Origin of the sequence: Cohnella herbarum, from assembly GCF_012849095.1 — a bacterium.
Lineage (GTDB): Bacteria > Bacillota > Bacilli > Paenibacillales > Paenibacillaceae > Cohnella > Cohnella herbarum.
Genome location: NZ_CP051680.1, coordinates 6125344 through 6240686, shown reverse-complemented (window position 1 = coordinate 6240686; position 115343 = coordinate 6125344). Strand labels below are relative to the sequence as shown.

General features: G+C 48.7%; 80 protein-coding genes and 3 pseudogenes (2 of these 83 only partly in view). 19 read left to right on the top strand and 64 right to left on the bottom strand.

Features of this window, described 5'->3' with window-relative positions:
- The 6 genes from HH215_RS26535 to HH215_RS26510 form a co-directional block, all read right to left on the bottom strand.
- Positions 1 to 4510, bottom strand: the 5' portion of a protein-coding gene (locus HH215_RS26535; RefSeq protein WP_169282620.1) for an S-layer homology domain-containing protein. The gene continues 3920 nt to the left of window position 1, outside the view; the window shows 4510 of its 8430 coding nt (coding positions 1-4510); it begins with the start codon at positions 4508 to 4510; the stop codon falls past the left edge of the window.
- Positions 4511 to 5827: 1317 nt separating this feature from the next.
- Positions 5828 to 7015 carry a glycerate kinase family protein gene (locus HH215_RS26530; RefSeq protein ID WP_169282619.1) on the bottom strand — a complete coding sequence of 396 codons (1188 nt, stop codon included), beginning with the start codon at positions 7013 to 7015 and terminating at the stop codon, positions 5828 to 5830.
- 95 nt (positions 7016 to 7110) lie between these two features.
- Positions 7111 to 7902 (bottom strand): IclR family transcriptional regulator, encoded by a 792-nt coding sequence (locus HH215_RS26525; RefSeq protein ID WP_169282618.1) that lies wholly within the window; start codon positions 7900 to 7902, stop codon positions 7111 to 7113.
- Between the two features lie 36 nt (positions 7903 to 7938).
- Entirely contained in the window at positions 7939 to 9246 is a 1308-nt protein-coding gene (locus HH215_RS26520) for an aspartate aminotransferase family protein (protein ID WP_169282617.1), read from the bottom strand.
- A 29-nt stretch (positions 9247 to 9275) separates the two neighbouring features.
- On the bottom strand, positions 9276 to 10199 hold the full coding sequence (locus HH215_RS26515; protein ID WP_169282616.1) for a fumarylacetoacetate hydrolase family protein: 924 nt from the start codon (positions 10197 to 10199) through the stop codon (positions 9276 to 9278).
- A gap of 562 nt (positions 10200 to 10761) precedes the next feature.
- Positions 10762 to 14649, bottom strand: coding sequence for a glycoside hydrolase family 9 protein (locus HH215_RS26510; RefSeq protein ID WP_169282615.1), 3888 nt, complete (start codon positions 14647 to 14649; stop codon positions 10762 to 10764).
- 591 nt (positions 14650 to 15240) lie between these two features.
- On the opposite strand from HH215_RS26510, the gene HH215_RS26505 reads away from it, so the two are divergent.
- The 3 genes from HH215_RS26505 to HH215_RS26495 all read left to right on the top strand — a co-directional run bounded on the left by HH215_RS26505 (position 15241) and on the right by HH215_RS26495 (position 18096).
- Entirely contained in the window at positions 15241 to 15852 is a 612-nt protein-coding gene (locus tag HH215_RS26505; protein WP_169282614.1) for a hypothetical protein, read from the top strand.
- A gap of 217 nt (positions 15853 to 16069) precedes the next feature.
- Complete coding sequence (locus HH215_RS26500; protein WP_169282613.1) at positions 16070 to 16636, top strand: helix-turn-helix domain-containing protein; 567 nt, start codon at positions 16070 to 16072, stop codon at positions 16634 to 16636.
- 221 nt (positions 16637 to 16857) lie between these two features.
- The gene (locus tag HH215_RS26495; RefSeq protein WP_169282612.1) at positions 16858 to 18096 is read left to right on the top strand and encodes a CynX/NimT family MFS transporter; all 1239 of its coding nucleotides are present in this window, start codon (positions 16858 to 16860) and stop codon (positions 18094 to 18096) included.
- A 104-nt stretch (positions 18097 to 18200) separates the two neighbouring features.
- Here HH215_RS26495 and HH215_RS36560 read toward each other — a convergent pair whose 3' ends face one another.
- From HH215_RS36560 to HH215_RS26485, 3 genes are read right to left on the bottom strand one after another with little or no spacing between them, the layout of a single operon-like run.
- Complete coding sequence (locus HH215_RS36560; protein WP_254450234.1) at positions 18201 to 19040, bottom strand: AAA family ATPase; 840 nt, start codon at positions 19038 to 19040, stop codon at positions 18201 to 18203.
- Positions 19041 to 19091: 51 nt separating this feature from the next.
- Positions 19092 to 19508 carry a hypothetical protein gene (locus HH215_RS36555; RefSeq protein ID WP_254450233.1) on the bottom strand — a complete coding sequence of 139 codons (417 nt, stop codon included), beginning with the start codon at positions 19506 to 19508 and terminating at the stop codon, positions 19092 to 19094.
- 7 nt (positions 19509 to 19515) lie between these two features.
- Positions 19516 to 20940, bottom strand: a complete 1425-nt coding sequence (locus tag HH215_RS26485) for an RtcB family protein (protein ID WP_169282611.1) — start codon at positions 20938 to 20940, stop codon at positions 19516 to 19518.
- A 517-nt stretch (positions 20941 to 21457) separates the two neighbouring features.
- Here HH215_RS26485 and HH215_RS36550 point away from each other — a divergent pair.
- From HH215_RS36550 to HH215_RS26470, 3 genes and pseudogenes are all read left to right on the top strand, one after another.
- Positions 21458 to 21580 (top strand): annotated as a pseudogene (locus HH215_RS36550) (PhnA domain-containing protein); the annotation flags it as partial.
- Between the two features lie 131 nt (positions 21581 to 21711).
- Entirely contained in the window at positions 21712 to 22371 is a 660-nt protein-coding gene (locus tag HH215_RS26475) for a stalk domain-containing protein (protein WP_169282610.1), read from the top strand.
- Positions 22372 to 23379: 1008 nt separating this feature from the next.
- The gene (locus HH215_RS26470) at positions 23380 to 23727 is read left to right on the top strand and encodes a helix-turn-helix domain-containing protein (RefSeq protein WP_169282609.1); all 348 of its coding nucleotides are present in this window, start codon (positions 23380 to 23382) and stop codon (positions 23725 to 23727) included.
- A 173-nt stretch (positions 23728 to 23900) separates the two neighbouring features.
- Here HH215_RS26470 and HH215_RS26465 read toward each other — a convergent pair whose 3' ends face one another.
- The 8 genes from HH215_RS26465 to HH215_RS26430 form a co-directional block, all read right to left on the bottom strand.
- A complete protein-coding gene (locus tag HH215_RS26465; RefSeq protein ID WP_169282608.1) occupies positions 23901 to 24788 on the bottom strand; it encodes a DUF2628 domain-containing protein in 888 nt (295 codons plus the stop codon).
- A gap of 183 nt (positions 24789 to 24971) precedes the next feature.
- Positions 24972 to 26507 carry a stalk domain-containing protein gene (locus HH215_RS26460; RefSeq protein WP_169282607.1) on the bottom strand — a complete coding sequence of 512 codons (1536 nt, stop codon included), beginning with the start codon at positions 26505 to 26507 and terminating at the stop codon, positions 24972 to 24974.
- Between the two features lie 24 nt (positions 26508 to 26531).
- The gene (locus HH215_RS26455; protein ID WP_169282606.1) at positions 26532 to 27881 is read right to left on the bottom strand and encodes a nuclease-related domain-containing protein; all 1350 of its coding nucleotides are present in this window, start codon (positions 27879 to 27881) and stop codon (positions 26532 to 26534) included.
- A gap of 50 nt (positions 27882 to 27931) precedes the next feature.
- A complete protein-coding gene (locus tag HH215_RS26450) occupies positions 27932 to 29797 on the bottom strand; it encodes an AAA domain-containing protein (protein WP_254450609.1) in 1866 nt (621 codons plus the stop codon).
- The gene (locus tag HH215_RS26445; RefSeq protein ID WP_169282604.1) at positions 29724 to 30701 is read right to left on the bottom strand and encodes an AAA domain-containing protein; all 978 of its coding nucleotides are present in this window, start codon (positions 30699 to 30701) and stop codon (positions 29724 to 29726) included. The genes HH215_RS26450 and HH215_RS26445 overlap by 74 nt, the downstream gene beginning before the upstream one ends.
- Before the next feature lie 291 nt (positions 30702 to 30992).
- Positions 30993 to 31361, bottom strand: coding sequence for a helix-turn-helix transcriptional regulator (locus HH215_RS26440; RefSeq protein ID WP_169282603.1), 369 nt, complete (start codon positions 31359 to 31361; stop codon positions 30993 to 30995).
- Positions 31362 to 31434: 73 nt separating this feature from the next.
- Positions 31435 to 31761, bottom strand: coding sequence for a type II toxin-antitoxin system RelE/ParE family toxin (locus HH215_RS26435; RefSeq protein ID WP_169282602.1), 327 nt, complete (start codon positions 31759 to 31761; stop codon positions 31435 to 31437).
- A gap of 133 nt (positions 31762 to 31894) precedes the next feature.
- Positions 31895 to 32332 (bottom strand): hypothetical protein, encoded by a 438-nt coding sequence (locus HH215_RS26430; RefSeq protein WP_169282601.1) that lies wholly within the window; start codon positions 32330 to 32332, stop codon positions 31895 to 31897.
- 530 nt (positions 32333 to 32862) lie between these two features.
- Between HH215_RS26430 and HH215_RS26425 the strand changes: the two genes are divergently transcribed.
- Both HH215_RS26425 and HH215_RS26420 read left to right on the top strand, forming a co-directional pair.
- Complete coding sequence (locus tag HH215_RS26425) at positions 32863 to 33195, top strand: helix-turn-helix domain-containing protein (protein WP_169282600.1); 333 nt, start codon at positions 32863 to 32865, stop codon at positions 33193 to 33195.
- A 230-nt stretch (positions 33196 to 33425) separates the two neighbouring features.
- Entirely contained in the window at positions 33426 to 34193 is a 768-nt protein-coding gene (locus HH215_RS26420; protein ID WP_169282599.1) for a hypothetical protein, read from the top strand.
- Positions 34194 to 34218: 25 nt separating this feature from the next.
- Here HH215_RS26420 and HH215_RS26415 read toward each other — a convergent pair.
- The 18 genes and pseudogenes from HH215_RS26415 to HH215_RS26330 all read right to left on the bottom strand — a co-directional run.
- Positions 34219 to 34520 (bottom strand): annotated as a pseudogene (locus tag HH215_RS26415) (HNH endonuclease); the annotation flags it as partial.
- Between the two features lie 13 nt (positions 34521 to 34533).
- Positions 34534 to 34911, bottom strand: coding sequence for an 8-oxo-dGTP diphosphatase MutT (gene mutT, locus HH215_RS26410; protein ID WP_169284595.1), 378 nt, complete (start codon positions 34909 to 34911; stop codon positions 34534 to 34536).
- Between the two features lie 18 nt (positions 34912 to 34929).
- Positions 34930 to 38091, bottom strand: coding sequence for a DEAD/DEAH box helicase (locus HH215_RS26405; RefSeq protein ID WP_169282598.1), 3162 nt, complete (start codon positions 38089 to 38091; stop codon positions 34930 to 34932).
- 46 nt (positions 38092 to 38137) lie between these two features.
- Positions 38138 to 39013, bottom strand: coding sequence for a phosphorothioated DNA-binding restriction endonuclease (locus HH215_RS26400; protein ID WP_169282597.1), 876 nt, complete (start codon positions 39011 to 39013; stop codon positions 38138 to 38140).
- Positions 39014 to 39345: 332 nt separating this feature from the next.
- Positions 39346 to 40689, bottom strand: coding sequence for an SIR2 family protein (locus HH215_RS26395; protein WP_169282596.1), 1344 nt, complete (start codon positions 40687 to 40689; stop codon positions 39346 to 39348).
- An 18-nt stretch (positions 40690 to 40707) separates the two neighbouring features.
- A complete protein-coding gene (locus tag HH215_RS26390; protein WP_169282595.1) occupies positions 40708 to 41379 on the bottom strand; it encodes a DUF4145 domain-containing protein in 672 nt (223 codons plus the stop codon).
- Positions 41380 to 41428: 49 nt separating this feature from the next.
- On the bottom strand, positions 41429 to 43384 hold the full coding sequence (locus HH215_RS26385; RefSeq protein ID WP_169282594.1) for an ATP-binding protein: 1956 nt from the start codon (positions 43382 to 43384) through the stop codon (positions 41429 to 41431).
- Between the two features lie 65 nt (positions 43385 to 43449).
- The gene (locus tag HH215_RS26380; RefSeq protein WP_169282593.1) at positions 43450 to 44106 is read right to left on the bottom strand and encodes a restriction endonuclease; all 657 of its coding nucleotides are present in this window, start codon (positions 44104 to 44106) and stop codon (positions 43450 to 43452) included.
- A 939-nt stretch (positions 44107 to 45045) separates the two neighbouring features.
- Entirely contained in the window at positions 45046 to 47652 is a 2607-nt protein-coding gene (locus tag HH215_RS26375) for an AAA family ATPase (RefSeq protein WP_169282592.1), read from the bottom strand.
- A gap of 329 nt (positions 47653 to 47981) precedes the next feature.
- Positions 47982 to 48887: a ribokinase gene (gene rbsK / locus HH215_RS26370; protein ID WP_169282591.1), complete on the bottom strand. Its 906-nt coding sequence runs from the start codon at positions 48885 to 48887 to the stop codon at positions 47982 to 47984.
- A 23-nt stretch (positions 48888 to 48910) separates the two neighbouring features.
- Positions 48911 to 49825 carry a nucleoside hydrolase gene (locus HH215_RS26365; protein ID WP_169282590.1) on the bottom strand — a complete coding sequence of 305 codons (915 nt, stop codon included), beginning with the start codon at positions 49823 to 49825 and terminating at the stop codon, positions 48911 to 48913.
- Positions 49826 to 49913: 88 nt separating this feature from the next.
- A complete protein-coding gene (locus HH215_RS26360) occupies positions 49914 to 50495 on the bottom strand; it encodes a hypothetical protein (RefSeq protein WP_169282589.1) in 582 nt (193 codons plus the stop codon).
- 18 nt (positions 50496 to 50513) lie between these two features.
- A complete protein-coding gene (locus HH215_RS26355) occupies positions 50514 to 51602 on the bottom strand; it encodes a glycoside hydrolase family protein (protein WP_169282588.1) in 1089 nt (362 codons plus the stop codon).
- Positions 51603 to 51643: 41 nt separating this feature from the next.
- Complete coding sequence (locus HH215_RS26350; RefSeq protein ID WP_169282587.1) at positions 51644 to 52516, bottom strand: carbohydrate ABC transporter permease; 873 nt, start codon at positions 52514 to 52516, stop codon at positions 51644 to 51646.
- A 12-nt stretch (positions 52517 to 52528) separates the two neighbouring features.
- Entirely contained in the window at positions 52529 to 53482 is a 954-nt protein-coding gene (locus HH215_RS26345; RefSeq protein WP_217362239.1) for an ABC transporter permease, read from the bottom strand.
- A gap of 75 nt (positions 53483 to 53557) precedes the next feature.
- Positions 53558 to 55264, bottom strand: coding sequence for a type 2 periplasmic-binding domain-containing protein (locus tag HH215_RS26340; protein ID WP_169282586.1), 1707 nt, complete (start codon positions 55262 to 55264; stop codon positions 53558 to 53560).
- Positions 55265 to 55361: 97 nt separating this feature from the next.
- Positions 55362 to 57041 carry a response regulator gene (locus tag HH215_RS26335; protein ID WP_169282585.1) on the bottom strand — a complete coding sequence of 560 codons (1680 nt, stop codon included), beginning with the start codon at positions 57039 to 57041 and terminating at the stop codon, positions 55362 to 55364.
- Positions 57042 to 57061: 20 nt separating this feature from the next.
- Positions 57062 to 58825, bottom strand: a complete 1764-nt coding sequence (locus HH215_RS26330) for a sensor histidine kinase (protein ID WP_169282584.1) — start codon at positions 58823 to 58825, stop codon at positions 57062 to 57064.
- Between the two features lie 243 nt (positions 58826 to 59068).
- Here HH215_RS26330 and HH215_RS26325 point away from each other — a divergent pair, with 243 nt between their 5' ends.
- On the top strand, positions 59069 to 60499 hold the full coding sequence (locus HH215_RS26325) for a glycoside hydrolase family protein (RefSeq protein WP_169282583.1): 1431 nt from the start codon (positions 59069 to 59071) through the stop codon (positions 60497 to 60499).
- 78 nt (positions 60500 to 60577) lie between these two features.
- Here the strand turns inward: HH215_RS26325 and HH215_RS26320 are convergent, their stop codons facing one another.
- Positions 60578 to 61753: an MFS transporter gene (locus HH215_RS26320; protein ID WP_169282582.1), complete on the bottom strand. Its 1176-nt coding sequence runs from the start codon at positions 61751 to 61753 to the stop codon at positions 60578 to 60580.
- Positions 61754 to 62076: 323 nt separating this feature from the next.
- On the opposite strand from HH215_RS26320, the gene HH215_RS26315 reads away from it, so the two are divergent.
- Positions 62077 to 62685, top strand: coding sequence for a DUF1349 domain-containing protein (locus HH215_RS26315; RefSeq protein ID WP_169282581.1), 609 nt, complete (start codon positions 62077 to 62079; stop codon positions 62683 to 62685).
- A gap of 145 nt (positions 62686 to 62830) precedes the next feature.
- On the opposite strand, the gene HH215_RS26310 is transcribed toward HH215_RS26315, so the two are convergent.
- From HH215_RS26310 to HH215_RS26280, 7 genes are all read right to left on the bottom strand, one after another.
- Complete coding sequence (locus HH215_RS26310) at positions 62831 to 65458, bottom strand: family 16 glycosylhydrolase (protein ID WP_169282580.1); 2628 nt, start codon at positions 65456 to 65458, stop codon at positions 62831 to 62833.
- Positions 65459 to 65598: 140 nt separating this feature from the next.
- A complete protein-coding gene (locus tag HH215_RS26305) occupies positions 65599 to 67170 on the bottom strand; it encodes a response regulator transcription factor (protein ID WP_169282579.1) in 1572 nt (523 codons plus the stop codon).
- A gap of 3 nt (positions 67171 to 67173) precedes the next feature.
- Positions 67174 to 69012: a sensor histidine kinase gene (locus HH215_RS26300; RefSeq protein WP_169282578.1), complete on the bottom strand. Its 1839-nt coding sequence runs from the start codon at positions 69010 to 69012 to the stop codon at positions 67174 to 67176.
- A 529-nt stretch (positions 69013 to 69541) separates the two neighbouring features.
- Positions 69542 to 70069 (bottom strand): hypothetical protein, encoded by a 528-nt coding sequence (locus HH215_RS26295; protein WP_169282577.1) that lies wholly within the window; start codon positions 70067 to 70069, stop codon positions 69542 to 69544.
- Positions 70070 to 70196: 127 nt separating this feature from the next.
- A complete protein-coding gene (locus HH215_RS26290) occupies positions 70197 to 71885 on the bottom strand; it encodes an extracellular solute-binding protein (RefSeq protein ID WP_169282576.1) in 1689 nt (562 codons plus the stop codon).
- Positions 71886 to 71921: 36 nt separating this feature from the next.
- A complete protein-coding gene (locus HH215_RS26285; RefSeq protein ID WP_169282575.1) occupies positions 71922 to 72806 on the bottom strand; it encodes a carbohydrate ABC transporter permease in 885 nt (294 codons plus the stop codon).
- Positions 72807 to 72824: 18 nt separating this feature from the next.
- Positions 72825 to 73685 carry an ABC transporter permease gene (locus HH215_RS26280; protein WP_254450608.1) on the bottom strand — a complete coding sequence of 287 codons (861 nt, stop codon included), beginning with the start codon at positions 73683 to 73685 and terminating at the stop codon, positions 72825 to 72827.
- Between the two features lie 183 nt (positions 73686 to 73868).
- Here HH215_RS26280 and HH215_RS26275 point away from each other — a divergent pair, with 183 nt between their 5' ends.
- The 7 genes from HH215_RS26275 (at position 73869) to HH215_RS26245 (ending at position 82204) form a co-directional block, all read left to right on the top strand.
- Positions 73869 to 74612, top strand: a complete 744-nt coding sequence (locus HH215_RS26275; RefSeq protein WP_169282574.1) for a glycoside hydrolase family 16 protein — start codon at positions 73869 to 73871, stop codon at positions 74610 to 74612.
- A gap of 223 nt (positions 74613 to 74835) precedes the next feature.
- The gene (locus HH215_RS26270) at positions 74836 to 75963 is read left to right on the top strand and encodes a family 10 glycosylhydrolase (RefSeq protein WP_169282573.1); all 1128 of its coding nucleotides are present in this window, start codon (positions 74836 to 74838) and stop codon (positions 75961 to 75963) included.
- A gap of 124 nt (positions 75964 to 76087) precedes the next feature.
- Positions 76088 to 76948 (top strand): ABC transporter permease, encoded by an 861-nt coding sequence (locus tag HH215_RS26265; protein WP_169284592.1) that lies wholly within the window; start codon positions 76088 to 76090, stop codon positions 76946 to 76948.
- 25 nt (positions 76949 to 76973) lie between these two features.
- Entirely contained in the window at positions 76974 to 77867 is an 894-nt protein-coding gene (locus HH215_RS26260) for a carbohydrate ABC transporter permease (protein WP_169282572.1), read from the top strand.
- Between the two features lie 53 nt (positions 77868 to 77920).
- Complete coding sequence (locus HH215_RS26255) at positions 77921 to 79516, top strand: extracellular solute-binding protein (protein WP_375140533.1); 1596 nt, start codon at positions 77921 to 77923, stop codon at positions 79514 to 79516.
- A gap of 77 nt (positions 79517 to 79593) precedes the next feature.
- A complete protein-coding gene (locus HH215_RS26250; RefSeq protein ID WP_169282571.1) occupies positions 79594 to 80415 on the top strand; it encodes a response regulator transcription factor in 822 nt (273 codons plus the stop codon).
- A 19-nt stretch (positions 80416 to 80434) separates the two neighbouring features.
- Positions 80435 to 82204, top strand: coding sequence for a sensor histidine kinase (locus tag HH215_RS26245; RefSeq protein WP_254450607.1), 1770 nt, complete (start codon positions 80435 to 80437; stop codon positions 82202 to 82204).
- 11 nt (positions 82205 to 82215) lie between these two features.
- Here the strand turns inward: HH215_RS26245 and HH215_RS26240 are convergent, their stop codons facing one another.
- The 15 genes from HH215_RS26240 to HH215_RS26170 form a co-directional block, all read right to left on the bottom strand.
- Positions 82216 to 82788 carry an ABC transporter permease family protein gene (locus tag HH215_RS26240; RefSeq protein ID WP_169282569.1) on the bottom strand — a complete coding sequence of 191 codons (573 nt, stop codon included), beginning with the start codon at positions 82786 to 82788 and terminating at the stop codon, positions 82216 to 82218.
- Positions 82789 to 83081: 293 nt separating this feature from the next.
- Positions 83082 to 84890, bottom strand: a complete 1809-nt coding sequence (locus HH215_RS26235; protein WP_169282568.1) for a cache domain-containing sensor histidine kinase — start codon at positions 84888 to 84890, stop codon at positions 83082 to 83084.
- A gap of 8 nt (positions 84891 to 84898) precedes the next feature.
- Complete coding sequence (locus HH215_RS26230) at positions 84899 to 86503, bottom strand: response regulator transcription factor (protein WP_169282567.1); 1605 nt, start codon at positions 86501 to 86503, stop codon at positions 84899 to 84901.
- A gap of 117 nt (positions 86504 to 86620) precedes the next feature.
- On the bottom strand, positions 86621 to 88189 hold the full coding sequence (locus HH215_RS26225) for an extracellular solute-binding protein (protein WP_169282566.1): 1569 nt from the start codon (positions 88187 to 88189) through the stop codon (positions 86621 to 86623).
- 54 nt (positions 88190 to 88243) lie between these two features.
- The gene (locus HH215_RS26220; protein ID WP_169282565.1) at positions 88244 to 89143 is read right to left on the bottom strand and encodes a carbohydrate ABC transporter permease; all 900 of its coding nucleotides are present in this window, start codon (positions 89141 to 89143) and stop codon (positions 88244 to 88246) included.
- A 55-nt stretch (positions 89144 to 89198) separates the two neighbouring features.
- The gene (locus HH215_RS26215) at positions 89199 to 90125 is read right to left on the bottom strand and encodes an ABC transporter permease (protein ID WP_169282564.1); all 927 of its coding nucleotides are present in this window, start codon (positions 90123 to 90125) and stop codon (positions 89199 to 89201) included.
- Positions 90126 to 90322: 197 nt separating this feature from the next.
- The gene (locus HH215_RS26210; RefSeq protein WP_169282563.1) at positions 90323 to 94516 is read right to left on the bottom strand and encodes a GDSL-type esterase/lipase family protein; all 4194 of its coding nucleotides are present in this window, start codon (positions 94514 to 94516) and stop codon (positions 90323 to 90325) included.
- Positions 94517 to 94684: 168 nt separating this feature from the next.
- Positions 94685 to 95626 carry a phytanoyl-CoA dioxygenase family protein gene (locus HH215_RS26205; protein ID WP_169282562.1) on the bottom strand — a complete coding sequence of 314 codons (942 nt, stop codon included), beginning with the start codon at positions 95624 to 95626 and terminating at the stop codon, positions 94685 to 94687.
- Between the two features lie 25 nt (positions 95627 to 95651).
- On the bottom strand, positions 95652 to 96536 hold the full coding sequence (locus tag HH215_RS26200) for a carbohydrate ABC transporter permease (RefSeq protein ID WP_169282561.1): 885 nt from the start codon (positions 96534 to 96536) through the stop codon (positions 95652 to 95654).
- 17 nt (positions 96537 to 96553) lie between these two features.
- A complete protein-coding gene (locus HH215_RS26195; RefSeq protein WP_254450231.1) occupies positions 96554 to 97459 on the bottom strand; it encodes an ABC transporter permease in 906 nt (301 codons plus the stop codon).
- Between the two features lie 85 nt (positions 97460 to 97544).
- Positions 97545 to 99263, bottom strand: a complete 1719-nt coding sequence (locus tag HH215_RS26190) for a type 2 periplasmic-binding domain-containing protein (protein WP_169282560.1) — start codon at positions 99261 to 99263, stop codon at positions 97545 to 97547.
- Positions 99264 to 99455: 192 nt separating this feature from the next.
- Positions 99456 to 100238: a response regulator transcription factor gene (locus HH215_RS26185; RefSeq protein ID WP_169282559.1), complete on the bottom strand. Its 783-nt coding sequence runs from the start codon at positions 100236 to 100238 to the stop codon at positions 99456 to 99458.
- Positions 100235 to 101986 carry a sensor histidine kinase gene (locus HH215_RS26180; protein WP_169282558.1) on the bottom strand — a complete coding sequence of 584 codons (1752 nt, stop codon included), beginning with the start codon at positions 101984 to 101986 and terminating at the stop codon, positions 100235 to 100237. The genes HH215_RS26185 and HH215_RS26180 overlap by 4 nt, the downstream gene beginning before the upstream one ends.
- Before the next feature lie 89 nt (positions 101987 to 102075).
- Positions 102076 to 104994 carry a GH116 family glycosyl hydrolase gene (locus HH215_RS26175; RefSeq protein ID WP_254450230.1) on the bottom strand — a complete coding sequence of 973 codons (2919 nt, stop codon included), beginning with the start codon at positions 104992 to 104994 and terminating at the stop codon, positions 102076 to 102078.
- A gap of 23 nt (positions 104995 to 105017) precedes the next feature.
- A complete protein-coding gene (locus HH215_RS26170) occupies positions 105018 to 106112 on the bottom strand; it encodes a Gfo/Idh/MocA family protein (protein WP_169282556.1) in 1095 nt (364 codons plus the stop codon).
- Between the two features lie 277 nt (positions 106113 to 106389).
- On the opposite strand from HH215_RS26170, the gene HH215_RS26165 reads away from it, so the two are divergent.
- Entirely contained in the window at positions 106390 to 107457 is a 1068-nt protein-coding gene (locus HH215_RS26165; protein WP_169282555.1) for a LacI family DNA-binding transcriptional regulator, read from the top strand.
- Here the strand turns inward: HH215_RS26165 and HH215_RS26160 are convergent.
- The 5 genes and pseudogenes from HH215_RS26160 to HH215_RS26145 form a co-directional block, all read right to left on the bottom strand.
- A complete protein-coding gene (locus tag HH215_RS26160; protein ID WP_169282554.1) occupies positions 107450 to 108208 on the bottom strand; it encodes a ChbG/HpnK family deacetylase in 759 nt (252 codons plus the stop codon). The two genes, HH215_RS26165 and HH215_RS26160, sit on opposite strands and share 8 nt — an antisense overlap.
- 166 nt (positions 108209 to 108374) lie before the next feature.
- Positions 108375 to 108929: an SLC13 family permease gene (locus HH215_RS37105; RefSeq protein WP_375140532.1), complete on the bottom strand. Its 555-nt coding sequence runs from the start codon at positions 108927 to 108929 to the stop codon at positions 108375 to 108377.
- 156 nt (positions 108930 to 109085) lie between these two features.
- Positions 109086 to 110224, bottom strand: a pseudogene (locus HH215_RS37100) (SLC13 family permease); the annotation flags it as partial.
- A 319-nt stretch (positions 110225 to 110543) separates the two neighbouring features.
- Positions 110544 to 111848, bottom strand: a complete 1305-nt coding sequence (locus HH215_RS36910; RefSeq protein WP_310735506.1) for an exosporium glycoprotein BclB-related protein — start codon at positions 111846 to 111848, stop codon at positions 110544 to 110546.
- A 246-nt stretch (positions 111849 to 112094) separates the two neighbouring features.
- A complete protein-coding gene (locus HH215_RS26145) occupies positions 112095 to 112820 on the bottom strand; it encodes a Fic family protein (RefSeq protein WP_174887703.1) in 726 nt (241 codons plus the stop codon).
- A 187-nt stretch (positions 112821 to 113007) separates the two neighbouring features.
- Here HH215_RS26145 and HH215_RS26140 point away from each other — a divergent pair, with 187 nt between their 5' ends.
- Positions 113008 to 113637 (top strand): YfbR-like 5'-deoxynucleotidase, encoded by a 630-nt coding sequence (locus tag HH215_RS26140; RefSeq protein WP_169284588.1) that lies wholly within the window; start codon positions 113008 to 113010, stop codon positions 113635 to 113637.
- 2 nt (positions 113638 to 113639) lie between these two features.
- Here the strand turns inward: HH215_RS26140 and HH215_RS26135 are convergent, their stop codons facing one another.
- Positions 113640 to 115343 carry the 3' portion of an S-layer homology domain-containing protein gene (locus HH215_RS26135; RefSeq protein ID WP_169282552.1) on the bottom strand. The gene runs 480 nt beyond the window's last position, so only the last 1704 of its 2184 coding nucleotides appear in the window; its start codon lies beyond the right edge, outside the window; it ends in the stop codon at positions 113640 to 113642.

The following is a 115343-nucleotide window of genomic DNA, read 5'->3' as shown; positions in this document are numbered from 1 at the left end:
TCGCCCGTAGGGTGATACGTCCATTCGGAGTAGACAGGTCACTGGTCGCGATCAGATTATTATATTGCCGCTCGGTGAACTTGCCGTTGGACTGCAAAGGAATCTTCCCGAGATCAAGCCTCTGTCCGGCGGCTAACGTAAACCCGATCACCGCGGAACTGTTGTTTGCGCCGGTTATCGTCATTCGATAATTTCCGGGATTATACAAACTCAAGACGTTCTTAATATTCATTTGGTTGTTAAAACCGGTTGATAGGCTTCCTCCGACGCTCTGATTGACGGCGATCACACTGATCGGGGAGATTTGCCCCCCATTCGGATTGTCGACGGCAAATTCCACCATCGATCCGGTATCCTCCAATCGTATTTCCATCGAAGCTTCGTTATTGGCCCCGATTTTGACTTCCTTACACTCCGACGGCAAATTAGCTTTAATCGCATTAACGCATATTTTTACGGTATCTCCCGCCACGGCCCGCACATGTAACGGCGATCCGAACTTGGTCAACGCGTGGGAGGAAGTGATGCCGAGATGATACGCCGTCGTTCCGTCGATATCTACCGGCCCTTGCCATGTGCTGCCCCGGGATTTCGTGTACAGCTTCAGATCCAACTTAGCGTCGTCCATCAGATGAAGATCCGCTTGTTCGCCGCCGGTGGCGGGAATAGCTACGGACACGGCCGGAGATAAGAAGCCGCGGTTGCCATCGCTCGAAGCCCTGGCTTCGATAGTTCCCGCCGGCAGTTGCAAGGTGTACGCACCTTTCGCATTCGTGACGGTCGAATACGTTTTGCCGATTCCCTCCTGCAGCATCGTCCCCGTCACGGTCGCTCCCTCCACCGGCAAACCGTCCGTGCCGTAGACGCGGCCGCTCAACGAGCCGAAAGCTTTTTTCTTCAGCACGATGCCCGCAGCTTTGATTAGCGAATCCGCCACGACATTTACCGTTTCAACGGAATACGCAGGATCCTTCGGTACGATCTTCAAGTTGTACTCGGCGCCAGCGAGCGATTCGACCGAGAGGGAAAAGGAACCGTTCCCGTCCGAGGATCCGTTCGCGACGATTGCATTGGTTGCCTTGGTTGCATCGTATAGCGTATACAGTGCCGCGATCCCCGCGCCTTGTTCGTCCTTCACTGATCCGCTCAGAGAGATCTTATATTTCGGATACACGGCGACATCCAGCGTTTGTCCATAGTTCTGAGCCATCTCTTGCAATTGCAACGGAAGGATAGGGCCGGTTCCCGGCTTTAAGGTCAAAGAGTACGGAGCAATTTGTACATATGGAACGTCGAATAGATAAGTGCGGGAATCGGTCTTGAGCATTTGAGAATCCCAATGGTAATTGAAATATTTGTCGCTGTAACCGACAAGCATCGAGGCACCGCTGACGGTCGAAATCCACTCCCCGGCTTGCGGAAAGTCGAAATTCAGTCTCAGACGGCTGGCGACGGTTGCTCCGACGGGATAACCCTTCACCAGCCAACTTCCTCCGACCTGTACGAATATCCGATCGATCATCATTATTCCTTCGGTAATGCGGAACCGGCCTTCATATTGACCTTCTGCGATTTCCAGCAGATCGAGTACCTTTTCTCCCGGAACTTGCCGAGAGTCGTCCGACCATTGCGTATACGCAACCTTCGCCTTCAATTCCAACCCCGGCGTCGCTTGGACCTTCACCGTCGAATCGCTGTCGATGACCGGACGCTCCGCGGAGCCCTTGCCGACCTGCTTGGCGAAACTCATCGTGACGTCCTTGATGGCGTCAACGGTTTTGGATAGCTCGTAACTCAGCGTGTTCATGCCAAGCTTTAATTTAACCGTTCGATTCGGCGGATTCTGAATGCCTTCCGGAGCTCGCACGCTAACCGTAAACTCTTCGTCGATCTGATGCTCTCCGGTCAGATTGGCCACGCCTTCGCTGTCGGTACTCGCTTCCGCTATGATTGCACCGCTGGTCTTATTCTTAAATGTAACAAGCGCGTCTTGGATCGGCCCTGCGTTTCCCGCCTTCTTTACAACTACCTTAAGGCCGGAACGAACAGGGGTCACTACGACGGACGTGTCGGTTCCATTATGAATCGCGAGATTATCCTGACCTCCAAGCAGGAAATCGCTTGCTTTGCTTCTCATCTTAAGTGCATACGTGTCTGAAGGTACATATGCCTCATAATGCAAAACGTTTGAAGCCATCGGAATGGAGACCGTCTGCATTTCTCCGGTTAAAACCATTTCCGACTCGCCCAGAACATCACCGTGTTCGGTCACGATATCGACGATCAGTTTGCCCGCTACCTTCACAGGAAGTCCGCTTACCGTTTTCCCCGCGAAGCTACCGGTTTTCGGCATTACCTTAATGGCATCGATCTTCGCTATTCCTTGCGCAACGGTAAATACTCCCTCGTAAAGTCCGGGCGGCGAACCTTCCGCCAAATCTATTCGCGTTTCCTTCGCAACAGGATCCTCCGAGCCATCACCCGCCGCCTCCCGGTAAGAGACGACCGCTTCGACGGTCAAGCCAGCGCTTCCGGTCGCTTGGATCGCGATATCGGTTCCCGGCTTCAATTGATCGAAAATCCTGTCATTCGACGGAACAGACCACTTGGCGGAGACGATCGGATCGACGGGCGAGTCGCTGCATTCTTCGAAGCATACGGTATAGATTTCCTCTTCTCCATTCTTGAATACAGCCCGATTACCATCGCCGCCGAGCCCGACTTGGGTCGTCCCCCCCTTCAGCCTCCCAATGTACTGGAAACTGCCTGTTTCCGTATCCCAGATAACCCCTCCGAACACGGATAGGAACGGATCACGGACTTGAGTGTGATGCATGCTGTAATCGACCCCGAGGTAGCGACCGTCATCCGACACGCTCAGAGACCCGAAGTAAGGATTGCCGCTGCCCTCCGGTTTCCATGCGAATTTAAGAGTTGCCGTCTGCCGATCGTAAACGAGTAACGTTGTCCGATTGTTCCCTTTGACCCCAATATATCTACCGTCGGACGACATGCTGAGTAAATCGACGATGATTTCGAATTCATCTTCTCCTTCGATGTACTTAATTGGAGTATAGGAAAGACTGCCTGCAACGATGTCATACAGGAACATGCGCTTAGAAGAGCCTTCAGCCGATCCGCCCGGAAAAAGCTCCGGAGCCGACGATATGAAGGCCGCATATTTGCCGTCTCCGCTTATGACCGGTTCAAGGCTTAACGCCGTCGCATTCTGTCCATTCGGCCCTTCGCTTAACCGCTTGATTCGTTCGTTGGAAGGTTTGTTCATATCAGCCATGAACACGTCCTGGATGCCGTTCGTATCCCCCGGCGTCAAATCTCCGGACGAGGAGACGAATACGAGCTTGCTTCCGTCGTTACTTATGGATAGGCTGAACAACCTCGCGTTGTCCCCTGTCACGGTAACGATTGGCTCCGAGTTCCCCGTTTCACGATCGAACCGAATGACTGAAGCCTTCGTATTGTTTTCGGTTGCTTTCTCGAAGACGACGTAACGGCCATCGCCGCTTATGGCTAGACCCGGCCCGTTGATGCTGTCCCCCTCGATTTCAATGAACGTCTTGGACCGAGTGGCAATGGTATAGAGAACGATTCCGTACCTATCCTGCCGATTGGATTCATAGACGATCGTCTTTCCGTCCCGGCTGATGAGCGGCCTTCCGATACTCTCCCCCTCATCAGGCTCTATCATCGATGCGTACCGGTGGAACGTCGACGCTTGAACCCCATAACCCCCGGATTGGTTGCCGGCTTTATCGATCGCGAACAACTTGTAGTTGACATAACTTTCCTCGGGCAAGCCGAGGTCCACGTACCGAAGTTCCGTCGTCTCCGTTACCAACGTACCGTCCATTCTCTCCAATCGGTACCGATCAATGCCAGGATCGGGTATGGAGTGTCCGGGATTTGCCGGATCGGGAACCGTAGGAGGCTGCCACGTCAATTGGATTTCGTTGTAAGCGACATTGCTCCACTCGACTTCCATGTCATCGGCCGGAGGAGTCAAATCGATCTCGAACGCCACCGGGTCGGAATTCCTGCTAGTCCTCCCGTTCCGTTCAGCCGTCGCATACAATTCGAATTTTCCTTCGCCGAGACTAAGTGGGATCTCATACACCCCGGTGTCGGAAGCAGTCGTGCTCCCCAAATTCGATGGCTCAGGTACGTCCGGCTGTATACGGAAAACCGAAACTTGCGAAAGAGGCACCGCCATGCCCCGGATCGACACTACGCTTTGATTCGTATACTCCGGCATCGGATCGATCGTCGGAGACGGGATCGTCGGCGGATTGCTCTCCGCAGGTTCGGCCTCCGCGGACCCGGCTTCGGCTGTGCTCGCTGCCTCGTCTATCATCTCTAGCAAAGCTTGCTCGACGATCTCCTGCGCTGAAGATGTCGTTCCCTCCGCTTCATTAGCCCGTGCGCCTCCGGGAACGATCGCTCCCAGCAACAAGCTCGCGGCTAACGCGTACGCCATGATTCTTTTCATCATACTTACTCTCACCTTCCTGATTACGAATTAAGTTCATGAACGAGAGACCCAGTTACCTTCTTGACGCGCTCCGGATCAAGTTAAAACTAAAAAGGTTTCCGTCTTCTTGCGCCGGAATACCTGTAATAGCCTTCTTCATTCCTAAAGGCACGTATTTATTTCGTCACTCCTTGTGAATGGATGACTCTTCTGCAAGCACATCATAATCTCTCCCTTGTCCCGGTCACAAGGGAAGCGTTCCCGACATTATCGGGCAATTTTCCGGGAAAAACGTCAGGAATCTCTCACGTTCCAGTGCAATAATTGTCCAATTCGCATTATTAGAGTAAAGTAGGGCATTTACAATGCCTCCCCCTAGTCACTACGTGTAAAAAGTACACTTAAATTTTCCGAAGCTCGGTAGCTTTCTTATCTAAGTGTAAAATGTGCAAGTAGATAGCTGATGGGCTTCCATGATCGGTTATACCGCCCGAACTAGATGTAACTTCTACAACTAGATTTATGTTTGAAAGAAATACGCTCTTTCTAAATGTCATTTTTACACTTAGTAGTCGCTGGAGCTTGTCGTTCAATAAAAAATCGCCAATGCTCTGGGCATCGACGATTTTCAAAAGGGTTATTCTGCTTGTGTAGGAAAAAACCGCCTATTGGGGGCGCGGCTGAGGTCATAATGTATTTGGTTAGTTAGTCTCGATTCTCCTATTTGTTACGAAGTGATAATCGCCTCAGTCGTATAAATTCTAGAATTGAATTTAGCTCACGAAATTTTTCATTTGGGTTCCGCTTCTCGTCCACATACATGGATATGAAAGGGATTATACAGCGTAATCTCTGCCGGTGTTTCGTCCGGGTGATAGTGGGCATGAAACTTCATAATTAAGGACTGATCCTGAAAAGCTCTGTTCGATCATATAGACTTTTGGGTATCTTTAACGCCAAGTTTTTGCCTCCCTAAAAGGTGCCTCCAAACTTGGGCGTCCGTTTCTTCTTCCGGTGTCAACGTCTCTTTCGCTCCGAGCGTCCGTTCGAATTCTCCATCGTAAGCGCCAATTACAAGTGTTCAGACGGTCCAAATGACCGTCTGGGTGGGGAAGTTAGCTCAATTGATCGAGTGTAACGGTCAAATTGACCGTCTCAGAAAATGAAACCTCATGCTATTCATTTTCCTGAGCTAAATTAAGAGCCACAAAATATGATAATGAGATTTCTCCCTCCAAAAACAAAGCCGACCCTCAAGAGGTCGGCTTTTCGGCTTTGTTTGCAAGGCCACATTCGGTCCTAAAAACTAAAACTTCTTCTCAAACGCTCCAGCATTCTCTAACCCTTTCCCCGAAGAGCGTTAGGCGAGGATTGCCCATGCCCATTCCCGTCGACCAGCCGAATAACGTTGATCGCGGTTTGGTAGAGGTTGGACTCGGCCTGCTCGAGGCATTCGGACAATGGCATCGGTCTAGGAACGCAGGCGAAGCAGGCGGCGAATTCCTTGCCCAACTGTTCGGATTGGGAACCTAAACTGCCGGAGATCAGCAGCGTGCGGATTCCGGATTCCTTCGCCAATCTGGCCACGTACATCGGCAGCTTGCCGAATAACGTCTGATTGTCGCTCTTTCCCTCTCCCGTAATGACCCAATCCGCGCCGTTCATCTTACTTCGCAGATTCGCCGCGGAGCCGATCAGCTCCGCTCCGGGCATGATCTTCGCCCCGATCATAAGAAGGGCGAAGCCGGCCCCGCCGGCTGCTCCCGCGCCTGGCCGATCCCTGAAGCTGCTTCCGGTCGACTCTTCCAGCATTCCCGCATATCGGTTAAGCGCCCGATCCAAAGCTTCCACCTGATCGGGCGTCGCGCCTTTCTGCGGACCGTATACCGCGGACGCCCCTTCCTTGCCGCACAAAGGGTTTTGCACGTCCGAAGCTACGAGAATCTCGCATTCCGACAGGCGGGCGTCTAATCTCTCCATGTCGACGGAATGCAAGGGCGCGAGATCCCGACCGTAACCGGCTAAAAGGTTCCCCTTCTCATCCAAGAATCGGACCCCGAGCGCCGCCAGCAATCCCATGCCTCCGTCGTTCGTGCCGCTGCCTCCCAATCCGATAATGAAGCTGCGGATTCCCTGGTCCAGCAACTGAACGATCAGTTCGCCCATTCCTCTAGTCGTCGTTAGATACGGATCGCGTTTATCGTTAGCGATCATGGACAACCCAAACAAGGTCGCCGCCTCCAGCACGGCCGTTCCCCTTTCGGCACCGCCATTTATCGCATACTTGATTTTGCCGTAACCTGCGCTGCACCGCTCTCCGCTCGGCCCGGTTACGTCAGCGGCGTGCAAAGTCCCTTGAGCCGCCTCGATAAGCGCTTCGACCGTACCCTCGCCCCCATCCGCCATGGGGACTCTTACGATGGAGGCATCCGGATTGACGCTCCGAATCGCATCGCTAATGGTTTGGGCGACCTGAGAGGCCGTCAAACTCTCCTTGAAAGAATCCGGCGCTATGACATATTTCAATCGATTCGCTCCTTCGGCGATTTTCTCATCCGTTCGCATGACGGACATCATGGTATGAATTTGAGTGTCGCAGCCTTCCGAAACGACGCAAACGATCAGTTCGGAGGAACGTACCCCAGCTTCCTCGAGACGGCCAACGCCGCTTCGACAATTTGCGCGGATATCTCCGGAAGGAGCTCCTCCTTGAAACGGTGCATCGCGCCGGACAAGCTGATCGCCCCGACCGGCCTGCCGTGCAAGTCGAGCACGGGCGCGGCTACGCACCGCGCCCCTTCCACGATCTCCTCGTCGTCCAGCGCGTAGCCTTGCTCGCGTATTCGGCCAAGCTCCTCGAGCAGCCCCGCTTCCGTGCTTATCGTGCTCGGCGTGATTACCGGAAGGCCGTAACTGCCCGCTAACTCGCGCACGGCATCGTCGCTCATCCGCGAGGCGATCGCCTTTCCGATCGCCGTGGCATGGAAAGGCGAACGGGATCCGATCGAATCGGTCATGCGCAGCGGGTGCGTGCTTTCGATGATTTCCACGTACAGCACTTGACCATCCAGCAGTACGCCCAGATTGACCGTATCCCCGTAGCGGTCGGACAATTTTTTCATCTCTTGCAAAGCCGCCGACCGAAGCGTGTTCCGCTCCAGCAGATTGCGCGTCAACATGAGCTGCTTGTAGCCTAAGCAATACTTGCCGTCCTCATCGCTCCGGCTGATGAACCCCCGATTTTCGAGCGTAAGGATAATCCGGTAAGTCGAAGACTTCGGCTGCTCCAGCTTCTCGGTCAATTCGATTAGGCTTAGCGTACCGTGTTCGGCCAACAGCTCGATCAGATCGAGCGCCTTATCTATGGATTGGATCGTGTACCGTTCCGTTTTCTCTCCGGTATCCAGACTCAATGCGACGTCTCCTTTTCGTTTCTATTGATCGGTTCGTTATAGATTTGCGAGAACGCGATCTACGGAGGTCAAAGTCGCACGCACCTCGTCTTCTCCGTGTACAGCCGAAACATACCACAATCCGCTAGGTCGTATCAATACCCCTTCCGCGAGCATGAGCTCCGCGAAGCGGCTATATTTGGCGGCATCCCTTTTGTTAAAAGCATCGAAGTTTTCTACTTTCTCCTCGGAGGTGAACATGACGTGAAACACGGGGCCTGCTTGATTGACAAGCCCTGGAACACGATGCTTCTCGAACAACGAGTTGATCCCTTGAACGAGCAAATCCGCCGTCCTCTCCATCTTGCCGTATACGCTTCCCCCGTCCTTCGCCAACTCGCGCAATGTCGCCAGGGCTGCCGAAGTCGCCGCTACGTTACCGTTTAACGTCCCAAGATGGCCGACCGTGCCTTTCTCGATCATAGCCATGATATCGGCTTTACCGGCTACGCCGCTGATCGCGATTCCGCCGCCCATCGCTTTGCCGATCGTAACCAAGTCCGGCTTCAGGCCGAGCTTGCCGTGCGCTCCGCCCAGTCCGAGACGGAAGCCGGTAATTACTTCGTCCATGATCATGACGATGCCGAATTCCTCGGTCAACTCGCGCATTCGTTCCAGATACCCCGGCATAGGGTGGATGCACCCGTTATTGCACATGATCGGCTCGGTAATGACCGCGGCGATCGAATCTTTTTCTCGGCGGAGCGTTTCCTCCAACGCGTCAATGTCGTTCCAAGGGAGAAGGATAATGTCTTGCAGGCTATTCTCGCTCTGGCCGCCGGTTCCCGGAGGCACCGCGCCCGCCGAAGCCGTCTCGGACTGCTTCATGTCGGCGCTTGGAAAAGAAGTGAAGATCGCGTCGGACCACCCGTGGAAATGTCCGTGAAACCGGATGACCTTCGTCCGTCCCGTATACGCGCGCGACAACCGCAGCGCCAACATAACCGCCTCCGTGCCCGAGCCGCTTAACGCCACGCGATCGGCGCATGGCAGAATCTCGGTTAGCAGCTTGGCAAGCTCGATCTCCCCGGTATGCTGAAGTCCGAACGTAACGCCTCGCTTCAAAGCATCGTTTAGCCCTTCAGCCAAGGAAGGATGCGCGTGACCGAGAATAAGCGGACCGTAAGCCAGTAAGTAATCGATATACTCGTTGCCGTCGACATCCCGTACCCGCGGACCGCTGCCCGCCTCCGCGAACAGAGGCGTCGGCTTCATCGACGCCCGCAAGGTCGACGCGACGCCCCCTGCCAAATATTTTTTCGACTCGCTCAACAAACTCTCGGATTGCTTAACAACGATGGACATGGATGAGTTCCTCCCTTAATAAACCTCGTTTATTGTTCTAGCGGAACGCCTTTATCGGCGATCATGCGATTGGTCAGCGTTCCTAACTTCTCGATCTTGATGTCAACGAGGTCACCGTCTTGTAGCCAGACCCGCTTCTCCTTCGGATAACCGAGAATGACGCCTTCGGGAGTTCCCGTTAGAATCACGTCGCCGGCGACGAGGGTCATGTGCCGGGAAATATAGCTGACGATCTCATCGCAAGCGAAGATCATGTCCGACGTGTTCGAATTCTGACGCGGCTCCCCGTTCACGAAGCTTCGAATGTCCAAGTCGTTCGGATTACCCGCCTCGTCCGCCGTGACCAAGTAAGGACCGAGGGGAGCGAAGCCGTCACAGGTTTTGCCGAGCATCCATTGGGCGGTACGCCCCTGCAGATCGCGGGCGGAGAGGTCGTTGGCGCAGCAGTATCCGAATACGTAATTCAGCGCCTCTTCCTTCGCGACGTTCTTAGTCGTCTTGCCGATGACGATCGCAAGCTCGGCCTCGTAATCGACCTTCGAGGACACGTTGGGCAGCACGACGTCTTGTCCGTGTCCGGTTAAAGTATTGTTGAATTTGTTGAAAAGAATCGGGTATTCCGGAATCGGAGCGTTCGTCTCCTCAGCGTGCCTGCGGTAATTCAAGCCGACGCACACGATTTTGTTCGGATGCGTGACGCATGGTTGCAAGCTTAGCCCCGTCTCCTCCAGCAAAAAGGAAGAGCTTGCCGAGGCCGCCATCGCCCGGCTCTCCAGCTCACGCAGCTTGGCGACGGCTTCCGTTCCTCCTTCGATCGTTGCCATGATGGTTTGCGGAATCGCGCCGTCCGGGCTGGGGAACGCCTCGCTCGCAGCGGTTACGTCAAGCACGCCTTGCGGCGTGACGATGCCGAGACGCATACGCTCTCCTACGGCATAAGTAAGTAGTTTCAAGTAGTAGCCTCCTCATAATCTGTTCAGATCAATTTTAGGTTTCATTAATCGAAACCAAGGTTTCATTATTGAAAACATACCACATCGCCAAAAACCTGTAAACCGAAAAATCGTCCTATCGATTCTGTCAAGCGGCAAGAGGCAGGCATGGAATCGATATCCTCGCTAACAATATGCAAAATCTATCAACTATCGCTCTAGCAACCCGGCAAAACAGGTAAATTTGTACGTCTAAGTGTAAAACCTACAACTAGTTTGGGAAGTTTTACTCTCTCTAACGACTAAGTGTAAAACCTGCAACTAGATCAGCCGACTATTTCAATTGAACGCGAATTTTAATCATTTAAGTGAATATTTTACACTTAGTGGGTGGAAATGAGAGATTCAAGTCAATCTAATTGTACTTTTTACACTTAGATTTTCAGTACCCTGATGGAATGTACCGAAAAGTGATATCTGCCATCTATATCGCACCATAATACATATTGGAAATAGACAAAACCCCCGCTTTCCAGAAGAAAGCGTGGGCTTTGTCTTGACCATTTATTAGATAAACAACCGGTTACTGACCTACATACGCCTTCAGCCAGCCGTCTCCGATGCCGGACTCATCGATCCATTTTCCGCCGCTGTATTTGCCGTACTTCAGGCTGGCGTTCACCTCGGACGTGCACCACTCGTAATTGGAGAAGTCCGAGTTGGTGGATTGACCCAACACGATCGCGTAGACGGTCCCGTTCGTCAAACCGCTATAGGCCAGCGGCACGCTTACGACGGCAAAATCTTCGCTTATCGAAGAGGACTTGACTGTAGCCGTCGCCAGCGCCGAACCCGTCGGCTTGTTGTTTTGCGTCGCATACAAGCTCACGATCAGGTTGCTTGCCTTATTGAATTTCCTTAGCTTCAACTCGACCTTGGACAGATTACTATTGGCATTGGCCGCGAACGTCTGCCACCTCTTAATCTGATCCTGCTTTTCGCCGAAAGTATAGCCGTCCGTCCCGTTGTGGGAAATATCGATGACTGTGGATGAAGCTTGGCCGGTCGTCGCCGTTACGGAAGCGCTCCAGCCGCTAGTGCCAGAACCGTTCTTGGCTCTGACCTTATACGTATGGGAAGTTCCTGCAGCCAGTCCGCCGTGAACGTAGGACGTATTCGACATCCCCACGTAGGCAGATGATCCGTCGATCTCCACTTCATAACCGGTGGCGCCCGTTGCGGCAGCCCAGCTCAGCGTGATCGACGAATTGCTCGTTGCGCTGGCTGTTACGCCCGTCGGTACGGCCGGAGGCTGTGGCTGTGGCTGCGGCTGGGTGGTCGTCGCCGTTACGGAAGCGCTCCAGCCGCTAGTGCCAGAACTGTTCTTGGCTCTGACCTTATACGTATGGGAAGTTCCTGCAGCCAGTCCGCCTTGAACGTAGGACGTATTCGCCGTCGCCACGTAGGCGGACGATCCGTCGATCTCCACTTCATAACCGGTGGCGCCCGTTGCGGCAGCCCAGCTCAGCGTGATCGTCGAATTGCTCGTTGCGCTGGCTGTTACGCCAACCGGTACGGCCGGAGGCTGCGGCTGAGGGTCCGAGCTCTGTGCCACATGCAGCTTCGTCCAGCCGTCGCCGATGTGGGACTCGTCCACATAGGAAGAGCCAGTATATTTTCCAAATTCAAAATTACTAATCGCGTCCGTGCCGGCAAGCCATTCGTACGATCCGCCAACTCCCGGATTCGTCTGACCAAGCACGATTGCGTACTTTTTACCGCTTTGCAGGCCGTTGTACTTCAGCGCGGCGGATACGACTTGGTAGTCCTCCGTCACGGAGCCGGCAGCAATCGTTGCGGATGCCAGCGCACTGCCTGTCGGTTTATTGTCGGTTGTCGCGTACAGTTGAACCGTCACATTGCCCGGGGATCCGCCCTTCCTGATCTTGACTTCGATTCCTGTCAGAACAGGGTAGGGACTCGCAACAAAGGTCTCGTATCTTGTGACCTGATCGGAGGATTGCCCGAACGTATAGCCTTGCGTTCCATTATGCGACACATCGATAACACTGGTCGGAGGCGCCTGCGGCGTGGTCGCCGTTACTGCGGCGCTCCACTCGCTCGTGCCGCCGCTGTTCGTCGCACGCACCCTGTAGCTGTGGGAGGAAGTTGAGGCAATTCCGGTATGCGCGTAGGAAGTAAGCGCACCGTTGGCCACGATGGTTCCATCTACTTCGATATCATAGGACGTCGCTCTCGCGGATGCGTCCCAGTTAACTGCGATGTCGAAGCTGCTCGTCGCCGTCGCATTCAGGCCAATCGGGGCTTCGGGCGGCAGCGGAGGCACTTCGGTTACGGCAGTGACCGGAGCGCTCCATTCACTTGTTCCAAGGTTGTTTTTGGCCCTTACTCTGTAGCTATGCGTGGAGCCCGGCGCTAATCCGGTATGCTCGAAAGCTACGCTTGGCCCGTTGTTTTGCGCGATGCCGTCCACTTCGATATCGTAGCCGGTGGCTCCCGTAGGCTTGGTCCAGTTTACTTTAATGGCCGTCGTACCGGCAGCCGCAGCCGCTACGCCAACCGGAACGCCCGGAGGCTCAGTCGGTGCTGGCGGAGCCGTGACGAATTTGGCTAGGAGCTTCACGTAGGCAGCTTGATAATAGATACCATTCTCGGTAATTTCCCAGGCCTTGTCATTATGCCAAGGGTCGTCGGTACCGTTCCAATCTTTATACATTTTTTGCGCCGGTTGGTCTCTAGGCGGGAATTCCGTGCCGCTGTATTCCTCGCTCGGCCCGCCCGGAACAAACCCGGGAGGCGCATTGTTCCACTGCGAACCGTGAGAGAACCATTCGTGATAGATTTGTTTGATCGGATTTTCCGCGCCGTACTCTTCCATATTGGTCAGGTAAGTGAGACCCAGCGGGTTAACGCCATGGAAGTAATGCAGCACGTTTTGCGCTTTCTTGTCGAAGTTGGCGCGCTTCTGCGGATTAATGTCGTATTGGACGAAATCGTAAGATGAAGCACCCGAGCGCGCTCTCACCTGCAGGCTGCCCCAATGGTACGAGAAGTCCGGTACAAAGGAACGATACAGATCGTCATTGTCCGCGAACCCCTGGTCGAAGTCGTGCAGATCGCGCCGCTCCAGAATATGGGCTTTGACCGCGGGATCCGCGTTCGGCAGCGTCGTATAGAACATTACGCCGTCGGCTTGCTCCCCGTAGTATAAACCCCAATAAGCGTCGGACATTGGCCAAGTGGTAGTGTAGTTGTTCTTGAAATACGTATGATAGGTCTGGTCTCCCGTCAGTGCGAACAGGTACGCCGCCGCAACCGTTGCCACTTGCGCCTGTTGGGCTAGCGGCATATCGGCATCTCCTGCCTCGATCTCGTAATGATCGGCATTTTCAGTCTTGGGATTCGTTTGATACCAATTGAATGCCTTGATGGCGCGCTCTTTCAGATCGGTCGCATAAGACTGCAGCGTAGGGAAATTCTGGAGCGTATTTGCCGCGTGCGCGAAGTTCAGCGCCGTGACAATCGTCGAGGCGGACGATTTCGGCAAGTAATACCGATAAATTGTACTCGTGCTCGGCGGATTATTAAACTCCCCGATTTTGCCATCACCCGGAACGCCCATCTTCATGAGCACGCCGCCGTCGCTTTCCTGCATCTTCTTGAGCCAATCCAGTTCCCATATCACTTCGTCGAGCACATCGGGAATACCGTTGCCGGATTCCGGGATGTTATAGTCGTCGGTGAAAATGTCCGGCTTTTGTTCATAGGCCGACAGCAGTTCGTTGATCGGCTGCGCCGTAAAGGTCGGGTATTTGTTGAAGTCGCCGGCATCCATCCATCCGCCGGACAGATCCCTTTCCGTAGCGGGATTGTTGCGGTCGAACACGTTTCTTGCTTGCTTGTCCTGATGAGGCCCTACAAATGCGGGACCATCGGCGAACGCCGCACCGGCATGCTCCGCCAGATGCGGGGTACCGATTCTTTGGTAGTAGAAGGTTTTGATCGCAGCTTTTAGCACATCCTTGTATACGTCGGTCGCGATTTTGAATTCGTAGGATTTGAAATTGCCTTCCACATCGTAGATGTAGTAGTCTCCCTCGGTCGTTACCGAGGTAAAGTCAAACCACCAGCCCTTGTCGCCCGACTTTTCTTGCGTCGCGCCTTGATTCCAGATCTGCGGCGCTCCGGTGAACACGACTTCGTCGTCGGACGCTCTCCTTACTTGCAGAGTGCTGCCTGGCGTATAAGAGTCGCTCGCATTGTAGCCGACCTGCGGGTCTACGAGGACGGCAACCTTATCGTCGTTCGGTCGGTAGCCGAATTGGTCTACCATAATATATTTTTGCACCGTCGCGCCCGGAATGGCCGCATCTGCTTTCGGTGCAGGCCAGCTTCCGACACACATAGTTATACAGAGCAGGACCAGCCATATATTTCTTCTGATTGTCACTATTAAATCTCCTCTCAATTAGCAAACGGCAAAGTTGCAGCGGGGGATGTTGCATTTCCGCTGTCATGTTGATGCGATAATCTAGCTGCGTCAGTCTTAATTTTAGAATTTCCTAGTCATAAACGACTTGAGTCACCTCCTCCGACAGCGTTGCCGTCGGCTTGTCCGTTCGATTCGTGTAGCGGTAAAATAGCGCGACATAGTCGACACACCTTTACGATTTTCGACCATCTGTCGAATCCGATGAACGCCGTCGACCAGCCTGCGAATCGGGATGCGAACGTTGCAGTATTTTTATTCTAGCCGTCACCTTTGTCATGAAGACAGTTACTCAGGTCATCGGAATTGTCACCGATGTGCATAGACATCAATGTCGAACTTTGTCGGGAAATAAATAGAAATTGTTCCCCGGATCCGGCACCAAACCAATAAGGATGGTCATACAAAACGCATCCCCTAAGACAACTCGGGGGATGCGTTTTACGACTAACGGGCAGTTTAACGCAACTTTCCATTATTTGGTGTCGTATAAGAAGTGAAAAGGATAACGGCAATAGAGTGAAGAGTGAAACCTTTTAGGAGTGAACAAATGTGAGGATGTATTCTATAAACATCAGAATATTGATTAGTATGTTTTTTTTCGTTTGTGTAGTGGCAGGTGCAGTGGCGTTCCAAAGCACATTTGCTAAAAGCGCAATTAATCAGAGCCCCACAAATCCTCCTAACTATCCTAAAAATGAAATTGGGCAGACATACGGTTCTGCTGAAGAAGTCACTCCCCTTGAAATGCTACCTGACTTAATCCATGTAGGAAGTGTTAATGGCATTGCAGGATATGTGCTGAAAAAAGATTATCTCGGTGAACTTGAACGTGATGTCCCATTGTATGATGTTGAGGGAAAAATCATAATTGGTTCTTTTCATATTAGCGCTAAGAATGTGGATTACCCTAAAAATAAAAACGGACAGACATACGGTTCTTCCGCAGATGCTACTTCTCCAGAAACGGAACCTGAATTAATCAATGTTATAGGTTTGGATGGTACACAAGGATATGTGCTGAAAAAAGACATAGACGGTGAACAACCAAAATCACCCGAGGAAGCCATTGCGATACAGAACAGCAGATCACCAGGTGGTCGTGATATTCCGCTGTATGACGTTGATGGTGAAACCGTAATTGGTGTGTTTCATGTTGGCTGAAAGTGAAATATAGAATGTTCAAGAGCTAAGCTAACGGGACACGATAGTTGAACGGCTACCCCGAAGCAACCGCTATTAAGTTAATGGGCATATTAGTTACATAGACTTCAGAATATTTCATAGGAGTGTAGTCCACCATTAAATACTAATCGTATGGAAAAGAATCTAGATAAACAATATACTAGCTATAACTGTTTTTTGTTGAGGTGAATATCAAATGGATGAAGTCGATGAATCAAAACAAATTGTATTACAAATCGGCGGTGCCTTGAAAAAGTACAGAAAAGAAAAAAACATGAGCTTAGACGACTTAGCGGAATTAACGGGCGTAAGCAAACTTACTCTGGGGAATATCGAACGTGGCGAGACAAACCCAACTTTAGCGATTATATGGAAAATTTCAAAAGGCATATCTTTACCGCTATTGGCTTTGTTCAAATCAGAAGACCCTGTTAGTTTGTATCGAGCAGGCGAAGGGCTGCGGTTTTCTAATGATCAAAAAAACTGGATCATTGAACCAGTCTTTAAAAACGCAAGCAACGATATTGAAATGTGTCGGGCTTACTTACAGCCAAATAGCTCGTATCACCCTGAAGGTCATCATGTGAATACAACTGAAATTGCGACAGTAATGACTGGTTCCATTGAAATTCAAGTCAATGGAGAGATTTACATATTGAATCAATATGATACGATCAGTTTTCGTGCGGATTCTCCTCACTCTTATACCAATCATACGAATAGCGAAACAGTGCTCCATATATCCTTAAAGTATGGTTTCTAAAAGTCGAAAAATTCCACTTATTAAATACAACTCCGAATTCCATGACGGGAATTCAGAGTTGTATTTTTGTTTTTAGATGAATTTCGGTGTGTTATAAAATACTTATTGTTAAAAATAATATATTATAATATACTTTTGTTGTTCGCGCGGATGTTGTAACATAGTTTTTCAATCAGCTGTATGCAAACAATACGTATGAATTCAGGAAGGAGAAATGAACAATGCCGAACAAACAAAATAAAAAAGCCGTACCATCCTCTATAGGGCTGATAATACTCGGCATTATTATTATTGCAGCTAATTTACGTGCTCCCTTAACCTCGGTCGGTCCTTTAGTGAGTTTTATTAGGGATGACGTTCATATTACCAATACTTTAGCAGGCCTGATCACAACGGTACCATTGCTTACCTTTGCTTTATTATCGCCTCTAGTACCAAAACTAGGGCGAAGGTATGGAGTAGAACTTTTCATTTTGATTGCCCTGATCTTTTTGACTGTTGGTATTGTAATACGTTCTTTATCAGGCGCTGGAAATCTGTATATTGGAACTGCGATTCTTGGATTCGCAATTGCCGTTTGTAATGTACTATTGCCAAGTATAATCAAACGTGATTTCCCTAATAAGATTGGTTCCATGACTGGTGTCTTTGGAATTTCAATGAGTTTATCTGGAGCGATCGCATCGGGAATCAGTGTACCGCTAGCCGCGAACGCAGGTTTAAAATGGCAGGGAGCATTGGGAATATGGGGGATCCTAAGCTTTGTATCGATCCTCTGCTGGTTGCCTCAATTAAAAAATCGCACAAAGCAAACAACCACGACGAGTCAACGGATGGCCGGCAATGATGTGAATGTTTGGCGTTCCCCTCTTGCTTGGCAAATAACCTTGTTTATGGGTATACAGTCCATGATTTTCTATGTGCTGATCGCATGGCTGCCTGAAATTTTAAAACAGCAAGGCATCGACTCAAGCCAATCAGGATGGTACCTCTCAATAATGCAGTTAGCGCTGCTTCCATTTACCTTTATCGTCCCCGTTATTGCTGGGCGCATGTCAAGCCAACGTTCGTTGGTGGTCATCACAAGCATGTTGCTTTTGACGGGAACGCTCGGACTACTTTACGGAAGCTCCAATATCATTCTGTTGTGGATCATAATACTCGGAATTGGTGGAGGCTTCGCCTTTAGTTTGTCCATGATGTTTTTCGGTTTACGTACGGAAAATGCGCATCAAGCAGCGGAACTATCAGGCATGGCGCAATCGATCGGATATCTTCTTGCCGCAATCGGTCCTGCCCTTATAGGATATCTACATGATGCGACTAATAGTTGGAACCTGCCACTTTTCATTCTGCTTGGAGCTTCGGTCTTACTCTTATTAGTCGGTATTGGAGCAGCAAGAAATCGTTTTGTAGGTAGCCGAATAGTTACGACCTGTCACGGAAAGGACGATAAATAGGTTTGGCAAAATTATTGTGGCAATTGATAAACCTGAAATAGCGAACAAACTCCTCGATATAACCGTTGAAATTACAATGGGCACTAATCACTATAAAGCCAAGGCTATTCCGATTGAGTGAATCCGAGCCTGCGAGGCTGTACGTCGGTCATCCAGTCGCGGCTGCGTCCTTTGGCATAGTCCGATTTCATCTCGGCAATCAGTTGCCTGAGGTTAACCTCGTTGTCGTAATGCAGTTGCAAAGCGGCGGAAACATACAATTCGCTCAATTGGGCGAGCGTAAAGCCTTCCGTTCCATGCGCGGCCTGAGCAACCGACTCCTCGTCCACGAGGCGATTCATTCCTTTGTGAATGAGATAGGAATGGCGAATCTCTTCGTTCGGCAGCTTCACCTCATAAGCCCGGTCGAATCTGCCAGCCCGGTTCATGAGCGCAGGGTCTATTTTCTCCGGATAGTTCGTCGTGCCAATGAGGTAAATGCCCTCCTTCGACGTTGCCCCATCCAGCGTATTCAGAAAATAAGATCGGCAAGAGGCGGGCATGGAATCGATATCCTCGATCACTAGCACCATAGGCGCCCTCTGATTAGCGGCTGCGAAAACCTCTTGAATCGACTCGCTGTTCGTAAACTCAGTGATCTGCCAGTAGGCGACGGGCGCTCCGACCGAACCCGAGATGGATTTGACCAACGTCGTCTTGCCGTTACCCGGCTTTCCGTACAGCAAAATCCCTCTTTTGTAAGGAATGCCGTACGTCTGGAAAAAGGACCGGTCCTTGGAGAAAAACTCGTCGATGGAACGGTAGATTTGCGTCTTGAGTTCCTTATCCATGAATACCTCGTCACGTGCGACAGGGCTAGATGCCAACTCCCGGGCTTGCTCCAGCCCGTCCCGGGTATCCGTGAAGACGATGATCTTCCGATCGGCCAGCTGCCGCGAACGCATATCTCCCAAGAACCGAACCAGACCGTTATCCGATTCGCTGAAAATAAGATCCTAATAGCCAAGGCCATGCTGCACGACTCTCGGAACTCTGGCCATGGCGACGCGATGCTTCGGATAGATGAACAGATTATTACGAACGGCCGGACAGACAGTATAGCTCTCGCTGTTTTGTCCCAGATCGGCCGTGTAGGCGAACGCCCTCGTTTCGACCAAGTCGTAGATGCTCGCCGCATGCTCGACTCCCTCATACTCATGATGGACGTCTTCCTCCAGCCCGTTCCATATCTCGTTACCGTCGTCTTGTTCGTAGAGACGAAACTCGTTGCCGAAACGCTCTTTCAAATAATCAACGATAGTTTGGACCGTTTCAATGTAGTTGAAATAGCTGCGCGGATCGGGCGAATGCCCTTCCGCATTGTCGGCCCGTACGAAGAACTTCGGGTCCTTGATTTTGAATGCGATTGTCATATTTGCGTTACACCCCTTTAACGGCCGCCAAGGGACGACATTTGGCCACAACGGTAGCCAGCCGCGCCTCGACGACGCTTTCTATAATTTGATCTACGTCTTTGTAAGCTTGGGGAGATTCGTCAATGAGGGACTCGAGTCCTCGGTGGTTAACGACGATCTCGTCCTCCTGCCCGATGCGCAAGGAGGAAGCGAACTCATCCACGGTGACGAGTTGTTTCGTCGCATTACGCGAACGGATTCGTCCTGCGCCATGGCAGATGGAATGGTAGTTTCGCGCGCCTTCCGATGAACCTACCATCAAGTAGGAAGACGTGCCCATCGAACCAGGAATCAGCGCCGGGTGTCCGGTTTCCGCATAAGGCTGTGGGTTCCCGGCATGTCCGGCCGGCAATGCCCGAGTCGTTCCTTTGCGGTGCACGAGGAACGACTCTTCCCCGTGATTTTCCTCGCATGCGTAGTTATGCATCAGGTCGTACAGCGTCCGCGTCTCCGCTTGGGAGCCGAACGTTTCCTTGAAAGCATCCCGCACGGCGAATGCCATCAAGTGCCTGTTTGCTACAGCGAAGTTAAGAGCCGAATACATCAGATTCGAGTAAGTCTGACCGGCTTCGCTGTCGAGCGGCGCATAGACGAGCTTCGGATCGCTTGTGCCAAGCCCCAGCTTGCTCATCGTTTTTGCAACTTCAGAGCCGCAATGTTGGTTTACCGCACCGCCCCACGAGCGGGATCCCGAGTGAACCATCACCGCGACTTGGCCATCTTGCAGCCCCCATCGTTCCGCGATATGGCGGTTGTCTTCATTCACGCTGATCGCCTGAATTTCTATGAAGTGATTGCCATTTCCCAACGTGCCCAGCTGTCGGTGAGCCCGATGCCATACCGGCATCGGGATTCGATCCAGCACGCTCTCGTCATATCGGAATCGGCTGCACTCGACGTGGGTCAAGGAAGTCGCTTTCCGCGGAGTATACGAATCCGGAACGTATTTTCCTGGCAGACCGTGCAGCCCTTTACGAAGTACATCCTCCAGACGGATATCGGAGAAATAACCCCTAGCGTGGTTTTCCACCGGAATTCGTTTCTCGATGGCTTTAACTAGCTTGCGCCGCAGCTTCACCTCTTGAAGCTCATCCACATGCAAGTTCGTCAGATGCAGCCTCATCCCGCAGCCGATATCGCTTCCGACGATGGACGGGGACACGAAACCATCCTCCGCTCCCCATACCGCCGTCGTACCGATACAAGTTCCTACTCCGACATGGGCATCGGGCGTATAACTCATATACCGGATATTCGGAATTTGCAGATTGTTGTTCGCCATCTCGAGCACCTTGGCCCCCATGGCATGATACAGATCATCGTGGGCGAATACGTGTAAGTCTCCCGCTGGGAGATCGATTCGCCGGTAATATGGGTTGTTTGAATTCATATCAGGGTTCATTTCCTCTCTAATCGTACAAATCGTTTTTTTACAGAAAATCAGAACGCAAAAAAGACCGCAAGCCCAATCGCTTACGGTCTTCGCACAATGTGAAATAACTGGTGTCCCCCTTCTCCACCGCGATGGATGAGGGGCGCTATCCTAGTCTTTACGTTGCTTGGGCCCGTAGAGGCCGATGGACAATCAACAGACGATTCAGTTGCGACAGTGCGGCATTACGACGATTGTTAAGTCTGATCATGTCCAACGGCCTCCTTCCTGTTTAAGATAATGTTTAGATTAAGGGGTAAGGGAATGATTGTCAATATGAAAATAGAAAATATTTATTAGGGGCATTAAGGAAAGTTATGAGTTTCTGTGGCAGAGCGAGGAATTGACCCGAAAGAAATGTCTACTTCGCTTTCTTTTTCTGCCTTATTTTATCTAATTCACAGCTCCCAGTTGTAGGCAATCGAAGCGGAAAGAGCAGGCCTCAATCCCAGCCTTTGTCAGTTGAATATGAAACTCGCTAGTCGTGAAAATAAGCACATAAGTAAAAAGCGTTCGTTTAATAGAAGGAGATCACGATATTGATTGCAAAATCGATGGTTTTGGAGCTATGCAATTAAAATCCGAATTCGTTAAAAAATATAAGTTAGGTTCATTTTCCCTTTCGTTCTCTAAACCTAGGTCTGAAGCTATATTGCCAATCGCTACCAAAGTGATCATAATCTTAATAGGTTTATATCATTAGTGGGTTAATGAGGAGCGAGAGAATCGATGAAGAGGAAATGGACAGTATTAATGATGAGCGCTGCGCTGTTTGTTAGCACAAGCGTGGGAGTGTATGCCGGAACGAATTTACAGGAAATCAAAGCTTACTTGAATGGCAATATCAAAATCAAGGTTGACGGCAAGCCGGCACCATTAGTGGATGACAAGGGCAAGCCCGTCCTTCCGATTGTTTATAACTCGACAACTTATTTGCCTGTCCGCGCGGTTTCCGATGTATTGGGCGTTGCTGTCGACTGGGACGCAGCGAGTTCTACTGTATTGCTGGGAGAAAAAGTGGACGGCGTTTCCATCGATACCGGTGATGATATCAGTATTCATATTACGAAAGACCCAGATTTGACGAAATATAATGGCAAGGATTACAAAACGGTCATTACTTACATGGGCAACGACAGCATCGTACTGTATCCTAAGAAGAAATACCAGAAGTTATATTTACAAACCGCCGCGCTTGGAAAGGATGTCGAGCTAATCATCAGAGACAGCGATACATTCCGTTCGCTTAAGACGGCTACCGTCGCCGTGGCCGACGGCTTAAAGACGATCGAAGTGGATATCGGCGGACTCGATACGATCTCAGTAATGGTCGAATCGCAAACCGATGGCGGATACTTCATCCCGCTGACGACTTCCTATTTCAAATAAGCGTAGTTAGGGAAGATACAACTCCAAGCCACTTACGGGCTTGGAGTTTATTTATGTGCACCGAATGCGCAACTGTTATAAAGGAAGATCCGACAATGGTCTCGTCCCTCTCCGGTGTTTGCTTTCCATTGATTCGTTGTGAGGTCTATTGTCCTCGGCTTTGTATTCATTTGCTTGCAAGTGAGTAAATCCGTATTTCGTTTTTACTTTCATCCGTCGCAGCGTCTTTCCCACTCCCGCTTTGCCCACTTCCAATAGGAATCCACCTCTTTTGCAGTTCTGACTCTTTGCCTATCAATCCAAAGAACAGGCGTTCCACTTGAACTATCGATTGATAACACTGCAACGCTTGCTAATGTATGAGATATAAGTTTTATCTAATCCCTTACCCCAACTTTTTAGATTACTAACCTTATTTATTACATGATCGTTGAAGTGCACTCAGACGCTCCATAAAAGGAACATCTGCTGGAGCCCCATGAGCCTTGGAGCTGGCGTTAATATAGAAAAATCCAAAAACTTGGAGTTGAATATTAATTGAATCAGTAATTAGAAATAGTTGGGTAGAAAGGTTCAATAGAGGCAGTTTTTCTAAGCTAGTAACAGACCCGAAAGAAATGTCTATTTTACTTTCTTTTTCTGTTTTCTATATCTCATCTCTAGAAGTATTAATACCGTCGTCTAGACGATGGTAAAACCAAATACTAATATAACAATGAAATACAATCTATCTGCGTTTCTCACGATGAGGTCAATGAACATTGCTGATCACCTCTAATTTCATCAAACCGCTAATTCGTAGATTTCAAACTAGAAGCTTGCTCGGAATATTATGAGATACAACGGGGATAATATTTATTGAATATTAATCGAGATTTTCCGTGACCATTGGATATTTCACTAGTTACATCATAATTAAAAATGAACAAATAGTAAATATAAAAACAACAAACAGTTTATTATAACTTCCTCTTAATTTATCTAGTGTAGTGAATGAGGAGGGTTGTCATGAATTACGCTTCGCTTGGACAGAGAATTCGTAATGAAAGAAAGAAGTTGGCAATGACTCAAGAGAAAATTGCCGAAATGATCGGGGTTTCCGATGCATATATTGGGCAGATTGAGCGGGGAGAAAGAAGTCTAACTTTAGATACTCTTATAGATTTGGCAAACAAACTCGGAGTTACAGTTGACTACCTACTTCAAGACTCTCTTACTCCTAATGACGATAATTATTTTGACCATATCAGACAACTTCTCACGAACCGTTCGGCAAAAGAAAAGCAGATGGCCTTGAATGTCATTAAAGTGATGTTTGCACACGTTGATGACATGAAAGCAGAAGATGACCAGTAACGAACGAATACAAGCATCCGAGAAGGATGCTTTTTCTGCATGATCAATTACTTTGTCTAAAAGTAAAAGCGGAAGTCAACCGGTCGCCCGTTGTCCCCCGCTTCTTTCGTTGCTAGTCCCACTCCCCGTAACGCCGTCATATTACAGGTTCTTACTCCGACATGGACGTCAAGCTAAGTCGGCATCAGCGACATTCTTGCAGTGACTACCTCCCGATTAGTATTCTTCTCCCCAATATTCACAATACCTTCCGCGATTAAATCTCCCGAAGGCTTTGTAATCGAAACACGATACTGGCCATCCTCGGTGAAAGAATACTCAAAACTGAATTTCCCCCATTTAGGCTCCACCGGCACATCTTGAACAGCTATTTCGTATTCAACCCCCACATCCACTTTCACAATTGAGATCTTAATGCTATCCACCGCGAATTCAGCATTGGCATACAGAATTACCCTGACGTTTCCTTGAGAAAAGGTTTCCCCAGGTTCAATAGGGTTTATATCGGAATCTATGTCTTTAGCGAAAATAACTTTGGAACTTTTAGGATAAAAAAGACCATTTGTACTGGAACCTATTAAGCTTTCAAGAAGTGACATAACAAATACGATCGCAACAGTAGATCCGATTCCGCAAATAACAAGCCCCCAGCCGGAGGTCCCACCCTTTTTACTTATTAAGAATAGTCTTGTTTCTTTCTCTTTCTGCAGAATAATCTCTTCTATCGTTTTCTTTGCTTTGCGATAATAAATTTTGTCTCCAAAGGCACCCATCAATACCCAAACTAAGAGGTTTAGTATTAAGATAGAGCCCAATGCGTCAGTCAATAACTCCATTAAATAGATCAGCAACATTATTCCAAAATATATAGCCGTTTCAACATACATTTTCCTATAGGCCAACCACAATGGACCAAAAAGAAAGAACGCCCAATTCCAACTCGAAGGCTTCTTCCATTTTTTTAAGTATACTTCTTTTTTTGAAAAGGCTAATAATAACTCATCCGAGATCCCTGACTCTTCATCTGATTGAACTTCTATTTCCTCGTCCACCTGGTTCATGATCTTATGTCCACAGTTGGAGCAATATGATCCGTTGTCATTCAGTTGTTGCCCACAGTTGGCACAGAGATTCGGGTCCACCCCTTCACATCCTTCAAACTTGGTATTTGTACTCCTCAAACAATTGGCTCTGATACTTGGAGGTCCATCTTCTTCCTGATACTTCAGCCATCAAAACAAACCTTATTGTGGCAATACTATTTCCGCTAGATCGTGAATGGTAGCATCCCAGCTCTTGTAGGTATTTGGCCCGATTACATTGTTTGGGCTGTTTCCAACACCCAGTAACTTCTCGTCTTTCGTTACGAATAACGATTGTTCAAAACCGCCAACTGCCATCCTAACCGGAGATAGTTTCTCGTTGAAAACAGGAACACGCCCATTAGTTTCAGAATCGTCCATTCCGAGTTCTCCGAACAAATTGTTTCCCCAACTGTATAAGTTTCCTTCGCTCGTCAAAGCGAAATATTGATACATCCCCGCATTAATAGAGGAAATTACAGGCAACCCAGGCACAAGATGAACGCCAGGATAATTAAAGTCATTCCAAGAATAGACTTTTCCTTCCTCTGATAAAGCGAGCGCTTGTTGCCCATTAGCAATGGATTGAATTTGTTTTAATTCCTTAATCTGTTCCAACTCGGGGTAATCGGGAGAAGTTTGCCACACTGTACCATCCCTTAACAAAACAATCGTACTGTAGCTTCCACTGGATAATTGCTTCACGTTCTCCCACTTCGTTTGGAAGGGGGTAGGGTATAGAATTTGGTAAGTTCTACCCAGACCTAATTTCCCAGCAGAGTTTGATCCCCACGCTACGACCGTTCCATCCTCCCGTACAGCAAATACTGACATTCCGCCAATCTCTATTGATTGAACATTAGCGACACCTTCGACCTGTTGGGGAGTATCCTCACGCTGTTTTCCGTCAATGGTTCCGTTTCCCAAAGCACCGCCCATGTTCTTTCCCCACGCCCACACCGTTCCATCTGTCTTCAAGGCGATTCCAAACCCAGTTCCGACCTGGGCATCCTTCACTTCCTTGAGTAGAAGTGTTGGCTTCTCATACAACTCGCCCCATGCCCACAAAGTGCCATCTTGCCTAACAGCCACAGCATTTCCGCCATTTATGCTCAAGCTTTTGTACAGCACAGAAGTAAGTCTGTCTTTTAAGGGTGCGGGATCTAACTTCTTTTTTTCATCACCCAAATAGAGAGTTCGACTTTTACCGTCCCATTTGACGTTTACGCCCAAGATCTCTGCAAGGAAGCTTGTGGGAATCATTATCGTACTATCAGTTATTTCAGGAGCGCTTCTAACAAAGAAAAACATGCCGTTCATACTACCTGTATGTTCACCGATTTTCATGAGGTAATTTCGGTTAGCTGCGGTTAAGCGAATACTGTAGTTCTTTTTATCCCATTTCAGTGCTAATCCAAAATGATCTGTTATAAGCTTTATAGGTGCCATGACTTCACTAGTCTCGATCTTAATATAAGACTTGTAAGATGGAGTAACCGCTTGTCCTCGAATGACTAAGTTTACACCGTAATCGACTTTCTGCTTGAGCTTTGTGCCACCCTCCACCGTAGAGATGATGTTGGAAAAAGAATTTGAGCTCGCGATGGAAATAGGTGAACAAAAGATTGAAATCAAAAGAAACAGACTTAAAAAAAGTGTAAGCTTGTGTAGCTTCGTATTTCGCGAAATTGAGTGCATGGTTATCTCCCCGTCATGATCGACTTAGTCCGTTTTGGACAACACAGACTGATTTACAAAATCGAATTTGCCATCTATCCTGTTTTTATTGATGTTTCCACTGTTATATATGACTTCTGTATAAGAATTCGCAACCTCGAAGTCTATAATATCATCCTTAAGTTTTATTGTTTTCAAAGGCTTGTTGGTCTCTTTAACTTTAACGGTTTTATCGTCAAAGATCGAAATACTGCTATCTGCGGGAAATACGTCAGATATCACCCGTTTACCTTGGTCCCTAATCATGATGTAAGTTTGCTTCTCAGTAACCTTAAAACTTAGTAACGGCTCACTTGATCGTTGAGATGATGAGTTCTCTAGGTTGGAGGATGGAACTGAGCTTTCCTTGTTTCGCTCCACAAATTCATTAACTGAAGTTTCCGCAACACTATAATAGTTTATTAGATTTGACCTATTTAAGTAAATTGCCCCAATTAATGTGAAGATGATTGCTATGATTGTTAATCGCTTTGCGTTGTGTTTCCAGTTCAGTCGTCGTTCCTCGCTATAAGCTTTATTCCTACGTTTTTCAAGTGCACTTTCTAACAGCTCAATATGGTTCACGACTTCTACGATCCACTCATCGTCCTTATGTACTTCGTCACCTAATTGATATCCCTTATTTTCGTAAGCCTGCTTCACAAGGTTTAATTTTCGCTTGCTTCCCTTAAAAGTAAAATACCTCATGTCGCTAACTTGTCCGTTCTGCCGAATCCAATCCCAATGGTTTAATGGCTTCACATTCTTAATTAACTCTATCAACCGTTTAATAACATCCAGTTGAATATTATTCCCGTCATTAACAATCTTCTTAGCTGCTTTCATGCTACTTGTTACGGCGTTCGGATTATTGCTCTGTCCGATTTTCGCTTTATATAGCATATATACTCTTGAAATTTGTCCCCCTTGAAGATCAAGATCGTTGTCTGTCAACCATTGCTTCAATAACTCTTCAGTTCTATCCAATTGTTTAACAGGATCATTCGAAATCTTCTTTAGAGAGCCCGTTGTCCACATCTCTTGATGAGTGTCGTAAGTGCCCTCCCAATTCTTAGTCTCCACAATAAAGATTCCCCATGGCGAAATAACGAGATGATCGATCTGAATAAAATTGTTAGGAGTCACTTCAATTACAACATCGTTGATTAAATAATGGTTTCGGGGCAAAAACAACCATAGTCCAAGCGCCGCTCGGAACTCTCCCCTATTCCCTTTACGGATATTCTGTCTTATCTTCTCTTTTTCCAGTGGACTTAAGTGTTCACGAGAAAGCGACATTACTTTATGGAATTGTTTTTTAATCTTCCCATTTTGGAATATAATCTTCGCGAACAAAACAAGCACCCTCTACTCCGCATGTTGTATAGTGCATTCAAGCATTCCCCTTAAAGCTGCAAAATCTGATCCAGCATCGCCCTAATCTTTTGTTCTTCCCCGCTTCCATTTGTCGGAAGCCTAAGTAACTGTAGCCCACAGCTTTGAAATATTCGATTCTTCATGGCATCTCGTTCGAGTTGGAGAGGATTGTTGGCATGAAACGCAAAACCGTCCACTTCGATTGCAAGTAATGGGGACTTGTCCAACTTGTGATAGATAACGAAATCAACGGAAGCTCCGTTATGAATATACCGTCTCTCTTCTTCTTTCAACGAATTCATATTGGCGAAAATGTTTTTGATCAATAGCTGATATCTGCATTCCAGATCAGGGTAGGACTTCGGAAGAATATCCGACAACAACGTCCAGATAAGATTCTCCGATTGGAACTTCGAAATCACCTTGGTTCGCTGGCCGAACTCTCTTAGCTTCTCAGAATAATCCTTGTAGAGTAAGTCAAACACGGAAACAATTTCACTCTTCACGAGATTGTCATCTACCGTGCTGTATTCCATATAACGTATTAGATCACCGATTTCATTTCTGTATTTTCGAAATGCTGAATGATCCGTTACCAAGATTAATTGACGTTGAGCCCTAGAGACCGCCACATTAATCAATTTGGGATCACTGACGAACTTTAAGCCTTCTTTACCGGGACGAGTGTTATCGAGAACCGTCGATAGGATCATCACGGGTTTCTCTCGGCCTTGATATTTATGAACGGTATCGCTCTCAATATCCTCTAACAGTTCATTAGCTCTTTCCAGTTGTGCCCGATACGGTGTCGTAAATCCGATATCGGAATAGCTTTCGATCTCTTCCTCAAGAGCAGCAAGTACTTCTTGTTGAGCGACATCCAGTTCGCGTTGATTAAACTTTCCTTTGGTTCCGTGTTTAAGCTCACGCATGTGGTTGCCGAGTTCCGTGGAGTAGATCACAAGCGGTCGGCTCCCCTCCTCCCCTTGCGTGAAGGCGATGAGTTGTCCGTCATAATACTTTTGATTGCAGAAATCGATAATTTTCGGATGACAGCGATAATGCTCCCTAAGCATCACTTGGGGCACAGCTTGATCATATAAGGCTAGGACGGATGACAATAGATTATGAGCAAAGTAATCGTAAGCCCCACCCTCTACGTGCCGTGCCGCAATTTCCTGTTTATTTAGAATAGACTTGTCTGTGATTTGGGGAAGCTGCTTTGTATCTCCAACGATAATTACATTTTTGCAACAAGAAAGCGCAAGAGCCCCCGTTAACAGATCTACTTGAGAAGATTCATCGACAATGACGTAATCAAATAGGAAATCATCCGGAACGCACGTCCGCAAGGAATGTGTAGTACTAAGGGTGATGGGAAAATGCTCAATAAACTTACTAAACTGCTTCTTATATGTAGTGGAATGCAATTTAAGAGGTTCGCGGTTGTGGTATTTACTGTGCAGCTTATGACGAAACAATTCAGTTGAATATTGTTGGTGCTGCTCTAATAAGGTTGAATACGAGCTTTGCTCGATCTCACTTTCAAGTATTTCAATCTCCTTAAGCAGTTCATTTACCTTCAACTCGTAATATTTTCGCTGATAACTTAGTAACACATCGGTCTCTTGTTCCTTCATTCGCTTAAAGCCGATAAAACCATGATTGAAGACAAGCTTAAGTTTATGGAAGAAACCATTCGACGTTTCATTTTCAAAAGCAACGTAATGATCAATTAGGAACGAGATGATTTTGTCGGGACTCTGCCGGTAAAACGATAATCTGCCAATTTGATTGATGTCTTGTTGCGCGTAAAAGGATTCAAAATGTTCTTGTTCTAACCGCAACGCTGCTAAATCTTGACGGAGTTGGGCTCTCTGACGATCGATCTCCATCAAATCGATAAAGGCGACTGTTAATCACTTGGATTTGATTAAGCAATGTTTTCTCATCCGTATCGCTTTTCCAAGAAGAAACGTTCGGAACAGGAAGATCGGCGAAAAATAGATTTTTATTTTCTGCACTACCTAGAGCCGCTACTAAAAAGTCATACTCCTCAGCCCTCAGCTTATCCCTAACATTCTGTACCGCGGCATTATTGCTGGACACAACGGCGACTGTCTTATTCTGCATGACAACTAGATTGGCCAATATATTCAATATTGTCTGGGTTTTCCCGGTTCCGGGTGGGCCCTGAATAACCGAAATTTGGTTGTGTAACGCGATCTCAAGCGCCTGCTTCTGGCTTAGATTAAATCTGAAAGGATAAATAGTTCCAGCATTCTTAATGGAGTGCTCTTTTATCGTTTGTCTGTTAAGGTAATGGGCAAGCACGCTGTTCGGATTTATAAAAGCGATCTTATTGAATTGACTATGCAGGAAAGGCTCCTTGCCTTTGTCCTCTCCTGCAATGTGCGTATATCTAGATATCGCGGTAAAGTGTTTAAGAATATTTTTGGAGTCATTAGATGCTAGTGCATCTCTAACAACGAAAATTGAATTTTTGTCATACACATAACTATTGCCTTTGTGATCCACTATGCGTATTTTCGGACCAAAATCAAAAATGCGGCTTACTTGATAAAGAGGAAAATCATTATGATAAACTCTTTCGTTCTTGTTGATGTCCGTAATCGTTGGTTCTTGGTAAATCACAATGTCCGTTGAAGAATATCGATATTCTTGTTCCTGATTCGAGGTATAGACGATATATACATATTGATCGCGCATGTCGTAAGATAGGATATCTTTTGTTTTTTCTTCTGACTTCACAAGTATCAAATACTTTTCCGGATTCATAAGAAATACCCTTCCATATTGGAAATGTTGTAAGAATTCGACATCAACTCTTAGCATTCGCCATATGGAAGGGAATCCCTTCTTACGTATTGGATTTACTTTTCTGTACCAATATAATCTTGTATTAGCTGCTTACTTCATTCTTATTTCCAGTGTTCAAATGCCATGGACAATCTTAAATAATAGATAAACTTTTTCAATAACTTATCAACATTTCCAACTAAGGATACAACTAAATAAAGCTATGGGTTGATTTTCTATACAGTTTCGATGCTCTATATTATTCCTATCCTATAAAAAACTATACTCTTTTGCTGCCGATTGCTCTTGTTCTGACTTATCTTTTGAATCGTTAGGTAACAATACAATCTCTAGATCCAATCCAAGGACTAATTTGTAAAAAGTATCGAGTTTAGGAATTGCCTCGCCTGTTTCAATACGAGCTAAATTGGCTTGGGTAATTCCAATACGTTCGGCTAATTGGCCTTGTGTTATTTTCAATTGTTTTCTTCTCATAATTAGACTACCTATTATTTTTGCAAACACATCATTTTTCACTTGTTCCTCTTGAGTAATGAATTCGTTACGAACGTCCGTCCAGTGCACGAACCCACTTCTTTTATCCACCGGTAATTTATCACCTCTCCGTTTATCGTCCATAATTTATATACCTCCTACACCATGAGATTCTATCCTCCGTTGAGGAGTGAAGGGAATTCTCCCTTCACTCTTCCTACTCGTGGCGCTTTAACCATTCGTCTCTTCTTGTTCTAGCAATGTGTTTTTCCGATTCGGGAGTTTTCTGTCCCTTCTTTCTAAACACATTAGTAGCGATCCAGTTGTCACCCTCTACAAAGAAAAGAATACGATAATTCCCAGGGCGTACTTCCCAGATCTTACCTTCAATATGACCCACATACGGCTCACCTATACGTATTCCCTGCTCTTCAATAAGCCGTATGTATCTGTCAATTTTACTCCTTTCTTTTGACGTTAAAGTGGCGACAAATGACGAGACGGGGTCTTTGCCACGAGCATCAAGGAAGTTAGAAAACTTCATAATGATGCCCCTTTACATATTTATTCTTAAGTAGTCGCAATGATGCTGTTCACGTTAATATTATATTGTGTACGATATTAAAAAGTCAAATAGTTTGAGTTGATTCTATTAAGATAAGTTTCTCAAATAAGAATTAATGAGATATAAGTTTTATATCTAATCCCTTGCCCCAACTTTTCAGATTACTAACCTTATTAATTACATGATAGTTGAAGTACGAAACAGTATCTTTATTCTCGGTGAAAGTAAAGTAATCTCCACATTGATCACAATTAATTTCTATTGCATGTATTGTTTTAGAAAGATCATGAAAACAATGCCGAAATTTATACTTTTTGAGACAATTGGGACAAAACCACGTATCATTACAAGCCATATGCGCCAGCTTTATGAATTCCAGAATCATCTCCTTTTGATCTTCTGGCTCGTATTTGGGTAAGTTTTTAATTTCTTTAACGAAGTACTGAAAAATTTTAAAAAACTCCCCGCTTCCATAAGAGTTTCTTAGCATTTTCGACATGTTGTTAATAATCTCAACTTCTTCATTATCCACTACAGAAATATTCGACATATATAGCCCTCCAATATCATGATGATATTGGAGTTACCCTATGTTCACAGGTTTAAAACACAAGAGGTGATTAAGTTAGAATCAGTCAAATTAGTTCAGCTCTGCACTCAGACGCTCCACAAAAGGAACATCAGCTGGAGCCCACTTGAGCCTTGGAGATAGTGACAGATCCGAAAGGAATGTCTACTTCACTTTCTTTTTCTGTTTTCTATATCTCATCTCTAGAAGTATTAATACCGTCGTCCAGACTATCGCAAAGAAAAGGATGAGGATAAAAATAGTAACAAAATTATCTCCGTATCTTATGATGAGATCAATGAACACAGCAGATCACCTCTAATGTGATAAATTTATTCTTATCAAAAAAGAATCACTCTTAACTCTTTTCATCAGCTCCAATCCTTATTAAGTCATAACATCCACTTAATAAATTGATCTTATAAGATGTATTATAATACATTTTGCATCTCATAGTTGGGTTATCTATTCAAACTTATTTGTCTACACTTCTTATTAGGAGTGTGGAGAATATGGATGATTCCGTTTTTCAATTGATCGGAGCACGAGTACGTAACATTCGAAAGTCAAAAGGACTCACTCAAGAGCAACTTGCCGAGTTGGCGAGTACCTCTCATTCATATATCGGCGATCTTGAACGAGGAGCGAGAAACGTCACTCTTCAAAGCCTTCAAAAAGTTTCCGATGCTCTTGGCGTCAATTTTTTCGAGTTGTTCAGCTACGGGGAATTTACCGAGTTAGAAAAGAAAAACTCGACAATCTGGAAGATCGTCGAGTTACTTGTGGATAAAGAGGAAGTTGAGGTTGAGAAGGCGTTAAGTGTTTTGAATGCGATGTATAAATAAACTTCGAGAGAGTTATTCCACTGACTTTCCATACCGTAAACTTAAAGCTTATTAAATTCCCCCCGTTTAACCTCTCCATTTTCTATTCCTCAACTTATTCCGATCCACAATCACATATTTTTACTAAAATATGAAGAATTTACAAGTTATTTGAAAAAAACAAGGATGAACGAATGTCTGAAGATATAAAAATTTGCTCAAAATTATAAAGAAGCGAGTGGGGACTTGCAATGAATGATCTAACTTCAATTTTAACATTTTTACAGTTACCGTCTGGTATTATCGGTGTCTTAGCCCTTTGCATCTATCTATATAAGTTAAATCCAGTAACACTAGTAACATCCAGTTCTATAGAAAAAGTTTTATTCACCAAAGAAAAACGAGTATCCATTAATGTGTTATCTTACTTTGGACAAGTAATATTTTCAGCTTGTATAATAGCACTCATTTCTTTGGCATTCTATTATTCTAAGGTTCAATATTTTAGAATAGGAACAAGTATATCCGCCATTCTTCTTTGTCTTGGCTTTGTATTTTTCTTAGTAAATAATCTACGAGAGAAACACTTCAAACAGGTCTTTGAAAATGCATCAATTAAAACGAGATATACAGTCATTTCATTATGCCTGATCTATATAGGAGTAATGTATTTACTCATGTCTTATTATCTGGGTTCAAATATGCTTTATTCAGTTAAGTACACTGAAGAAATACAAATTATAGCCTTTACAACTTTCTTTTCGTTATTCTTTTCAATATGCATTCTCTTACCTGTGACTAGAATAATAATTAAGTTCTTGGACAGAAACTATCGTAAAATACCCAACATTTTCATAACTGATACTAACAATAAGAAATGGTACATTTATCACCCTATAGATAAAGACAAGTTACTCCTAGGCAGCTCAGCTATCCTCGATGAATCAGAGGAGTACATAATTAGAGATAGAAATGAGATTATTACAACTTATATATTGATTAAAGAAATTGATAATTGAGCTAGATATTTTTTGAGCATATTATTCATTGTGTTAAATAATATCGTGCAGGTCCCCTGAATACTTCCCGAATATGCCATTCAATAAAATCTACTTTAGGCTGGTAGAACGAATCGGTAAGCGTATCTTCTTTCCATGGAACCTCATCAGCCAATCTTCAAATCCGAGCGTACCGTGTGCCTCTTCAGTAACGATCATTTCCCGATCACTGGTAATTGTAATTACTCTGCGGTCAAACAACATATGATGCATTGCGCATAACGCGATTCCGTTTTCCTCACTATCAGGACCTCCCGCTTGAAGCCATTGAATATGTGCGGTGTCAACTGATGACAAATCATCATACTAACATCTCAACAAACTTAATATCCGCCGGTGCGAAAATGTAATTGTTGAGCTCGTCCCGCTCTACCCATGCGTATTCGTCGTGATCGACAAGCCTCATTTCGCCGCTTACGAATGTTGCCCAATATGCGATGAGTCGGATCTGTACAGTTCCATAATCATGCTCATTCACCCCAAATCGCTCTCCCGGTTGAATGAGCATGTTCATCTCTTCCTGTAGCTCTCGAACCAAGCAGTCTTGAGCGGTTTCTCCAGCCTCGATCTTCCCGCCAGGAAACTCCCACAGACCAGCTTGAGACTTCCCCACCTTCCGCTTTGCAATAAGAATCTGCCCTTGTGCGTTCTCAATAATAGCAGCAGCCACTTCGATCATCTGCTTCACTTCACTTTCCTACACTATAACTTTATTCGCTGCTGGCACCATCGCCGGAGGCATATCGATCTTTAGCCGCCATACGAAACTCATTGGTTTATTTCCCTCGTGTTTCACGTACTCCGCCTCACCCAGAAAAACAAACGGAGAAGTATAATTGTGCTCCTCCTTGTACTCCCGAACGAACAAGGCAATTCGTGTTCCCATTTGCTTATGATGAATGTAACGTTGTGCCGTCTTGGAGTCCTCGGACGTCCGGCTTTGAGTTTGCCAATGGAACAGCCGCTCGTTAATCGCATAATCCTCGTATAGAGTGGAAGGCGAGAAATCCTTGTCCGACTTATTGAGCGTAATGAAGAAGATATCCGTCGTCTTCTCCTCGAAATACTTTACGCCCTCCCTGAAGCTTGGAGCCTTCTCCTCGTTCCAATAACCGAATGCAGCCAAGATCTGATCCATGGAATAGCTGCAATGAATGTCCAACGGGCAAGCATAAGGGAACTCGTTCGGCTTGTCCACAAAATCGAGATGCGACAGCTTGAACTTCAGTACCTCGATGACCTCTTCGCGAAATGCGGGATAGGCAAGCGTTTCTTGAATCGCTTGATCCACGCCGATGAACCCATTCTTTGTTGGTTCAGAACGGTAGAACGTATAGTAGAACATGTTCAGCATGAGCTGATCTTCTTCTGACCGCGGTGTCATGCCCTCTTCCAGATAAGCCAACAAAAATTTCAGCAGCTTTCGAGAATTTAGGTTAAGCAAGGCGGGCACCCTCTTGGCGACGAATTCCGAATTACTCCAAGTGTATCCCTCACAGGTTTCCGCGACCCCGGCTTCTTCCTTAAGCCCATTAAACGTGCGATTCCCAGTTCTGCCCCCATATAGCTCGTACAAGCTAAGCCCATGATATCGTACAAAATTCTCGATGGAGAGCTCTAATCCGGTATCGCCCTCAAAATATTTCATCTTGTGAATCAAGCTTCTACGATTCAGTATCGCTTGTTTAAGGTTTCGAAGGATGTACGCCTTGGCCTGTTTCTCCAACTGAATGAAGCTTCCCCTCGGGAGACTGGAGAACCCGTTCTCGACGTAATGCTGTACTGAATGCTTCGTATGTCCGATCAGTGCGCGAAACTTATCCTGGAAATTGTAATCTTGATGGGCTTGTCCGATAAAATCAAGCACGGTCAGGCATTCCTTCCCTTCAGCCAACCTTAAGCCTCGACCCAATTGTTGGAGGAATACTGTCAGACTCTCTGTAGGACGTAGGAACAGAATGGTATTGACCGCAGGGATATCTACTCCTTCGTTATAGAGGTCCACGACGAAGATCATCTTGATCTCTCCGCCCGAAAGTCGGGCTTTCGCTTGCCGTCGTTCCTCGTCACTCGATTGACCATGTAGCGCGATGGCAGGCAATCCAGCCTCTTCAAACACTTTAGCCATATAGATCGCATGATCGACACCGACGCAGAATCCAAGCCCTTTCACCTGATCCATGTCAGTGACGTATTTCTTCATGCTATTAAGGATCTGCATCGCCCGAATCTTATTGTTCGTATACAAGTTCTCAAGCTCAGCAAGATCGTAACCGCGTCGCGACCATTTTACCTGAGTCAGATCGACTTGATCAGTCACGCCAAAATATTGAAATGGACTCAACAGCTTCCGATCGATCGCATCCGTTAGGCGGATCTCGGCGGCAATCGTATCCCCGAAATATCCAAGAATGTCTTTACCGTCCATCCGTTCCGGCGTCGCGGTTAGTCCGAGCAGAATTTGCGGTTTGTAGTAAGATAGCAGCTTCTGATAAGAAGGTGCCGCAGCGTGGTGAAATTCATCCACGACGATGTAATCGTAGAAGTCAAGCGTCGTGCGTTCCGTTAACAGCATGGAATTAAAACTTTGAATACTGATAAAGAGATGATCCAGAGCTTGCGCTTGATTGCTGCCCACGTGCAGCTCGCCGAAGTTAAAATCCTTAATGATATAGCGGAAAGTATCTCGGCTCTGTCTCAGAATTTCTTCCCGGTGGGCGACAAACAGCAATCTGGCTTGCGGTCGTTTCTCGGCGAATCTCTTGTAATCGAAAGCCGATACAACGGTCTTACCTACACCTGTTGCTGCAACGACGAGGTTGTAAGTACGTCCATATAACGTTCTCTGAGCATCGAGCTTCTCTAGTATCTCTTTCTGGTAATCGTAGGGGGTAATCTCGAACGGAAAATAAAGCGAGCCTTGCTCACCCGATTTATTGGGGCGGAGGGCTTGCTGCAGCAATTGTTCGTGCTCCGTATCGGACGGTATAAAGCTGCGGAATTCCCTATCGTTCCAATAGCTTTCGAAAGTCGCCTCGATTTTCTTGAGGACGTCGTAAGAATCTTTCTCTGTGACTTTTAGATTCCATTCGAGTCCACTTGTGAGCGCAGGATTAGACAGGTTGGAGGAGCCAACATATGCGGTTGTAAATCCGGTGTCACGCTTGAAAACGTAAGCTTTAGCGTGCAGCCGTGTCCGTTCCGTATCGTAGGAAATTTTTATTTCGGTGTTAGGGAGCTTGCTCAACTCTACAATCGCTTTATAATCCGTCGCTTCCATGTACGTCGTAGTAATGACTCTAAGCTGGCCTCCGTTTGAAGTGAAAGCTTCCAGCTGCTCCATAAGAATACGAAGACCACTCCACTTGATGAACGACACGAGAAAGTCGATTCGATCGGAAGTCACTATCTCATGTTTCAGTTCGTGCAACATGTTCGGCTCGGAGTGAGAGCCAGTAAACAAGGAACTCTGGGATAACGGAGTCGCTGGACGGATGACTTTCTCATCCTTGAACGAACGGATATGATTAATCTTGGAGTAGATATATGTAAGTACTTCACCCTGCTCATCCAATTTCAACAGCTCGCACTCTTCCTGTCCAAGACTGTTCTTCAGCGTCGCGATCATCTCGTTGCAGGTCTGCACCTGGGCAAGAATAAGTTCCTCGTCATTACTCGTCTGCTCCCGCACCATCTTCAAGGCTCTACGAGTCACCAGAGCGATATAGCTGGAAAGCAGCTTGCGCGCTTCTTCAACGTCAAGCTTTTCTTTGCCGATCTCGAATGCGGATGTATCTAAGGCAGTTAGTTGCTTCGCCGTTAGTTGGTTAATGACTTGCTCGTAGAGGCCTTGTTTCATTGGTATATTTCCCTTCCATCTTCTCTCGCTAATTACGACGTTTGATTTATCCTTCGTTAACTTTATATCTAGCAGGTCCTCTGAATACTTCTCGAATATGCCATTCAATGAAGGTATCTTTGGGCTGATAAACCGGGCGTATCGGAGAGCGAATCCTTTTCCTGTGGAATCTCATGAGCCACTCCTCGAACCCTTCAGTCCCATGTGCCTCTTCTGCAACAAGCATTTGTCTGTCACCTGTTATAGTGAATACCCCTCGGTCAAACAACTTATGATGTAACGAGCAAAGTGCAACTCCGTTTTCCTCTGTATCTGGTCCGCCAGCCTGATGCCATTGAATATGTGCGGCTTCAACTGCTATTAGATTATGGCCTAATCTTACATTGAATCCGCATATGGCACAGCTAAATTCGTAGGCACGCAATATTTTGTTGCGAAAGTCAGGGTCTCGTCTACGTTTTGTTTCCATTAATAACTGAAGACCCACTTCTTCCACTAAGTCCTGATGTATCGTCTCTGGAAAATGATCGTTTAGCAACTGATCCGCAATTTCCTGAATGAGTCTACCGTTCCCCTTAAGCAGATTCAGAACGTCTTCAGAAAAGCCACCCTTAACATGATCAGCTACTAATTGTTTATCGGAAATCTGACTCTTGTTTACCTGAACATCCAGCTCCCAAATGCCATCCGTCGTCAATCGTACGAATGGCTCCTCCGGATGATAAGACTTCCTCGAAGGACCGAATTCAAATAGAAGCTTTCTTAGTTTCATTCGAACTTCTTCGTAAGGCAGATGTGATACATTCTGCTGAAGCTGACCCAGCGCATACAAAAGAAGCAAAGGTTTATGCGGCGCCCTTTGCCCATTCTTTTTCCATATCGATAAGTTCGAGATTTTATTTTTCAGTTCTTCAGCGTTCATTTGTTATACCTCTAAAATATCGACATTTGATGTTACTAGTTTAAGTTCGTCATAAAGCAGGTAAAAACCTCCATTTCCTTTTGACGACTAAGTTCAAGACATTTTATACGCAGGCCGTGTCTTTATACGCAAAAAGCCAACCTTTTGTGGCTGGCCTTGATGATCGTGGAGGCGAGGGAAATCGAACCCCTGTCCGAAGACAACGCCACATGTGCTCTTCTACGGGGGTAGTGACAGTTTTGATGTTACCCAAGAGACTCCCCGTCACCGGATTCCCTCATACGATCCTTTTTGGCGAACACCCTAAATCTGCTGATGACGAGATTGTAATCCTAATTAAACTCTTTATAAGAAAAGTTGAATTCCTCCATGTAGCTTTCTAAAATCACTTCTTCTTCAATACCCGTATTTACTCCCATATTAATACGAACTCTTTCCATTCTTACATAAGCAATCATTAGTTTGATAAAATTATCGGAGTTATCCATGATATATTCATCAAGCTCTGAAAGCTCCCTTCTTTTTGATTGGTTTCTTTGAATTTCCTTATCTTTTAGTAATTCAATGCATCTATCTATTTTCCCATAATACGTTGTATAGATATCCAATGGAAAATCATAATATTTAGTTTGAGTTAGTTGGTCTGACAAATACGCATAAAACTTCTTTGCTTCCTCATAATCTTGTAAGATGTCACTGATTCGCCCCTTAGTCAATTTTCCTTCTCCAACTTCACTGAATCTATCAAAATTACGATTATGGATAAATTCTATCTGATGTATATAGTATTCCAATATAATTAAATCATTAATACTCTTCAGTATCTCTCGTTTAACAACAACATCTGTGTTGAAAGAATTTTTCTGTAAATCAACAACAGATTTCAGAAATGTTGTTAATTCTGAGTATTCATCAAAAGGAATTAAACAAATGTTGTATGTATTTTTATAGTATTGAGATTGAATGTTGTTGAATGACCCTTGTTTAACAAGTGCGTAGTGAGGAGATGTACTTCCCAGAAAAACATTATTCAAATTCTTAAGGAACATAAGAATATCTGGATCAGTAAGACTACACCCTAAAAACACAAAAGAATATCTATGAAAATAACTTTTTGTAACTAAGGCAAGATCTTCTCGAGACATTAATCTCACATAATCTTTCTCAGAGAGGATCAAACTTTCAGGTTCAGATATAGTTCCATGTATCTTCAATACTTTCTTGCGGTTACCTGGCTTATGAATTTGCTGTAACATTGTAGGACTTAGAAAACAAATTAAAGGGTTATCCATAGAACCCTCTAGAAGCTTATCGTAGTTTGTCGTTACAATAAGAGGAGTATTAATTTGAGCGATATATTTATGATTATCATTAGACCTTAAATTAGAACCATCAAAAATAGATACAAGATACTCCCTATATTGTCCCTGTAGTTTATCCGCAAGGTATTCTGCTACTTCCAATAAAAGTTCTTTTTCAACACATTCAGTTAATTCAATTGATTCTTTGTAATCAACCCTCCCCAAATCAATTCCATGTTGAATCATATTAGATAGTAGCTTCCCCCAACCAGGAAGATTTGATGGACTCGACATGCTTATTCCAGCCCCTATAAACAAGCCGCAATTACCATCTTTTAGCATATCAACCATGGCAGTCGGTAAATTGATCCCCATTGCATTTTCCACTCCATATTAGTTTGTATTATCTGTCCCGAGTCCACTCCTTAAATCTTGCACCCTTTTCAATTTTGCAGGTAAGTTATATACATAGTCTAGAATTATCTGAGTAAATTCTATTATCGAGGTTACAATCCCATCATCAAACACAATATCATCAGCATGAGCAGCAGCATTGCCGAGTTGCTTCAAGATGTATGCCATTTCATCAACAATGGGTGGTAGAACCTTAGTATCAGCTAAATGTTTTAACTTTCTATACAGATCATTTTGAGTGGCCCCTTTATCCTTGCACATTTTCTCTAGGGCTCTTCGCACCGATAAAGCACATATTGCTCCATCAATATGCCGCACCTTAATGGCGGCTTGGAAAGCTTCAAAGACCCCGTCTGGCATATCAGAATTCTTGTTGGTGACCTGCGGATAAACTACCTGAGAATTAATAATTGGTCTGCCATCAGGATGCGTTTCTTCGGAAAACCAATTCTCTCGTTGCACCGTGATTTCCCCACACACTTTGCAAGAGTACATATACCAGTTCCTTACGAAGTCAGCGCTATTATGAATGTATCCATAGCTATCTGCGATTTCTTCTGAATCAACATGCTTGTGATGTTTTATTAAATCCATAAATGTCCTGTTCCCGCAATGATAGCATAATAATACCGCACCTTGTTCTGATGACATATACGCAACTCCCTCGTCAAATGAGCATGACATGGAACAAAGACTACCTCTAGTCAGGTAAATATTTACTATACTTCTCCTTCAGATACCTCATACCTTCTTCGTTATCTTTAACAGATAGCTCTAGCTTGTCCTGAAGGTATCTGTGCTTACCTTTAGCATCTTGAATAACTTGCTTCCACTCTTTCACCCAAACTTCCATATTATTTCCGCGATATAGCAATCCAGGGTCTCTATCTGACTGAGTAACCTTTTTTGCAGCAAACTTATCCATTCTGATTCCAAGCAAAACAATTTTCCACTTAGTCTTATCCTTGTCAAAATACTCATTCTCTTCTATTGCTACTGCGTACTTCTCAATCTGATTTAGTTCATCTTGACCTATCACACAAGAGGGTCTTTTAAGTTCAATAACCAAATTCTCAAAGTGGTCGCCGCCACCAGTTACGCACTGTCGATATAAACCAATATCAGGAATATCATTTAAATCTTTGATCCTTGCATAATCTACCTCTTCTGCTTGATCACTTCTACCGAGTAGTTGGAGGTGCTTCTTAAGAGCATTCTTCAAGGAAATATCATCATAAGCATATGAATACTGCTCACCGAAAAGCCATAGCTCTCCTAACAGAATTTTATGCAATTGACTTCTTTCTTTTAACCGCTTGTGATATTCATCAGTAAATAGTATTTGTTCAAGCCCGTTGATAAACGATATGCGGTCTGATATTAATTTGGTTGTGTTGATAATAGACACCAAACTCGTCTTCTCGAGAATGGCTGCAAATTCTTCCCGTTGATCCACTGGTAGATTTAATACTTCATTTAGTATCTTGCTAAGACTAGTAGGATTTGCTTGCAAGGCTTCCTTAAGAATTCGGTATGTAAACTGTTTAGAACCCTTATTCATCTTACCGAAATCAGGCAGATATTGATTAATCTTGACTGCACAAATATCGAATACCTGCCTTTCTGCAATTTCAATAATTGAGTGGGCCTCTCCAATGTATGGATATACTCTTTCTTCTTTAAGTTTTTTCACCTCCTTGGATGCTTCATTTGCTAATCGGTCTCGATAAATCGTTTTTAGAATTTCATATGCTTCATCCCTAAGAACATTATACTCAGGAGTCATTTCTCGAACTTCTATTTGATTGTCGTTTACCAAACTCTCCACAATGTCACTTTGAAGATAAGCAGTATGGGGAAATCCTCCCGTAGTCTTAACTCCTGATGCCTCTTCCTCATAAGCAATCCCTTCATTGTTGCACAAATATAAATTCTTAGTTGCACCAGTACTCCATTCAATTACTTTCAAGTTACCGCTAATAACTTTAGTTTGGTATGTGGTGCTTATACTATAGTCTTGCTGTGATACAATAACTTTGCTAGGATCTAAAAAGATTCCATCAATATTAATGATAATTCCACTATATGCAAGTAAATAAGGCGCAAAGATCAATGTCAATTCCTGAGCTAGTCTGGTACTATCGGCAATCTCATTAACCTTCTCATCATATAACTCTGAAACACTGACTCTGACACCTGTTCCATCCCTAATTACTTTATCTGGATTAGACAATTGGAAGTAGTTCATTTTCCCCAATCGACCTATGATATTAAACTCATATAATTCATCGTTATCCTTAAAGATACTTACCCACTCTATGTTTTTGCCTAAGGCAAACCCATTGTAACGACCTTGTCCTAACTTTCCATGATATCTTCTACCTCTAGGACTATTCTTATTTTTTATCTTATGAGAGCCGCCTAATTTTCCAAAACGATCTTGAATAAGACCATAGTGTATTCCTTCTCCATTGTCTGTAATAACTATATGCTCAATTCCTCCAAGTCGGTTTCTCTCAAATTGCACACTAATCTCTGTAGCATCTGCATCAAGAGCATTCCAAAGCAATTCCGCCAAAGCCCTAATAGATTTTGCTTTAGAAAATTTATTGAGATGTTCATTGGAAAGTTTTACCTCAATTTGTCCCAATGTCATGTTAAACCACCCTTTTTGTAGTTATACGAGTGACTACTCTCGAGTTTTCCTTTAAGTAAGATCGATCAGTGAACTTTGAACCCTTTTCGCCACCTATTCAACTTATCTTGCAAGATCAAACCATTAATCAGCTTAATATTTAGTCGATCTGCCGCTTCCTTAGCCGCTTTTGTAAAGTTGCTAGTGGTCACTATCCAAGCATCATAACAGCCATGGACCTGTTTACCCGCTTTTAACCGCAGCACGATGTCATTGCCGACATCTTTCTTCCAGCATTTGCATTGAACAGCGATCTTGTAGCCCTCTTTACCCTTAATAATTAGATCAACCTCATGGTCTCCCGCGCCGCCGATCCGTTCAACTGAATAGCCTTGACCCCTATAGTACATCTCCATGAGCCTTTCAAAATCGGCACCAGATAACGTATCTACATTTGCTTGAATTAGTTGTTGATCATTAAGCTTGGTTACACTGGGAGATTTAGCAGGACTTCCTGTGGATATTGCTACTTTCTTTTTTACACGCTTTTGAGAAGAACGCCGTTTCGTTGCCCACATTGCACCAAGGAATTCCGCTATGATTACCGCTCCTATCAATATTCCAAAGAAGAAGCCCCAATGTAGTCCTGGAATGTTGAAAAATAGCGCCAATCCTCCAATAATGAATAAGCCCCTCAAGATGTACGCTACTTCTTTGCCCTCCGAAGCATATGTCTTCGCCATGTGACCTCCCTTATATACTGTAACGTCTTAGTATTTGTCTATACGCTAAAACGTAGATGTTGAAGTTCCCATAGATACCTTATTCATGCATCATTTCCACCATTCGTTACATTTCGACTTTACACGACCTTTTCCCTGCCTTTTGGAAAATAATAAAAGCACCACATGGGTGCTTAGACCTACATTTCTTGGACATATTTGTTGCACCTGAGCTTATATTTTGGAGTTATTTATGTGCCCAGTCCACTCAGCTACCTTCCGCGCGATCAAACACCAATGTCCTCCTTCGGATTCGGGTAATCGACAATTCCTCGCTCTGTAGCTCCCCAAACGAAACACGACCATTTCATGTCGGTTTCTTGTGTCGCAATTCTATATTCGGCTCAGGGGTATCCCATTCATGATAGAAGTTGCTGACGAAGATGATTCGCGGATGACGATCTTAGAGGTAGATAGTAAAGATACAAAAACATTAGCGCGATTATACAATAGTTATAACTCCTCTTCTATGGTATAGCGTACTCCTGATAGCATTAATGTAATCTAGAATATCTTTTTTCATATGTTTGTATACTTTTCTCACTTCGTTTTGCATTATATTTCTCCGCTCTGCACAACCATGATGACTGTTCTGTAAGTCAACTTCAATCAATCTGATATCCGCTAACAGTTGGTTAACTTGTAGCATTTGATATAAAGTACCGTTTTGATAAGCATGGTCAAGTTTTCTTATTAAGTCTCCCAATGTATCCCTTGCCAATGTGAAGCCGCTACCAACAGCATACCGGTATCCACTGATTTTTTTATCAAAATACCTATTTTATAATATTATTGATATTACAAACAAAATAAAAGGACAGTAAGGCATCTATTCGCCCTAACTGTCCTTTTATTAGTTAAACCAATCTGTTACTGCAATTCCCCAAGTAGTCGATTATCTTACCATGGTGAGTTGGATTTTTGTTTTTCTAGTTCTGATTTTTTAGTTTTTTTGATGGCATTTAATTCACCTCTAATTTCATAAAACTTTTTCCGATACGATTTTACAATCTCAATTGTAATTGGCTCTTCACGCATTGTATCACTACGATTATGCGCATCAATAAATCTAGAGAGTTGACCGTGCATATCTACTATTTTTCCCGCATTCATATCGTTCCATGGCACTTCGTTGAGGTTACTTACGCGTATATAGTCATCATGTCGTTGGATAGTTTTATTGAATAGAACTTGCTCTATCAGGGCTTCGCAACCACTCCTAAGCAAACTAAAACTATCAATAAGTTTTTGTTGCTGGTGCTGATGTTGATCATCTAAAAGACCTGCTTCAACAATTAATCGATCAACTTCTTGAGTTATTACTGCAAGAGTAGCAAGTTTAGGGCTGCTATTTGAAGATATCTTCCCTGGGCGATTTCCAACACGCTGAATCCAATGGGCTTCGTATGAAGTGTCAAGTTCTGAAGATATATCAGCAAGATAACTTAAAAAGACTTTATCATGAGTGAGGATTATTACTTGACGTCTTGAAGCTTCAATGACTAGCCTGCGAGCAATTTGTCTCTTTCTTACATGATCCAAAGATGTCACTGGGTCGTCAAATATGATTCCACTGTTCCGCTTATCGAGTGAAATCTCCGTCAAAAAATCGGCCAGCGCACAAACTCTTTGTTCTCCTTCACTTAATATCTTTCCCATTTTATGTTCAGCCGAAATGTTCAACCTCAATTCTTTGACCGTTGAACCACTTGCCCCTCTTGTAGTTATGGATACTCCAAAGTTACAATCCAATGCTTCACTTTCTTCAGCAAATTTACGTCTATATTCTTCAGTAACAATTTGATCGAATAGTTCTCTTTGTTTCGTTGTTATTTGCCGTCTAGGAAATGTTATTCCTTCACATGACTTTAGCCAAGACTGGTTTTTAACATACGCAATGACTTCTTCTTTTATTTGAGAGTATATTTTACAATGCGTAATTAGATTCAATTCATCTTCTAACTTTTTAATTTCTAACTCTGGATTGCCTAGTGCTTCAATTTGCTTTTTAATTTCTGATATCATAGTATTTAATTTCTCCATAAATAACGGTGCAATTCTCGGGTAATCATTTACTTCCAGACGCTCTGTTTTCTCCTTAATTTTTTCATTAATTACGAATGAATTCTCAATCTGTTCTTTTAGATGATTGAAATACTCCTCATCCATTTCTCTAACAATTCTTGCTCCTGGAGAATCAATATCGAATTTTGGAAACTCAATTTTTTCGAGTAGCTTTTTATGTTTCTCTAAGTTTTCTTTTGCAATTTTTAACTCAGTTAAAGATTTTCCTTCTAGAAAATACCAATAACGTTCAAATAGCGATAATTCCTCATTTCTTAGGCCTTGTTTACAAAGAGGGCATTTAGTCAAAGCAAATTTTGGATTGAGCTTCTTTTCATTGTCGAGTAAAATTTTGGCGGCACTAATGAGCGATTTCCACTCTTCAGATCCAGTAGTTAAGAACACTTCATCTCTGAACGAACTTTCTCCCATCTTTTTTGAAAGATCTGTTTTTTGATTAAATTCGTTAATATACGTTATTGAAGAGGTTATATACTCTAAGTTTAATATCGAATTAATATTCTCTAGTTTTTCAACTAACTCTTCGATTTCCTTAACCTCAAGGCTTAACTGTTTTTTCTTCGTTTCAACATCTAGCTTCCGAAGTTTTTGTAACTCTTCTTGTATAACTGCGGTTCGTTCAACATCACTTGCTGTATAATTCCATTGATTAATTTCTTCGATTGAAACCTTATGATCTAGTTCACTGCAAAACTTAGATATTACGCTTTCATTATCGAAACGGCTTACTGTTGGGTTCTGCGTTCTACGAAGTGTTTTTTCGTTGTCCAATTTCTTTTCTAAATCATTGAATGCCTCGATTACATATTCAAAAACCTTTAACTGAACTGGGGTAATCGTTAAATTCGATGTGCTATTAATATGTATTTGAACACTCGAAGAATCAAATACTGAAAATCTCTTCAAGATATCGTATTTCTCATCTTCTTTATAATTGATAATTTTTTGCTCTTCTCCAATAGTCACCCTAAAATCCGCTGAAGCCTTAGTTGATTTTGTAGTCTTTGTTTCTCTGAGATTTGGAAGTATACTCTTATCACCACGTGAGAAACAAGCAGAGCTAAGTAATCGTGAATAACCAGACTTACCAGACCCATTTTCACCGTATATTAAAGTAAGGTTTTTTCCAAATGCTAACTTTTGATCTGAAGGCAATGCATTGACATGCTTTAAATTAATTACATCTTTAAGATAAACTACTTGATCATGCTCCTCTGAGATATTTGTCTTGGAGACACTTTTAAAATTAATTGGGGTACGCTCATGCTTTTTCCCACTTACAAAGTCCTCCATTAATAATTTGTAAACTTCCTCTATTTTTTTATCATCAAGCTTACCCTCTTTAATTATAAAAAACCAAACTTGTTGTTCCCAATGTGGCCGTGAATCTAACCAGTTTTCCATATTACTTAAATCGAGCATCTTAACACCACCAAAATTTATTATTACTTGAACCTTTCTACATATTCCAACAAATTCCTCCATCAGAAACTAAAATAAGAGAACAGCTAAGATTATTATCTTAACTGTCCTCTTATATATTTAAACCAAATTGTTATTGCAAATCCACCAACTAAGTAAAATGTGTTCGTTTTTAGTAAGCTTGGTGGAGGAGAGTCGAACCCCTGTCCTCAGCGATAAGGAAGATATCAGCGTATATTCTGCTGATATACCGGCAAGCTTCAGCAACAATGCTTTCCTTAATTTTATTTATTTATTTATTTATATATTTTATTGCCTTAGTTATTCATTCAATCAATCTCTTCTATTGTAGGCATCCCCGCCTGAGCCCCAAACTTAGTCACCGACAGAGAAGCAGCCTTAACGGCGAATGCGAGCGATTGTTCGAGGCTCCACCCTGAAGCGAGACCGAACCCGAAAGCGGCATTCAAGCAATCGCCAGCCCCCGTACTATCCACAACTTCCACCATCGGGGCGGGGATTGTTACTGCGCTTCCATCCTTCCAATACGACGCACCATGCTTACCCCGAGTCAGTATGACCTTATGGCCATAACGTTGCTCCCAATCCGCCAACCCTTCTTGCCAAGCTTCCTGTCCGTCCGTTTCCTTGAACCCTCCGAGGCTGGCGAACTCGGTCTCGTTCGGAGTGATATAGTCGGCTAGCTTCAACAGATCTGTCGGCAAATCCCGTGCCGGAGCCGGATTCAATACCGTACGTACTCCAGTCGACTTGGCAATTCGCAGCGCCGCATGGACCGATTCCAACGGAATCTCCAATTGGACGAGCAGGAGATCGGCTTGCGTAATGAAACTCGCGGACTGCTCTACCCTCGACGGCGTCACCGCGCCGTTCGCCCCCGGAATAATGACGATGCAATTATCCTCGCTCGTATGCAGGATCGAGGCGATTCCGGTAGGCGTTCCCTCGATGATCCCGATTCCGTCCGTCCGGATGCCGTTGTCTTGCATGTTGGACATCATCTCAGATCCGAACATGTCGTCTCCGACAGCGCCGATCATATGCACCTCGGCGCCTAATCTGGCGCAGCCGAAGGCTTGGTTAGCGCCTTTGCCGCCGGGGATATAATGAATCGTCTTCCCGGATATCGTCTCGCCGATTGTCGGCATCCGTTCGGTCGAGACGACCATATCCATATTCAAGCTTCCTACGACCGCGATGCGGGGTCTTCTCATAACGAACACCTCTTAATCTTTGCTTAATCCGCAATCTTGCGGAATAGATCGCGGAACACTTCGTCCCGGCGAATGAAATTCACGCTCCGAATCAAGTGCCGGTAAGGATCCGTGCTCCATCTCAGATCTTCCGAGATGTGCGGACTGTGCGCCAGCGAGCTCCAACACCACTCCGGATTGTTAAGCCAAGCGATGACCGAAATATCCCAGATGACTCTAGAGTATCCAAAATGATCCTTCGCGCAGTTCTCGTACGTTTCGTATAAATAATCGCCGATCTCGCTCTTGCCCTTCACGTAATCCCGCAATTCGGACAGCGAGGTTTGAAGATGGGTCGCGACTCCGAGACAGGGTACGAGAACGAGAGGAACGCCGCAGTCGAATACGAGACGGGAAGCGTGCAAATCTTGCATAAGATTGAATTCTTTCGTGTCCGCCCAATGCAGCGCATTGCCTCCGAGCCATACGAGGACGATGCGTTCTATGATCCGCGGCTCCATCAGCAACGCGGATGCGACGTTCGTAATCGCGCCTATGGCTACGACATAGAGCGGATCGGATGGATCGCTGGCCATCGCGCGTTTTACTAAATCCCGTGCCGCTTCGCTCTCCACTGGGCGATCGGCTGCAGGCAAATAAGCCGTCGAACCGCGGTACACCGGGATGTCCTCTCGATTCAGGATTCGACGGATCTTGAGAATTTCCTGATAGCTTTTCTCCATTCCGTCGGCGGGGCCCGTCGACAGCTCGTTGTAGAAAGGCGCGGCGTACAGGGCTTCGACGGTCATATTCTCGGCCGACTTCAACGCATAGGCGATCGCGAATTGATCGTCGATTTCGTTAAAGGTGTCGGTATCGAGCACCATGCGGATTTGACGGCCGGGATGCTCCAACCGGCGGACCAATTGGTCCGCGGGAATCTTCGGAAATGAGATCATATGTGATTATACCCTCCATTATCTATCCATGTTGTATTCGTTCTTCGTGAGACTTGCTAGAACCTCAACCATAACCTCAATCCTAACTTCAGCCGTAAGCAACCTCGTCGTACCAAGGGAATTCTCCCTCGAAAGCCGCAGCCCGCTCGCAGAACGAGCGCGACCGTTCCAGGCTTAAGCCGTTCATCAAGCATAGAGCCATGGCGCCGACCCACGCTTCGAGATTGTCCCCGGATTCGAGCGCCACGATCGTGCCGGGGTTACCGCTCCATCGGGCGTCAGGGGTATGCACGAGAATATCGGCGAAATCTCCAACAGCCATCAAGGCATCGGCTTCGGAGAATGTTCTCCCCGAAATCCCCGTGCCCTTAAGCCCGATGATCACCTTAGCTCCCAACTCCCGGGCATAGGAAGCTGCTTTCGCTATCAGCTCGTCCGGCAGCGAACCATCCATCACGAGCATATCTCCCGGGAACAACCGGTGATATAACCTTTGCAGCTGTTTCACCGTCACTTCTCCCGGCATCCATCTCTCGCGAAGGAAGACGTGATTGTCCGAGAGCCAATCCGCCGTCCGTTCGTCAACGGCTCCCAAGAAATTCACGTCGGCTTTCATCCTTGCGGCGGCCACGGCGATTCCGGGCGCTTGCAGAACATAAATTCTGGACATCGCGATTCGCCTCCACGCTTACAGAGTAGGCAGTGCCAATTCTTGATAGTAAATCCGGTACGTCCATAGAAAATCCCGGTCCTTCAGCTCCGACACCGTCGTCGCCACGGGCAATATGCCTTGTCGAGCCAACCACCCATAAGCATCCTTCACGAGGCCCGCGTTATGGTTCCGCTCGTAACCGGTGTCCTTCCCGTCGACGTTGTAAACGGTTTGCCAGCCGCCTTCGTTGTTCTCGAAATCGGCGCGGGAAATGACCGACACCTGCGTATACGGAGCGATGAAGTCGGGGAAACGGGACTTATCGAAAGGCGTGCCTTCCCGGGTCAGGTAATACAGATCGTTGCTCTTGTCCCATACGATCGTCGGATTAAACGCGGCGATACTCCCTTCGCCGTCCCGATTGTCCATGCCGCCTTCGTGCATGGCGACCTCCTCGCCCATGATCGGATGATCGGCGTCGGATAGATCAAAATCCCTCCAGAACGTCCGGCACCCTTGCAGCCGTCGCTCGTATTCGTGAACCGTCTGCGAATACAGCATGCGGAATTTGCCTTTGCCGTCCAGCGACACGACGCTCGCCTGCCCGGCTCCCCAATGGAACATTTCGTCGTACGCAACGATCGGATTCCCAGCATATTTCACGAATGGACCTTCGATTTCCTTCGCGAAAGCAATGCCGATCTGGTTGTGGTAGCAATGGTGAATATCGCAGCCCAGGTAGACCATCATCCAGCTATAAGTCTCGCCCCGATAGCGGAATTCGCCTTTGATCACGTCCGGGTCGCATACATGGATGCAATCCCAGCCGAGCCGGTCGGGCTGAAGCACCCGAAATCGGTCTCCGAACGTCCAGCGTCCGTCCTCGAGCTTCCCTTTTCGCGCGTAAATGTCATCGATGACGAGCCCCGGCCACGTGTTGGCGCAATAGAAGACGTACATGGTCGTATCGTCCGTCAATACCGGAGAAGGACAGTAATTATAGATTCCGTCATTGTCATCGAACAATTGATAGGCCGGTCGTTCCTGCACATTCCGTTCTTGCACGTTCCGTTCTTGCACATTCAGTTCCGTCACATTCTGTTCCGTCATGTTCCGCTCCTTCATTTTCCACACTCCTCTTAACGAATCGTAATCGCCCTATCGCCTTAACCTTTAAGGGATCCCACCATGAATCCGGTCACGAAAAACCGCTGCAAGAACGGGTACACGAGCAAGATCGGTACGGTACTGATCATGATCGCGGCCATGCGGATCGTCTGAACGCTGATTTTCTTCTGCACTTGGGGAGGCACGTATTGGCTATTCGAGATCACGTCCGCTTCCCGGATCATTTTCATCAAGAACAGCTGTAATGGCATTAAATCTCCCTTGGTCGTGAAGATCATCGCGTCGAAGAACGAGTTCCAATGCCCGACCGCGTTCCATAACGCCACGGTTGCGAGTACGGGAGCCGACAGCGGAATGAACAAAGCAAGGAAAATACGGAAATCGCCCGCCCCGTCCACCGTCGCCGATTCATGGATTTCCTCCGGAATTTCCCTGAAGAAGGAGCTGAAGATAATCATGTTGAAGACGGAGAACAAGGTCGGAATCACGTATACCCAGAAGGAATTAATGAGGTGCAGGTTCTTCAACACCAAGAAATAGGGAATCAGTCCGCCTCCGAAAAAAAGCGTAATCAAGTGAATCCAGTAATAGGGACCGCGAGCGATCAAGTTCTTGCGGGACATGGCATAAGCCACCATGGCGGTAAAAAATACGCTCGTAACGGTACCGATGACGGTCCGCAGAATGCTGATCTTGAACCCGGTGTACAGCCGATCGTCTTGCAAGACGACTTGGTAGTTAGCCAGGCTGAACTCTCTCGGAAACAAGAAGATGCCGCCTCGCATATAGTCGTTGCCGTCGTTGAAGGATCCTATCAGGACGAAATAGACGGGATAGATCGTGACAAGGCAGAAGATCGCCAGGAAGGCGTAATTGCAAATCGTGAACAAATCGAACCGTTTGGTTGCCATACGCGTCCCCTCCTAGAAAATACCGCGCCCGGCGATTTTTTTGCTGATCAGATGACCGCCCACGAGCAGGATCAACGCAACCGCCGATTTGAACAAGCCGACCGCCGTCGTATACGAATAACGCATCTGCGTAATTCCGATCTTGTAGACGAAAGTGTCGATCACTTCGCTTCGTTCCAGGTTTAACGGCGTTTGGAAAACCCACAGCTGATCAAAGGAAGAGTTGAGCAGATTGCTGACGGACAGCAGGAAGAAGACGATAATCGTACCGGAGATCGAGGGCAGCGTAATGTGCCAGATTCGTCTGAACCGCCCCGCTCCGTCGATGGTTGCCGCTTCGTATAAGGTAGGGTCTATGGAGGTGATCGCCGCCAAATAGATGATAGATCCCCAACCGAGTCCCTTGATAATCGACGTGATGATGATCAGAGGCCAGAACGCGTTCGGTTCGCCGAGCAACGATACCGGCTCGCTGATGATGCCGAGCTTGAGCAGAGCGGACACGATGACTCCCGTCTCCACGGACAACATGTTGATGATGATGCCGCCGAAGACGATCCACGAGATAAAATGCGGAAAATAGGTGATAGATTGCACGATCTTCTTGAACCGCTTGTGCGCGATCTCGCTGATGAGTATCGCGAATATAATCGGTGCCGGAAAGTTGATCAACAGCTGAAGCAAGTTCAGGCCGATCGTATTGAGCAGAATATCCCGGAATTGATAATCGTGGATGAATTCTTTGAAATAATCCCAGCCGATCCATGGCGCCTCGGTCAAGCTTCTCATCAGGTTAACGGAGTAATCCGCCTTCTTGAAAGCGATGACGATGCCGAACATAGGGGCGTAATTGAACGCGAGAACGAAGACGATTCCGCATAAGGCCATGACCTGGATTTGCCATTGTTTAAGAAAACGAACGATTAAGCTTTGACGAGGCTTTGCCAGCGCTGTCGAAGAATGCAAGTGAAGAGCCCCCTTTCCGTTTCATGAAAGTCCGTGCCGACATCGGAACGACGTCGGCACGAACGAGCATAGACATTATTTGCGGAATAGCGGCCACGAGCGCTCGATATTGAGAGCTTCTTTGGCGCCTTGGAACAATTCGTTGTTGTACTCGTCGAGCTCCGCTCTGCCCATCTCGTCCATCTTGGCGAGCGTATCTTCGTAGACCGCGCGGGCTTTCTCTTCCGACTCCGCCATAATGATTCTCGGTAGCTCCTTGCCCCAGAACAAAGATAGACGGTTGCCGGTTTCCAGCATTCGGTCGCGGTTCGGGTGATCCGGGTTCGGCTTTCCTCCCGCTGCGCTCGTGTCGTAGCTGTACTGAACGAGCGATTTCTTCATGTTCTTCTCCGCGAGATAGATATCGACCGGCTTCTCCGGCAGCGGGAACAAGTCCTTAACGGAATACCAGTCCATCAGCAGGTTGAAGCCCATGCCCCACTTCTTCTCGGAGCCGTCGCCTTTGGCGAGCGCGTCTTGATATTGTTGCGTCCATTGGATCGTGCCGTCCGCGTTATACGTGTACGTCTCGTTCTCCCAACCGAAGTGAACCATGTGCTGGCCTTCTTTGCTGTTCAGGAAAGCGAGCAATTTGGCGATCCGTTCGTGCGCTTTGGAATCTTTGCCGACCATCGAGACCAACCATCCGAATCCGCGAATGTCGGTCAGGACGGGATCTTCGCCTTCGTAGTTGCGCAACGCGAACGACTCGTATTGCGCGTTGTTGTCGGCCGTATACAGCGTCCTCATCGGATCGGCGAAATCTTGCGGCGCGGTTAAGCTCGCGAACACTCGGCCGCTGGCGATTTTCTCGACGATCTGATCCCGTTTGTCCGTAAAATTGTCTTTGGAGACCAAACCTCTGCGATACGCTTCGTTCAGGAATTTGATGACTTCCCAATATTTCGGATCGTAGGTGCGGTTGATCAGCTTGCCGTCGTTATTCTCGTAAGGGACGGCGAAATATTCGTTCAGCCAATTCGCGGAGTTGTTGCCGTTCGCCGTGAACTCGTATAATTGCAACGGAATCAGCGGTTTGCCGTCGTAGGTTTTCACTTCGTTCTTGACGCGTTCGAGAACGTCCAGAAACTTATCCGCGGTAGAGATATCCGGTCTTCCGAGCTGTTCGTAGATATCCTTGCGCAGCGTGAACGCGCTGTTCGGCTCCAGTTGCTCCCCCGGCTTAAGCGCAAAGCTCGAGTAAGCATAGTTAGGCAGGGCATAGGTTTTGCCGTCCGATTCTTTGTACCAATTGAAGATATCCTCGTAGGGTTTGAAATCCGGAACGTACTTCTCGATGAGTTCGTTGATCGAAACCAAATATCCGCCTTTGGCGAGCTTGGTCTTGTAGTCCAACCATGATTCGACCGTCACCAAGTCGGGAATCTCTCCCGTGGCGATCATCGCCGACATCTGATCGGAACCGTCTCCGGCCGGCGTGATGAAGTTGATGTTCAGACCGAAGCGATCGCGGATGTATTGCGAGAATTTGTCTTTTCCGTAGTCGCCTGGATATTTCCACCACGACAGGTTGACGTACCAATCGATATCGAGCACGTCGTCGTAACCTTCCTTGGGCGCCTCTCCCGTGCCCGTATTCGCGGCAGTTGCGCTGGATGCGGGGGATTGCGATCCCGTTGCATTGCCTGAACCGTCGTTATTGCCGGAGCAGCCGGCGAGTATGATCGAGATAACCATAATGAGACTGAGTAGTACGATCGTCGATTTCTGTGTAGGATTCATTCGTGAGCCTCCCTTATGGAATCGGTGAAGTCGGCTAGGCCTATAACCGTAACCCAATTGTAAGCCGGTCGCTTAAGGGCGATCTACTTCGATCTTTTTACTTGCGCGGCTCTCTTCCGTTTACATTCAACTGTTCCCGGTACTCTTGGGGAGTGAGCTTCATCGCTTTTTTGAAAAAACGGTAGAAATAATGATCGGAGAGGAAGCCGACCGCTTGGGAGATATCCTGAATCCGGTATTGCGGTTCCGCGAGCAATTGCTTCGCCTTAGCCAGCTTCAATTCCATGATCGTCTCGGATAAGCCCTTCCCCGCCTTCTGCTTATACAGCCGCGACAAATAGGACGGGTTATGCCCGATGGAGAAGGCCATCGTCTTCAGAGACAGGTCTCCCCCCAGATTGGCCGCCAGATAAGCGTGGATGCTCTGCACGATCCGGTTTTCTTCGCTTTCCTCGGCATGCACGTGTTCTGTGAAAATATATTCGGCGATCGTCCGCAATTGCTCGCGTTGCCGTTCCCAAGGATCGAGCTGACCCGAATCATAGCCTTCCTTGACCTCTGCTATCGGATCCGGGAGGCTCTCGATGCGTAGCTTCTCCAAATAACCGTACAGGATGGAGAAGACCGAGCTGGCGATCTGCACGCAAACCATCGGCTGCTTGGAACGTTTGGCTTTATCCCCGGTGAGGATGAGGAAGTCCAGCTTCCGGAAAAACTCTTCCTTGTTCTTGTGATCCAAACAATAGCCGAGATGCTCGTAGTGCTTGAACACTTCATGCTGAAGGGAGCGGACCGGATTCGTCTCGTCGTCTTCCGGCAACGTATCCGGTTCCATGTACAGCAGCTGCTTCTTGACAGTCGATTTGACTCGGCCGAGCAATTGCTCGAGCTCTCCGCCGAGCTCCTGCCATTCGACGGGATGATTGCCGATCGCGAAGGATAACGGAAGGTGCAGGAGATCGAGGCAGGAGGATTGGATGCATTCGAACGTCCCGTATACGAAGTGGGCAGTCATCGTCATGTTCTCGTTGCGCAGCCGTTCGATCCATGGCTCCGCCTTCGACTGTATGAACCACACGATCCGGAAGCGATCGTGGATGAAGGAATAATGCATGGTCGACAGCGACAAGTATTCGTTGGAAATATTCTGAACCGCATAGAGCAGCAGCGAACGGGAGTAGTGGGAGAAATCCGCGGGCCACTCGTCAATTTTGCCTACGGCGACGAATACCGGCTTGTCCTGGGACAAAGGAATATTCAACTGCTCCAGCTGACTTTCCAGCGATTGGAGCGCTTGCTTATCGCCGATCAGCAGGCTTTCCAGAAACTCCCGTTGAAGCGCGGGCAATGCCTGCTTGAGCTCTTTCTTCGCGTCCTCCAGGACGTTCATCATCTCTTTCTCTTCGCGGATTGTCTCGATCGCTTGATAGACCGAGCCGATAATGACGTCGTCCGTCTCGGTCTTCAGGATATAGTTCACGGAACCGCTTCGAATGGCTTCCTGCGCGTAGTTGAATTCGTCATAGCCGGACAGGAAGATGACCTTGCAATAAGGCCATCTGGCGGCAATGATTTTCTGCAGCTCGAGTCCCGTCATGCCGGGCATCCGGATGTCGGTAATCACGATATCCATCTTCGTCGTCATTAAGACGTTCAGCGCTTCCGCCGCGGAATAGACTCCCGTCGCTTCCAAGTCCGGATGTTTGTCCGGATTGAACAATTCCACGAGTCCGTTAACGACGTATTCTTCGTTGTCTACGATCAATAATCGGTACATCGTCTTTTCCTCCTCATTCGTTAGCTTCTTGCGAACGGCAGTCGAATCGTAACTTGAAGTCCCCCAAGCTCGCTTCTTCCGACCGATAAGCCGGACGATTCGCCGAATTTAAGCTGAAGCCGGCGGTGGATATTGACCATCCCCGTCGTCTCGATGTCCCGCTTCGTTTCCGTCATCATCGCGTCGAGCTCCGCGAGCCTCTCGTCGGTTAAGCCGTTGCCGTTATCCCTGATATGGATCAGGAGATGGCCCTCGTCCAGCTCTGAATCTATTTTCAATACTCCTATGTTCAGATGATCTTCCAACCCGTATTCGAACGCGTTCTCCACGATCGGCTGCAAGATCAGCCTCGGCACTTCCAAGCTCTCGACTTCGGCGGGAAGCGGATGAAGGGCCACCGACAACTTACTGCCGAACCGTAACTTCTGAATGCCGATATAGGCCTCGATATGCGCCATCTCTTCGCTGAGGCGAACTTCATCCTCCTTGTTGCGCGTAATAAAGCGGAAAAACTGGCCTAAATGCTGAGTCAGCTTCTTCGCGTTGTCCATATCGTCCAACTGGATGATCCGATTCAACAGAAACAGGATGTTATAGAGGAAGTGGGGATTGATTTGCGCTTGCAGTTGCTTCAGCTCCGCCCGGTTGAGCCGCAGCTCCTGTTCGAAGACGTCCTTAATCAACTGCTGCAGCCTGCCCGACATCTTGTTGAATTGCTGATATAAGTAGTTGAACTCGTCCTTGCGATCGTAGGTCAGCAAGGCGTTGAAATCGCCCTTCTCCAGCCGTCGGAAAGCCCCGGTTAATCTGTACATCGGTTGATGGACCAGCTTGTAGATCCAGGTGGAGAAGATCACCATGACCAGGAGCGAAGTAACGGCTAGCAACAAGTAAAGCTGCTTATACCATTTGATCGGACCGAGGAAGCTGTTCTCCGGTACGTAGACGACCAACGAAGCGTCCAGCAGCTCGGAAGATTCGTAAGCGTAAATGTAGGGCTTGTCTCCGATCATGAACCTGCCGATTCCGCGTTGAGGCTCTTTCGCGTCCTTGCCCAGCTGAAGCATTGAAAGCAACTCGTGTAAGGGCATATCCTGCCTCGGCAGAGAACCCAGAGACCATGCGCCCGAATGGTCGACGATCAACGATTCTCCGCCGTTATACGTGGCTACTTCCCTTAAGGACCGCTCCATATTCGCCCTGGAGAGGACAACCTCGAGCCAGAGTTTGGCCGACATTTCGTTAGGTCCCGGCTTCGGGTATCTCTCCCCGAGGATGAGCCGGTCTCCGAGCGGATAGATTCGCTTGCCCGATTCGTATAGCCGTTCGAGCGCCCGCACTTCTTCCGCGGGCAGCTCTTTGTTGACGATATGATTATGGATCGTCGTGCCCAAGTCGGGGATGTATAGCTTCAATTCTTGCACGAACAAGCTGGAGGCTTGAAACTGTTGCAATCTCCGCTCGATGTCCTGAATCGAATAGACGAAGTCGGCATCCGAATAGATCATGTGGAACATCATCAAGTCCTGGACTTCGTTGTCCAGAATGTACTGCTGCTTCATTCGAATAACCCGCTCCATCTCCAGCTCGAAGGAGCTTAAGTAGAAGCGGGCGTTCGATTTCAGCGAATTGGTAATCTCCTTCGACACGGAGGACTCTCCCGACCGATTGATCAGCATGCTGACGAGCAAGATCGGAAGGATAGCCAGAAGAAAAGATACAAGCAGCTTCTGAAAAATGTTGAAACCCGATGTCGGCACCCGCTTGAAAGGCAGCCATCTCATAGTTGTCCCTACCTACTTTCCGCGACTCTCTCTATCCTCAGTATGGCACGATTGCGGCCGAATTCCTCTATCTTTTGTTTACATCTTATCATGCGCCTAGGTAAACAAAAGACAGTCAATAGATCAAAGTAGACCGGCCCTGATCGCGACGGCTAAGATGAAAGCATGCGGTTCCCGGGTCCGCTATTGCGTTAAACCTATTAATCGCGTTAACTACGTTATTCCATAGGGAGGATGTCCATCGTGAGAAAAAGCAAAGTGTCGCTGATCGTCCTATTAACGATATTAATTGCCGTCATTCCTTTATCTAGCGCAAGCGCGGCCGTCGAATGGAACAAAGCTACGTTAAGCAAGGTATACGATCCGGCAGGCGAACGGTATTCGTATGCCCCTTCCGTCATTCGCGACGGCGATGTCGAGCATATGTGGACCTGCCATAACGATGCCGACGGCGTCGTCAAGGATCATATCTACTATACTCGAATCGAAAACGGAGTCGTTACGCAATCGGAATCCGTCCTGCAGGCGGGAGCCGAGGGGACATGGGACAGCATGCACGTATGCGATCCGAGCGTCGTCGCGGGGAAATTCAATTATGGCGGAACGGAGTACGATTACGCGCTATTCTACTTGGGCAACGACGTGAACGGAAGCGCCCACAATCAGATCGGCGTCGCCTTCTCCGATGAGTTGTCGGGAGATTGGGTGAAGTATCCGAACCCGGTCGTGGCGTATCCGAACGACGGTTTCTGGGGTGTCGGCCAGCCTTCGGCGACGAGCATAGACGGACAAGGAAGGATTATGCTGTTCTTCACGCAAGGAGACCCGACCGCGACGGGGGCGTATCGTATCGATATGAACCTGAATCAAATGGCCAATCCGGTCATCGGACCCGCTGTCCGATTAACGAACGAAGGCTTGGTCAACGCGAGCGGCCAACCCGACTTCCTTAACAACTTCGACATCGCGTACGATCCGAGCCGGGATCGCTTTGTCGCCATCAGGGAGCTGCATCCATACCCAACAAGCAACCCGAATTATATTGCCGATAGCCAGCAAATCGTCAGCATCGACGGCGGTTCGGTATGGGGCGGAGGCGGACAATGGAAGATCGAAGGAACGCTTAGCCCTTCGACGACGAACTTTCCGAGGAATCATAACGGAGGATTGCTGCGCACCGCGCATGGCACGCTTCCGGATCCTAACGCGATCGAGGCGTATTTTACGGACAGCGATGCGGCTCCGAATCTGACCGGAAGAGCGGAGTATACTTACGACGTCTGGAAAATCTCGGGCAAGCTGACCGACGGCGACGTCGTGCTCGAGCAAACGATAGAGGGCTTCAAGAGCAAACACCTCTTCGTTGCCAAGTTGACTGAAAATCTGAATACGAATGAATTTCTATTGCACGGAAAGATAGATCCGAAGGGCTTGAAGAAGTGGAAGAATCAGACGATCTGGATCGGCTATCGGATCTTCGATGCCAAGGGCGACTTGATCGAAGCCGGCACGGCTTATCGCGATCGTATCGCTCAGGACGGTTCCTTCGCGATTCCGATGATCAAGCCCCAACTCTCCAACGGCCAGTCTGCTAAGCTCGAGGTGTATCTCCTATCGGGGAAAGGTAAAACGATCGAGACTGCGGAGAAAAAGATAACTATTAGTTTGTCGTAAAATACGGAAGACACCCGCGGAGATTTCCGCGGGTGTTTCGGGATGAGACAGCTCCTTTGGCACGAGACTTTATGCGATTTAAACAACCTTCTTGGATGCGGATGCAAAATAAACCAAGAACGCGAAGCAAACGACCGCAATGAATCCGAATCCTCCGAAAATATCCATTTGGACGGAGAAATAACCAAACCCTATTCCCGTAGCGCTAAGAACCGCATTTTCCCCTAAGGACTGGAAAGAACCGATGGTCGCCCTCATGGAGGAATCCGTTCGGTGATGCAAATACCCGCCAGCCAGCGGTTCGATCAGGCCCGCGAACAGACAGATAAGACCTATCGCCGCCAAACCGCTGTAGTCTTTCACGACAGAGACGTAAATAAAGCCTGCAGCGAATACGGCCAGAGCGCCTAACAGCAAGCTTCTGTAGCTGAACAGGTTTTTCAGGAAGTGCGCAAGAAGATTGCCCGGCAGTCTGAGCAGGAAGATCGCGGCCGAGAACAACCCGAAATAGAGGACCGGAATTCCTAACCTGTCCAAGTAGGTCTGCCAGAATTCGTCGATGAAATTTATGGCTGCCCCCATCACCATTCCCGATAATACTACAATACGCACCCCCGGGTTGTCTCGAAAGAAGCGTATGGAAGCCGCAACATAGGCACGCATCGGAATGGAGGAGTCATCCTCGCTATCGCCGCTCACTGCGGGTTCAACCAACGTAAGCGTTAGGACCAGGGCCACAACCATGCTAACCAGAGAAATCCAATAGTTTAGATCGTATCCCCAGCGACTAGCCAATAAACTCCCGCATAGAGCGGCAATGATTATAGAGACGATATCGAGCGCATTTAAACGGCCCAAGTACTTCTCGAACGACTTTTCCTTACCGGCGGCCAATAAGGAATCATACAGCAAGGCATTTTCCGCCCCGCTGCTCGCGGAGCTGCCAATCGCCGCCAGAATAACGACAAGCGCGAAGTGCCAGAATTCCGTGGCGAACACTAAGATCAGAAACTCGCAGCATCCCATTAAAGCAGATAATACGATCATTCGTTTCCGGCCCCATTTGTCGGCGATGATTCCGGTAGGCACTTCAAGCAAAACAATCGTAATCGCAAAAATAATCTCCGCGTACACGACCATCTGGATAGTCATGCCTCTCTCTTCCCAATACAACCTCTCAATGACATAAGCAGGGATCAAATTGAAAAAGAAGCGGACAGCGAACAATTTCCATACATTCGGCATATAAACCATCGTCGAGCTCCCCTCGTCTCGGATTGAAATGATCTCAATCACGGCGGGGAGGAGGCGCTCGCGAACTATTCGATATTAAAGATTAACAGGGCGGTCTCGCATAGGTCATGTCGTTGCCTCCTTTGTCGTCTAGTCTCTGCGTTTCGCTATCATGTTCTTCTAATATAACATTATATCGTAGTGTAAAGATTCTCGCCCGCGTCGTATCCCAACACCCATTCGTTAATCGATTTTCATTTCAAACGCAGGTGCCGTCGCCCTTACCGATAACCCCTATGTTAAAATAGGGGAAGTACGAATGAAAAAAAGGAGTGACTTCGGCGATGAGTTCTTCAAGCATTCCATGGAGCAAGGGAAGATGGACGACGGAGCCGATCGCGGCGAAAGACGAAGGCGGAATTCTGAAAGTCGCGGCCAAACACGGGAGCGATTATTGGGAGAAAACGCTCTACGAGTTCGAGCATAGGGATGGACATGCGCTGCTTGCCGATTGGGAGGATGATCGGGCGATCGAAGTCGGCTTCAGGCTCGATTCCCTTACCGAATTGTACGATCAAGCCGGGCTGATGCTATGGCAAGGTCAGCAACAGTGGATTAAGGCCGGAATCGAGCTGAACGACGGTATTCCCCACCTGGCCGTCGTCGTGACGGACGGTTATTCGGATTGGTCGCTTGCGCCGGTACCTGAATGGGTAGGCCAAGAAGTGACGATTCGCGCTTCTCGCATGAAGGACGCGGTCATTATTCGGGCCCGATCGCATTCCGAAGGTTGGCGCACGGTTCGGGTGGCGCGTTATCCGTATGCGACCGGCAATCAGGCCGGACCTTTCCTGTGCGCGCCGACCAGAGACGGATTGGAGGTCGCGTTTACCCGTTGGGTACGGACCGCTCCCGATGCCGAGCTGCACGCAGATCCTCCTACGGAGGATTAAAGATAGGTTAGGCTTAACAGCCCTTAGTCGTTCCATCAGGAACGATTAAGGGCTGTTGGTATACCAAACGGTCGAACTCCTTGTCCTCTATGAACTGGAAGACTGGAAGACAGGGATCCCGGCTAAATACTGCATCGCTTGAAATTTACTCCGGAGTCCCTTGGGTTACCCCATGAACATAAGTCTGCCAAGGCGTATCCAATGCCCCCTGACCCGGATTATAGGTGAAGAAATACTGGATGGTATCCCCATTTTGCACATTATTGACGGGGTAGGTATAGTTACCGTTACCTGTCGAGGTCATGGCCACGTTGAGCTGGACGCCGTTATTTATCTTATAGTGTAGATCGGCGAAGGTTGCGCCATTGACATAGAACAGCAAGTTATCGCCCGTCTTCTTCAGGCCCCGCACCGTGTCGCCGATGATGATAACGGTAGGCGACGCCGGCACGACCGTTATGGCGGAGACGGCGGTTTTGTTGCCGTCGACCGTCGTTGCCGTCACGGTTGCCGTGCCCGGAGCGAGTCCCGTCACTAGACCGTTCTGATTCACGGATGCAACCCCGGTGCCCGAAACGCTCCAAGTGACCTGCTTATTCGTTGCATTAGCCGGTGCCACGCTGGCATTTAACTGCACGCTCTGTCCGACTTCCACTTGCGCAGCGGTCTGATTCAAAGTAACGCCGGTAACCGATACGTTACCTGGATTCACGCTGCCTTCATTATAGACGCGCACATAATCCACCAGCATCGTTGCGGGGATATCGGCGGGATCCGGAGTCCGGCCGCCGTCGAAGTGTCCGCCGATCGCTAGATTCATAATGATGTAGAATGGCTGATCGAAAGGCGCGTTCGGATTGTTCGGTGCGGCTACGGAATACCATTGCTCTCTGGCGACTTTGAAGAAGAACTTGCCGTCCACGTACCACTTGATATCGTCTTCTTCCCAGATCATGGAGTACACGTGGTAATCGTTTGCGAAGGTTTGCCCCTGCGGGAAATGATATTCGCCGGCGATATATCTGTTCACCGGCCATTGACCGCCGAAGTGTACGGCACCGCTCGTCGTGCCGGGCAACCGTCCTTTCGCTTCCATAATATCGATCTCGCCGGATGCCGCCCATGCGCCGTAAACCGAATCTTCCGGAAGCATCCAGAGCGCCGGCCAGACGCCATTGCCTGTTGGCAGCTTGGCGCGGATGTCTACTCTTCCGTACTGGAAGGACAGATGATCCTTGGTGTTAATCTTGCCGGAGGAGTATTGCGCATAACGGCTTGGATCTTGCGGGAAGGATCTTGGATCGTTCAACGCCTTAATATTCAGTTTCCCGTCCTGCACGAATACGTTCTGTGAGCTGTTCGTATAGTGCTGCAGCTCCGCGTTCCCCCATCCCCAGCTATTCGGATCGTTACCGATGTAATAGCCCTGTTCATAGTTCCATTTGTTCGTATCGAGCGCGGTCCCGCTAAATTCATCCTGCCAAGCGAGATTCATGCCCGCTATGGCCGGGTCGCTTGGCGTTCCGATGGCAATGTCCTCATGATCGGTTACGTCCGGACGCGGAGCATTAGGATTGCCGATAAAGGAATAGGTGACGTAATTGTTGCCGACGCTTCCGCCCGTCTGCCCGTTCAAGGGGTAGCCGATGCGGATCTGCATATTTACCTGGATAGGCTGGAACCACAGCCCGTAGATGTAATCGGCCCAATACCCCCACTGATTGGCATCGGACATGTTGTTGTAGCCATTGCCCGCGTATACGAATCCGCTCTGGCCGGAATCGCTCATCGCGACCCATTGCCCGTTGACGTTAATCTCGTAGACGAACTTTCCAAGTTCGGTGCCTATTGGCGGACCCCCGTCGATCTTAGGCAGCGGTATGCCGATGGCGCCTTTCGCATCTGCCGTATAGGTCGTTCCGTCATAGGGAGTAATGACGTACGAATTTCTGATGGGTGGATTGAAGGTGATCGTATACACGATATTAGCCGGAGAGGTTTTCGATTCTAATTTGACGTGGATTGATTCCGTTACGGTAAACCAGTAGCCGCCGCCTCCATCGGTGAATTGCCCGAAGTTGCTGTCATAGATCCAGCCGCTGGCTGCATTGTTGTTAATATCGATCCATGAGCTGCTGTTTACGGGTTTGACGTACACCTTCAAGTCGTCGGCGACGGCTTCGTAGGTGATGGCCGGATTGTTGTTGAAAATAGGATAAGTAAAGCCTGAGCCGCCTGTAAATCCTGCCGTAAGCTGCGGCCCTTGCGTAGGCGTCATAGCCGTGATGGTTGTTTTGTTAATGTTCTGAAAGACAAGCGTGTAATTAAGCGTCGTAGCCCCGTTAGCCTTGGAGTACAGCTGAATCTCGGTCGTTGCGGAGAGTGTGAACCAATAGCCGTTCGCGCCGCCGTCGCTCCAGTGTCCCCAGTTCTGGTTATAGACGTAGCCCCCGGCGCTGTCGATATCGACCCAGTTGCCGCCGACTTTCACTTTAACGCCCACGTCATCGGAAACATCGTTCCAAGTCGCGGCGCCTCCGTTGAAAATCGGCATGACGAATCCGTAGCTGGCTTGCCCGACACCCGATTTGGAGATGACAGGCCCGTCTGCCGCCGAGAAGTAAGCCATCGAGGTAACGGTGGTGCCTGCTGCCTTGGCTGTCTGAATCATCGAAGTTGGCAATAGACCGACGCTAGCCATTATCGCTAACGCCAAGAACAAACTGAATGCCTTCCGCTTAAACCGATTCTCCGTAAGGTAAAATCGTTTCATGATTGACCTCCTCTAATAAAATAGTGTTTGCCCCCAGTAATGGTAACCGTTTACATAGGAACACCTTTATTCTATCGAAGCGGGCAATCCGGTGAATAGGTGCATTTGTTTTTGTCGTAACCCAATATTTTGGCTTTTGCCTATCGTTTCGACTCTTGATAGTGCCTTTCGCTTTCGACCTTCTGTCGCATCCGTTGACGGTACTCCGTCGGTTGCATGTTCATCACGTCCCGAAAGGCCCGCGTAAAGCTTTTGTAGCTATCATACCCTACCATGCCGGCGACCTCGACGATCTTATGCTCGGTTTCGGCCAGCAGTTTCCGGGCTTTATCCAGACGAACGTCCCGCAAGTATTCCGCGAAGCCTTTGCCTACGTTTTTCTTGAACAGGTTCGAAAAATAAGCATAATTCAGCGACACGTGGTTGGATACCATCGCGAGGTCCAACGGCTTATGGTAGCTTTCGTGGATATAGCGGATGGCTTCGTTCAAGTCTTGTTTGTTGCGATAGCTGCACTTGTATTCGTAATAAAAATGGTTCAACCGAAGCAACTGCTGCTGCAGCGCCTGAATATAGTCGCGAATGCCTGGGTAGTCGAACAGGTTGCGTAAACAATCCATATCCAGCGCTTCCTCTCCCATATAGGGGCGGATCACTCGCTCATATTCCTCCAGCATCTGCACCACGGCGCGGCATAGCTGCTGCGTGTAGCCGATGTGATAGCGTTGCAGCACATCTTTGTGGAAGATCATAGAGATCCCCTGCGTTATTTTGCCGCTATTATTGGTACCGATTAACTGGAACAGGGCATAGAGCTCCTCGTGGGGAAGCTGCCACTGCTGCTCCAACCGCTCAATATGCGCCTGCAAAATGCAACGCTTATCCGGAAACAAGTAACTGTGACGGTATAGCTCCATGACTTGCGTATAACTGCCGGGTAGCTCCTTCAATCCTTGCTTCCGGCCCGTCATCGCCGCGATGGCATCGATCTGTTCTGCCTTAAGAGCGGCAGGCAACGCCTCCGTATCCACGGCCGCATCAACCGCCATGATCAGGAAAGGGCTGCGCTGAAGGAATAGGCATCCCTGTTTGCCGTATACGCGGTAGGCAATGGATTCCATGCTATGGGTACTGCTCGCTCCCGGCTGGTTAATCCATCGTTCCTCCCGCAACAGGCACAGACGGTAGTTGCTCCACAGCGCCGGATTTTGCCGCTCGGTGTGAAGGATCCACGCCTCTTCGTTCGCCGCGCCTTGCATGAACATGCACAGCTCTTTGCGATCCGTCTCCCGGGCGAGGCGGGAAATTTGCTCCATATTGCGCGAGAGCGCTTGACGCGTTTGGATTTCCTGCCATACATGCTCCACCGAGGCTTGCAGATCCTCCCTCTTAATCGGCTTCAGCAAGTACCCCTTCGCCCCAAGGGCTATCGCTTTCTGGGCATAAGCAAAATCGCTATAACCGCTAATAATGAGGTATTCGACCTTGATGCGCTCCTCTTTGGTTTGCGCCATAAGCGCCAGTCCATCCATATCCGGCATCCTAATATCGGTAATGACGAGCTGAATGCCGTGCTGCCGTATGAGTTGCAGCGCCTCGATTCCGCTAGCTGCGCTGTATAGGGTATTAAGCTCTATAGGAAATTGGCTTAGCATGGCTTGCAGTCCATCGCGTATGTGCTTCTGATCGTCCACAATCAAAATATTGATCATGCCCTACCATCCCCCCAGATTCACATTTTCCCAAGGCAAGCGTATGGTCACGCAAGTATAGACGTCCTTCACGCTGTCGATCCACAGTCCGCAGCCCTTGCCATAATGAAGCTGCAATCGCTTATGCACGTTTTCCAACCCAAGTCCGTTCTTGCTGGCGACGATCGGCGTATCCGAGTCGTCTTGCAGCGCTGCCTGTAAGCTGGCTAGCATCTTCGGGTCGACACCCGCACCGTCATCCTCGATCTTAATCAGCAGCAGGCTGTCATTTTCCACCGAAACGGAAATTCGGATGCTGAAGCTGCCGCCCGGGGGAGCCGCGTGACGAACGGCATTCTCGACGATGGGCTGCATGCACATTTTCGGAATGGCGTAACGAAGCACCTCCGGAGGAAGATCCGCTGTCAACGCAATGCCGCCGCCCTCCATAAAATTGATGAAACGGACATAGCTTTGGATGTTGGCAAGCTCCTCGCTTAGGGCAACGGTATCGCTGCGCCATTGCATGCTGTATCGCAGTTGCGAACCTAACGACACGAGCGCGTCGGCGATAGCGGGCTGCCGCTGAACCTCCGCCTGCATGCGGATGGATTCCAGCGCGTTATATAGAAAATGCGAGTTAATCTGCGAATGCAAAGAATGCAGCTGCGCGTTCTTGGCAATTAACTGCTTATCCACCACCTGTGTCATCAGCGTTTGGATCTCATCCAGCATGTTATTGTAGCTGACGGCGACTTCGTCGATTTCATCGCCGGTTTCATTGGCATCCAGGCCCGTATCGATCTTCGCGTCCAGTTGGCCTTTACGTACCTTGCGCATAGAGATCAGCACGCGATCCAATCGGCGGAACATGCGCCGGGTCGTATGGGATACGAGCAGCATGATCAGCAGCAGCACGCTCAATGTAATCCCGACCACAAGGGCATACCAATTGCGCGGGCCTTTCATTAGCGCTTGATGAGAAGCAATATCCACCACGTAAGCGTTCAACGGGGCGATGTAGCGGTACAGCGCATAGTAGGTATGGGCTCCGACAGTAACCTTGACGGGGCTTTCCTGCTGCAGCACGTCCAGCTTCCCGTGAATACTGCCGACAATTTCGTCCAGATCCTCGCCGGCGCTTTGAGCAAATCCATGCTCGGCGCTGTATATATATCGGGAAGGTTTCGTTCCGTCCATCACGACGGAGAAGAAGCTCCCCCCGTTTTCTTCCAGCATGTCGCCGAAGAACACGTCGTGCTCGGCGCGAACTTCCATAATCGTCGGAAACTTCTGCTTCTGGCCTTGAAGACGTACTAGCCGATAGTAGGACAGCGTATGCTCGCCATCCTTAAGAGCAAATAATCGGTATGAAGCACCGCCTTCATCCCGAAGGGTCTCCCAGTAGTCCTGCGGCCAAAACTTGTCGTAATGGTAAATTTCGGGCCATATTTCATGCAGGTTCGGATTATCGACATAGAAGCTGAGCTCGCTGATCATCTCGTTGCTTTGGATAATATTATGCATCTGCTCATATTGATTTTGTCTGAATTTCACAAGCCGCAAGCCATCAACGCGCATATTGGAATGAATGAAGTCTACGAATGATTTCTGGGTCAGCGCGGTCGAGGAAGCGTTTGCAAGCATCTCCAACCGGCTGCGCAGCTGATCGTTCAGTCGCGAGACATGGCTGCTGCCGGAGGCCATAGCCTCCTTGTACAGCTGGGTTTCCTGAGTGCGGATAAATAACAAGGATACTAGAATAGCAGGGATGGCAATCGCCAAGCTAAAGGCAAGAAATAACTTTCGGGAGATGCGGGAATTACGGTAAATTTTCCTCGTTCTGGTCAGCAGATCCTTCATTCCAACGCCCTCCCCACCTCTGAAATATACCATATGTCGCTAGGCATCTGGTGGGAAACAAGCAATACTATATCGTTGGCAATACAGAATCCATTCCGATACTTGGGTACATTCTCGAGCACGGAAGATGCAATAGTGTCAAAAAGTAACGCTACCGCACCGACTCCGGGCACGGAAGATGCAATAGTGTCAAAAAGTAACGCTACCGCACCGACTCCGGGCACAGATGATGCAACAGTGTCAAAAGGTAACGCTACCGCACCGACTCCGGGCACTGATGATGCAATAGTGTCAATAAGTAACGCTACCGCACCGACTCCGAGCACTGATGATGCAATAGTGTCAAAAAGTAACGCTACCGCACCGACTCCGGGCACAGATGATGCAACAGTGTCAATTTTGTCCTTGGTAGACGAAACTATGGCGAGTTCGGTTTGCCGCAGAATTTGTTATTTGAAAAAAAATTCCCAGAATGATATCTGCCGTCTATCTACCAGGGCAATCGCTTACGAAACGATTCAAGGATGAGTTATCCTGAAGAGCAACTGTAGCTGTCCCTTCCTAGCTGGAGAACGAGAGAAATAGCGGTGCTCAGCACCCTTATTTCTCCAAGAACCCGCTCGCGGAGCGAAATAGCGGTGCCCAGCACCCTTATTTCTCCAGAATCCCGCTCGCGGAGTGAAATAGCGGTGCCCAGCACCCTTATTTCTCCAAGAACCCGCTCGCGGAGCGAAATAGCGGTGCCCAGCACCCTTATTTCTCCAGAATCCCGCTCGCGGTGCGAAATAGCGGTGCCCAGCACCCTTATTTCTCCAAGAACCCGCTCGCGGTGCGAAATAGCGGTGCCCAGCACCCTTATTTCTCCAAGAACCCGCTCACAGAGCGAAATAGCGGTGCTCAGCACCCTTATTTCTCCAAGAACCCGCTCGCGGAGCGAAATAGCGGTGCCCAGCACCCTTATTTCTCCAAGGACCTGCTCACAGAGCGAAATAGCGGTGCCCAGCACCCTTATTTCTCCAAGATCCCGCTCACAGAGTGAAATAGCGGTGCCCAGCACCCTTATTTCTCCAAGAACCCGCTCACAGAGCGAAATAGCGGTGCGTTTGTTTCAACTTCGTAAGCGGTTGCCCTGACAAATACCAGCCACCATTACGGCGGCTGGCATCAAGCATGATACGGTGTATTTACTCCGCCATTTTGGCTTTGCGAGCATCCAGCTCGGTCTGGCGGTGCGCCATCACTTGGTCAAAGCCGTAGCTTACGCGTCGAGCAAGGAAGTTCTCGAAGATTTTATCGAAGGCGGCTTCGTCCTTGGCGGTGATCAGCTCCGGCAGCGTTTCCTCCCAATTCTGAGAGATGCGTGACCAAGCTACCGCTACGTCGGAATCGCCGAGCGGATCCAAGCCCTTGTAGATGCCGCTGTCGATATCGGCTTGCGCGTTGGCGAAGTCCTCCATTTGCTTAATGACGGGAGCTTTCTCCGGTCTCCATTGGTTGACGATGACAGGATTGCGCATCATCCAGTACGTATCCAGAATGCCGTAATCCTTCTCCATCTTCGCGATATCGGATGCCAGCAATTGCACCATTTCCGGTTTCAACTGCGGCTTGCCGCTTGTCGTGTCCCACGTTTCGCCTTCCTTGCCTAGGAACAAATCCTTCTGCCCTTCTTCGCTGGCCAGATAGGTCAAGAAGCGGATGGCTCGTTCTGGGTTCTTGGTCGATTTGCTAATCATCGTGACCATCCAGCCGTCCATGTTGCCGGGGAACAGCTTGGCGCTATCGCCGTTGCTATTCTGCGGGCCGTCCACCGCGATGTAGTAGGAATCCGGGTTTCCGCTCGCCGCCAGCATAGGGTTGACGGCCGTCATGCCGGTCCATTCGCGAATCATCATGAAATAACGGGCGTTGTTCGTTTTCTCCTCTACCTGCGTATCGGAATCGACCAGGAAGTCGACGTTAATGAGTCCGCGTTCGTAAGCCGTACGGAACGTTTTCAACCAGGCGACATAATCCCCATCGGTAATGCGGTCGTAGACTTTGCCGTCTTTCTCATGCGGAACGGCGAGCAGATTTTGCAAATACTCGGTCATCCCGTAAGGGACATTCCCCTGCGCGAAGAAGGGGCTGATCGGCATGCCTTTATACTCGGGATACTTATCCTTCAGTAACTGCAGTGCATTCAGGAAGCCATCCGGAGTGCTTAAGTCGGGCTTGCCCATCTCCTCGTACAGATCTTTGCGTACCAAGAAGGTTTGGTTGGCGGCCGTCATACCGGTTTCATGCATGAGATTAGGGCTGTAAGAATCATTCGGAACGCCGTACGTATTGCCGTTGGCCTGACGATACCACTTCAGCGTGCCATCGCCCGCCACCTTGAAGAAGTAGGGATCGTACTGTTCGGCCAATTCATTCAAGGCATACACATGGTCGCCTTCCCACAGCTTCTTGACAGCGCTTTCCCACGAACCCAGCGAAATCAAGTCCGGCAGCTTGCCGGAGGTCATCATTAGGGTGATCTGCTCGTTCGCTTCTCCGGAGGGAATTTCAAACTTTACGTTGACGCCCGTCTTCTGCGTGACATATTTGGAGGTCAAGCTTTCCCCCCAGGTGTGAGCATACCAGTTCGCGCCTACGAACCAGGTGAGATCGACAGGGCTCGTATCCAACTGCCATGCCGGTACGTCCGGGTTCTGCGCGGTTTCTCCGGTCGCCGGTTGCTGCGCGCTCTCCGTCGGCTGCTGCGTGTTGTCCGCTGGCTGCGAGCTCGGCGTATTTTCATTTTTTCCGGAATCGGAGCACGCGGCCATGACTATCGTCATGATTACTGCCAGCGCCAGGACCATCCCTTTCTTAATAAGGCTGCGCTTCATTGCGTAGTCATCCTTTCTATTTTACCGCTGTATTTTTTACCCTTTAATCGCGCCGATCATTACGCCTTTGACGAGATAGCGCTGAATAAAGGGGTAGAACACGAGAATAGGCAACGTAGCCACCATCATGGAGGCGAACTTGATGGAGTTGCCGGGCAGCCTTGCGCCGAATTGCGCCATAGCTTGCTGCTGTATGAATGACATGGAGTTCTCGGCAATGATCTTGTACAAGATCGTTTGCAACGGCAACAAGTCCTGCGAACGGATGTAAATGACGCCCTGGTAATAATCGTTCCAATGATAGACGGCCGAGAAAAGCGCTATGGTGGCAAGGACGGCCATGCTGTTGGGCAGTACGATTCGGAACAGAACGCCGTAATCCGAAGCGCCGTCTACCTTAGCTGATTCCTCCAGACTGTCGGGAATGGTGCGGAAGAAGCTCATGAAAATAACCATATTGAAAAAAGTGTACATGGAAGGAAAGATGAATACCCCGAAATTATCGTACAGCCCCAGCTTCGTCATGAGCAGAAAAGTGGGGATCAGCCCGCCCGAGAAGAGCATCGTAATCAAGGCGATCTTAAGATACAGCTTGCGGCCGATGAGAACCGTCTTGCTCATCCCGTAAGCGACGATGGCGGTAAACAGCACATGCACCGCCGTCCCGAACACTGTACGCAGAGTGGTGACGTAGAAGCCGTTCATCATGTTTTTATCATTAAACACGACGCTGTAGCTGGCCAGCGACAGTTCCTTGGGGAACCAGTTGACCGTGCCAAGCAATGCCTGCTGAGGCGCATTAAGCGAGTTGATGAATACAAACCACATCGGATACAGCGTGATAAAGCAAACCGCCAACATCAGCAACGTATTGCCTACCTCGAATACTCCGATGCGCCGAAACCTTTTCCGTCTATCCATGTATCCGTCCTCCCCCCTTTAGAAAATGCTGTCGCCGGTTAGTTTTTTGGATGAGTAATTGGCTAGAAACAACAGCCCCAGCGCAACGATAGAGCGGACGAACAGGACGGCCGTGGAGAAGGAATGGCGCCCGGATACCAACCCCATGTTATAGATGTACAAGTCCAGGCTTTCCGCCATCTTCATGTTCATGTTGTTCTTAAGCATAAAGATTTGCTCGAAGTTGCTGCCCAGTATCCCGCTGACGGCGAGGATGAACAAAATAGCAATGGTGGGGCGAATGCTCTGAACGGTAATATGCCACATGCGCTGCCAGCGGTTGGCGCCATCCAGTTCGGCCGCTTCGTACAGCCCCGGATCGATGCCGGCTATGGCGGCGATGTAGATGATGGCGCTCCAGCCTGTTTCTTTCAACGTATCGGTAAAATAGGTAATCCACCAAAAGTACTTCGGGTCGCTATTGAACAGAATTTCGCGCTCCTGAAGCCCCAGTGCCATCATCAGTTGGTTAATGACGCCGCCCTCGCCCAGCCAATTGAGCGTGATTCCGCCAAATATCGTCCAGGCGATAAAATGCGGCAAGTACGAAACGGTTTGTACTGAACGCTTAAATCGAATGCTCCGTATCTCATTAAGCATCAAAGCAAACAAAATGGGAATGGGAAAACCTAAAATCAGCTTGATGGCGCTCATCCCCAGCGTATTGCGGATCGAGCGCCAAAAACGGTCATCCGTCATAAAATCCTGAAAGTGCTTCAGCCCGACGAAGGGGGATTCCAGCATGGGTCTCGCGATGCTGTAGTCCATAAATGCGATAATGAGCCAAAACATTGGAATATAACAAAAGATGAACATCCAGACGATGCCTGGAATGACCATGCTTTGCAATTGCCACTGCCGTAAAAACGTCTTTATGTTTAACGCCTCCTTCCTTTTCATCGTAAGAAAACGAGCATAAGAAAAAAAGGCCATCATTTTCGACCCTATCCCATTATTTTGGATTTGTTTGACTGGGCGCCGAAAATCAGTATGCTGTGGTTAACCGAGAGGAGCGTGCAAGGGATGAACAAGTTGATCTGGCAGCAGGATTTCGCGAACGGCAACGCAGATTTGAGCGCATGGAACATTCGCCTTGGCAACGACCTGCTCGATAACGACGGCAATCCGATAATGCCGGGGTGGGGGAACGGGGAACAGCAGTATTATACGGGGCATTCCGACAACCTCTATATCGACGAACTTGGCCTGAACCTACGTGCGCGCCGCGAAGACGTCGAAGCGGACGGGAGGCAATTTGCGTATACCTCGGCGCGCTTGGACACGAGGGACCATCTTTCCTTCTGCTACGGCAAACTCATCGTGCGTGCCAAGCTGCCTGTGGGGCAAGGGTTATGGCCAGCCATTTGGCTGCTTCCGCAGCACCAGGCTTACGGGCCTTGGCCCGCTTCCGGCGAGATCGACATCATGGAAGCCAAAGGCCGCCTCCCCCGGCAAGTATCCGGAACGCTGCACTACGGGAAGGATTGGGACCATAAAGTCGTCGATGAGTTCAGCTATGAGCTCGAGCAGGGCACGATCAACGAATTCCGCGATTATACTCTAGAATGGGATGTTAGCTCCATCCGATGGCTGGTAGACGGTCATTGCTACGCCGAACGCCGCTTAGAGCCGGGCATTATGCCCTTTGATGAGCCATTCTACGTGGTGCTCAACCTTGCCGTAGGGGGTTGGTATGACCGGGTAGAGGTGGACGAAGCCGCGCTGCCGGCGATCATGACGGTATCGGGGATTTGGCTGTACCAATAACGCCAAGGACGAGGTCATTTCTCTGTCCATACGAACGACACCCACGGGGGTTCCTGCGGGTGTCGTTCGTATGCGCTCGTATAGATTTTTGCCGTAGACGCTTATTAACCATCATTGATTTGTTGCACTTATTGTTGGATATTGCTGTGGTTTTGAATTAAGAGAACGCTTACTATAAAGTCATCGACCGGTCGAATAATCCATGAAGGTGGGTATTGATAGCATGGCTAAGAGGTATTCTTCTAAGCTTGCCTTTGTCTTGGCCGCAGTATTGTTGGCGAGCTCCGCGGGTATTCCGCAAGCCCCGTTCGCGCAGGCGGCGAATGGCCCCTTCGTTACCGAAGTCATCGTAAGAACCGTTGAAAATTTCAAAAATCATTCGGATGTCGTCGCCTTCATGAAGAACGCCGCCAAGCGTCATGTCTCCGTCATCAACCTGAACGTCAAGGAAGACGAGGACGATACGGTTCCTTCCGGTTACGTGTTCTACGACAGCGATATTGCTCCCGTCGCGCAAGGGTACGCCCAATTCGACGCGTTGGCCGACGTCATTGCGGAAGCGCATAGCCGGGACATCCAAGTCAGGGCTTGGATCCCGCAGTTCCACGATAAGGCCGCTTTCGATCACAATGCCGCTTGGAGAATGATGGCTCTTAAGAATGGTCAAGTCGTGCCTTTCACCGGATCGAATAACAATGAATATTTCGTTAATCCGATCCACCCGGACGTACAAGCGTACGAACGCTCTATCATTAGGGAGATCGTGACCAATTACGACGTTGACGGGGTCGTATTGGATTGGCTGCGCTTCGACGACTACAACATGGATATGAGCGACTATACGAGACAAGCGTATAATGCCGCTTATGGCTACGACCCCGTTACGATCGACTTCGCGACCGATAACGCTCAGAGAACGCAATGGAACGATTGGAGAACGACCCAGATCGCGAACTATGTGCGCGACGTGGAAGCGGATATCGAAGGCATCGTTCCCGACCTCTTTACGGGAGTGTATATTTTGCCTCCGGAATTCGTGGAAGTCGGCCAAGACGTAGAGAAATTCAAGAACTACGTGGATTTCATCTCCCCTATGGCTTATTTCGCCGACTGGGGCTTCCAGCCTTCATGGGTTTACAATAACACGGGAATTTTGGCGCAAACCAAGACCAAGATCGGCACCAAAGAAATCATTCCCGGACTGGACGTCTGGTGGAGCAACGCGCAGTACCATGAGATCTACGCGGGGATCCGCAACCAGCTTCCCGAGATTCAGAATCTATCCTTCTTCCTGTATGGCAAGTGGACGGACAACGACCTCAAGAAAATCGATAACCGCAGATCCTGGTAGGTACGCGGCACGTACTGCGGCAGCCAGCCGCTGCCGCAGTACGTGAAGTTCATAGCAATCCCGCTTAAGGAGGACCTCCGTGAAGACAAGAAGATTATTCCTACGTCAATGGGATTTACAATTGATGGTGGTCCCGGCGCTTTTGTTTATATTCGTCTTTAGTTACGTTCCTATGTACGGCATTCTGATCGCGTTCAAGGAGTATGACATTTTTGCGGGCTTTAACGCCAGTCCGTGGGTCGGATTGACTAACTTCAAAGAATTTCTATACGCCCCGGAATTTAAAACGGTCATTCGCAACACGCTCGGCATCAGCTTCCTTAAGCTCATCGTTGGTTTTCCCGCTCCGATCGTGCTGGCTTTGCTGCTGAACGAGGTGAAGATCCCGCTCTTCAAGAGAGTCGTGCAGACGATCAGCTACTTGCCTCATTTCTTATCCTGGGTCATCGTGTCCGGATTCGTGGTTACCATGCTCTCCGCCGATTACGGAAGCTTGAATATCGCTTTGGAGAAATTGCATCTGATCGACGAGCCGGTCAATTGGTTGACGATTCCGAACTACTTCTGGACGATCTTGATCGCCACCGGATTATGGAAAGGCGTAGGTTTCGCGTCCATCGTCTATCTTGCCGCGATCTCCGGCGTAAATCCGGACTTGTATGAAGCCGCTTCCATTGACGGAGCAGGCCGATTCAAGAAAATCTATGCCATTACCCTGCCTTGCATTATGCCGGTTATCTCTATTTTCCTGATTCTAGCGATCGGGGATCTGCTCAGCGCCGGGTTCGAGGACATTCTGCTGCTGCAATCGGATATCGTCCGGGATGTGTCCGACGTCTTGGATACGTACGTGTACAGAGTAGGCATCCGGAATTCGCTATTCTCTTATGCCGCCGCAGTCGGGTTGTTCAAAGCGATCATCAGCGTTGCCTTGCTGACCATCGCCAACGCCATTGCCCGGAGATCCGGCAATAGCCTATGGTAAATCCTAACGATTCGGAGATTACTTCATGAAAATATCCTATGGTGAGCGAATGTCGTCCGGTGTCATCTATTTTCTCTTGGCGTTGCTCGTATTCGTTACCTTCTATCCGTTCTGGAATTCGGCGGTCATCTCCTTCAACACCGGGTCGGACACTTCGCTCGGAGGGGTTACCTTCTGGCCGAGAGACTTCACCTTCGATAACTACGAGGTTGTATTTCAGGACAAACGGCTTAACCAAGCCTTCCTCATCTCCGTGCTGCGGACCGTAGCCGGAACGTTGCTCTCTATCGTGCTAACCGCTATTTTCGCATACGGAATGTCCAAGAAGGAGCTCGTCGGCCGCAAATATTACATGATCTTCTGCATCATTCCCTTATATTTCGACGGGGGGTTAATCCCTTCTTATATGCTGGTCCGCTCGCTTGGATTAATGAACTCGTTCTGGGTAATGGTCATTCCGGCTCTCATCAGCATTTGGAATATGATCGTATTTCGGACTTTCTTCCAGCAGCTGCCCGATAGTCTTGAAGAATCGGCTAAGATGGATGGATGCGGGTATTGGAGAACGCTGTTCCGCATCGTCTTGCCCATCTCCGGGCCGGTCGTCGCTACGTTAGCCTTATTCACGGCCGTAGCGCATTGGAACGATTGGTTTACGGCGACGCTGTACATCTCGAACGCTAAGCTGTTGCCTATCCAGACGCTGCTTCAGCAGATCCTTAGCTCCAATATCATGTCGGAGCAGATGATGCAGACAAGCTCGGCTGCTCAGAGCCATATGGCATCCGCCCGTACGATTACGACCAAATCGCTGACGATGGCGACCATGATGGTCGCTACGATTCCTATCATTCTCGTATACCCTTTCGTTCAAAAATATTTCGTCAAAGGCGTAATGGTAGGCTCGTTAAAAGAATAACAAATAGATGAATCGAGGGGATCTCCGTGAAAAAAAGAAGCTTTGCCGTCGGTATGCTGTCCGCAGCGTTATGCTTAGCGATCGTAATGTCGGGATGTTCCAATAAGGAACAAGAAAATAGCACTCCCGTCAATGAATCCAACGCCTTCGTTTTCGGCGAAACGCCCGTGGAGTTTTCCTTCTACGGCAATTACGACTGGTACACCATGCAGCCTTGGGGAGAAGACCCGGCTTCCAAATGGATCAAAGAAAACAAAAAGGTGAACGTCATTCCCGTCCCCGCTCAAGGGGCATCCGTCCAGAAGTTTAATACGATGGTCGCTTCCAAGGATTTACCGGACGTCATGTTCATGGATCGAGGCCCTTTAGTGGAAAAGCTGCGCCAAGCCGGGAAACTCGTTCCGCTTGACGATTATCTCGATAAATATCCGAATCTGAAGAAATACGCCGGAGAAGAAACGCTGAACATGCTCCGGTCCGACGACGGCAAGCTCTATCAATTTCCGAACTGGTATACGTCTACTCCGATGGGCAACGGAGGATATATGATCAATAAAACCATCTACAAGGAGCTTGGCTCCCCTAAGCTGGAAACGTTCGACGATCTGTACGCCTACTTGAAGCTCGTTAAGGAAAAGTTCCCCGACGTCATCCCCTTCGACATCGGCTACGGTACGCAAGGCATCAGTATCCTCTATTCCGGATTCGGAGAGGATCACACCGCAGCTTACACTTCGTACGGATTCGTGCCTTCGGGAGATAAACTGACGTCTCTCTTCGCCAACCCGGCATTCAAGGAAACGATTACGTTTGCCAGTACCCTTTTCCGCGAGAAGCTCATTACCCAAGATGCCCTTACGCAAACGAGAGATCAAGTCGTCGAGAAACTGAATACGGGCAAAGTCGCCGTATACGCCTCCTACGACACGGCCGATTTGGGCAGCCAAGCGACGGTCGAGCTGAAGAAAAACGATCCTAACGCCGGATATACGATGATCTGGCCTCTGCGCAAGGAAGGTGTGGATCCCAATAAAGTCTATCCCAACAACTACGACAGCATCGGCTGGAACGTCAACGTCATTACGACCGAAGCCAAAAATCCGGAAGGGATATTCGCTTACCTGGATTGGTTGACGGGAGAAGAAGGAGAACGGATCGTCTTCTGGGGACCCGAAGGCTTGTATTGGGAAGGCACGGACGAGAACGGCGCCCCGATCTGGACGGAGAAGTTCAAGACCGACGTGGAAGAGAGAACCAAATTCATGGCCGCTACGGACAGCTTCCAATGGGCCGGCAATACGAGCTTTATCGATGGGTCCAAGGCAAGCAACAACATGAAACTGCCGGAAGATCAGCGCGATTGGGCGGCAGAAGCCCAGTTCACGATTGCGTGGAAAACTTCCTATAACACGACGCAATTTTCCAACTTAACTCCGGACCCCGCATCCGAAGAAGGTAAGGTTTTGCAGAAAGTAGCGGATATCGAAACAAGCGTCATTGCCAAAGGCCTCTATGCCGGAAGCGATGCGGAGGTCGAGAAAATCATCATGGATGGCGAGAATGCCGCGAATAAAGCCGGTTACGTGAAGCTGCTGGAGTACGAAACGGCAAGGTGGCAAGAAAATCTCAAGAAAATGAACGGTAAATAAATCGAGCTACCTCTAAGAGAGAGTATACTAGAAATAGTATGCTCTTTCGGCTTGACACAGGAACGGGAGGAATCCGGATGTACAACGTGCTGCTTGTGGATGACGAGGATTTAGACTTGGAGGCGTTGCGAAGATTCATCCCATGGGATCAGCTGAACATGCGAGTCGTAAGCGCTCTGAACAGCGCGGTTTCCGCCGCCAAATACATCGACCAAGCGGAGCTGGACGTCCTGGTTACCGATATTCGCATGCCCCAGATGTCCGGATTGGAGCTAGCTAAGCTAGCGCAAGAGAGAAACAAGAGCATACGGATCGTCTTCATTAGCGGGTACGAGGATTTCACTTACGCGAAGCAAGCCCTAAGTCTTAATGCCTGTTCTTATATTTTGAAGCCGGTTAACGATGACGAGGTTTACGAAGCTTTAACCAAAGTGAAGGAAATGCTCGATCACGAGCAAAGCCGGAAGCAAACGGAAAGAGCCTATATGGAAATCGTTCAAGCCCGGAGCACGGATCGCAAGCCTCCATTGTCCGACGTGAAACAAACCCTCGCGGATTACGATAAAAAACAAAACAAGAAAAACCCGAAATTAGCCCAAGAAATCATCGCCTATATTCACGCGCACATTCATGAAGTCATTACTTTGCGGAATGCCGCCAACGCCTTTTCTTATACCCCAAATTATCTCGGCTTAATGTTCAGGGAAGAAACGGGAGTCGCCTTCACCGATTATGTGATCCAAGCGCGCCTATTGAAGGCCCAGGAGCTGCTGACGGATACGAATCTTAAAATCTATGAAATCGCGGATAAAGTAGGTTACCGGAATCTGAATTATTTCAGCAAACAATTCAAGGATAGCTTCGGGATCTCTCCATTGGAATTCAGAAGGCAAAGCTGATCGGGAGGCAGACATATTGATGGAGGACAAGCGGAAAAGATACATTCCCTTCGGCTATAAGCTATTGATATCCTATCTTATTATTTGCCTTGTGCCGATTATCGCGATCGGCTTATTCTCCTATACGACCTTCATGAGTTCGATGAAAGAGCAAAAACGCGACAATATGATGGAAACGCTTCAACAGATCGGGGACAATGTCGCCTTCAAGCTTGACGATATACGGCGTATATCCGATCTCTTGTACAACGATAACACCCTCGCGGGAGATATTCAGAACTATAACATGGGCTGGGACAGCTACGAGAGTACCGTTAGATACGTGATTCCCAAATTCCAAAGCACGATTAACGCCACCGGACAGGACATTCAATTGACCGTATACATGAACAATCCGGCGTTTCCCGAAATTTACGGCAAATCCGAGCAGAAGATCGATCCGCTCGGGGTGCAGAAGCGTTCGTTCGAAATGTACAACATTAGCCGCATCGAGAACGAAGATTGGTACAAGGGGTTTCCCGAAGAACAGTACGGGAGAACGATGTTGTGGCAGCAGGTCGGAGACGACCGCGAGCACGGCAATATCTCCTTCCTGCGCAGGCTGGTTGATTCGAGCGACCCGTTCACCCATAGCCAAATCGGCTTTATCCGGATTACGACCAAGATCGCCGGGATTTTCCAAAGCTTGGATTATCGTAAATTGGGAACGGATACGTTAGTCTTCGCGATTAATGCCCAGGACAAGATCGTGTATGCCTCGGAGGATGCCTTGATTCACAGCGACTGGGTCGACTACACGTCGAATGACGACAAGATGGTCATCTCGCAAGACCTGCCGGGAATCAACATGAATTTGGCCGCGGTTATTCCGATCGAGACTTTGGAAAATAACGCGAAACGACTCGCGAATTGGACCGTTCTCGTCTGCCTGATCAGCATATCCGTATGCGCCGTAGCCAGTATCTTCATTTCTCGAGTGTTCTCGAAACGTATCGGCAAGGTTGTTTCCTTACTGCGCATGTTCCAGGAAGGCGATTTCGATAAACGGATCCGATATAAGGGCGGCGACGAATTCACGTACATTGCGTCCGGGCTGAATCAGTTGGGCGAGCATATGAACCGGCTGATTAAAGAAACGTACCTGACCAAGATAGAAAAACAGGAGCTCGAACTGGAATCGCTGCAAGCGCAGATCAACCCCCATTTTCTATACAATACGCTCTCTTCCATCAGCCGGTTGGCCAAATTCGGGGAGCTGGAGAAGCTTCAATTGATGGTTATGGAGCTGTCCAAGTTCTATAGATACTCGTTGAACAACGGCGAGACGCTCATCTCGATCGCCAAGGAGCTCGAACAGGTCAAAGCCTATATCGAGATTCAAAAAATCAAGTACACGGACCGGTTGGTCGCCGAATTCGAGGTGGACCCTTCCGTCCTGACCTACGACACGGTTAAGTTGATCTTGCAGCCTTTCGTCGAGAACGTCATCGAACACGGCTGGAGCGGAGAAGGAATCATCCGCGTCAAGATTCATACCGTCATGGACGAGGGTCATATCAAGTTCCGCATCATAGACGACGGATCCGGGATGAGCGAGGAAACGATTGCCCAGATTTTCAAACCGAACGACGGAGTATATCTAGGTTATGGAATTCGTAACGTCGAACAGCGGATCAAACTGTATTTCGGCAACGATTACGGAGTATCCATCCAGAGCAAGATCGGCGGCGGCACCACGATAGCGATAACGATCCCGGCTACGACTAGACAGCGATTAAATTCGGGGTGAGTCGTGAAGTGTTATGTAGATTTTTGGCGAATGATCGCCGCTAAGAAAATGATCGAGAAATACCCGGACATTTTCCACACATAGACGAGCGACAGTATCGTAGGCCAATATTCGGGACTGTTATACCAAGACACCGAATCTAAGCCTAAGCTGGTGAGCGTTCTATTCAGGAGCCCGTCTTTGGTATTAAGAAGCGAATACACCATGAGACTGACGACCATCCACGATATAAAATAGGGCATGAAGATGACCGTCTGCGCGATCCTCTTCATAAGAACGATCCGAATCTCGTTCAACAAGATAGCCATGACGACCGCCAGTCCCAGACCGAATACGATAAACAAACCGTTGAGTAACACCGTATTCCAAGTGACCTTGAGCCACTCGCCCGTGGAGAAGAAAAACTCGAAGTTCTTAAACCCAACCCACTCGCTCTTCCAGAATCCCTGGATCGCGTTAAATTTCTTGAATGCGATCAAGTGGCCGAACATGGGTGTATAAGCGAAAATCAACAAAAATAACAATCCCGGAAGCGCCAACGTATATAAGCTACGATTCCTCGATATCTCTCTGATCAATCCCATGAAGCGCCTCCTCTGCCTCGTGTTCATCCGATTCCCTAGTCAACATAACACCAATGATTGGCTGCTTATAGTTCTCAATCCGCAAGTGGAGTTCTCGATGCGCAGATTAGCGGGTTCTGTTTGCGAAGTTCTTGGAATGACGCGCTAGATGTACCCTCTTGGCATGAACTTTTGACCTTTAACCTCCATCGCAAAAATGCACCCCTTAGAATGGACATTGGATTAAGCCGCGGGGGCTTTTCCAATATCCATTCTAAGGGGTGCACCTCAAGAGCGCGCTTGACTATAAATCCTCACGCTTCATTCAATCGTCCAATTGCTGGTATCCTAATCCGAACCGACGTACCTTCGCCATAAATGCTGCGATATTCCAATCCATACTCGCTGCCGTAATACAGCTTGATTCTTTCGTTCACGTTTTTAATGCCGTACCCGCTATTCCTTGACCTTCTATCGGAATTCAGGATGTTCTCCAACACCTTCTCCTCGATACCCGCTCCGTCATCGGCTACGGTTAGGACAAGCTCCTCTCCAAGGATTTCCGCCTTCACTTGAATACGGCCCGTTCCGTCCGTCTTTTCCAATATCCCGTGCAAAATCGAATTTTCGACGATCGGCTGTAAAACCAGCTTGATCAGAGCGAACTCAAGCAGCTCCTCCGGGACGTCGATTTCAAGATGAATGGCGTCATCGAATCGAATATTTTGAATTTCAACGTAGGCCTTAATATGTTCGATTTCGTCCTTTAACGAAATCACTTCCTCGCCTTTGCTAAGGCTAAGCCTGTAGAATTTGGCCAACAAATAGAGCAGCCGGTTGATCTCCTCGCTCTTGTTCTCTTTCGTCATCCAGCGTATGCATTCCAGCGTATTGTACAGAAAATGCGGATTGATCTGCGCCTGCAATGCTTTGAGCTCCGCGCCTTTGACGGATTTCCCCAGGTTGTACTTCTCCTCGATCAGGTCGGAAATTCTGCCCAGCATATGGTTGAACTTCATGCCCAACTGTCCGATCTCGTCATGGCCGCCCCGAAAAACAGGCTGCTTGAAATCCCCTCTCTCCGTCTGCTTCAATTGTACGACGAGCTTCTTGATTCGGCTTGTGATCGTACTGGATATGAAAATGGCAAAGCCATACGCAAGCACGCACAAGATAAGCACGAACACGGCCGTTTCCTTCTTGACCGACTCCGTCGTTCTTAACATCTCTTCATCAGGGATGAACGACAGCAGCTTCCAATCCGTTCCTTTAACGTCTTTGTACAGCAGCACGCCGTGCCGGTTATCGATTTTGATTTTGGCGCTCGCCTGCGCTTCTTCCGGTTCCTTCAGAATATCGCTTATTTCCTGCTGCCGCAGGCCCGCCTCCAACAACCGAGGATCGCCGACGCTCGTAATGGTTTGCCCGTTTTCGTTAACGAGAGCGACAAGCGACGAAGGGGTCGCCCTTGCTCTTGCGATAATATCGTGAACGTCGCTTTCCAATAAGTCGATCCTGCAAGCGCCCAACGTCTGATGATAATTTCCGAGATTTCGGATTCGGCATAACGCCGAGATCAATTTCGTCTGCCCTCCGTGTCCCGGGTCCAGAACCCCGCTCGGCAGCCAGATGAGCTTCCCTCGGTTTTCCTCCATCCGTTCGCTTATTCCACTCTCCGCCAGGCTGCTCCAATTAAAGAAATGCTCCCGCTCGTTCGCGAAAATCAGCTCGCTTGGAACGTATAAGCCGATTCGATAAATGTCCTTGCTTCTTTCCAAGCTATATAAGAAATTAAGATTATCCCTATAGTATTCGTCTTGGATAATACTCTCATTGTATCTGTCGGAGGGCGTATACTTGAACAGCTCCTGAATTTTGTTATCCATCATTGCGATGTTGGCTATGCTTGAAACATTGAAGATTTTGTATTCCAAATACCCGGCGGTCTGCTCGAACGCTTGGCCGGCCGTATATTCGAACTGATCGATTAGCTTGGCGGAAAATTTATCGTAAAGATAATAGCCGAACACGAGCAAAGGGATAAAAATAAACACCAAAAGAGAGGTATAGAGCTTTTTTCTTAGCCCGATATTATTCACCGCGCCTACAATACCCTTAAACACCGCGTTCCTCATAGGAAAAACCTTTCTCTGAACTCGGATGGGGAAGCGCTTTCATATTTTCTGAACACTTTCGCGAAATAGTTATCGTTATCGTACCCTACTTTTTTGGCGACTTCATAGATTTTAATCGTTCTATCCTTCAGCAACTCCTTCGACTTTTCGATTCGCACTTCCGTGATGTAGTCGTTCAAGGTTTTTCCCGTTATTTTCTTGAAAAAGGTACACAAATAGCTTTCCGAGAAATTATGGCTTTCCGCGATCCGCTTGACCGACAGCTTCTGATCGTGGTACTGATTTTGGATGAATTTCATAATCTCGTAGACGTTTCTTCCGTAGGCCTCCTTATCCTCTACAAGCTTAAAGAAGACCTTCACCTGGTCGACCAGGTACAGATGAATCTTCTCCAGCGTATCCATGCCGGATACGGACCTCCACAAATAGCCGTACAGATCCTCCTCTTCGGTTAATCTGATTCCCCTTTTCTTGGCAATGGAATGCAGGTCGAACAGGAGCTTTAAATACCGGTTGCGGATGATGCCGCTATCGGAAACCTTAGAGGCCGCGAGCCCGGAATAGTATTCGTTAAGCAGCAGCATCGATTCTCTTCTCTTGTCGCTGCCTAGATACTCGCCGAAAGCCGACAGAAATTCATCATCCATAATCGGATTTCCGCTCCCTTGAGCGTTCAGGCCGCTGGAAAAGATAATCGTATCCACGCCCTCGTAAAACTGCATACGGACCGCCTTCATAGCTAGGTTAAAAGAGTTCTTCAGTCCGGCCAGGCCGTATACGGGCAAGCCGACCCCGATCGTCACCGCGTAGTTTCCTTGGCATTCCGCCGTGATTTTCTCCCGCAGGACGTTAAGCTTTTTTTCCCAATGTTGAACGGCTTGAATTCTTTCTTTGAAATGAATAAGATACAGCTCGCTATCCAAATAGCCGGATACGAACCAATCGGACAGCCCGTACAGGAAATCGGACATGTTCGAAGAGAGCAGGCTTCGGCAGCTTTCCTTTTCGTTATGCGTCAGCGCTCCGTTCCAGTTGAATTTCACGACCGCCGTCGTATAATAGCGATCCGCTCGATACTCGACTCCGGCGTCCTCGAATATCCCTTTCAACTCGGCAGGATCTGCATCGGATTTGATTAATTCCACAGCCAGCTTCTGCCGAACGAGATCCGTATTTCTTCTAATATTGTCTTGCAACCTCTCGTCCTTGGCCTTCTGATCGCTCTCGGACTTGTATTGGACGACCGCTTTGGAGAGAGTGGCGATCAGCTCGTTCTCGTCTATCGGCTTCTCGATGTAGTTGAGCGCGTTCAGCTTAATCGCCGACTTCAAATACTCCTTGTCGCTATAACCGCTTAAGAAAATGATTTTGCATTGCGGATACTTCTCGCGCAGACGGGTGGCCAGCTGGATGCCGTCCATCTTGGGCATGGAAACGTCGGTCAATACAATGTCGGGCTCCAGCCATTCTGCCTTCTCCAGCGCTTCGACTCCGTTTCTGGCGTCCTCTACGCGATCTATTCCAATCCGATTCCAGGGGGTATGCTTCATCAAACCTTCTCTTGTAGCTCTCTCGTCCTCGACCAGAATCAGCTTGATCACGGATCTTCCTTCCTCCCTGCTTAGTGTGGCACTCAGAAGCTGCATCCTTGAAGAGGTCGGGCCTGTACGGATTGCAAAAAAGAGGCTAAGTTAAGCCTCTTTTTTGCTATGCAACGCCTAGTTCTTGGCCAACCATTCCTGCATCTGCTTTTTATACTCCTCCAACACCTTCTCGGACCCCGCCGCCTTCATTTCCTTGTCGTAATCGGCTAGCACCTTGTCCACGTCGGACACGAGTCCGAGACTTAATGAAGGGTTATATTTCTCCTTGACGGCACTTATCGCCGCATATTCGTTTTTGACCGGTTCGGAATTGAAAACGAAGGAACCGAGTTTAGGGAAATACGCGATTTTCGAATATTCTTCCTTTAATGCAGCGTTTGGACTCGAAGGATCGCCCTTGAACGGATTCACCAGCTTATACCTCATACCGCTGAAATACGTGCCTTCGTAATCCGTACTTTTGGCGCCTTCGGGCAGTGTTTTCGCGCCGTTGGCGTCGATATCGTAATTTCTGCCCTGAATTCCATACATGCAGAGCGTCCACAATTCCGGATCGGAATAGATAGCGTCGATCGTCATTAACGCTCTTTCGGCGTTTTTGGACGAATTCAGAATGGCGACGCCGTTTTTGATGCTTGGCGGCTTCGGAAAGTATTTACCGCCGACTTTGGCGGCGTACGATCCGATCTCCCAATCCGGATGCGCTTTCATGATTTCCTTATAGTTTAGCTCGATCGCCCAATAGCCGCCCTGGCAGGCCGCGGCCTTGCCTTCCTTAAAGGCGCTGCAGGATTCCGTCTTGTTGGCCAGGGAATCCTTGGGCCAGTAGCCTTTATCCGCCCATGATTTCATCTTTTTGAAAGCTTCGGCATAGATCGGACTTTGGCTTAAGAAGGCTAACGTGGAGCCGTCCTGATCGTCTACTTGCATCGACAGAATGCCCGGCGGCGTAACATCCGGCTGATCTCCTTTCTCTTGGACGTAAGGCGCGAGTACGGTCCAGGATTCGTCCGTAGCCGGCTTAAAAGGGACCATCTCTTTTTCGTTCTGCTTGATGGCCTCGAAGTACGCCTCCATATCCGCCATCGTCTTGATCTCCGGAACGTTATACTTCTTTCTCAAGTCTTCCCGATATAAGAAACCGTTCCAGTTATACTCGTCCGAAAAAGAAGGAATCATGTAGACGCTGCCGTCGATTTTGCTCTCGTTCCACGTATCCTCCGTCCAGTTTTTGGAGATGGTCGGAGCGTTCTTCTCCAGCATCCCCGTAAGATCCTTGAAAGCGCCTTTGCGGGTTTGCACCGCGACGTCCGTCCATGAGGCCGCATAGATGACATCGTAATCTTCGCCCGAGGAAAGCACCAGGTTGTATTTATTATACCAGTCGGCCCAATCGATGGAATCCAACTCCAGCGTTACGTTGACCTTTTCTTTCAGTCTTTTGTTGATTTCGGCCAGAACCGCATCCTTATCCTGTTGATTGCCGCCGACCCCCATCCATTTGATCTTGACCTCTTTGGAAATATCGACGCCGTTATACGTTTTCTCCGCGGATACGGCGCTGCCGCTCGGGCCCGCGGTTGCCGCGCCGGGCTCATCCGACTTCGCGCATCCGCCGAGAACCGCGGACGCCGTCAATCCCAATGCCAGGGTCAAACTGATCCACTTAACGCCTTTCTTCATCTGTGTGTATCCTCCCTTGAAACCCATTATATGATAAACCGAGTGGTATCGGCGTTATCCTTTCACAGCGCCTATCGTCAGTCCGGTCACGAAGTACTTTTGCACGAAAGGATATACAAATACGATCGGACCGATGGAAACGATGGTCATTGCCAGCTTCAGGCTTTCGCTCGGCAGGCTTTCGCGCGCTTCGGCGACCGTCGCGGAGCTCATGCTCGACTTGGTCAGGAAATCCGCTTTGTTAATGACCGAAGTCAACAAATACTGCAAGGAATACTTTTTAATATCCGTGATGTACAGCATCGCGTTATACCAATCGTTCCAGTAGCCGATCGCATAGAACAAACCGATGCAGGCCAGCGCCGGCTTAACAAGCGGAAGCACGATTCCCATGAAAATGCGGAATTCGCCTGCCCCGTCTATTTTGGCGGCCTCGATCAGCGAAGCCGGGATCATGCTTCTAATGAAGCTGCGCATGATCAGAATGTAAAACACGGGAAGCAGCCCGGGCAGAATCAACGAAAGCAGATTGTTCTTGAGCTTCAAATATTGGACGAACAAAATGTAGGTCGACACCAGTCCTCCGTTGAAAAGCGTCGTGAAGTAAAAGAAGAAGGAGAACCGGTTGCGATATCTGAAGTCTTGTCTGGATAGCACGAACGCCGTCATCGTACAGAAATACAGGCCGGCCGCCGTTCCGGTCAGAGTGACGACGATGCTGACTCCGTAGGAGCGCAAAATTTGGCTAAAGTCGCTTAGGATGTACGAGTACGCGTCCAAGCTAAACGGAACCGGCAGGAAACCGTAGCCGTTGGAGATGATCGCTCCTTCATCGGTGAGGGAACCGGACAGCACCAAGAGGAAAGGGATCACGCTTAAAATCGTAAAGACGGACACGATAAAATAAGAGCCTATCGAAAACAACAATTCGTCGGATTTGACCGCTGGTTTCATGGAGCCTTCAATCCTTCTGTATGGAATAGGTTAAGCAAGAACGCCTTCCGAATCGTTAAAACAACGCATAATCCTTGTCCGCTCTCTTCACGATCATGTTGGTGACATAGATAACCGCAAAGCACATGACCGACTGATAAAAGGTAGCCGCCGACGTAAGCCCCAGATCGGCTCCCCCGGTAAGCGACCTGAACACATAGGTATCGATGACGTCCGTGCCGTTGAACAGCATCCCGTTGTTTCCGATCAGCTGGTAGAACATATCCATGTTTCCTCTGAGAATCTGTCCCACCGAAAGCAGAACTAACACGATAACGGTTGGCTTAAGAAACGGTAAAGTAATATGCCGTATCCGCTGAAACGTATTCGCGCCATCCACCCTTGCGGCTTCATAGTACTCCGTATTTATTCCGGCTATGGAAGCAAAGTAAATCGCGCTGGAATATCCGACGTTTTTCCAGATATGGAGCAGGGGCAGCAGGACGTACCAGTACGAGGTTTTGCTGTAGATGTTAATAGGCTCGAACCCCAGCGACCTCAAAATTTCGTTGAATACGCCGTAGTCGTAATTGAAGACGTTATACACAAAGGCGGCAACGACGACCCAGGAAATAAAATAAGGGAAAATCAGAAAAGATTGGGACACTTTCTTAAAATATCTGTTTCTCATTTCGGAGAGAAACACGGCAATGGCAACGCTGGCAATTACGCTGGTCACAATAAAAATAAGGTTGAAAACGATCGTGTTCCGGGTCACTTGGAAGGCTACGCCGGATTTAAAGAAATAACCGAAGTTCTCGAACCCGCTCCACGGACTGAAGAAAATCCCCTGCGAATAGTTGTAGCTCTTGAATGCCACGATCAGGCCGGCCATAGGAAGATAAGCAAAAACGATAAAATAGAGAACCGTCGGCATTAGCATCAAAAATAAAACTTTGTTTTTGCCGAATTCCTTGATAAACCCGGTATTGGATTTAAGCATAACTCTGTCCTTCCCTTTAATTGAAATCCTACGCAATGAACTTGAACCTAGTATAGCAAGCCGACTTTCGCGATTTAATATCACTAAATTTCGATAATAGGTAATATCCTTTTCCCTACTTCGGATGTAAATCGCCGCCTAAGAGAAACAGCCTGCCGTCTCTATTCGAGACGGCAGGCTGTTCCTTTCTTTCTCGCTTACTGCATACCGGCGGGCAGCACGTTCACCACCTCGAACAGATGTCCGGAGCTGTTCGGGTTAGTTTCCTGCTTGATTTTGATGTGCAGCTTGTGAGGCCCTTTCGTAAGGCCGGACTGCACGACGGCGTATTTTATCGTCTCCCAAGGCTCGGGGGTGTACGAATCGAATACCGTGCGGGGGCCGTCGTCGACCCACGCTTCGACCATTCCGGCGTCCGGCCCGTTACGGGTGTAGAACCCAAAGGCGATCGTAGAGCCGCTTACGTCAAACACCAGCTCGTTGCCGACCGTGCTCGACTGCCATCCGTAACCCGTGCCTACGTTGTGAGCTCCCTGCGTCCAACTGCCCGCCGTTTCCGGCGACGGCGTCAGATTCCCGCGGTGATACAAGGCGGCGAATTCGTACGTATCGTCGGTCATGGCCGAAGGGATCGCGGGCACGCCCGGAATTTGCACGTCGGGCTTCAGCGTGTTGTATACGTTCTCCAGCTTCTCGATGATATAGAGGCCTGCTTTGGCCTGAGCCGTATCATTCGGGTGCGTCCCGTCTCCGGATGGGTACGGCCCGGTTTTGTATTGCGGGACATAGGTCGTTCCGTAGAAATCCAGCCAAGTGTTCGTCCTGTTGGCGATTAAATTCTGAATGCGGTCCTTGTAGTGAATCTGCGGCAGACCGTAATAATCGGCTACGGGGATATGCGCCTCCTGCCTGTTCGCTCCGGCCTGATCGCTGATGTACAAGCTCATCACGGCCGGACTGTTAGGCGACTTCAGGATTTGGCGGACAAGACCCTCATAGGCCCGCGTATACAAGCTATCCGCGCCGTCGTTGACCGCGAATTCGACCACGACGAAGTCCGGATTGCTTTGCAGCAAATTCATATAGGCTCTGTGCGCTCCAAGCACGGAAGGGGTCCCGCCGATTCCCGCATTGACATAGTTGATTTTGCCGGGGTATTTGCTCTCCCACCATTGCTTAACCTTGGCCGTCCAGCTCGTCGAACCCCAATTGCTGGAGTTAAAGCCCTGAGTGATCGAACCGCCGATAAAGCCTATCGTGATGTTTTGTCCGCTTCGCGCTTTGGCCATCACTCTTTCCAGTCTAGAGTAATCCGCGAAATCGGACAACGGCACCGGTCCCCCGCCGTAATCGAGCGTTACCCGACCGATCTGCGGATTCCAAGCGTTCGTGGACGAAGCTGCGAATTCGATCTTCAAATACCTCGTACCTGCCGGAAGCGCAGTAGCCCTATAGAGAACCCTGTCCCAGTTCCCCGGCTGCAAGACTTTTTCCAAAAGGTTGCTGTTGTACAACGTATACGAAGAATTGTTCGGCGAAGTATAGAATTTGAAATCCTCCACCGTTTCGCCGCCCAAGGCGTAAGTGTCTACGGCAAAACTATCCAGATCGGCAGGCACCTCGTAAACGAGATTGGCAAGGATCTGTTTGTTTCGATACACTCGGCCGATATCTCCGCCTATGTTTTCGGACGGATTCAGGGAGATCGCCAAGTCGCTGGCGCTGTACGAATGCACCTTCGCGAAGTCAGTCAGTTCGTCGATCATTCGCCCTCCTGCGTCAGGCAAATCGCCGAATAGCTGCACGCGGCCGATCTGCGGCGTGAAGATCAGCGGATCGTTCCGCAGCTCGATCTTCAAATACTTTGTCCCCGAAGGAACGGCAGCCGATGGCTTAAAATAAGTTCTGTACCAACCCCCGCCCGTTCCGACAAGCGCATCGTGCGCGGCCGCTACTTCCGAGTAGGCGCGATTGTCCTGGGAGGCGTAAAACTTCACCTTGCCCGCGAGATCCGAACCGAAGCTATTGATCTTGACCGAAAAGTCGTAAACGTCGTTCAGCTTGTAGACGATGTTCAGACTGTCGTCGCCGATCCTTCCTACCCTGGACGTATCGCCCTCCATGAATTCGGAGTGGGTGTTATCGAACTCCCAGCCGCTCGTGCGGGAATAGACCTTGCTGAAATCGACCATCTCGTCTATCAACGAAATTTTGTCGGCCGGTTTGCCGTAAACCTCGAATTCATAGATTCTGGCCATATCGTCTCCCAGCACGCTGGTAGACTTCGTGATATACATGGAAACATACCGGACGTTCTCGGTTCCCGCCATGCCTTGTATCGTACGGTCCGATATATTGGCGGTGTTGTTCCAGACATATTCCGCGTAGTTCCAATTCACGCCGTCAGAGCTCGTCTTAATATGCCAGTCTCGGGTGTTGTAATCGGAGGTCTGCGTATCTTTGTTAGGCCAGCCTTCCTTCCCCGCCCCGGCATGCTTGATCCTGTACCCGGTAAGATCGTAATAGCCGCCTAAATCAACCTGCATCCAATGCTCCGGCCCCGGCTTTGAATTCCACTTCGTGCTCGAATTTCCGTCCAGCGCATGGCTAGGATCGGAATTAGGGACATTTAAATAGGAATCTACGAAATAAGGTTTTCCTCTGGAGAGAATATTCACGCTGTTAGCTTTAATATAAGCATAGCCTACGTGGGTCGGATCGGCTGTGCTGACCGCCTTCACCGCAACGATATCGCTGACATCGTATGGAGGCGTGGTATAAAGCCCTGTCGGAGATACGGTTCCGTTGGCGCTTCCTCCATATACGCTCCATGTGACGCTGTCGGCGGCTCCGGCCACATTGGCCGCAAGCTGAATCGACTGCCCTGGAGTAGCCCAGTAATAATCCTTATAGGTAGAATCGCCGACCTTCCTTACGGTAACTTGCCCCATGTCGGTCAGAGTCACGATCCCTCGCGCGGGAACTTTAACCGTGATTTTGCCGTTGACGACCGGCTGGTCTCCCAGATCCTTATTCAGCGCGTTTTTGGAGGTGGAAATAACAGCCATGCCGGAAGAGCTTAAATTCGAGAGCTGAACGGTAACGGTTCTGTCCGCGGTGTCGCTCTTGTTCAGCAGAACGACGGTCGATTTCCCGCCATTCTTGTAAGCGCTACCAATAATATCGTTATGATTGCTGCCGGCGCTTATCCTAATCGAACCCGGTTTGATGTATTTATAGAAATTGTACATCGTATTATATGTCGGCCTTGCTTCGTAATTTTCGGTCGGGCTCTTCCTCGTGCCGAAGTTCGAGGTTTTCCCCATCAGCGTGCCTCCGCTGATATAGGAGTAGGAGTCCCATATGAACATGGACTGCAAAGGCGCATTCGCCGTCAGCCACTCATGCGTGGCCAGCGCCGTATAGAACCCGTAATCGTAGCTGTCGTTAGATCCCGCAACCCCGGGCTCTACCCAAGTATTGTCTCCTCCAAATACCGATGTCCCCATCTCCGTCACGTAGAAAGGAATATGTCCGTACCCTTTGTTGCTCGCCGTCTGGGCGGCAGTCTCCAGATAGGGAATCATCTGATGAGGATCGAGTGGCGGATTGGCTGTCCGATTGTCCCAGCCGTGGGTATCGAACGCCGCCATGTAAGTCATCGCGGCAGCATCGTTCGTCAATGCGTCCACATAACTGTTCAAGCCTACGGAGTTATACGTGCCGGGACCTATGATCTTGATTCCGCTTAAGCCTACGGAATCCAGCTTCTGGCCGGCCGTCTTAACCAATCTCACATACTGCGCGGGCGTCATATAGGTGTCCCAGTTTCCGTCGGGTTCGTTAAAGAAAATGATTTTGCTGACGTCGACCCCTTTGATCTGAATGGCGACATAGCAGAGCGCCGCGTAAAAGTCTGCGACTTCATTGTAGTTGTCATCCGTTTCAAGAAAACCCTTGTAGCTGTCCAACATTCTTCGCGGCGCGGAAAACCTTGAAAAGATAGGCTCCGCGTTATGCCGCTGCAAATCCTGAAGGAACGACCATAAATGGTCGAACTCCGGCTGCTGGAAGGCGTTAACGTACCATGCGTAGTCTCTCGGCGTATTGACCGAGTCCGACGGCGTTCTAATGTTCGTGCGGAAAAACTTCATCCCCGTCTCGGCGGTGACGGCGCTGCCCAAATATTCCCGATGCACATGGTTCACTGGCGGAATATCGTCGGCTGTCCACGGCAACCACTGCCCCCCGAAGCCGTCGATCGTCTGATACTCTACGTTGCCGTCGACCGTAACGGTCGCATCGGCCGCATAGGCCCGGGGAGAACCGGAAATCGAAAAAAAGGAGACTGCAAAAGCAAAGACCAGCAAAACGGATAACGTTCTTTTCATCACGGATACCATCCCTTCATCGTATGATTTGACAAAAAGATACTCCTTTCTTGAGCCGGCATAGTAAACCTCCCCATAAAAAGGAAGAAACACGTCTATTATAGCTAGACGTGTCGAAGGAATGAATCCAACAAAATTTCGATTTTAGGTAAAATGTTTCGCCTAATCTTAAGCTTCTTTCCTCGCCCAATCGCACTTCTCGCCGTCCTTCAGTCCCAGCGACTCGCGAATCATCTGTTCCACGACAGAGTAGTCTTCGGGATTATCGCGATTGAAGTTCATCCTCTCCCGCGTAGGCGCTACCCGATTGCACATGAACCGCGGAACTCCAAGCTCATTATCGGAAGGTGCGTGGTACAGGAAAGGATGGCACAGCACCAAATCTCCGGGTCCCCCTGTCGTTTCCACGACTCGCAGCGAGTAACCGTCCGGATCTTCGTACGTCGTATTCATGAATTTAGCGAGATGCTGCTTCTTCGCGGTCCGGTCATCCGAAGGCGCGTCGCTATAAATATCGTTAGACGAGGGTTTGTTCCGGCTAACGAGCTCCGCAAGCCATGGATGCTGGTTACATTCGCGAATCGCTTCGCCAAGTCCGATGCCTTCCGGATGCTTCTCCAGCATCTTGGCGACGATGCGGTGGGAGCCTTCGGCGACAAGCGTTCCCGATCCGCCCGGGCGGACCTCGGAGAACAGGCACACGAGCAGCAGCCCTTGCTCCCAGCTATCCAGATAATGCCGGAAATGGCTTCCGTCGTAATGCCAGCCGCCCGGAACCTCCGGCCCGAAATTAATGATGAAGCCGCCCCACATGGCGTTCTCGCGCTGGTGCCCGAGCTGCCACCGGCCATCGCCGAGCAAATCCTCGATCGCCCCCGTGAGCCGATCGGAATTCAGCCCGTCCGTAACCGGATCGACGTAGTCCCCGAGCCGAACGACCGGCTCCGTCCAACTGCTCGGATCGTCTTTATGAACGCCTCGCTTGGCCAATTCGCTCCACAGGAACTCTTGAACCTTCAGCGCCTCTTCCCTCGGATAAGCTTGCTCTACCTTTACCCAACCCTTTTCCTTGAAATGCCGCACTTGTTCTTCCGTTAGCACTTTTGCCATTCTGAAACACTCCCGTTCTGATGTTCTATTCTTTAACGGAACCAAGCATAATTCCGCTGATGAAATATTTCTGCATAAAAGGGTAGATGACCAAGATCGGAATCATCGTGACGACCAGCTTAGCCGCCGTTAAGCTTCTGTTGGATACGGCCAGCAAGCTCTTCACCTGTTCAAGGTCGCGGATCGTCGTATCGTAATTGACGACAAGCTGCTGGATATAAGTTTGGAGCGGATAATCTTCCGTGCGGATAGCGAAGATCAGTCCGTCATAATACGCGTTCCAGTGACCGACGACGACGAATAACGCTATCGTGGCAATAATCGGTTTGGAGAGCGGTACGTAAATTTGAAATAACCTTCGCCATGGACTGGCTCCGTCGATGCTAGCGGACTCCTCCAGCTCCGCGGGTATCGATCTGAAATAATTGAGCATCAGAATAATGTAGAATTGTCCGACGGCCCCGGGAATGACGAGCGCCCACACCGTTCCTAGCATATCCAGGTCCCTAACGGTGAAGAACAGAGGAATAATGGCCGGCGAGAACAGCATCGTCCCGATTACGATCCACATATACACGCCCCGGGAACGAAACGCTTTGTTGGTTTTGGATAACGGATACGAGGCAAGAATAACGATCGCCATGTTGATCAGCAACGCCCAGAAAACCCGCTGCAACGAAACTCCGGCAGCCGTTAGAATGGCCTGGTCCTTGAAGATCGTCTCGTAAGTCTTGAAGCTTAGCCCGAGCGGATAGATCGTCACGAGACCTGCCGTCGCCTTGGCGCTATCGCTTAAGGAGACGGCCATTATATTAAGTAGCGGAATCATCGTAATAATAGCCAACAGAGCCAATACGGTATAGATCACTGCGTCTATCGCGAAGTCCTGCCTAGTCGCTCTAATTTTCATCTCATTCACCCCGTTGTCTAGAACAACCTATAGTCGCCGTATTTCTCCGCCAGCCAGTGCGATACCCAGATGAAAAGGAAGGCAACCGCCGAACGGAACAGACCTACCGCGGTAGCGAATTCATATTGGTTATTCTGAAATCCCATCCTGTAAATGTAAGTGTCGTAAATATCGGCAACAGGATACACCAAAGGATTGTAGAGGTTGAAGATCTGATCGAATCCTCCGCTTAATATCCCTTGAAGGCTCAAAATCAAGATCAATACGATCGTCGGCTTAATGCTCGGCAACGTGATGTGAATTAACTTGTTCCATCTCGAAGCTCCGTCCACTTCCGCGGCTTCGTATAGGTTCGGGTTAATGCTAGTCAAAGCGGCAAGAAATACGATGGCGTTAAATCCGAACCCTTTCCATACGTCCGTCAAATAAATAATGATCATGAACCAGAATTGGCTAGTAAAGAACATAACCGGTTCGCCGCCGGTCAACCTTTGCAGCGCGCCGTTGATTAATCCGTCCACGGAAAAGAAATCTTTGAAAATACCCGCCATAATGACCCATGATAGGAAGAATGGAAGATAGACGATCGTCTGGACGGACTTCTTGAACCATTTTTTTCTGATTTCGTTGAGCAGCAGCGCAAACGCTAACGCGCACGAAACGTTTAATATGATTTTGATTAGGGAAATCGTAATCGTGTTGATCGTAATTTGCTTGAACTCGGGAATTTGGAACAGCATTTTGAAATGATCGAGTCCTGCCCAAGGCGATCCCCATATTCCCGCAACCGGGTCGAAATATTTGAACGCCATCACGGAACCGAGAGTCGGATAGATGCTGAATACGGCAAGAAGGGCAATCGTCGGCAATAACATGAAATGATAGTGGATGACTTCGTTATTTCTCATTTTGTATGGTTTCAATCATTTCACCTCTGTCTTAGAGAACAAGCGCCGAGTCGGTCATAGCGCCGCCCCGGCACTTGATGCGGAAAGTTACGCTTCTCTGTTATTTACCGGCAATATCGTTCACTTCGGCGGTGATGTCGTCTCCGCCCATGCTCTTCCATTGGGCCACGAACTTGTCGAACTCGTCGATCGGCTTCTTGCCCGTAATGATTTCCAGGTACGTCCGCTTCTCCAGATCGTCTAGCGAAGCTTTCTTCTTCTGCATCAGATCGGTCGTTCCGATGAAGGCGGGAAGCGTCATTTGGACCGGGTTTTTGGTAAAAGCCGCCGCGCCTACGGCGAACTGATTCGCCAAGCTCCACAAGCCCATATCCGCAAGCTTGTCGGTTGCCTTCTCGTACGATTGAATGGATTTCACTTGAACTTGCGTTTCAGGGTCCGCGGTAGCCAAGTCCTTCTTGCCGTCCACCACTTCCATAATGTCTTTATACCGTTTGGAGATTTCAAACGGATCCTTCGCGCTTACCCCGACCGGCAAAAGTCCCATCTTGGCGTTGATGTATTTGGATCCTTCGTCGAACGTAAGCTTGTTGTACCAATCCAGCTTCTTCGTATTGGCTTCTTGGGAGACGTTAATCGCCTTCATGATCGCTCCCGGATTTTTGAAGCCTTTCTTCACGACGACGAACGATCGAACGTTCCCGTAGCCTCTCGCATGCGCGATTCCGTCGACGCCCTTCAACACGGTGGCGGTCCACTCCGCCTTCGGATCGTTCTTCACGGAATCCGGCAGCGGGAACCACGTGGCCCACCAAGCGCCCTGGAATATTCCGGCGGAGCCTTTGGCAATGGCTTCAACCGCCTTTGTGCCGTCGTTCATCATGAAATCTTTCGGAATCAAACCGTCTTTATACCAATTCGCCAATCGCTGCAGCGCGGCTTTCGCCTCGGGCTGGACCGATCCGTACACGATGCTGCCGTCCGCTCCCGTAATCCATTGGGCCGGGTAAGAATTGTACGCGCCGAAGACGAAGTCGAACGATGCCGTATCCGTGTTATAAATGTTTTGTTGGGACGGCAACGCGCCTGCGTTAAACTCGGCTTTGAACGTCTTCAGCACGTTCTCGACGTCCTCCAGCGTTTGCGGTTCTTGCAGACCCACCTTGTCCAGCCAGTCTTTGCGCGTCCAGACGACGGGAATCGCCGTCTCGACGTCGGAAATGGACGGAATGGCGTAGAGCTTGCCGTCGAACGTAACCGACTTCATGATATCCGGCCCGCCCAGCGCATAAGCTGACTTTAAGGACGGGGAGGCATAGTCCTCGAATACTTGCGTCAGGTCTTCGATCATGCCCGCTTTGACTAGCTTGCTTAGAATATTTAAGCCGTTCGGTTCAACGGATAGGCCGATGACGTCCGGAATATTGTTGGCCGCGATCAGAAGATTCACTTTCTGATCGAACGCGAAGTTCTGATCGCTGGTCGTCCATTCGACTTTCGGTTTCACGTTCAAGTTGTCCAGAAACCACTTCTGCACGTCGTTGTTCTCGAAGCTTTCCCCTGCCGGCATGTTGGCTTCTGCGGAAACGGCAATGCCCGTCGTGAACTCGACCAATTCGGGCTCTTTGCCGAACGGATCCGGCTTCTCGGCGGCAGGTGCGGATGCAGATGCGGATGAACCGGACTCCGTAGCCACGGAGCTCGCGGAAGGTGCCGCGTTGTTGCCGCCGTTCTTATTCCCGCCGCTGCAAGCGACGGCCGTAAACATAAGCGCGCTCACTAACGTGATAGACAGCCCTGCTTTTAGCGTAGGTTTCACTTGAATCCCCCTTGAGTAGATGTGAATTTCATATCTCAATGATAAGCGCTTTCATACATGCGGGGGGACAGACGGAAATCATCAGTTGATAGGAAAAAAGTTATCGGTTCGGCTCCTCTTGATGACGAATTTCATCCTCTTAACGAACAAGTTTCTCCCTTCGCACGCGAGGGTTGTTTACGGCCGATCGTTCTACTGCGCGCGCGTCCTGCCGCTTTGCTCCCGATAGTCGGACGGGGTCTTCCCGATCTGCTCGCGAAAAATTTTGCTGAAATATTTGTCGTCTTGAAATCCTAAATGATCGGCAATCCAATAGATCGGTTTGTTCGTCATTCGCAGCAGCTCTTCCGCTTTATGTATTTTCAGATTTCTGACGTAATCGCCGAACGGCGTGCCGACGATATCCTTAAAACAGATGCTGAAATAGCCTCTGCTCATATTGACCGACTTGGCGATTTCCTCTTGATGGATCCCCGTCAGCAGCTTATCCTGAATGAGCTTGACCGCTTGGCGGATACTCGACACGACTTCCTCAGAATATCGTTTTCCTTGGTCGTTCTCGAACATCGGAGGATATTCGCTTTTCATTTTATGATCATGCTTAATCCGGTTGGCGATTCTCTCTAGCACCTCTTCGAGCTTTTCCTTCTCCAGTTGGGTTTTGACGATATAGTCGATCGCGCCGAGCCGCATCGCTTCTTGGATAAAACCGAAGTCCTGATGGCACGTCAGAACGACGGTCTTCATCTCGGGATATTCGCTCCGGAGCTCCTTCATGAGATCGAACCCCGACATCCCCGGCATCGTCAAATCCGTGAAAGCGACGTCCGCTCTGTTGTCTCTCAGAAATTCGAGAGCCTTCTCCCCGCTGCTGGCTTCGCCGACGATCTTAAACCCGACCTTCTCCCACGGCAACACCGATATGAGTCCTTTTCTCACGTAAATTTCGTCGTCCACGATGATCGTATGAATCATTGCGCGCCCTCCTTATGGACTGCTCTGAGGATAGGAAACCGAAGCTTAAACGTCGTCCCTTCCCCTTTTTCCCCGATAATCTCCATAGAAGCCCTACCGTCGTAATAGACCTCGATCATATGTTTGACGTAACTCAATCCGATTCCCATGCCCACTTTCTTATGCTCGGAGGCCTGCTCTCCCAACAGCCTGGAAATGTCCTGCTCCGTCAATCCCGCGCCGTTATCCCTCACCGTTATGATCAGGAAGCTCCCCTCCGCGTAAACGTCGATTTGAATGTAACCGCTTTCGTCTTTCAATCCATGATAGATGGCATTTTCGACGATCGGCTGCATAATGAACCTTGGCACTTGAACGTTTTCCAGCCCGGGATCGACCTTGATTTGGACATCGAAGTGATACGCGTACCTTATCCGTTGCAGATCCACGTAGTCTTGAAGAACCGCCACTTCATCCGCTAAAGATACGACGCCGCCTTCCTTCCCCAGATTGTAATGCAGCACCCGCGTAAACAGCGCCACGAGCCGATCGATCTCGTCCTGACCGTTCATCCGCGCCAGCCACTGCACCGTATTCAACGTGTTATGCAGAAAATGGGGATTAATCTGATGCATCAGCTTTTCGACTTCCACGACTCTCTTCTTGCGCTCTTTCTCTTCCAGTTCCTTGAATAGCTCGGATAACGTATCCTTCATAATATGAAATTGCAGAAGCAGTCCGTCGAACTCCTGTATCCCGGTCATTTTCATTTCCGAGTTGAATTTGGATTGGGCCAGAAGATGAATTTCTTTGTTTATCGTTTTTAATCGCTTATAGACGATTTTCCAGATCGACAAGCCCAGGAATAGACTGACCACGATCGATAGCAGCGAAAACAAAGCGAACTTCGCGATCCATTTGCGCAAGTCGTAGTTGTAAGAGTCCTGATCCACCGCAGCCAAAATGTACCAGCCCCGATCGCCCTTCTCCGTAAACACGTAATAGTCGTCGTTGATTTCATTGGATTTCTTCGTTGCGTCCAGCAAGCCGACATCGATGCCCGAGCCGACGGGAAATTCCTCTTCGTTCTGGCTGTACATGACCTTGCCTTGATCGTTCAATAGAATGCAAGAAACCGTAAGCTTGTATTGCTGGGACTTCAGCAGATCCTCGAACAGCTTGATGCCCGTCTCCATATAGACGTACAAATCCGCTCCCTGAATCAAGTTGACCTTCCTCGCGACGGAAAAGACCGAGCTATCGTGAATAGAACGTACCGTGACATGCGGACCGTAGTACGTCGCATTGATTCCCGTAGCTAGAATAGGCAGCTTGTCAAAGCGAAAGTCGCTCTCTACGCTCTGATTCTCGAACATGACCTGATTCGTGTTCGCGTGATAGAAAAAAATAAGTCCGATATCCGGCTTCGCCGCATTAATCAGGGAAATGCTCTCGATGACCGCTTTCTTCTTCTCGTACTTCGTCAGAAAATCGTCCGTCTCGATGAAGGTTTCGATGTCGTCCGATACTCTGCCGTTATACATGGCAAGCTGCAGGGCCGCATTCTCGAGATTGTCGAACACATGGTTAAGGCTGATCTGCATTTGTTTGATATTGCTGCGTATTCCGCCGTCTATATTGTTGTTCAGCAAAGAATACATCGAGAAATAAGAAATATAGCCGATGAGGGTCAGAGGAATCAGACAACTTAAAAATAAAAAAAAGTAAGCCCTTTTCTTAAGAGAATAAGATGTTTTCATCTGACGCATGGCTTTCCCTCCGCGCATCTGTATCCCTCGAAAGCCGGCCCCGGAATCCGAAGATTACGAAGCCGACCTCATTGTTCGTTAATCCTTGATTATTCCATGACTACGCGTTCGATCTCGATCCGGCCGGCTTTCACGTCCACGTAAGGCTTGCCGTCTTTCATTCCGGCGATGCCGTAGCCTCCCGCCGTGCACAGGAAACTGCTGTAATCGCCGGAAACCTTAGGCGACACGTACAACGTTCGATCGCATGCATCGTACCGGATGCCGCTCCACCCTTGAATGAGGCCATAGGAAGCCATCGCCCGCGCATACCAGAACCCGCATTCGTACTCGTTAAACGGATTGCGGGTTCGGCCGTCGTAACGATCGCGGCAAGTCCGTACGATATCCAGCCCTTCTTCGACACGGCCGAGAGAGAGCAGGTGAGACGCGACTTGATATTCCACCCCCGTCCATACTTCATTGCTATATACGAAGGGCAAAGATAGCCGACCGCCGTTAGGCCAAGTGCACAGCAGCAGTCCGCCCTCGTTGCCAAGCGCATAGCCGGAGCGTTGAGGATTCACGTGCGCGGATAAATCGCGTTTCAGATTGTGTTCGTATACGCTAAGGAGATGGAGAGTCACCATTTCGCGATCCAGAATATCGCCTAGGCCGCACATTTCGGCGAACCATGCTCCGATAACTCCGTCGGATAAACAGCCTTTGCCGTATTGATATTTCGGCCCTTCCGACTCCATAAGCGCTAAGGCTTCGGAGGAATAATTGACGTTCCAGGCGTGTTCGCCGCTCGTAGGCGCGGGTGTCCGCAGCCCTTCCCAGAGTATCTTCTGCTCGAAATACCGTCCGTTGAACAGCTCCAGTTCCAAATAAACTCTGCCTTTTCTATAGAGAGCCTTATACTTATCGGCTTGATCGTCCCCAAGAGCCTCGGCCATGAGATAAGCCGCCTTCAGAGCGCCGATATAGATCGACGAACACATGCCGTTCGGACCCCAGAACTCGATGTCGTAGGTATTGTGATGCGGCTCGGAAAGCACGCCGGTTTCGTCCGGATCCCACTTCTCCATGCAATAATGCAAGCTCGCCTTCACGTTAGGCCATATCGTCCGCAGCCATTCCGTATCGCCGCCGATCCGCCATTCCCGATAGGCCTTCATGATTCCCCCGAGCTGACCGTCGCTGGCCGCGTGGAAATCGTGATCCGCCGGTTGAATCGGCAGCGGCATGCGGAAGTTCTGATGCCCTTGCGCGTCTTGACCTTCGTTGAATTCAGACTCGCGGATTCCCCGTTCCAATTCCGGGAACAAATGCGGAACCGCCTGAGCGTAGTTCCATACGTGGGTGCACGTGCCGTGACAACTGCCGATCTCGTCCCCGGCACCTTCCCATCCCCACAATCGTCCATCCGCTTGCCTTAGAACGGTCGGCGATTTCAAAATGCACAGATTCGCGGCGATCGCTTCTACCGCTTCGGCAGGCATCGTCGTCCCGTATAAGCTGTCCGCGAACCGTAAGCTCTCTTCGCGCAATCGCGTATAGTTCCGACTCCAGTAGGCGGACAGGTCCGATAGATCCGCGAACTTCCCCGCGTACCAAGGCTTATGGAAGCGGAGTTCCGGGTTGGTCATGTCTGCTTCCGCTTCCTGAGCGGTGGCAGGTACCCCGATCGTGAAATTCGTCTCCGGAACGAACCAAGACAGCATCAAGCGAACAGTCCGACTCTCCTTCGGTTGCAGCTCCAGCGGGACGAACAGGCTGGCCCCCGGACTCGGCGCGCCTTCGGTTACAGGCGGCTTCTCCAGACATTGTCCGGTTTCGATCGCTTCCCAGATCATCGTTAGCGGGTCGAACCAGCCTCCCCTGAACCAAGAGCAATCCACCGTCGCGTTCGGATGATCGGTCGCCGCGCTGAAGGCCCCCCGCTCCCACGGCCGTCCGTCGACGGCCGGCTGATCGAGCACGAAACCCGTCCCCGCTTCCGCTCGCAGAACGCGATGATTGTCCGCGCCCTGCGCCGCCATGAATTGTGCCGCATTAAAGGAATAGACAAGCTCCAGCGGCTCATCCGTCGGATTCGTGAAAGTAAATTCCAAGCCCGCCGCCGGCAAGCTGGAATCATCGGCAGCTAGCGGAATGAACGGGCTCCAGCCCGTAATAGTCACGTTCGCCGGCACATTAGGATCGCGTAGCTCTATCGTTCCGAACGGGAACCGTGCCTGGAACGTACTCTCCGCGAATCGCGGCAGCCCGTAATGCCTGCCGTACAGTCCGCTCCCCGGACCGGGCGTGCGGATCGTGCGGGTCCCCAACACCTTCCGCATCGGAACCGCCCCTTCCAGTACTCTGGCGACGCTGCCGCTTGACCCCTTCACATAGATCGCAGAGAATACGAGCGGTTCATTTAATAAGCCCGGGTGGTTATGCAACGAAAAATGAGACATCGCCCCGGTGCCTTCCAGAGCGAACATTCCCGCTCCCATGCCCCCAAGCGGAAACGCGATATACGCATTGCGTTCGCCTTCGTAAGTTCCGTTGTACGACTTTCGGTTCACGCGTACCCCTCCATTCATGGCATAGATTGATGATCCGTATCGCGCACTCTGTACATGCTCATTAGGCTGTCGGTCGGCAGCTTGTAAGGAAGCTCCGCCGCTCGACATCCCCAAATATCTCGATACATAATGCTTGTATTCGCAGTGTCCAATGCCGAAAAAATCGCCGACCGGGCATTCGACGGACGGGTAAGCTTCTCCGTCCCAGTAGATACGAATGATGAGTTTCTTCAACGTGGACGGATCGTTCCCCGCCCCCGTTTCCCAATGTCTCCAGAACCAACCGGGGAACGTTAGCCACATCCGGTTGATGATACCCGGCGTGTCGCTTTCCACGATCGTGCTGGCCGGCGCTCCGGGCATGATCCGTTTCGTCTTGCTTCTCGTAACGGGATCGAAAGTCGTGAATTGTCTGGAACGGGAGCTTCGTATTTGATAAATGTCCGGATTCACATCTACACCTCCGAGATTTGCCGTCATTTTGCCTGAAGCGCTTCCATGATCATTTCGAACACCCGCAGATCGTCCTTGGAGTCTTCCGGCGTTGTTTTCGGGGCTACGTCCCGGATAATGACATCGTGCAAATATTTGAGCTCCAGCGTGTACGGGTCCGTTAACGTAGGTCGAATGACTGTTTCCTTATACGCTTCGCCCTCGGTTTCGCTGACGTGCAGCTTCGTAGGAAGATGGCGGATATACGGCGTATCGTACTGCACTTTCACCGATTTGCGGCTCGAGTACACCTCCACGTGAGCGTCGAAACGCCCTTGTTGATCCATTCCGGTTTCATAGGTGACCGAGTAGCTGCCGTAATCGAAGATCGCATTCAGGAAAATGCTGTCCTTATGGATCGACAACTTCGCGCCCAATACCGCTTTCGGCATCCCCAATGCTTCCCTCATCGCCGATAGATCATGGCTTCCCAGACCGGCCAGCAATCGGTAAAATCCGAACAACGGCGAGTCCGGCTGAAGCCCCGTCGCCTCTATGCCCAATCGTTCGGCCCGAAGCTTACGATCTTCCTTGCTGCTCTCCGGGATATCGTTGAAGTTCACCGTATGGCTAGTCGGACGAATGAAGTAGTGGTTGGGACCGATAATATCTCTGACTCTGGCATATGTAATGTTGTCCAAACCGCCGATTTCTTTGACCGCCTCGACGAACGAAGCGGCATATCGTCTCATGTACCCGATCATAATGTGAACGCCATTGCGATCTCTCGCCTCGATAATCGCGTCCGCTTCGGCGAACGTCAAGCACATCGGTTTCTCGATCAGCACGTGTTTCTTACTATTCGCCGCCGCGATGGCGCATTCCGCGTGATATTCGTCGCTGTTCAATACGAAGACGACATCCAGATCTTCCTGCTTCACCAGTTCGTTCATATCGGTGTATTGGTTTTGGGTTTCCACGCGATATTGTTGACCGATATGTTGCAATAGCTTCGGCGACACGTCGCATATGGCGGCGATCCGATAATCATTCGGCAGCGACTGCAAGACGGGCAAATGAACGACTTGCGCGACTTCTCCGAGACCAATTAATCCTACGTTTAAAATTCTGTGGTCCATGTTTCAAGCGCCTTCTTTCCCATGATGTCATGATGTAAGTTTTGTAAGATTGTAAGTTTACATTTTACTTAAAATTGAATTGTTTTGTTGCATTTCATTATACATCCCGTCCCCAAATCCGTAAACACATTGTTTATTAGCTTTGATTCTTTTTATTTTGTGCAATTTGTAAACTAGATAAAGCTTGCAATTCACCGGCATGTTTGTTGACAAAAATCTTAACAACGCTAACAATGAGAGATGAGCTTATAACGGCACTAAGAAGGATTGAATAATCGTGACCAAAAAAATTACAACATCAGACATCTCCGATAAATTAGGCCTATCCAGAAACACCGTCTCCAAGGCGCTTAACGATCACCCGAGCATCACGGATGCTACCAAGAGAAAAGTGATCGAGCAAGCTCTGGCCATGGGCTATAAGAAAGTGAAGCTTCCCGGCGCATCTTATCCTGCAACCTCTCCAGCGGGCCAAACGAAAAGCATCGTCTATTTAACCAAAGGCCATCTCCATGTTACGAGCTTCTGGATGCACGTCATGCGCGGCGTCGAAGAAATCGTCAGCCAGCACGGCTATGAAATGAAGCTTAATTTCGTTAAACCCGAGGATATTCATTCGCTTACGCTGCCTCCGATTACGGGACCGGATATTAAAGGGGTAATCGTCGCCGGAAGCATAAGCAAGGAATATACCGAGAAATTGCTAGAATTGCCTTTGCCCACGGTTTGCATTAGCATTAATCCCGATATTCCCCTATCGAATCTTAACGCCGACGTCGTGCTGATGGAGAACGAGGACAGCACGTACCGGATAACCCGGCAATTGGTTCAGTCCGGACACGAGGACATCGGCTTTATCGGCGATATCGGCTCGTGCAGAAGCTTCATGGAGCGTTGGCTCGGCTTTCAAAGAGCCGTTCTCGAAGCGAAATTGCCGGCCGTTCCCGAGCATTACCTCATCTCGGAAACCCCCGACAACTTTCAGAGCTATGAGGACATTTCCCAAGCGCTTGCAGCGCTTAATGCGCTGCCTACGGCATTCGTATGCGCGAACGATAGAATCGCGCTTCACGTCATTAAATATTTGAACGGGATCGGCAAGAAGGTTCCCGAAGACATCGCGATCTCCGGGTTTGATCAGGTCGACGAGGCTGAATTTCTGGGGTATACGTTAACGACCGTCTCCAACGACGACTATCAGTTAGGGGTTCGGGCTGCGGAACAATTGCTGCAACGGCTCGACAATCCGAATCGACCGCATGAGACGGTCCGGCTGGCCACCGAGGTGATTTGGGGAGAGAGCACGAGCTCGAAGAGCGCGAGTACGAAGAGCGCGACTATTTAAGCCGCTCCAATTCATCGTAGGAGATCGGAAGGATGCTTAGTTCTCGCATTCGTTCAATAACTTCGTTATCCATGAACATTAATCGTTCTAGGTTTCTTTCCCTGGCGATATGCGATCCGTTGACGTCTAAATTATGCATCTCGGCAATATCGTATGCCGGGTGGCCGATGAGAAGATATTGACCGTTAAGCTCTGAATGAAGCGCCTTTTTTAGTCTATCGATTGGATTCTTTATGTTCTCGTCGAGAGGAAGATAACGTTCGTAGGGCTTGTAGAAAATCAAGCCTTCCTCTTGGCACCACGCTTCTATCGAAGCGGTTAAATCTTCCCTTATCCATTCAAACCTCATGTGGGTGTCTACGTACTTGATATCGAATCCCGCATTTCTAGCTTTGGCTAACTGATTCTTTAGCTCTACCATGATTTCGCCTAATACGGGCCGTCTTCGGTAGAGCTCCATCGGGGTCTCCAAGAAGTTCCCTCCATCATCTACTAACGAGGGGACTTCTTCGCTAGGCGTAACCGGGCCCCAACGAATGTTGGACCATTCGGAATTCATGACGCCATGCAGTCCGAAACAAAGCGACGTCGTATTCGCATATCTCCGCGCGGCTTCTTCGAAGTACGGACAATTAACCATGACCGACGCATTTCTGAGAATCCCCCGTTCGTGCGCTTCCATAATTGCCGTTGTGGCCGCTTCCGTGCTGGCAAAATCATCGCCTTGGGTCAATAAATAAATGGGTTTCATTGTTTAGCACCTCCTAATCTATTATACAAAATGAAATCCGGCAACCGGCATAGAAATACGTCCTCTCTATGCGCGAAATTGTCATCTCTAGTTCGCAATAAGAAGCCTGCGACCTAGTAAAAATCCACAACCGCGCGAGGTTGTGGATTCGAGAGTGCATGCTAACTTAGAACCGAAAAAACAAAGGAAGTACCGCCACCATCACAATGCCCATAATAAGCTGAAGAGGTAATCCAACCTTGAGGTAGTGGGAAAACCTATAGCGGCCGGCCGACATGACTAGCGCGTTCGGCGGCGTTGAGAATGGCGAAGCGAAACACATGCTCGCTCCGATGGATACGGCGAACAAGAACGGATAAGGATTGACGCCGAGCTGAATCGCAGACGCAAGCGCAATAGGAGCTAACAACACGGCACAAGCCGTATTGCTAATGAACAAAGTGAGAATCGAAGTCGTAAAGTACACGCCGGCCAGCAAAACCATCGGTCCGTAGCCTCCCAACAAATCGACCATTCCTTCGGACAGAAGCGCGGCAGCCCCGGTCTTCTCGATCGCGATCGACATCGGAATCATGCCGCCGATCAGCACGACGCTTTCCCAATTGATCGTCTTATATCCATCCTCCATGCTTCGTACGCAACCGAACAAGACCATCAGCACGGCAGCGATCATAACCGAAGCCACCGCGGGGATGAAGTCCGCGATCAGCAACCCGACCATAAGCAGCATTATTCCCGCGGCGATCGGCGCTTTGTTGTCCATCGTTACTTTGCGCGATTCCTCGATCGGTTGCCCGACCACTACGACGTCCGGTTCATTCGCCAGATGAGCGATATCTTTCCAAGTCCCCTGCACGAGCATCGCGTCGCCGAAGCGCATCTTCTCTTCCTTCAGATGATGCAGAATATATTGATCCTTCCTATGTATCCCAAGAATATTAACGCGATACTTCTCGCGAAAGCCGGACTCCTTAACCAGTCTATGAATAAGCCGAGAAGTAGGGGTGAGCATCACTTCGGCAATCCCCACGTCTTCGGTCGCATATTGCTCCTCGCTCGACGATCGCTTGTTCTCCGGAACTTGATGGTCCAGCATAGCTAAACCGAAATCATTAACGAATACTTGAACATTCTCGAAGGGGCCATGAACGTACATAATATCTTCATCTTGAATGATCGTATTCGATCTTGCGATTTCCTGATTGATCGTTTTGAAGAACTGGTTCTTAGCCGAAATCTTCCGTCGAATTTCAATGACGTTCAACGCATATTGCGCGGTGATTTCGAGCTCGTGCAGCGTCTTCGATAGGATCGGAGAATTCGCGCCTACTTGCACCCGATACAGATTCTGCGAGAGCCGGTATTGCTTCGCCAGATCCTGAAGCGAGCGTCCATTGCGTTGTTTATCTTCCTCTCTCTCGTTCTGCGGCAGAAATCTGCGAAGGAAGAGCATCGCTACAACCCCGACGACTATGCAGACAAGACCGATCGGCGTAAACGTAAAAAATGAAACTCCCTCATACCCTGCCTCAAATAATACCTCCTGAATGACCATGTTGGGCGGCGTTCCGATTAAAGTCAGCATTCCCCCATACTGCTTGCAAAGGCAAGCGGCATGAGTAGTCGCCCCGGGTTCGTCTTCGCGCTCATCGCCAAACTCACGACGACCGGCATCATCACCGCGATCGTTCCCGTATTGCTAACGAATGCGCCAATCGCCGCAGTGACGACCATGATCATGACGAGCATCCGAGTCTCATTCGAACCTGCCAGCTTCAGCATCTTTCGGCTGACCATTTTCGCTAACCCCGTCTGAAAAATACCTCCGCCTACGACGAATAAGCCAACCATCATGATGACAACTGAATTCGCGAATCCCGACAACGCCTCTGCCGGGGTTAGAATATTAAACAGCATTAAAACAATTAACGCCCCTATGGCAACCAAATCGGAACGAACCTTACCGGAGATGAACAAAGCGGAAGCCAGAGCTAATACGACTAAGGTGAGGATCATCGGACCGTTCACGTACGTAGCCCCTTTCTATCGTGATCGCAGTATTGATAAGGATAGTATATATTGTAACCCTCTCTACGAGCGACTTCAGTAAACTTTGTTACATTGCAAGGCGACGTATGTAGTAAAAAACCACAACCTCTTAAGGCTGTGGTTTTGGCATTCCTATTGGGGAACCTACACAAGTCTCAAATACATATCAAAAGTTTGATCCATAATCTCCGAAACTAGCAACGATGCGTGGAGTCGCAACTTTGCCCATACGATTCACCTTCTGGAGAGGAACATCCGACGGAATGACTACCAACACCAACCAACGTCATTCTATTTCAATTCCCGCGCTTGCGTAGCCTGAAACTGTGTTCACAAGAGATAGCCCCGTTGCCGTTGTAGAGAACACAAGTAAATATCGCGTCTGCGCGCTTACAGGAATATCCAGCCCAGTGGTGATACCATTTGCAATACTTCCTATTGCTAATACTCCAGTAAATGCCGGAGCAAGCGTGACATTAGCGCCTAAAACTGGTGTAAACGTATTATTAGGAGTTGAAGAGCTATACAACTGTGCTGTAATTGTGACTGTCGTGCCAACTAGCGATAACGCCATATCTGTGCTGAAAAAAGCCGATATTGACTTCAGAGTTCCATCACGCGGTACCGAAAAGGCATAATTGATGTCGGATCCACTGCCACCACCTGTAAGATCTATCGTTCCACCAATAGGCGACACGCCTGTAGCGGAGTTACCGAAACCAATCACACTGCTTGTTCCACTAAGTCCACCCATAATAGTGGTCATAATGATCGGTTTGCCGGAAGCAAACGGAATAATGGTGGTCGATCCAGCAGGTCCTACAGGTCCTGCCGGGCCTTGCGGACCTATTGGACCTTGCGGACCTATTGCACCTTGTGTACCTGCTGCACCATCCTGACCATTTGCACCTGGTGTACCATTGTCGCCTTTGTCGCCTTTTGCACCTGTCGCACCTGCCGGGCCTGTTGCACCTGCCGGGCCTGTTGCACCTGCCGGGCCTGTCGCACCTGCCGGGCCTGTTGCACCTGAAGATCCTGAAGACCCATTGTCTCCTTTATCCCCTTTATCCCCTTTGTCACCCTTATCGCCTTTGTCGCCTTTGTCGCCTTTGTCGCCTTTCGCACCTTGCGTAGCCGTCGGGGCTTTATCTGCTGTCGTGATAATAACGGACTGCAGCTTCCCATTCCAAGATGCCTGAGCATCAAAATGATTCGCTAGAACGCGGACTGGCACCATAATCCTGTTATCAATAATCTGAGCAGGCTGCTCAAGTGTCTCTTTTGTTGTTTCTGATCCATTTGTTACAGTTACGTCTGATTTTCCGAGAACAAAAGAAACTGAATTTCCGCCTTTTACAGCCGTCACTGTTTGAGTTTCTTTATCCCAATTTATCGTTATTCCGAATGTATTCGCGACATGCTTAATAGGCACGAATACTGTCCCGTTAATCACAGCTGGTTGAACATCATTCTGTACGTTGCTCCCATTAATATTCAGTGAAATGCCTGCTGCTTGAGTTACCGGTACCGAGATCAATGTCGCGGCAAGCGTAAATACTGTTGCAAGTACCATCCATTTCTTCTTAAACATTTTACCGCCTCCTAAGTATAATTTGCGGTCTTACTTACTTCTTGTGCTGTTTTAGAAAATAGTCCCTGATTCTCGTAGCAGCAACTATTATATCACTTCATCAAAAAGACATGACATATTTATGCAAAAAATTATTAATTTCCACAAAAAAAAGTATTTTCACATGATTAGTCGACGTATATAGCTAAAATATGGCAAAAAACCACAACCTCTTACGGCTGTGGTTTGGCATTCCTATTGGGGAACCTAAACAAGTCTCAAATACATAGCAAAGGTTTGATCCATAATCTCCGAAACTAGCGCGATAAACTTCGTATTATCCTTGCTCGTATGAGCGTGATCCAATGCCGAGTAATACTCGCTTCGATTCTCTTTTTGAATGACAATCGGAGGGTACCCGCTTTTTATCAGTTCGAAATTCAGCAACAATCGCGCCGTTCTCCCATTCCCGTCAATAAAAGGATGGATACCAACAAAATCAAGGTGAATAACAGCCGCCCTCTCAATAGGATGCAATAGCTGACCCTCATGCTTAACCCAATCGATAAATCGTTCCATTTCGGACTGGATCTGCGTGGCATCGGGGGGGATCTGAAGCGCACCGCTAATGATCACGTTTTCTTTACGATAGATACCTGCACTCTCGTCTTCGATCCCTTTAAGAATGAGTCGATGGATGCTCTTAATCTGCCATTCCGATAAACTCTCTTGATTGCCGACGATCTCCTCGACATATAAAATCGCATCTCGGTGGTTAATAGCTTCCAAATGCTCTTTTATCGTTTTGCCGCCAACCGTTATTCCTTCGAGAGCGACTTTCGTTTCGGAAAGAGTTAATGTATTTCCCTCAATAGCGTTGGAGTGGTAAGTCCAATTGACGATCAGGTGCTCTCGTATACTCCTGACCGTATGGACAGGCAAGGGTCTTTTTTGATCAAGCAAGCTTTTCTTCTTATCGATCTGTTCGAACAATCCCCTCACTCCAAACGTCTTGATTTCGATCATCGAATCGTTGTTCATTATTATATCATAATGCTCTGGAAAACAGCTTTTTAACCTTCCTCCGCCAAGTTCCCGCCCCAGTTAATCCTCCATTAACAAACCGAATGTATACTGAACGTAAAGTAGCGCAATATACCAACGAAGGGGGTTTCAAATGATGGGCATTCATACGTATTTTCAATCGCTAAACGATCTAGAGCGCATTATTCGTTGCCCCGGCAGATTCAAGTTCGAGGAGCACAGCGTATCGGCTCATTCTTGGAAAGTCGTTCAGTATGCCAAAACTTTGGCGGATATCGAAGAAAGCAACGGCGTCGCGATAGATTGGAAGAAGCTATACGAAATCACAAGCAGTCATGACTACGGAGAAATCTTCATCGGCGATATCAAGACGCCCGTGAAGCATTATTCGTTGGAGCTTCGGTCCATGCTGCAAAAAGTAGAAGAAGGAATGGTCGCCCATTTCATTGACGAGCACATTCCCGAGGAATTTCAGCCTATCTTCCGCAGACAGTTACGCGAAGGTAAAGACGATTCGGTCGAAGGTCTAATCCTAGAAGTCGCCGACAAGCTGGACCAAGTCTATGAAGCCTTTACGGAACTGCAACGGGGAAACACGGAAAAAGAATTTATCGTCATGTATCGCAGTGCCCTGATCAAAATTAAAGGCATTAAGCTTCATTGCGTTAATTATTTTCTGCAAAATATTTTGCCTGATCTGGTCATGGAAGGATCCAAATCTCACATCGATATTGCTAAAATTACGGATGAAGCTTTGGCTTCGTAACGCTACTTGAAATAATCATAATAACCGAAAAATTTATCCCGGTATAAAAATATTTCAAGTCTAGCGAGAACGGCAGCCGCTTGCTCGCGAATCAACGTTTCCTTCGGCATAAATTCCCCCTCGCTCCCCGTCATGATTCCGTGTTCGTTGACGGCTTGGATCGCCTTCAAGCTGTTACCCGGTAAATCCTCGATATCCGACAGATGAAGGCGATCCAAGGTGCCGTAAGTGTTCAACGCGCCTGCATTGGCTAGCATAATCGCCGCTTCTTCTCTAGTGATATTTCGGTTCGGTTCGAATTCGCCTCGGACTCGATCCGTAATGCCTAACTCCGCAGCCTTATTCACAACGTCGCTGTACCACTTCTTAGACGGGACGTCCGTAAAAACACGGCCCTGCTCGGTCGACGTCGTTTGTTTCCTTACGCGCAACAGCATCGCGACAAATTCGGCACGGGTTAACCCTTTTTTCGGAGCTAATAGATCCCCGGCAGAATTTATTCCTTGCAAATAGCCGTTGCTAAGCGCGCTTGCCACCTCGTTCGCAGCCCAGCTCGAAACTTCATCGCGGTCTTTGAATTCGTCTAATGTAGAAACGACTCTAACATGGATAATCGTTTTCAGAATCGTCGGTACTCCGCCCGCTTGGTATCCCGTAAAAACGAAATCGTACGCGCCAGCCTTTAAGCCCCCGACTTCGACTTTGCCTTCCGCATCTGTCGCAACCTTCTTCCCATTAATATCAACGGTAATGAAAGATCCATTCTCTGTAGAGGTACCTTCGGAAGTTATTTTAGGTTTCTTGACGTGCAAGATCATTGGCGTATGGTGAGGAATACTATTCGTATCACGCAACGTGCCATCGCCGGCTATGTACTCTACTTGGAATCCCACGTTACAAGGCATATTGCTTGCCCCATAGTACAATATGATCAAATCGCCATCATTCAACCTCTCCTCGCCGTTAGAGCATTCGGGCTGGAAATCATAGTACGCGTTGGCTTCGACGGCAAACCTCCATGCTTCGTCTCCCCCGTATTGATGTTCTTTAATCCCGTTAACCGAAACGATTTTTTTCTTGGTCATCGCATAGGCGATATTATCGCGTTCCAAAAACGACTTAACGGCGTCATGCGCCGTAACCCCCGTGGATGATCCGCTTGCGATCGTTCCCTTCGGTCCTTCTACGCGTACGGTAACCGTCTTCGGATCGGAATGCCTCCAACCGCTCAGCAGACCGGGCTTTCCTTCCAAGATCAGCTTGTAATTCGTAAGCGCTAAATACGCTTGAAGCGTAGCGTTCGGGTCTAGCTCCCCGCCTAGCGTCTCGGAAAAACCGCCTTCCGATAGTCGGTTAGACATTATAAATCGTAAAGGGTTATCCCCATCGGTCAGATGAAAATCGGCGGCATCAGCGTCTACGGCAGATAGCAGCATAATCGCGTTGGCAGTATCGGCAGTGCTTTGATTGATGCTTCCGTTACCTTTGATCAAGGTTTTTAACCATGCGGCAATCTTTTCCCCATCGTATGACTTAGGTATATCGCCGGAAGCCTTCAGCGCGGAAACGGCCACGAGGGTCGTCGAGACTTCATCGAACCGATCGCCGGAACTCGGCCAACTTCCACTCGCCAAGCGGGTTTCGTTGAGACGATTGAAAAACAGATCGGAATACCACAGTGGCCTATAGTAATTATTAGTCGAGTA

What these genes read in the sequence shown, in the direction of transcription:
- HH215_RS26365 (WP_169282590.1), bottom strand. Translation starts at nt 49,825, where the DNA reads ATGATCTCATTTCCGAAGATTCCCGCGGACCAATTGGTCCGCCGGTTG.
- mutT (WP_169284595.1), bottom strand. Translation starts at nt 34,911, where the DNA reads ATGATCGAAGTGGCTGCTGCTATTATTGAGAACGCACAAGGGCAGATT.
- HH215_RS26255 (WP_375140533.1), top strand. Translation starts at nt 77,921, where the DNA reads ATGCTGTCCGCAGCGTTATGCTTAGCGATCGTAATGTCGGGATGTTCC.
- HH215_RS26445 (WP_169282604.1), bottom strand. Translation starts at nt 30,701, where the DNA reads ATGAATCCGGAAAAGTATTTGATACTTGTGAAGTCAGAAGAAAAAACA.
- HH215_RS26385 (WP_169282594.1), bottom strand. Translation starts at nt 43,384, where the DNA reads ATGACATTGGGACAAATTGAGGTAAAACTTTCCAATGAACATCTCAAT.
- HH215_RS26450 (WP_254450609.1), bottom strand. Translation starts at nt 29,797, where the DNA reads ATGGAGATCGATCGTCAGAGAGCCCAACTCCGTCAAGATTTAGCAGCG.
- HH215_RS26290 (WP_169282576.1), bottom strand. Translation starts at nt 71,885, where the DNA reads ATGAAGCGCAGCCTTATTAAGAAAGGGATGGTCCTGGCGCTGGCAGTA.
- HH215_RS26160 (WP_169282554.1), bottom strand. Translation starts at nt 108,208, where the DNA reads ATGAAACCCATTTATTTATTGACCCAAGGCGATGATTTTGCCAGCACG.
- HH215_RS26495 (WP_169282612.1), top strand. Translation starts at nt 16,858, where the DNA reads ATGCCGAACAAACAAAATAAAAAAGCCGTACCATCCTCTATAGGGCTG.
- HH215_RS26360 (WP_169282589.1), bottom strand. Translation starts at nt 50,495, where the DNA reads ATGTCCAGAATTTATGTTCTGCAAGCGCCCGGAATCGCCGTGGCCGCC.
- HH215_RS36560 (WP_254450234.1), bottom strand. Translation starts at nt 19,040, where the DNA reads ATGCGTTCGCGGCAGCTGGCCGATCGGAAGATCATCGTCTTCACGGAT.
- HH215_RS26470 (WP_169282609.1), top strand. Translation starts at nt 23,380, where the DNA reads ATGAATTACGCTTCGCTTGGACAGAGAATTCGTAATGAAAGAAAGAAG.
- HH215_RS26310 (WP_169282580.1), bottom strand. Translation starts at nt 65,458, where the DNA reads ATGAAACGATTTTACCTTACGGAGAATCGGTTTAAGCGGAAGGCATTC.
- HH215_RS26205 (WP_169282562.1), bottom strand. Translation starts at nt 95,626, where the DNA reads ATGGCAAAAGTGCTAACGGAAGAACAAGTGCGGCATTTCAAGGAAAAG.
- HH215_RS26435 (WP_169282602.1), bottom strand. Translation starts at nt 31,761, where the DNA reads ATGAAGTTTTCTAACTTCCTTGATGCTCGTGGCAAAGACCCCGTCTCG.
- HH215_RS26430 (WP_169282601.1), bottom strand. Translation starts at nt 32,332, where the DNA reads ATGTCGAATATTTCTGTAGTGGATAATGAAGAAGTTGAGATTATTAAC.
- HH215_RS26270 (WP_169282573.1), top strand. Translation starts at nt 74,836, where the DNA reads ATGGCTAAGAGGTATTCTTCTAAGCTTGCCTTTGTCTTGGCCGCAGTA.
- HH215_RS26215 (WP_169282564.1), bottom strand. Translation starts at nt 90,125, where the DNA reads ATGCTTAAATCCAATACCGGGTTTATCAAGGAATTCGGCAAAAACAAA.
- HH215_RS26260 (WP_169282572.1), top strand. Translation starts at nt 76,974, where the DNA reads ATGAAAATATCCTATGGTGAGCGAATGTCGTCCGGTGTCATCTATTTT.
- HH215_RS26425 (WP_169282600.1), top strand. Translation starts at nt 32,863, where the DNA reads ATGGATGATTCCGTTTTTCAATTGATCGGAGCACGAGTACGTAACATT.
- HH215_RS37105 (WP_375140532.1), bottom strand. Translation starts at nt 108,929, where the DNA reads ATGGTCGGGTTGCTGATCGCGGACTTCATCCCCGCGGTGGCTTCGGTT.
- HH215_RS26280 (WP_254450608.1), bottom strand. Translation starts at nt 73,685, where the DNA reads ATGGTCATTCCAGGCATCGTCTGGATGTTCATCTTTTGTTATATTCCA.
- HH215_RS26140 (WP_169284588.1), top strand. Translation starts at nt 113,008, where the DNA reads ATGGGCATTCATACGTATTTTCAATCGCTAAACGATCTAGAGCGCATT.
- HH215_RS26520 (WP_169282617.1), bottom strand. Translation starts at nt 9,246, where the DNA reads ATGTCCATCGTTGTTAAGCAATCCGAGAGTTTGTTGAGCGAGTCGAAA.
- HH215_RS26420 (WP_169282599.1), top strand. Translation starts at nt 33,426, where the DNA reads ATGAATGATCTAACTTCAATTTTAACATTTTTACAGTTACCGTCTGGT.
- HH215_RS26300 (WP_169282578.1), bottom strand. Translation starts at nt 69,012, where the DNA reads ATGAAGGATCTGCTGACCAGAACGAGGAAAATTTACCGTAATTCCCGC.
- HH215_RS26350 (WP_169282587.1), bottom strand. Translation starts at nt 52,516, where the DNA reads ATGGCAACCAAACGGTTCGATTTGTTCACGATTTGCAATTACGCCTTC.
- HH215_RS26200 (WP_169282561.1), bottom strand. Translation starts at nt 96,536, where the DNA reads ATGAAAATTAGAGCGACTAGGCAGGACTTCGCGATAGACGCAGTGATC.
- rbsK (WP_169282591.1), bottom strand. Translation starts at nt 48,887, where the DNA reads ATGAGAAGACCCCGCATCGCGGTCGTAGGAAGCTTGAATATGGATATG.
- HH215_RS26285 (WP_169282575.1), bottom strand. Translation starts at nt 72,806, where the DNA reads ATGGATAGACGGAAAAGGTTTCGGCGCATCGGAGTATTCGAGGTAGGC.
- HH215_RS26400 (WP_169282597.1), bottom strand. Translation starts at nt 39,013, where the DNA reads ATGAACGCTGAAGAACTGAAAAATAAAATCTCGAACTTATCGATATGG.
- HH215_RS26275 (WP_169282574.1), top strand. Translation starts at nt 73,869, where the DNA reads ATGAACAAGTTGATCTGGCAGCAGGATTTCGCGAACGGCAACGCAGAT.
- HH215_RS26500 (WP_169282613.1), top strand. Translation starts at nt 16,070, where the DNA reads ATGGATGAAGTCGATGAATCAAAACAAATTGTATTACAAATCGGCGGT.
- HH215_RS26245 (WP_254450607.1), top strand. Translation starts at nt 80,435, where the DNA reads ATGGAGGACAAGCGGAAAAGATACATTCCCTTCGGCTATAAGCTATTG.
- HH215_RS26390 (WP_169282595.1), bottom strand. Translation starts at nt 41,379, where the DNA reads ATGTCATCAGAACAAGGTGCGGTATTATTATGCTATCATTGCGGGAAC.
- HH215_RS36910 (WP_310735506.1), bottom strand. Translation starts at nt 111,848, where the DNA reads ATGTTTAAGAAGAAATGGATGGTACTTGCAACAGTATTTACGCTTGCC.
- HH215_RS26240 (WP_169282569.1), bottom strand. Translation starts at nt 82,788, where the DNA reads ATGGGATTGATCAGAGAGATATCGAGGAATCGTAGCTTATATACGTTG.
- HH215_RS26465 (WP_169282608.1), bottom strand. Translation starts at nt 24,788, where the DNA reads ATGAACCAGGTGGACGAGGAAATAGAAGTTCAATCAGATGAAGAGTCA.
- HH215_RS26225 (WP_169282566.1), bottom strand. Translation starts at nt 88,189, where the DNA reads ATGAAGAAAGGCGTTAAGTGGATCAGTTTGACCCTGGCATTGGGATTG.
- HH215_RS26395 (WP_169282596.1), bottom strand. Translation starts at nt 40,689, where the DNA reads ATGGGGATCAATTTACCGACTGCCATGGTTGATATGCTAAAAGATGGT.
- HH215_RS26305 (WP_169282579.1), bottom strand. Translation starts at nt 67,170, where the DNA reads ATGATCAATATTTTGATTGTGGACGATCAGAAGCACATACGCGATGGA.
- HH215_RS26250 (WP_169282571.1), top strand. Translation starts at nt 79,594, where the DNA reads ATGTACAACGTGCTGCTTGTGGATGACGAGGATTTAGACTTGGAGGCG.
- HH215_RS26170 (WP_169282556.1), bottom strand. Translation starts at nt 106,112, where the DNA reads ATGGACCACAGAATTTTAAACGTAGGATTAATTGGTCTCGGAGAAGTC.
- HH215_RS26375 (WP_169282592.1), bottom strand. Translation starts at nt 47,652, where the DNA reads ATGCTCGATTTAAGTAATATGGAAAACTGGTTAGATTCACGGCCACAT.
- HH215_RS26320 (WP_169282582.1), bottom strand. Translation starts at nt 61,753, where the DNA reads ATGGTTTATATGCCGAATGTATGGAAATTGTTCGCTGTCCGCTTCTTT.
- HH215_RS26180 (WP_169282558.1), bottom strand. Translation starts at nt 101,986, where the DNA reads ATGCGTCAGATGAAAACATCTTATTCTCTTAAGAAAAGGGCTTACTTT.
- HH215_RS26210 (WP_169282563.1), bottom strand. Translation starts at nt 94,516, where the DNA reads ATGAAAAGAACGTTATCCGTTTTGCTGGTCTTTGCTTTTGCAGTCTCC.
- HH215_RS26220 (WP_169282565.1), bottom strand. Translation starts at nt 89,143, where the DNA reads ATGAAACCAGCGGTCAAATCCGACGAATTGTTGTTTTCGATAGGCTCT.
- HH215_RS26330 (WP_169282584.1), bottom strand. Translation starts at nt 58,825, where the DNA reads ATGAGATGGCTGCCTTTCAAGCGGGTGCCGACATCGGGTTTCAACATT.
- HH215_RS26485 (WP_169282611.1), bottom strand. Translation starts at nt 20,940, where the DNA reads ATGAATTCAAACAACCCATATTACCGGCGAATCGATCTCCCAGCGGGA.
- HH215_RS26380 (WP_169282593.1), bottom strand. Translation starts at nt 44,106, where the DNA reads ATGGCGAAGACATATGCTTCGGAGGGCAAAGAAGTAGCGTACATCTTG.
- HH215_RS26440 (WP_169282603.1), bottom strand. Translation starts at nt 31,361, where the DNA reads ATGGACGATAAACGGAGAGGTGATAAATTACCGGTGGATAAAAGAAGT.
- HH215_RS26355 (WP_169282588.1), bottom strand. Translation starts at nt 51,602, where the DNA reads ATGAAGGAGCGGAACATGACGGAACAGAATGTGACGGAACTGAATGTG.
- HH215_RS36555 (WP_254450233.1), bottom strand. Translation starts at nt 19,508, where the DNA reads ATGACAATCGCATTCAAAATCAAGGACCCGAAGTTCTTCGTACGGGCC.
- HH215_RS26315 (WP_169282581.1), top strand. Translation starts at nt 62,077, where the DNA reads ATGAGTTCTTCAAGCATTCCATGGAGCAAGGGAAGATGGACGACGGAG.
- HH215_RS26340 (WP_169282586.1), bottom strand. Translation starts at nt 55,264, where the DNA reads ATGAATCCTACACAGAAATCGACGATCGTACTACTCAGTCTCATTATG.
- HH215_RS26475 (WP_169282610.1), top strand. Translation starts at nt 21,712, where the DNA reads ATGAAGAGGAAATGGACAGTATTAATGATGAGCGCTGCGCTGTTTGTT.
- HH215_RS26185 (WP_169282559.1), bottom strand. Translation starts at nt 100,238, where the DNA reads ATGATTCATACGATCATCGTGGACGACGAAATTTACGTGAGAAAAGGA.
- HH215_RS26335 (WP_169282585.1), bottom strand. Translation starts at nt 57,041, where the DNA reads ATGTACCGATTATTGATCGTAGACAACGAAGAATACGTCGTTAACGGA.
- HH215_RS26265 (WP_169284592.1), top strand. Translation starts at nt 76,088, where the DNA reads ATGGTGGTCCCGGCGCTTTTGTTTATATTCGTCTTTAGTTACGTTCCT.
- HH215_RS26460 (WP_169282607.1), bottom strand. Translation starts at nt 26,507, where the DNA reads ATGCACTCAATTTCGCGAAATACGAAGCTACACAAGCTTACACTTTTT.
- HH215_RS26405 (WP_169282598.1), bottom strand. Translation starts at nt 38,091, where the DNA reads ATGAAACAAGGCCTCTACGAGCAAGTCATTAACCAACTAACGGCGAAG.